This is a genomic window from uncultured Neptuniibacter sp. (genome assembly GCF_947498015.1).
In the GTDB taxonomy this organism is placed as follows: Bacteria; Pseudomonadota; Gammaproteobacteria; order Pseudomonadales; family Balneatricaceae; genus Neptuniibacter.
On record NZ_CANMIR010000008.1, the window covers coordinates 57,672 to 158,567 of the forward strand.

The window sequence follows — 100,896 nt, forward strand, 5'->3', positions numbered from 1 at the left end:
TCAATTGGGATGGAATCACCGAATTTATCGCTGTTGCTGAAAGTGGAAGCTTTACAGCAGCATCACAGCAACTGAGCATCTCAACAGCACAAGTCAGTCGGCAGATCAGTGCGCTTGAAACTCGACTCGCAACGAAATTGTTCTACCGAACAACACGTAAAGTATCGATAACCGAAGCAGGTAACCTCTTCTATCAACACTGTCGACGATTGCAGGATGGGCTTGAAGAAGCCGAACGTTCTCTGACTCAGTATCAGGCTACGCCTCGCGGGAAACTAAAAATAACAGCCCCAACGACGTTTGGTGAAGGAAGAATTGCACCACTGATAAATGACTTTGTCTCTCGTTACCCCGAACTTGAAGTAGAGATTCATTTTACTAATAAAAAACTGGATCTAATCGATTCAGGCTATGATCTCGCTATTCGACTGGGCAAGCTGGATGACTCGACAATGATGGCGAAACGTCTTGCGTCACGTACACTCTATGTTTGCGCATCCCCGGATTACCTTCAGCGTTGCGGGGAACCCTATCTTTTGGAAGAGCTGGAGAGGCATAACTGCCTACAAGGCACTCTGGAGTTTTGGCGATTTCAAAAAGAGGGGCAGGAGCGAAATATCAAGATCAAAGGCAACATCCGTTATAACAGTGGACAAGCCTTGACTGACGCCGCTCTGAAGGGGATCGGATTAGTCCAACTTCCAGATTATTATGTTTTACCCTATCTGGAAACTCAGGAGCTCTTGCCTGTTCTAAAACAGTTTCAGCCCGAGGATGAAGGGATATGGGCGCTTTATCCCAACAACCAATTTGTATCACCTAAAGTCAGAATACTTATCGATTATCTCGCAGATCATCTGGACATATGAAGTTGCGCTAACTGTCGATCGTGGAACCTCGGTAAAATAAGCAAGCAGCTAATCGTTCCCAAAAGCGCAAACCCCATATCAGATTGTGTATCCCATATATAACCCTGTGTTCCGAGAAAAGCTTCCGCCCCCTCTCCCGTCGCAATGGCAACCCACCACTCGATCAGTTCATAGAATGCACTGAACGCCAGGCATACCGAAACTACGAAAAGGTTGAGCCAGCCCCCCCTTCTTACAACCTCTTTACGAATCAGAATCTCCCTTGCCAGAAGTGCAGGAATAAACCCCTGTGCGAAATGTCCGACCTTGTCATAGTTATTCCGTTCCAGATCGAAAGCCTCTTTGATCAGGTCGAACAGAGGCACTTCCGCATAAGTATAATGGCCACCTACCATCAAGATGATGCAGTGGATCAGAATAAAGAAACTGAGCAACGGGGTTAGCGGGAAGCTACGATAGGTAGCTATCACCAAGATCACTCCTATCAGCGCCGGCAGCACCTCAAGGAACCAGGTAAACTGATCATTTGGGTTAATCCCAGACCACATGAATACTGCAAAGAAGATAGCCAACCACACAGCCTTAGCCATATCAAACGTACCTCTTCCTACCTGACAAAATGAACAAATGACTTGAGTCTGCGTTTATAGTCATTCTTGATCCGGTTCCGATGGTCTGTCAGTCTGGAGCGGACGCTTATAGGGGAACAATTGAACCAGATTATTGATTCCTGATTCTAGTGGATTACCCCGGCGATAGACCATCGAGATTCGTACATGACCAACCCCAACGTTGACCGGTTCACTCCTAAGCGCCTTTTCATACCGGCTACCAGTCACCATATTCCGACCAATCACCGTATATCCCAAACCCGCAGCTACACATCCCAAAACACCATCCGAACTGCTCATGACCATCAGACCATCTTCGCTGCGTCCTGAAGCTTGTTGCCAGGAAAGAGCACATTTTCGATAGCCACAACCATCTTCTCTCACAAACAGAACCGAATCATACTCCCCATCCAGCGGTGTCACGATCACTAACTCTTCATCAACCACAGGCACAATCACAAGCTCCTTATGGGCTTGTGGATCTCCTACCATGGCACAATCCACCCTGTTATTAAGCACCGCCATCACTAATTTTGCACTGGTATCGGTATATATTTTAGGGTGGATCTCAGGATGCGACTGTTTCAGTGATTTCAGCACCAGAGGCATATGCACGGCCGCAAATGTTTCAGGAACCCCAACTCTAAGATCGTAACTGCCGGTAATCTCTGAGATCGCTGAGGTTGCCTGATACTCAAGCTGCAATATCTGATTGGCATAATCATAAAGTAACTGCCCAGATGGTGTTGTTACCAACTTACGGCCAACCAATGTAAACAACTTACTTCCCAACTCATCCTCCAGCTTCTGTATACGACTGGTGATATTGGACTGAACGGTATTCAACTTTGCAGAGGCGCCTTTAATACCCCCTTCATCGACAACCGCTTTGAAAGTACGTAAACCAAGAATTTCCATAACTTCTGCGAAAATGAATAATCAATAAGAGTAAGTTCGATATTAAAGAAGAATCAACAAAATGAATACTGCAGATAGCATAGCGAGAGGTGATCGCCATAAGGCAGTTTGAAGAGAGAAGAGAGAAGAGAGATAACTGGGGGTGACCCCACCAGCCACATTCCGGCACATGAATCCATCGCTGTGGCTGCTCCCTTCCGGGCCTGACCAGGTTAACGATTTATCATTGCGGAAGGACCAACAGGGCCACCATAACGATGCCATATAGGCTTGCCTGAGGGTTGAACTCTTCAGACAGGCGCGCAGTATACCAGCGATAAATTCAGATGCAAATGCAAACTTGTTAAGTCCCTGATTTTTCTGGAAAGCGTTCAGAAAAACGTCAGCTAAGCCGAACGATCAATCCTCACTGTAGTGTTTCAGTAGTCGTCGTACATACCACCACAATACACCTGCCATCAACGGGACAGAGAAACTCAAGAACATCAGAGCAGTATCTCTTATTGCATCGACGCTAACCGTATTTCTAATCGTTCGTTCCAGTAGATCGAACGCATAGTAAGTCACGACAATAATCGTGAAACTTTCTAATTTGGCTTGTAGCCTTAGCTGTCGCCTGGCTCGATCATTTAATCCCTCCAACAACTGCTGATTCTGTTTTTCAATCGACAGATCCACCTGAGATCTGATCAGCTCGGTCGCCCTAGCAATACGCCGGGATAGACGCTCAATCCGGTCATTCGCCGCCAGGCAGGTTCGTTTAGCTGGATCCAAGCGCCGCTCCATAAACTGCGCAACGGTTTGTAACCCCTGAATACGAGATTCTCGTAACTCATTAATCCGACTATCAACAACTGCAAAATAGGCTTGTGTCGCAGAAAAACGATTTGCAGTCTCAGCTGAGATCTCCTCAACCTGTGCTGCCAGCTGCATTAGCTTACTAAGTAGCTCATTAGCATTATTGTTAGCCGCTATTTCATGGGTGATTTCCGCCAGTTGCTGATCCATATCCGTCAGCTTAGGCATCTGTTCCTGAGCAACAGGGAGTGCCAGTAGCGCAGTATGCCTATATGTTTCTATCTCACATAAGCGTTGCATCAAGCGTCCCGCCTGAAAAGCTTTTAAGTTGACATCGTTGACAACTATTTTGACAAAGCCATCTTCAGCCGATGGATGGAAATCGGTCCACACTTTTGCAGCCCCACCCATCACTTCGGCACCCGAAACTTGCCTGCTGCCAAAAATTGTTTTCAGATCCGGTTTTTCTGCATCACGAGGATTGAACACGATCTCAACACCAGATAGAAACTCACCGGGCAGCGTTCTCCACAAGCTGTGAAACTCCTCCATGATCGCTTGTGAAAACTGATATAGGGTGATGGTATAAAATTCATTATGGGCTTCGTATCGCACCGCCACCTTTTCATTTGAAACATAGAAAAAGGGCGTACCGACATCAGTATCCACCAGCTGTAAACTCTGCAAAAGAGAACACAATGTTTCATCTAATCTACCACTGTCATCATGCTGATAGACCGATGCTATGTGCAGCAAACGCATTCCAGGTTGTAATCGCTGAAACGGTCTGGCGTGTACTTCACTGGTAATCTGTGCTCTAAGAGGGTGGTTCTGCATTCTTTTTCCCTGATATCTGCCCGGCTGCATCTATACTAAAGTTTAATCGCCTAAACCACTAGTCATTGCTTCCACCGGAGTATGATTAGGTGTTGCAATACACCTGATGAGTTCACGACTAACCACTACCGCTCAACTTACTAATACGAAAACAATGGGTCATTAGAATGGATCTTCGAGCAAACCCTTTAGGTCTCTCACGCCAACCTATTTTTGATCAAGATCTCAATGTGGTTGCTTATGAGCTCCTCTATCGATCTGAAAAGAGGGATCAGATTGAAAAGCTCCTCTCCGGTGATCAGGAAACCTGCAATGTACTGATCGATCACTTCACCAATATCTATGATTCGGGAACATTGAGGTCATTACCGGCATTCCTCAATATTACGGACGGTTTTTTGAGAACTGGAAGCCTACCAAGCTTGTCACGCCACAATCTGGTTATCAATTTAAGCCTAGCCTCAACATCTCAGGCGTTTATTCATGCTCTCAAGAAATATGTAGAAGCGGGATACAGACTAGTATTGAATGATTTTGAGTATCATCCGGAATATGATGCACTACTGGAACTAGCAGCCATTGTTCGCGTTGATATTCGTCACTACTCTGATCAGGAGGTCTTGCAGCATCTTGCTCAGCTTAAGAAATTTAACGTTACCTGCCTGGCAGAGCAGGTTGAATCTTATGTTGAATTTGAACGCTGCCAATCCCTTGGCTTCAAACTATTCCAAGGCAACTTCCTGTCAAAGCCGGCGATTATTGAAGGCAGAAAACTCAGCTCCAACCAAGCAGTCATTATCCATCTTCTGGCAGCCCTTCAGGACAAAGATGTCACCCCAGCAGAACTTGCCGATATCAGTTCAAGAGATCCACAGCTCACCTATAAACTTCTCCGCATCGTTAATTCCGCCCAGTACAATCTAAGCAATAAAATTGAGAGCTTATCTCAAGCTATTATTGCGCTGGGAATTAACGAAGTTAATAAGTGGGCTACGTTGCTGGCCTTATCGAGTAATGATGAACGTCCGAGTGAGCTTGTCAGACAGATCCTAATGACTGCTCGCATGTGTGAGTTTGTAGCCTATAAAACGAAGGAAGTAGATTCTGAACTAGCTTTTATGACTGGCGTGCTCTCTTTATTAGATGCGTTGCTTGAGATAGACCAGCAAACCCTGCTATCCCAACTATCAATCTCAGAAGATATTATCAGTGCGATCACCCGGTACGAGGGCAAAGCGGGCAAACTACTTCAAGCAATCAATTTCTATATGATCGGACAATCCAGTTTCAACCTCCCCCCCTCTCTCCAGGAGATCTATGCCGAAGCCTATTACGAGTCCCTTCGCTGGAGCAACGAAACCATGCAGATAATGCAGGGCTCTCACCTATAAGCTTGGTGTAAAGATCTGCGTCAATTCAGAGCGAACCCAGCGGCACATTGGATCATGATGAAAACGTTCATGCCAATATAGGTAAAGTATCACCTCAGACAGATCAAATTCAGCCGGCAGAGGACGAACAACCAGACTGGTATTCTTAACCAGATGCTGCGCCATCACAGCAGGTAATGTAAAGACAAGGTCGGAATGCTGACAAAATTCGGTTACAGACATAAAACTGGCAAGTCGAAGCATCACTTTACGACTTAACCCCAGCTCAGAAAGAGCATCATCCATCATCCCAGGGCCTTTACCTGTAATCGAAACGAGACCATGTGATGCATTCGCATAATCATGAAGGCTCATCTGCCCCTCAGCCAGCGGATTTTTTTGATCCAGCACACAGAGGTGACCCGATTTTGCAATCTCTATCCGCCTGAATTGATCATGGCCTGACTGGGGATACAAACCCGTTATCGTGAAATGTACCTCCCCCCTCTCTAGTAGTTCAAAGTGCTCGCTTCTTTGTGGCACAACCTCCACGCTGAGATTAGGAGCTTTATGCCTCAACATCCTGACAAACTCAGGCATAAGCAGGATCAGCTCAAGATCTAGTCCAGTCAGTTTCAGCACCCCTTCAGCCTGAAAAGGATCAAAAACAACCGGCTGCATGATCGCCTCAACATCCACTAACACCTGCTCCAACTGCGGTTGAAGTTGAGCTGCCCGAGAGCTCAGGTCATAACCCGTGCCTGTCCGGACCAGTATCGGATCTTCAAGTGAAAGACGAAGCCTCTGTAGAGCACGACTCACTGCAGGCTGGCTCATACCGAGTCGTTCAGCAGCTTTTGAAACGTGCCGATCTTCAAGTAACGCCTTCAATACCACTAATAGATTTAGATCCACAGATCTTAAATTCATTTCACGCATAGCAACAATAATAAATATGCATTAGACGCATTCAATACTAACGTTTAAATTGATCAATAGAAACGGCTCGCAATGAATATACAGTGCGATGCGGCCAACAATCATCAGGTAGGGTATCTGCAATCAATGGTTTTCCATCGTAAATTAATTAATGATCAATCATCTTATGGCTGGGGTCATATATTACTTCACTGGCTGATCGCATTCGCTATTATCGGTTTATATCCCTTAGGGCTCTATATCGAAACACTGGACTATTATGATCCGGCATACCGAACCATACCCTATTGGCATAAAAGCATCGGCGCGCTAATCATATTCGCCCTTGTATTCAGAGTGTTATGGCGTGTGTTGAATAAACCACCTGCACCGCTGCCACAGCCTGAGCGTATGAAGCAACTTGCCAAGCTTGCACATCTAATGCTTTATGCGCTTCTCATACTCACGCTCGTTTCGGGCTATCTGATCTCCACCGCTGATGGTCGCAGCATTGAGGTATTTAGCTGGTTTAACATACCTGCTCTGCCATTCGCCTTCGATAATCAGGAAGATATTGCTGGAGAGATTCATTTTTTTGCAGCAACTGCACTAATATCAATATCATCACTGCATGCTTTAGCAGCACTAAAGCATCATTTTATAGACAAAGATACAACACTAACGCGCATGCTTGCGCTACATGAGGACCCCCAATGAAAGCTAAATTTATTAAAGGACTGGCCCTGGCTTCAGCGTTATCCGTAGCGCCAACCTATGCAGCTGACTATGTAATCGATTCAAAAGGCGCGCATGCATCTATTCAATTCCGAATTAGCCATCTGGGCACAAGCTGGTTAACTGGTCGCTTTAATACATTTACTGGAGCGTTCAGCTATGACGCTGAAAATCCTGCGGCCTCCAGTGTAAATGTTGAAGTTGATGTCACCTCTTTTGATTCCAACCATGCTGAGCGTGACAAACATATTAAAGGGGATGAGTTCCTGGATGTATCGAAATTCCCTAAGGCAACCTTTAAAAGCACATCATTCACTCCCAATGAAGAGGGAGGTGTTATGAAAGGGATGCTGACTCTTTACGGTCAGACCAAAGAGATCGCTATAGATGTACAGAAGGTTGGCGAAGGTAAAGATCCATGGGGCGGATACCGTGCCGGCTTCTCAGGTACTGTAGAGCTTACTCCAAAAGATTTTGGCATGACTTATAATCTTGGCCCAGCTGCAGAAACTGTATATCTGGATCTCAATATCGAAGGGATTCGTCAGTAATTAATCAATAAGGCGGGCTATCATGCCCGCCTTATCCCTAACCGTAACGACTACTCAAACTCCATCGCTTCAAATACCCGACCTGCATTCTTAGCTGCCAACTGATCAAAGGTTTCAAGATGTGCATATGGAGACTGATCGATTGAGTAAGCATCTTCCAAAGATCCTCCCTCTTCCAGTAGCACTGCGACCTTGCCACGAAGGTAACTCAGGTACCCTCTCGTCCAACGATCCACCGTTGAAAAGTCTGTGGCCTCTCCATGCCCAGGAATGATGATCTTATCCTTTGCAAAGGGGGTAAAGTGATCGTTCCACGTTTGCAGCCATTCCAAGGTATCAGTATCAGGGAAGATGGGTAACAACCTTTGTTGAAAAGCCATATCCCCAGCGATGAGTACGTTAGCGTCTGGAACAAAGACTGAGATATCACCCGGCGAATGTGCAGGCCCAAACCGAATCAAACGGACTTCCAGGCCTCCCAGATCAATCTTCATCTCATCTCCGAAAGTCTGATCAATCTCAACAAGTGCGGTACCCTCTGCACGCTCTTTCAGAATTGACTTAAGGTTATCAAGGCCATCCAAGCCTAGCTCATCAATCTCTTCCAGAGCCTCTTCATGAGCAATTATCTTGGCGCCAAGTGCCTTCCAATAACCATTACCTAAAATTGCATGAGACTGACCATTCTCATTCACCACATACCTGACAGGAAGATCGGTGATTTTGGTTATTTCACTGTGTAAAGCTTTCGCCAATAGATAGGAGGAACCTCCATTGACCACCAAAACAGCCTCATCCCCGATGACAAACGACAGGTTATTGTTGTGACCAGCATTTTCATAGCTGTAGTATTGGGTAGCCCCTATAGCCGACCAGACCCGTTCTGCAACTTTAACCGGTTGACTATAAAGCAGAGACTCTGGGTATTTATCTGCGGGACTCATAGAAAAAGCAACGGCAGGTAAAAGCAGCAACGAGAGTACTGCTTTACTTATAAATGATTTTATCTTCATTGTTCTCTTCTTATTGTTGTCGAAAAAACAGCATCAACTCAATATAAGACATCACTTATTTAACGACAAGGAATATCGATATAGCATGTCTATATAAACAACCATTCCTCTTGCAAAACAGTCCCTGAGCAAACAGACTTACCCCTTGAAGAAAGAAGAGGATCTAACTTTGAGCACGACAAAATTCACATGCGATAAAGAGTTTTTCGAAAAAAAGATTTCATTGCTGACTAATCTGCAATTGGGATTTGTAGGTACCGCGCTGATGCTCATGATGATGGATCTGTCGAAGATTTATCTTCTGGTCCCTCTGATTATTGGTCTGATTCTCTCAAGTTGGTACAAAAGTAATTTTGAGAAGATCCAATCCGAGGTAAAAGATGCTTATGTAGAATTTGCTCCAAAATCTCTTCTCTTCGTACAGCCAGCTACTGAATCTGAACAGAGAGTAACTTTCAGGGAGCTAGAGGAGATCGATTGTCATAAAGAGAATTTTATCAACGTCATTACGCTGTATCTGAAAGATGGAAAGGAAAAACTACAATTTAAAGGATTTAAAGAGAGCGATCATCTTCTCCAGACCCTGAGTACACACATTCAGTCTGAAGATAGCACAAAATAAAAAAGAGCCACTTTCCTTAAGTAGCTCTTACAACCTTGTATTTTCGCCTACTGACACTTGGCCAACGAAGTTACTTTAATTTCTGAGATATCACCAGCCGCCTCCATCTTCGCTTCTACATCTAAAAGCCCTTCCAGGATACGGCGACACCCTCTCCAGTAACATCGTAAACTTGCACTGTCACCAGAGATGAAGAAGCGGTTCATCAATCCTTGTTCTAAGGTCGATATGATTTGCACAGTGTTATGTAGCGTGGCATGACTCGTACCCGGAGATACCGCTTTAAGTTGTTTGAGGCGATGAAATGAGATCTCATCCATCAATCTCCTAAGAGTTACCTGCAGGTTCTTGTTATTGGCAGAAGCAGAAATAAAACCAAACAGTGCTTTAGACGACTCTGAACTTGTAATAAAACAATCAAACAACTGATCTTCAAGCTGATCTAAAAAGTCCTGCTTGCTCGAAGGAATAGAGTAAGAACTTATTCGCAATGCAATACCTTGCGCTAACCTTTCTAGCACCTCGCTAACGACATCAGTCATCGTCTTGAAATGATGGTAAAGGCCACCTTTACTGATCTTTGCTTCTTCAATGAGGCGACCGGCAGTAAGCGCATCCAGACCATCGAGACTGATGATTTTGATTGCCGACTGAAGGATTAAATTTCGTGTCAGGTCAGAATTTCCGTTGGGGCACATAGATGAAGACCTTATTCCTATTTGAACTACCTAGAGTTTCATCAAATTAATCAACTCTTCTCTTCCTATGCTACGCCCATAAGAATTGTCACGACATTAAAACAGAGAACTTTTGTGACTCAGGTCAAGTAGCCCAGGCGAATGACTGACCTAGGCTTCAATCAACTACAGTTTTTTATACGCAATAAAAAGCCAACCTGTGAATGAATCACAGGTTGGCAGCCAAAGGCAGAAGAGGATCGTTGTAAGCGTATTAGATCAGATAGACCATGAATCTAAGATGAACTGAAATGACAACCCTCTAAAGAAGTTAACCCTCACAGATAAAAACATCTCTAGATTAATAAGTTAACGCACTTTTATGATTCTTCATTCTCTGTCATGATCTATGATATACGTATCGCTAAAGCCAGATCCTTGCCCACTCTGGCCAACATTTTTTATGGATATCAGGATATGGAATTAAGTAGTCTTTATGTCACTGTCATAGAACCTTCTAAAGTCCAGCGACATATAATCACCGGCCATCTTAATAGCTTCGGAATTCAGCATATAGAGGAGTTTGAAGAGGCGAAACCAGCACTGGAGCATATGAAGAGCTCCCCCCCTGATCTGGTACTTTCTGCCATGCACCTCCCTGATATGACAGGAACAGAGCTTGTTACCCAGATGAGAGGCCTGGAAGCTTTAGAATCGATAACATTCTTACTGATCTCTTCAGAAACACACTACCGTTATCTGGAGCCCATTCGTCAGGCTGGTGCCATTGCAATTCTACCCAAACCATTTAGCCGCGAAGAGATGGCCACAGCATTACGAAGCACGCTGGATTACATCACTGATTTCGAAACTGAGAATGACAGTGACGACTATGATGCTCTGCGGGTTCTGGTTGTAGACGATAGTCAGATGTCCAGGAACTATCTGAAACAAGTACTTGATTCACTCTCTATTCATTCCATCGATGCCGCCAAAGATGGGTCTGAAGCCCTTGAATTGTTCAATCAGGGTAATCGCTACGACCTGATCATCACTGATTACAATATGCCTAATGTTGATGGGCAGGAGCTAACCGTTCATATCCGAAATCATAGTGAACAACCTACTGTTCCTATTCTGATGATCACTAGTGAACAAAACGAAAGTCGCTTAGCCGCCGTCCAAAGTGCTGGTGTCTCTGCAATTTGCAGTAAACCGCTCTCTTACGAAACGGTGAAACAGCTGATTGAACAGTTAGTCACCGATTACGACCTATAAGATCCAAATATAAAAAAACGCGGCATATGCCGCGTTTTTTTTATGTACTGTATCAGGACTTATCATCCAGAAGGTTTTCAGGGGCAAAGCCCATAATCAAAGCCCCCCAATGCTGTCCGTTGACATACAACGGGATCGCCAGGTCATTTAAAATTTCACCCGTATCACGAATGAATGTCTGCAATAAGAAAGGAGCCGTTGAAGAAGCCCTGCGGATTTCAGCACGGTTACCTGCAAATATACGTCGGTTACGACTTTTAGCATTGTCGATATCAAAATTACCCGTTATCCGCTCAGACACTTTTGTATGGTGTGCCGGCGCATAGCCATTGCGGTCCACCGCGATAGCGTAAATAAACTCAGAGCGCTCAGAGATAAAGCTATCAAAAATAGGTCTCAACAGTGCATCATATTGATCGACATAGCTCGTATCATACTTCTCCGGTATCTGACCATCATTTGTACGCACGTAATTCGTATCAAATAGATTGCATCCACGTGAAGATAGGCTTTCAAGTGTGCCCTGAACCTGTTGCGCCCACTGGCGACCTGTCTGAATCATCCCTTCAAATCCGCCATAGCCGATGATAAAGCGTGACAACAGTTCCTGAGTCTCCTCTGTAGAGTGCTCCAACTCTTCAGAAAAATGACGGGATTGTTCTATCTCGCCATGCATAGAGGTCGATATATTCGTAATCTCCGAAACATGATTGTGCGATTCACGGTTGGTGTAAGCAAGCTCATCAATTGCTGCACTGATACTACTTAGCTGACTATTTAGCTCTTCGAAATCGCTTACAAGCCCATGGAATTGATCATTGGTGCTGCCAATAAACTCTTCAGTAGAGCCTACATACTCAAGAATAGTGGCCGCACTGGTACGTGTACTTCCAACAAGCGAAGACATTTGTGAAATATTCTGATCAATCTCACTGGTGGCGGTGCTCACTTTCTGTGATAGATTTCTAACCTCATCCGCCACCACGGAGAAACCACGCCCGGCTTCTCCCGCTCGCGCCGCCTCAATAGAGGCATTCAATGCCAACAAGTTGGTCTGGTCAGAAAAATCTTTGACCATTCCAAGAATCTCAGTGATATTTCGGGAATTACTTTCCAACTGATGGACAGTCTCCTGGAAATCTGTAACTTGATGCCTGATCGCTTCAACCTGATTCTGAACTCGTCCTAGCTCACTGCTTGATGTACGTATTTCATCAAGGTTTTTGCTGTTTCGTTCAGATATTTCCAGAGTACTACCCGCTATATTGTCTATAGCCTGAGTTGCTTCCTGAGAGGACTGGAACACCTTTTGCGCTTGCTCCTCCTGGGTATTGGCTGATTGCTGCGCCTCTATCAATACTTTCTGTAACCGAGTAGAGCTCAAAGCAACGCTCACACTTCTGCGGCGACTTTCCGCAATCATCCCTTTTAGACTAGCCGAGAAAGCGTTGTAACTCTCAGCCATCTCAGATATTTCATCGTAGGTATATTCCGGCAACGTCGCAGAAATATCACCATCCTTATCCTTAATAGCTTTCAGTACATCAGTCATCGCATTGATCGGTTTTAAGAATAGGTGGCGCATAAAGAAGATCGTGAAGATCCCTGAGATAAGCGCAAAACTGACTGTAGCAGTGCCGTATAACCAGAAGGAATCCAGATGAGCTTTAAAAGCCTCAATGGATATCTCACCCTGTCCGGCGCTTGCTAAGCTTGTTTCAAGCTTATTGAAATGAATATATCCGATGATAAGCAATATGATGTGGGGTAATAGCAGAAACAGGACGTTCCCGGTTATCTTCTTCGTCAATGTGTTGAAGAAGTTCTTCTCTACACTTTTATAAAGGCTCATTTTCACTCTCATTATTTTTATTAATATCCAATTCCTTCTGGCTTTCTTGCCTGATGCTCTGAGATCGCATCATTAACGTCGTAGACTACAACTTTTTACGGCAATTAAGAACATACCATTTTTTCAATTCAAACAAAGCCCTACCAAAGTACCCATCCTGATCTCTTTTGTAGCTGCCCCCTTTTCTCCTTCCAATCAGGGCAAAAAGTTTCGACTACCTCCCAGAACTGAGGACTATGATTCAAATGAACACAGTGGGCGAGTTCATGGATCACAACGTAATCAATCAAAGCGGCCTCTGCAAGAATAAGTCGCCAGTTAAAACTGAGCTCCCGGGTTCCGCTACAACTTCCCCACCTTCGCTTAAAGCTCTTTATTTTCAGACCGTTATACTCAATACCCATTACACGTGCCCAGTGCTTAACCCGAAACGAAATCACCTCTTGTGCCTGAGATCTGTACCACGCCTTTAAAGCCTTTTCGGCTCTCTCATGCTCAGGTTTGGATGACCTCCTGCTTAACTGCACGATGATCTCCTCACCTTCAATCGATACCTGAGTTTCTCCCCCAGGCCTCCAATTAAGCGTGTAGTACAGCCCCAATAATGGAAAGGCGGCCCCCTGTTCAGTTTTCAAACAGAATTCAGATAAATTTTGCTTAAAATTTTTCTGATTTTTCTCAATCCATGCCCTTCGACTATTTACCCACTCATGGATCCATGCATCGCTCACCCATAAGGGTACCCTGACAACAACTCCCTTATCATTGATGTAGATAGCAGCCGTTTTCCGCCTAGAGCTTCTGACTATTTCAAATTCTAAAAGGCTGTTGTTCATACTGAGGGCAAAATACTCTATAAGTTTTCATTTATACTCTTTCTATACTGGCTGATAACCATCTCAACATGCTGACAAAACTGATCACAGAAATTCGAAACTGCCAACTCTGCAAACCTGATCTCCCCCATGGCCCAAGGCCAGTGATTCAGCTAGCGAAAGAGGCAAGACTATTGATTATTGGGCAAGCACCTGGAGTGCGCGTTCATGAAACGGGCATCCCCTGGAATGATAAAAGCGGGGATCGCCTCCGTAGCTGGCTTCAATTAGACAAATCAGTTTTTTACGATCCGAACAAGGTTGCGATCGTCCCAATGGGTTTCTGTTACCCCGGTAAAGGCCGATCAGGAGACCTCCCCCCCAGACCCGAATGCGCACCTACCTGGCACTCATCTATTCTGAATCAGCTCCCACAGATCGAACTCATTCTGCTAATTGGATCATATTCTCAGAGCTATTATCTAGAAGGAAGCAGCTTTCTAAAATCTCACAAAACCCTAACAGCTAGAGTAAAAAACTACGAGGATTGCCCTGAACCCTATTTCCTGCTGCCACATCCCTCTCCCAGAAACCAGATCTGGTTAAGTAAGAACAGATGGTTCGAATCCACTATTTTGCCCAGATTAAGAGTCAGAATTGAGCGGCTATCACTTAACGGCTAAGCTGCTTCAGGCAAAGCGTAACCTTATCTACAAAAATTTGTTGATCGATTGACTGTAGATCAGCGTATCTTGCTTTCTCATACTCGGATGAGAGCATTAACAGATCATCTAAAAGATGAGGATTGAAATCGCCTAATCGTAGGCAGTATTCATTAACGGTCTCTCCTTTCGCACGGGATAAACCCAATTTGCTCAAACCTTCTGATAACCGGGTCATCTCCCTGTCAAACAGGTTAAGCTTTTTTTGCTTGGCTTTACGAAACGCAGGTAGAAGTGTAATGAAGATAACGACAATAAAAGGGATAAGAAGGAAAAGAGCCAATCGGACAGACGTGTACTTCCCAAGCAGATTCCTGAGAAGATTCACCTGCTCCAAATGGTAATTCAATACCCACCTGTTCCAGCCATAGTTGAACGCTTCGATACGCTGCCGTGCAATAGCCAACCAGCGCCCCCCTTTTATCCCCCAAGCCTTGACCGGACTGTCTTTTAGAAACCCTTCCTGACCAGAAAACAGTTGATCTGCTGGTTTTTCTACCCGCTCAGGAGCGACCCAAGCAGTTGGATCTAAACGAACCCACCCCTTTCCATCCAGCCAGGCTTCAATCCAGGCATGAGCATCGTACTGTCTCACTAGCAGATAATTTTCATAAGGGTTCCATTCCCCTCCCTGATAACCTGTAACCACCCTGGCAGGTATGCCAACAGCCCTTAACATGAATGCAGTTGTACTGGAAAAGTGCCCACAAAAACCTGTCTTAGTCTCAAACAAAAACTGGTCGATGACCTCATCACCTAGCAATGGAGGTGTCAGTGAGTAGGTAAACTCTCTGTTGTAGAGGTTAAGAATTTTTTGAATATACGCCTCCTGATCCACTGACTCCCTCCACCAGGTATGAGCTAATGCTCTGGCCTTTTGATTTCCGTTTGGAAGGAGCAGATGACGCTCGAGATCAAATAGATTCGCGCCTTTATCTAGCTGTACTCCCAAGGATGAGGCTAAGTTAAACTGCTGCCGCTGGATGAGCGGAGTCTTGGAACTTAATGTTCTGTCACGATTTAAGATCAACCCCTGAGGTTGACTAATCAGATGTTCCAAAGCAGGAATATACTTCTGTTGTGTAGGCTCGATGATAATCTGATATTCCCATTTCCTTTCCAGAATATCCGGTTCATTTAACACACCATGCGGTTCAGGGTAATGATCATTTTGCCAACGACGTCCATCGAAATCATTCATCACCATCGCCCGCCAGTATAAGGCCGCCTGAGGCGGAGGCCGATCACCGTTGAAACTCACCCTGAAAGCGATCTCAGCTGAACGAGTTAACTTCGAAATATCACCCGGTGACATCGAATCAGACAATCCCGTTTTGGCGCTGCTTCTGTCGATTCCCACTTCCCATAAAGGACCCACTCTCGGAATTCCAATAAAGAGGACACTCATCAGTAGTAATGAGGGCACCAATATTATCCAGGTCTGTTTGAATGGTTCCAGAAATCTAATTGGCCTGACTGTATAAACCGTTCTTAATGACGTTGTAATAACAGCAATCGAGAACAACACATACAGTGCCATTAGAGCTGTCTGGTTGAACAGAAAAGCTGTTGCAATCACCAAGTATGCAACATAGATAATAACCAGAGCATCCCGCCGCTTATAAACCTCAAGAACCTTTAAGCCAAAACCAACCACCAGCAATGCCACCGTCGAACTGATGCCGCCCCCAGACTTATAACTCAATAGAACAGAAATTCCTGCGGCTACAATCAAAACCAGTTTGGTGGTTCTATTTGGAAAAGACCATCGACCGGTATATGCCATATAGCGCCAAAAAACAGTGGAGATCACCAACACAGGAACCCAAAGAGGCAGATGAGCTAAATGAGGTACCAATACTGATATAACACAGAGCAACTGCCACAATATGGCTACACGACTTAACTGGAATGTACTCATCTGTCAGAACTCAAACTATTCTCCCTGAAACAAAGCAAGGGCTATCAGAACACGCTCAAGATGCTCAGGGCCTGAATTTGGAGGTATTTTTAGTGTTGGAAGGTTTAAACCATACTCAATGTTATTATGCTCAAATCGCTGTGCCCAATAGCACATCACCGATAATCGTCCCTCAGAAGCAAGCTCGGGCCAATCCTGCCAATCTAGCCACAGTTGTCGAGAGGATTGTCCGCCAAATTTTTTAACAAATAACCCACGACCTTGAGCATAGGGTTTCCAAGCAATATGACGTATTGATGCACCAGGCTGATATGCTTCTAATCCAATAAAGTCATCGCCCCCTGAATCCCTACCTAGTTCGGAATCACCAATTTCAATAGATTGGTCAGGATGACGCCCTTTTATAGGTTTAGGGTACACAATGCTCGTAATATCTAACTCAACCCAGCTCCATGCTCTAAGCAAACCCAGTGGATAGTGGGTCTCCAACTTCAATATACCGGGATAAAACCGCCCCCGTGTTTGTGCAACCGCATACAAACCAATCTGTTTTTTTTCATCACTATCGATATAGATCGACTGTTTAATTCCACCTGTCCATCCTAACTGAATATTGTCATAACCCCGCTGACTGGAAGATTCTATAAGCAGGGAAAACTCTGCCATATCTCCGACAAACGTATTATGTCCTTTAAGAGCCGCAATTTTGACACCCGATAGATTCAAAAAGGTGAAGTGGATAGTGATAATGCCAAGCGCAATCAGCAGAAACGCAACAGCATGGATAAGATTATTTTGGTAGTTGGTTGCTACTAAGAACAGCACAATACAACTAAGTAAATACATCCAGCCAGCTAACGTAGGAAAAATAAAGATCGATCTCTGATCTAATACAATCGCCTTTCCCTTAGGCCGCCTTTTAGCAGACCATTTGATCGAAAGATCCCTGATATAACGTCCGGCTCCCACAAACATACTAACCTACAACATCAACTTCACTTAGTAGACGCCGGACATGCGCGACCCCAGTGTGTTCCGCATAATCTTCTGCACTTCTGAGCCTATGAGCAAAGACCGGCACGAGAAGCGACTGGATATCCTCCGGAATAATGTAATCCCTGCCACTAATGTAGGCCCAGGTTTTTGCTGTGTTTAACAGAGATAGACTTCCCCTGGGAGATATTCCAAACTCAAAATCGTTGGTTGTACGTGTAAACTGAACCAATCTCTGAAGGTAATCCAATAAACTTTTTGATGCAGTCACCCCTGCACAAGCTTGCCGGATAGCATTAAGATCGCCTGGATTAAGACTGACAGGCATCTCAGGAATCTTTAATCTGGCATCTCCTCCTATCAACAGGTCCCTTTCTGCCTCCGGTGAGGGATAACCAATCTCTATTCTCATTAAGAATCGGTCTAGCTGTGATTCTGGTAGGGGGAATGTCCCATACTGTGAAACAGGATTCTGTGTTGCAATAACAAAAAAGGGTTCAGGCAATGGATAAGTGTCGCCCTCAATCGTTACCTGACGCTCCTCCATCGCCTCTAATAGCGCACTCTGAGTCTTCGGTGTTGTCCGGTTGATCTCATCTGCGAGAAGAAACTGCGTAAAAACAGGACCTTTGTGAAAAACAAATGACCCATTTGCACTATCAAACACGGAGGCACCAAGAATATCTGCAGGTAACATATCACTGGTGAACTGGACCCTCCGATAATCCATACCCATCGCATGGGCTAAAGCATGTGCAAGCGTTGTCTTTCCCATGCCCGGAAGGTCCTCTATCAACAGATGCCCCCCGGTTATCAGACAGGTAACAGCCTGTCTGATTTGTAACTCTTTGCCATATAAAACCGTACTGATACTTCTGATAAGTTGATCAATTTTATCTCGCATGAATGATCCTATTTACTATTCCCTCAGGCAACGATCACTATGCCAGTATTCTGGACGGAGTGTATAGCCAATTCAAAATAGAGTTATATAGACGCATTAAAATTTCAAAGGGATCACTTCCCTATGGTAATTGGCAAAGGTTGCCTGGCAGGCTTCATCATCAGTGTCCATCTGTATCAGATTGGCCTCATGTATCCCTGCCTTTAAACAGATATCATATCCCTCTTTGAGGTTGTGGCATGTAACAACCTCTCCCTGGCTATCCTTTATCAGTTCCTTTTGAACTTTATCTTTTTCAGCGTATTCAACCTCAATCACTATCGGCCCACACCCTGACTCAATAAAATTTACAGCTTTTAACCGTTTTTGCAGAAGCATCAACTCTAATTGATCCGTATCCATAACAACTCCAGACCAGTGTTAAAATTCAAGACTGACTTAAGCAGTATCTAAGTAAGGATAGTTAAAATCGATCAGAGTAGATGCTGTTTAAGATAATTGTCTCTATGCTATAGGGCCTAAAATGCAAAAAACCCGGATAATCCGGGCTTTTTATATGAAAGTAAAGCTTCTATAGATCAGTGGTCGTGATTACAACCTTCTCCATGCACATGCCCATGCGCCAGTTCATCTTCAGTCGCTTCACGAACCTCAGTTACTTCAACACTAAACACCAATGTCTGCCCTGCCAGAGGATGATTGCCATCCAGAAGAACACTGTCTTCCTCAACCTCTACAACGGTAACAGGCTGCTGCCCCCATGGTGCTTCCGCCATGAACTGCATACCTACCTGAATATCATCAATTCCCTGAAAATTAGCGCGATCAACTTTCTGGACCAGCTCCGCTCTGACCTCACCATAACCCTCTTCAGGTTTTACAGTCACATCAAGCTTATCTCCTACCGTTTTACCTTTTAACGCGTTTTCCAGGCCCTGCACGATGTTATTCGCACCACAAACAAAAGGAAGGGGCTCCTGACCAGCTGAAGAATCAAGAACATCTCCGGACTCATTCTTCAATGTATAATGGATAAGCGCGACTAAATTATCTGCAATCTGCATAGTAATCTCTCAAGTTAGGAGGGAAGCCGCCTCAGCACAAACGCTGCAAAAACAGTCGCAAGATAGTAAACGCCAGCCCAGTTAAGCAAAACTGAGCATTTTAGCAAGATCATCTGTTTCAAACCAGAATGTGGGTCAACTAAAGAAATAGCAGTAAGCTCCCTTTTTAAAATAGGAATTTTTCTTAGACTAAACCAACAAGATTTATGCTAATTTATTGGGAATAAGGAAGTACTATTCAGGGAGGAATGACCATATGGAAAATGCATGTACGCTATGTTACGACTTAGTACTGCATCACAAACCCCATACAGCCCTTAAGAAAATAAGCGAGCTTAAAGGTAGCGAGCTGTATAAATGCTGTTGCTGCAGTGCTTACCTTCACAAGCACAAGGGTGAGTGGGAGATTATAAGCGGGGGTGATACACAAGCCCAACCGGATCACCGCGATTCGAACTCCTCAGCCAGACACAACGATTCTATACCCCTTGCATCCAGCTTCCAGCACTAAGTAGAAGCTGTAACCTTTGTTACAGCAATCCCACCTTATACATTATCGCAACTAATTGAGTTTTATTTCTTGCCCCAAATAGCCTTTTAGCTCGGGTAATATGGTAAGTGATACCTTCCTCTGTCAGAGCCAGCTTGTCAGCAATTCGTTTTACCGGCATACCTTCAGCTGTCATCTGCATTATTCGCAAGCAGGTAGTAGATAGAAGTTCCTGCTTCAAAAACGGGTTCTGCTCACTATCAGATACAGCTTGTAACAGAGCATGGTAGCGATTAAGTATGGGGATAACCCACTCACTGACCTTGCCAAAGAAGCTCTCAAACTCGCCTTGAGGCAATGAATGGAACAAACCAAAATAATGAAACCAATAAACGCTCTCACCGTTATGCATAGGAACATAAACACGGGATGAAATACCATGCTTACTCCAGAAGGCATCTGCATATGCACTCTGTGGTGTGGGCTTGAGTATTAAAGGGGCCTCCATTTCGGACAGGGATTCCCAAACGGGGTCATGGGTAGCTATATCACGATAATACGTTTTGAAAATAGCATCTGGCATTGAACCGACAATATCCGAACCACTTTCCCACTTCTGAGCCTGGCCATCTCCAAGTGCAAGCAGGTTATTACGAACCAGTACAGAGTATGTGAATGAGACAAAGCCTAACTGGGTCAGCAACTCATCCAACTCACGAAGTAAATTCTCCCAAGTGCATTCCAAAGCAAATACAGGCTTCTCCTGAAAAACAGGCTGCTGCTTTAGCTGTAGGATCAGGCTTTCCATATCTTGCACTTAAACACTCCCTAGAAAAGCAAAAAAACGGGCACATAAGTCATAATCAATGTGATCAAACAAACACGCTAAAGAAAAATTCAAACGGACAGATACTTCTTTGAAAAATATAAGCCAGACAATTAAGAGAGGTACATAACCTTCTGTGATAATAATAAGGCTATTCGCAAGATCCAGAAGTACCAAAATCTATAGTATCTAACTTTATTTTATCTATCGGTGGCTATTCTAGTAATTAACAAGCCTGAATTCATTGAGCTGCGTAGGGATATAGCGATTTATTACACAAAAATACTGCACTAAAATAGTCAATAATTAATATTAATCATAGTACTTTGGTGGGATATTAAGGCGAAATAACATTACGAATTAAACGGGTATTAAGCAGGAAGCATTTAATAATTAAAACGACAATGAAGGTGCTATCTAATCAAATTTCAAACAAAATTAACTCTCGCTCAAATATTTCTTTGACTGATTAATCAACGCTGTATATTTATAAAGGTTTCATATTCAAGATGTGACGCATGATTAATATTTCTGTAATAAAAATCATGCGAATAAGAATTACTCTTCTCTTGATTATCGCCTAATGCCAAGACGATAGCTGCCATCATCAAAAAACTGCACAACTTCTTTACGCTTTCTACCGATCAAAACTGGCCCATTATCAAAGAAAAGGAAATTCTTCCAGTTCCTCTTAAAGACTCCCCATTTAGTTTCAATGATATGATCGCTCTGATAACAGAAATATACAGTTATGTTAGGATCCCAACTATTCAGATACTCCAGCAACCCTGCTGGCAGATCAGGGCAATTAGAATCCCACTCTGATTGCCAACGCTCCTTCGACAACCAGTTCTCTTTTTTAGCCGCCCAGTCTCCTTCTCCGAAATGATCTGGGTGAGATCCTCCACGGCTAATGTGCTCAGCCCATATCTGCTCAGCCCTGCGCTCGCTCAGCGGCTTAATCTCCTGTAGATCAACCTCCGAAACGGGTAGATCTTTATGTCTAAAGATCCATGCTTTCGTATATTGGCTCAGTGGTAAGTGATTCATATAATCCCCTACAATGATAGGTATCTAACTTTAACCTACCTGATTATTTAAATAGAAAGAGGGAGCATTTGCTCCCTCTTTTATCTTTCAGAATGCCTGATCGAGTTAGCCTTCGCCTTCAACCCTGTTACAACCACATTGCTTGGCGATAAATAAATTTTCATTGGCTCGCCTCAACATATTTTCAGCATCATCTTCCGGACCACTCAGCGCAGCAACGCCAACACTGACAGTGAACTTAACATCACCGGAAGCATAAGGAATTTCCATCTCTTCCATCAGTTTACGAACCCGATTCCCAGCAGCCATTCCCTGTTCATGGTTTGTTTCAGGCATGAACATAACAAACTGGTCATCTGAATAGCGCGCGAGAAAATCTGATGTTCGTTTCATTCCATGAACCGAAGTAACCAACTGTTGTAAAACCTGATCCCCACAATCCCATGAATAGTTATCATTCAGATCACTGAAATTATCTACATCTATTACCATTAGGCTACATACCCAATCATACCGTTGAGCTTGTGCGATCGCTTGCTCAAGAACAGGTCGTAGCGCCCTGCGGTTGTACGCCCCTGTTAACGGGTCCCGCTGGGCCTGACTTGTTACCTGTCGCTCTAGACGGCGCTTAGCCGATACATCCCTGAAGACAGCAACAACTTCATCATCTGCAGCAGCATTGCAATGAAGATCGATCCACTTTGTCTCCGTAAGCCCCTGTTCTCTTAGGGTCGGGATATGCTCAGGACGTAACTGGAGATCAGTTTTAATGATCTTTTTCTTCTCAGACGCTTTGACAACAGCTGCGGTTATTTCTCCACAGATATCAGTAGGCAAAAACTCCTCAAGTTTACGCCCCATCACTGCGTCAGCATTAATCCATTGCGCTTCACCTGATGAGCAAACCATGACCAAACCGGATGGTTTCAATACCATTACCACATCAGCAGTCGCTGCTAATAAGGCACCTAAGCGAGCTTGAATCTGTTTATCGGACATCCACTATTCTCCAGCTAACCAGACAAATATTTTTGGCTTACCAAAAGATAGCTGTTTGCTCGCTAAGGAACAACCCGTTTCCCTAATTTATAGGCACGACATTGATTCAAAACGATTATTTCCCAGATCACAGAATATGGTATTCCAGTGGTGGGAAGCCATTGAATTCAATGGAGCTATAGCTTGTGGTATAAGCCCCTGTGGAATACCAGTAGATGTAATCGCCGATCTCGAGCGCTAATGGCAACTCATATTTATGCTGTTCATACATGATGTCCAAACTATCACAGGTAGGGCCCGCCAGGATCACCTCCTCTTCAGGACCGGACTTGGATGTGCCGATAGGGTACTTTATGGCCTCACCCAATGTCTCAATAAGCCCGTTAAACATCCCAACATCTGTATAAACCCATCTTTCAAGCGCCGTACTGGATTTACGCGAAATAAGTACAATTTCAGAAACAATGACGCCGGCATCCCCTACTAATGAACGCCCGGGTTCTAAGATGATCCGTGGAAGATCTTCACCAAAATCCTCTTTCAGAAAGCGGCTTATCTCCTGAGCATAGGTACTGAATTCGTTTGTTTTCTGAAGATACATGGCTGGAAAGCCGCCACCCATATTTATCATCTCCAGACGGATGCCATACTCCTCCTGCAACCGCTCATAGATCACTTTTACCTTTGCTATCGCCCCATCCCAAACATCGATATCTCTTTGTTGCGATCCCACATGAAATGAAACTCCATAGGGATTCAACCCCAGATCTCGCGCCAGAACGGCTAACTCGATCGCCATCTCCGGATTACATCCGAACTTTCTCGACAAAGGCCAGTCCGCACCCTCAGAACCATCAGTTAGCACACGAATATAGACATCCGAGCCTGGTGCATATTCTGCAATATTTTTAAGATCAGCTTCTGAATCCGTTGCGAACAGACGCACACCTTTTTCGAAGAAGTACTTAATCGCAGAACATTTTTTTATGGTGTTTCCATAACTCATGCGTTCAGGCTCGACGCCGTATTTGAGAACCTTGTCCAATTCCTGCGGCGACGCTATATCGAAGCTCGATCCAGCCTCAGCTAAGAGTTCAATGACCTTGTCCGCAGGGTTCGCTTTAACCGCATAAAAGATATCAGCCAGGGGGAAGCCCGATTCAAGTTCACCGTAACGCTCTTGAATAACAGACAGGTCCAATGCCAAAAAAGGCGTAGGGTATTTATCAGCTAAAGCAGACAGACGTGCTTCAGCACCTTCAGAGAAGTGTTGAGGTAAGATCATGCACAATTACACCACACGATTGGGAATGAAAATATTGACCAGAGAGGGCCAGCTACGAGATGACGGCGAAGTATAGTCAGTATGACTGGCTCAAGTCCAGCACAAAACTCGCATGTTTTTAACTGCCTGTGACTTAGCCTCCCTGGGTGATCACTGATTCAATATCGGCAAAACTTTTCGCTTCATACATAACATCAAATCCGATTTTCAGTCGACGTGAAATATCACTCGTGGATATCACCCCTCTGATACGAAAGACCCCCGCTGAACTCTCATCTACAACAACAACATGCTGTTCACCCGAGCCTTTCAGTGTCAGCATAATATCCCCTACTCGCGCATCCTTGAGCTGAGGATAGGTCAGCGCCCTGATATTCAGTTTACTCAGCATAATATGCCGGACCTGCACCTGATCACGACTCACTCCATCACGCTGCATGAACGCCATTACCTTTCTTCCCGACGCATCCGCAGCTGTCACAATCCCAGCAAAATTGTCATGATTATCCAGCACAAACAACATTCGAACATGCTGGCTCTTCATGTAGTCCAAAGCATCTTCAATGGGCATAGATTCAGGGGCAGTAACAGGACTGACTAACGTAAAATCAGTAAACACATCCAGTGCAGAGCTGTGAAGGCTAGTCGGTGAAGATGAATTTTCGGGGGACAGTATGTACTCGACATCTGTCGTATCCTGTAATCTGATCTGCTTGAAATCCTGTAACATACGCCCCTCCAGCCTGCAGTGTTTATATCAGGATAGTACAGATCAAGATATTTACAGATGAGTACCCTGTTTTAACCGCCCTTACTGTCATTAGGATGTTGTAATGCATAGCGGGAGCTTCTGACCTCATCGTCTTCAGAAACGTCCTTCATCATATTGCAGAAAACAGATACTTTTCACGCTTCAAATTAGCCACGGAAAAGTTTAACGCCTCAAAGTACTCTACAGATTGATCAATCATCAAAGGGTGTCCACACAAATAGACCATATCTTCACCCTCTACAGGCTTCAACCGCTCGAATTCTGATGTAACGTACCCCGCTCTCTCAAATGCCTTGAGATCATCTGATGCACGACTGTAGCATGCGGTATACTCGAAATTGGGTTGTTCCGCGTGAAGTGCACGAAATTCATCCCTATACAGCAACTCATCAGGATCACGAACACCATGTATCAGCTTGATCTCTAGCTGTTCGTTGAGTGCCAACCGCTTTTTTAACTCGTTCAGCATGGAGCGATAGGGTGTTATACCTGCTCCGGTTGCAATCAGGATATACCGCTGGGGGTCTTGACGGGGTAAAATCAGATTTCCAAACGGCCCACTTGCTGAGATCTCACTTCCTATCATAGCGTTCTTAAAATAATCGCTCGCCTTCCCATGCTCTACAAGCGTTATGACAAATGTCAGCGATCTGTTTGTCTGAATATCAAAATCACAATTTGCGATGCTGTAGCTACGCGTAAATTCTCCCTTCTCTGTAGTAAAATTCAGAGAGAAGAATTGCCCGGGAATGTAACGCAACGGCTCCATACTGCTATAGGTCAACTCAAGTGACCTGGGAGAAATATAACGTTTCTCTTTCAGTTGAAGCTGCAACCGATTACCAATCAGCATATGGACCTCCCGACAAACACTAAGATGTATTAATAATACACCTTAAATATAAGAGTGCAAAATGACCTGTCGCACACATAAAAAAAGCAGCCTCAGGCTGCTTTATTTAATCCGGCAATATATCAATACCCGAGTTCACTTGGGTCAATGACAACACCCAGAGAGCGCTTATCTATAAAATTACCTTTACTGGTTTCTTTATAACGGAACGTCACCTTCTTACCAAGCTCAATCTCAAGCTCTTTATCTGCAGACATATATGAATACTCAATCCCGTCCACAGTAATCATATGTATGTAATAGGGAGGCATGCCTACCCATTCAACATGAGGACCATCTGTCACGACCTTTTCCAGCACACCTCGACCAGCCAGTTTTGGTGTTTTTTGGTAGCCGCCTCTACGACCTCGAAAGTTACCCGCCATTAAGGCTCCTTACAATTAACAACATAAAAACAGAAACATTGTGATCTCATTGTAGCTTTTGTCGCGATGACAACCAAACAGTTCTCCAAAAACTGTTAAACTTCTCATCACATTCTATCTATGCTACGCCTATGTCTTCACTTCCGATCCATTCCGCACTGCCTAAACTGTGTAAAGCCCTAAACACCAGAGATGAAGTTGTTCTTGAAGCTCCTCCCGGGGCAGGTAAAACCACGCATGTTCCATTAGCGCTAATGGATGAAGCCTGGCTGGATGGGCAAAAAATCCTCATGCTCGAACCAAGACGGCTTGCCGCCAGAGCCGCTGCCGAATATATGGCGTCTCAATTGGGTGAAAAAACTGGTGAGACCGTCGGGTATCGGGTGAGGCTGGAAACCCGTGTTGGGATGAACACCCGCATAGAGATAGTTACCGAGGGTATCCTGACACGCATGCTCCAAAATGACCCTAGCTTGGAAGCTTACGGCTTGGTTATATTTGATGAGTTTCATGAACGCAATCTGGATGCTGATCTGGGGTTAGCCCTGACCCTGGAATCCCGTTTAGTTTTTCGGGATGAGGTCCCTCTAAAGTTACTCATCATGTCCGCCACACTCGATGGAGCCAGAATCTCCTCAATGTTGGATAATGCACCGGTTATTTGCAGTGAAGGACGCAGTTTTCCGGTCAGGCAGATCTACTGCGGCATGCCGGCACAGCACGAATGGATTGAAACTAAAACCACAAATGTTATTTTGCAGGCTCTGGCAGAACAGTCTGGCAGCATTCTCTGCTTTCTCCCTGGTATGAAAGAGATCAGGCAGGTTCATCAGTTGCTGAGTGAACAACTCACTCCGCACGAAAGCTCCCAGATCATTCTGGCACCGCTCTTTGGCAACCTGACTCTGACAGAGCAGAAACAGGCGATCGAAACAGCACCAGAGGGACAGCGTAAAATTGTCCTGGCGACCAACATCGCAGAGACCAGCCTGACCATTGAGGGGATCACTGTGGTTGTTGATGCGGGTTTAAGCCGGGAGTCTCGTTATGATCCTAATACAGCGATGTCTCGCTTGCATACGCGGAAGGTATCTGTTGCAGAAGCGACGCAACGATCAGGCCGGGCAGGCAGACTCTCAGAGGGTGTCAGCTACAGGCTTTGGAGCGAATCACAACACAATCAACTGAATCCCTATGCAACAGCAGAAATTCTCAATGCTGACCTGACTCCCATGGTACTTCAACTCGCATGCTGGGGCGTAGATGACCCAGCCACCTTATGCTGGCTTGATCTTCCTCCTAAAGGAGCTTATCAGCAGGCAAGAGAACTCTTGTTGCAACTTGGTGCTATAGCAAGCACAGATCAGATTACAGCTCACGGTCAGTTAATGGCGGAGTTACCTGCTCACCCTCGAATTAGCCACATGCTGATTAAAGCGAGCCAGCTTGGACTACTAGAAAAAGGTTGCCTGATTGCCGCATTACTGACAGAGCGTGATCCGTTTCATGATCAGGGTGGCGCCATTCAGGCTCGAATCGACTGGCTTAATGAAACACCACGCTCCCATAAATCACTCTGGAAGCGTATTCATAAACAGGCTGCTTCGTATAAAAAACAGTGTCGCGCACTGCCGTTGGAATCAAACACTAACGGTTATGAGATCGATGAACTCTGCCAAGCAGGACTGCTTCTTGCCTTTGCATTCCCTGACAGGATTGCCAGGCAACGTACTCACAAAAGTCCCCTCTACCATCTGAATAATGGCCGGGCAGCGACGCTGTCTGACCATGACAAACTATCACAGCATAGTTGGTTAGTACTGGCCACACTTCAAGGTAGTGTTACTCAAGCCAATGACCGAATTACACTCGCTTCTCACTTTAGTCCGGAACTCGCCACAAGCTATCTTCCGGAGCTATTAACTGAAACAGAGGTGGTTGATTGGCGAGAAAAAGAGGGGCGTATAATAGCTGAGAAACACCGTATGATCGGCTCTTTGGTGTGGGAGAAACAACGACTGGAAAACCCCTCGGAGGAGCGGGTTACCCGGGCTCTGCTTCAAGCTATTACTCAGCGCGGTCTCAATCTGTTGCCATGGACTGATGAACTCAGGCACTGGCAAGATCGTGTCATTTTTCTCCATCGCTCTGCAAAAGAAGCGGGAGTGGATGAGCAATGGCCCGATATCAGCGATAGATGGTTAATAGAAAACCTGGATAACTGGCTAGCTCCCTTCCTTGGATCGATCCGCACGATCAATCAGCTAAAGCAACTGGATCTAAAGTCGGCGTTACACACTCTCCTGCCCTGGCCACTGCCACAGCAACTCGATGAACGCGCTCCGAAAAGATACAACGCCCCTTCCGGCTCAAATATCAGTATCGATTACTCAAGTTATCCCCCTGTACTGGCTATTAAGTTGCAGGAGATGTTTGGCTGCTGCTCAACTCCGGTGGTTGGCTATAACACGGCTTTTCAGATTCACCTGCTATCACCCGCCAGACGCCCGCTTCAAGTCACACAGGACTTAGAAAGCTTTTGGACAAATGGCTATCGGGATGTTCAAAAAGAGATGAAAGGACGATATCCAAAGCATCCCTGGCCGGATAACCCCTTAGCAGCACTTCCCACCGCAAAGGTGAAGAAAAGATTATAGATGACGACAAAAAAGCCACCCTGTGGGTGGCTTAGCCGGCAGATAGAATAGATCAGAGTCTGAACTTCATCACCAGTTGATTAAGTTCAGTCGCTTCACGGCGGATCTGTTCGGTTGCTTCCACAACCTCTTCGGTATCACGTTTTGTCTGACCGGCAAGGTCAGATATATTCACAACACGGTTATCTATATCCGCCGCAACAGATGACTGCTGATCAGCAGCCGTAGAGATCATCGTATTCATTGCAGAGATCGTATTAGTTGAACGGATAATCTCCTCAATCACTGCAGCCGCGGATTGAGCTAATTCACTACTGCGATCCGCCAGCCCAGTACTGGTATTCATCGATGAAACGGCTAGAGCAGCCTTCTTTTGCAACCTCTCGATAATCGCCTGTATCTCCTGAGTTGATTGTTGCGTTCTCTGCGCCAGAGTCCGAACTTCATCAGCGACAACAGCAAATCCTCGCCCTTGATCACCTGCTCTGGCTGCCTCTATCGCTGCATTCAAAGCTAACAGGTTTGTCTGCTCAGCGATGTCATTAATCACCGTCGTTACATTACCTACAGCACGGCTTTCCTCTTCAAGCGCTTCAAGCGTTTCAGCCGTTTCATTTAACATCTTCAGCATCTTCTGAGCCTGTGCTCCAGACTGCCCTACCACATCCCCACCACTTTTCGCATGCGCATCAGTATCCTGTGCTGCCCGCTCAGCCTCAACAGCGTTGTTTGCAACCTCCTGCACAGTCGAACTCATCTCATTCATTGCCGCTGCAACCAACTCGATATCTTCATACTGCTTACTCACTCCAAGGCTTGCTTCCGAGGTAGCAGCAACAACGTTATTGACGTGTTTTTCCGTATTTTTCGCCACGGTCTGTACAGTTTTCAGAAGCTCCCCGACATGATCAAGCATAGAGTTGTAGGCAGAAAACATCTGCCCGATCTCATTGTCTGTGTGACTGATATTAAAGCGATGAGAAAAATTGCCCTGCCCTACTTCCACCATCCGTTGATTCAACCGTGCGATGTTATCCATCAGCATTCTCAATCCAAATATCCGACCAAACACCACCAGTAGCAGGATCCCAACAACACAGCCCAATGCAATCATCAACTGATTCAGATTGGTGACACTGGCTTTATCAGTCATCAGCATAACTGCTTTATTCATCTCTTTAAGAATAACCGGAGAGTTTTTTGAGATAGCATCCATTGTTGCATCAGAAGGGTTTGCAACATGTCGGTTGATAAGGGATTTATACTCTTTCCAGAGCTGATCGACATGCCCCATCTGCAGCAATATTGATTGATCAGTCAGAGCGTTCATACCTAATGCAGGATCCCCTAACATAATGGTCTTATGAGAAGACTCAAACAACTCCATGGTTTTCTTCAATACAGAATGTTGCTCTACCTGAGCAGCAACCAGAAGAGCTTCTTTCGCTATCTTCTGGCTTAGCATTCTCTGTCGACCCGCCATATTAATTGTCTGCGGGTTAATCGCCATACTGAAATAAAGACTGATGCCTGACGATGCTGCCAGGAGAAACACGAGCGTATAGGATAGCGTGAACTGACTGTTTAACGTTTTAAACCCTAACAACCGTAAAGTACGATCGATCAAATCTGATAAAGCCCGGTACATGTGTCCCTCCTCGGGAATTACTGCAAATTTCCATAGCCCACTGGAGACAGACCGGTCTCCCGCTAGTGGCACACATAGTAGAGCATTAGGTCACGCTTCAAACTTGTTTAAAATCAAGAGTTGTACAATTACTTATAACGATATGAGTAATAAAATAAAAAAGCCCCTATAAGGGGCTTCAGAGGGAATTACTGCAAATTTCCATAGCCCACTGGAGACAGACCGGTCTCCCGCTAGTGGCACACATAGTAGAGCATTAGGTCACGCTTCAAACTTGTTTAAAATCAAGAATTGTACAATTACTTATAACGATATGAGTAATAAAATAAAAAAGCCCCTATAAGGGGCTTCAGATCATACGAGATTGAGAGACGCTGACTTACTCATGGGTTACAACCGCAACCCGGATAGAATCCATTTTAAGCGTCGCCTCTGCAAGTGCATCAAGCAGCTCTGATTCCCGCTGATCGATCGCATCGATCTCCTCCTGACGGATATTCGGGTTCACCTTAGCTAAAGCTACCAGTCTCTGCTTTTCGACACCCTGCTGCGAGATAATTTCATCACGCGCCCCCTTGAGCAGCGCCTGTTCAGTCTCTTCAACATCAGCCTCTAACTGCCCCACCAACCGAGAGATATCTTCCCGGGTATGCTTAACAAGGTTATACGCAACGCTTTTGCCCACTCGTTTACCCAGCGTGGCGAAATGCTGTTCAGTAATCACGGCAGTCAAATCACTTCCATTACTATCGATGACACGTCTAACGAATGCTTCTGGCAGATAGCGCTGAAGCTGAAGTGAGCTTTCGGTGATGCTGTGTATTCTGAAAATGGCCTCAATCAGCAAACTCCCCGCTTTAAGGGGCAATAGTTTCATGGTACACAAGGCCGAGCTGCCGTAACTACCCTCCAGCATAATCTCCATCGAACCGGCCACCATCGGATGCTCCCAACTCAGGAAGTGCATATCTTCCCGGGACAGCGCCTCATTACGAAGGAATGTTGCAGTCATGCCATCTGACGGCAGTCCGGGAAAATGGTTATTTAGCATATGATCACCCGGGTGCAGAATTACACCGTTGATACCGGTTGTCTCCTGCTCAACGCCGAAGTGATCAAAAATGCGCCCCATATAGGAAGCCAATTGTCCCGGCTGGCTGTCCTCTTCCACCGCATCCAGCAGTTTCTCAGCCGCATCTGTATCGCAGGAGTTCAACTCAAGCAATCGATCCCTTCCCTGCTGCAATTCAGATAGCAATTCATTCTGAGCGGATGAGGTCTGCGTGATCAACTGGTCAATCAGAGCATTGTTGTCCGGATGCTCCATCGCATTGTGTAACTCGTTCGCAAAACGCTGTAGCAAAACCTGACCTGTTGGACACACCTGTTCAAATGCGTTCAGCCCTTCAGCATACCAGCGCAGTAATACGGCCTGAGCGCTGTTTTCGTAATACGGCACATGAATATTGACATCTTTAACCTGACCAATACGATCAAGCCGCCCGATCCTCTGCTCTAACAGATCAGGGTTCATCGGCAGGTCAAACATCACCATATGGTTTGCAAACTGGAAGTTACGCCCCTCACTACCGATCTCTGAGCAGATCATCAGCTGAGCACCTTGCTCACTCTCAGCAAAATAGGCCGCTGCACGATCCCTTTCAACCAGACTCATCCCCTCATGGAAGAGCGCCGTTCGTTTACCTTCAAACAGGCGTAGCTGTTTTTCCAGTGTAATTGCGGTCTGAGCATGGGCACAGATAACAAGTATTTTTTCACCACGGAAATCATCTAACCACTTGATCAGCCAGTCTGCCCGGTTATCTTCCAGCAGCCACGCAGACCCCACACCATCAGCAATCAATGTTTCCGGGTGAAGCTGCTGATCCATCGGCATCTCCGCAATCACATCCTGATAGGCCTTCGGCAAAGCGAGTTTGTAACTATGCAGTTTACGCTCTGGGAAACCCTGAACACTCTCACGGGTATTTCTGAATAGGACACGCCCTGTCCCATGCTGATCCAGTAAAGACGCAACTGTCTGTGCTATCAGCTTGTCTCGCGCCTCAGAATCATCATTTTTATGTAGTTCCAGTTGATCCGCAGCCTGGTCTCCAAGATACTGATGCAGTAACTGGGTAAACGCAGGGTCGGCTAGCGCAGCATCCCAACTTTCAGGTTTCTGCAGAGTCTCGATTAACTGGTTTACACATTTGAATGCCTGCTCTTCATCAATAAATTTCTGCAGGTCATAGTAGCGATCCGGATCAAGTAACCTTAATCGAGCGAAATGACTTTCTATCCCCAGCTGTTCCGGCGTAGCCGTTAACAACAGTAATCCTTTGACATGATTTGCGAGAGTTTCAATGCAGCTGTAGGCATGACTGGGACCCTCCTCACTCCAACCAAGGTGGTGAGCTTCATCCACCACCAACAGATCCCACCCCGCACCTACTGCTTGTTTCAGGCGCTGCTCATCACGCGTGAACAGTGATAACGGTGAGAGCACCAGCTGTGCTGATTCAAAAGCATTGCCCTCAGCATCTGCACAGCGTCCCTCATCAATAATCGAGAAAAACAGGTTGAAGCGCCTCATCATCTCGACCAGCCACTGGTGTATCAGGCTGTCAGGAACGACAATCATTACGCGCTTCGCCAATCCAGCCACAAGCTGCTGATGAAGTATTAAGCCAGCCTCAATTGTCTTACCTAAACCCACTTCATCCGCTAAAAGCACTCGTGGTGATGTACGTTTACCCACCTCGGATGCGATATAGAACTGATGCGGAAGAAACTGCACACGTGGACCAATAAGCCCATACGCGGCTGAATTTTGGTGTTTATGCTGTAGTCTGAGCGTTTCCTGGCGTAACTCAAACTCACGTAGTTTATCAATCTGGCCTGCAAATAAACGCTCATAAGGTTTGCTAAAATGTACAGCACTTTCCAACATCGCCTCATGGATAACCTGTTCATTACCCTCAGCATCATCTCCCAGATAGATCACGCAACCGGAACTATATTCGTGCTGGGTCACTGTTAAGGCAACACCTTCATCATCACGAATATAATCACCTACCGGATAAACAATTCGGCTCAGTGGGGCATTACTCTGAGCATAAGTGCGCTCTTCACCAATTGCGGGAAACATCAGGGTAACTTGACGATTAGCCAATTCTGTCACTACACCTAAACCAAGTTCTGCTTCTGTGTAGCTATACCAACGCTGGCCAATCTGAAATTCTTCGGTCATTAAAAAATCGCTTACTCAGGCTATAAAAAGAGCTGGGCATGATAGGCAGTTAAACAACGAAAGCCAAACAGTTTTCAGCTTTTCTAAATATTAGTTGGGGTTATACTTATCGCAAACCAAAACAATGGATTCGAGGAGTGTTAGCGTATGGAGTTACTACGTTTTTTGGTCGCATTTGCTCTCATATTAACCGTTCAGGCCTGCAGCAACACTCCACATCATAAGAACGCCAGATCATCCCTACTTACTTTACCTGAATCTCCAATATCAGAAGCGCTTTTACGTCACCATCAACAGTGGCAGGGGACCCCCTATCTACTGGGTGGAGATAATCGTAAAGGAATCGATTGCTCTGCATTTACCCAAAACACTTTCAGAGAGCAGTTTGGAATTGAAATTCCCAGAACAACCTTGACGCAATTAGCGTATGGGGACACCGTTGCAAAGCATCAACTGAAACCGGGTGATCTTGTTTTCTTCAAAACCACAGCTAATAAACAGCGGCACGTTGGCATCTATCTGGAACAGCAGATTTTTCTTCATGCTTCAACCAGTCAGGGCGTCACTCTGAGTCGACTGGATAACCCATACTGGGCTTCACACTACTGGACCGCCAGACGCATAAAAGCCCTGAAGTGATCAGGGCTTACTCAAAAAGCAGGAAACTACAGTGAGTTAGTCTGTCACTAACTCACTCAGTTTTTCTACTATATGATTCCCAATCGGGATAGCAGAAGTCGCCGCAGGTGAAGGTGCATTACACACTGCTAACGCCCTTGAGGTGTTCATAAACAGAAAATCATCGACAATATCACCGTTGCGCGACACTGCCTGAGCACGGATACCTGCCGGGTAAGGTTTCATATCCTCTTTCTCAAGCTTAGGGCAGTACTTCTGAACTAACTTCAGATAACCCGATTTCGAGATCGAGTTCTTCAGTTCAGCCATACTGGCTTTAAAGTGCTTACATAGCAGTTTAATCATTCCCGGGTAAGTCAGCATTTCGAAGCTGTCTTTCAGACTGATCTCTGTCTTTTTGTAGCCTTCACGCTTAAACGCTACCACCGCATTAGGACCTACGGTCACGGTTCCGTCTATCATACGGGTCAAATGCACACCCAGAAACGGCAGATCAGGATCCGGTATCGGGTAGATGAGATGATTCACAATATCATTATGCTGCTCACCCAGAAGGAAATACTCACCTCTGAAGGGAATGATTCTGAAATCAGGCTCCATGCCCATCAGCTCAGCCATACGGTCAGATTGTAACCCCGCACAACTCACCACATACTTCGCTTGAATACGCCCAGAGGTTGTAAACACAGTTATGCGGTCAACAAACTCCTCAAACGCCGTAACCCGGGTATTAAACATCACGGTTCCACCAGCTTCCTCAATCAACTCTCCCATTCGAGCTGAAATCCGGGTGTAATCGACGATGCCGGTAGAGGGAACAAATATTGCTCCCACCCCGGTAATATTGGGTTCACGCTGTTTCAACTGCTGCTCATCAAGAACCGCAATCTCAATCCCGTTTTCAGCACAGCGTCCTACCAAACCCTGCATCCGCTCTAACTCAACCGAGTTTGTCGCAACTAATAGCTTGCCGCACTCATCAAACGCAATATCGTGCTCTCGACAAAATGCTTTAGTCGCCACATTGCCTTCACGACAAAACTTCGCTTTTAAACTACCTGGCTTGTAATAAACACCCGCGTGAATAACACCTGAATTATGTCCTGTCTGGTGCTGGGCTGCACTGGACTCTTTCTCTATGACCAACACTGAACGACCGGGGTATTTTTGTTGCAACTGCCAAGCCGTCGACATTCCTAAAATACCGCCACCAATGACGACAAAATCAAACATTTTGTTCTTAGATCTATCTGTCACGTTAACTACCTTAAATCTTCAAAAATAATTCAAACTGACACGCTGGCTGCATCACCGGTTTTGCGGTTCCAGATAAACAACAGCAGAAACAGCACGACTGCAGCAATATTGATGGCTATTACACCATGAGGCCAGAGTAGTGCCAGGGCTAATGCACCACATAAGAGGCGTAACAGAAGATTAAGACGATTCTCCAGATACCCCTCCATAAAACCGACAAACGCATACAAACCGAAAACTGCAAAGATAAAGATACCCATCACCTCAACCGCCGTTCCACCAATAAAATTGGTATAGGCAAAGAGTAACGGAACGATGTACAAACCTTTAGCGACTTTCCAGGCTGTAAAACCGGTCGCCATCGGGGGGGTTTTGGCAATAGCAGCGGCAGCAAATGCCGTCAGACATACCGGTGGAGTAACATTAGAATCCTGCGACAACCAGAAAATTATCATGTGTGCTGACAGCAGAATCATTGCCAGTACCTCAGGGGCCATCGCCTGCTCTAACAACTGCCCTTTGAAATCGGTTGGCACCATTGCTAACAACGCCTTAGCATCCACCTCAGACATAGGAGCTGATAACAGGCTCACCTTCTCCATATCCACTAACATAAAGATGGTTCGTGCGGCCTCCGGCAAAGTACCAGAGATCATCAGGTCTAGCAGACGGCTCTCAGCCATCAGATTATAGAGCGCTGGGGCAGACAAGGTTGCCAAAACGATATAGGCTGCCGTCACCGGTAGCCCCATACCCAGAATCAGGGACGCCAGAGCAACCAGTACCAGTGTAATAAAGAGGCTACCACCCGCCCACTCAGTTACCATCAGCGAGAAGGTATTCCCAATACCAGTCATCGCCACAACATTAACCACCAGACCGACCGAGATAAGTAGCATCGCTGTCGTGGCCATATTTTTTGAGCCCTGAGAAAGCGCATCAAGAATATCTTTCACACCCATAGGGTGCTTCGAGAGCCAGGATGAGACCACGACCGAAATAATTGAGAAACCCGCAGCATAGGTTGGTGTAAATCCATAGATAAGCAGACACACCAGCACCACCAGAGGAAGCAGAAAGTGCCATCCCTCTTTAAATACCTCTCCAAACGAGCGCGTGTCTAATTCAACTGCATGGGCATGACTGCGCTTAGCCTCAACCCGTACAAAAAAGCCAACAGAAAGGAAATAAAGCAGCGCGGGCAGTGCCGCAATTGCAATGATATCCAGATAAGATATTTGGGTATAAGAAGCCATAATAAATGCCCCTGCACCCATCACCGGTGGCATTAGCTGGCCACCCGTCGATGCTGCGGCTTCCACACCGGCAGCAAATCTGGCAGGAAAACCCGCTTTCTGCATCAAAGGAATGGTAATGACACCGGTAGACACTGTGTTGGCAACGGAAGAACCTGAGACAGATCCCATCAATCCAGAACCCATCACTGCAACAAATCCAGGCCCACCGACAAAGCGACCTGCTGCGCAGCGGGAAAGATCAATAATAAAATCTCCAGCACCCGACTTCACCAGAAATGCGCCAAAGAGAATAAACATAAACACGTAGGTCCAGGAGATACGGGCGATCTGACCAAACATACCTTCTGAAGAGAAATAGGAGCGGTAGAGCAGTGTTTCCAGACTTAAACCGGCAAACCCAAAGATGCCATCGACATATTGCCCCCACCAAAAAACGTAGGTGAGAGCAGCCAGTATCATGCATGGAATAAACCAGCCCGTAGTGCGCCGAGCCATTTCCAGTGCGATAAAAATAGCACAGATAGAAAACACCCAATCCCACTGGGCAAACTTCACACCCCGATCATAGAGCGCATCTTCGAAACCAATCAGGTAGAGCGTGCAGACTACCGCCGCCAGCCCAACCAATATATCCAGTAGCAGTGACAGCTTTCGATGATATGCCTTCTGGCTTTTATACATCGGAACCATCAGGGCACACATCAGCGCAAAGCCACCGAAATGGATTGCTGACACATAGAGTTCAGACCATGTTCCAAGTGTATTGAAATAGATATGCGCTAAGGCAAAAAGTACACCGATCCAATAGATGAAACGACCGGTAATCGATTTTTCTGGGCGTTGAATCAGCTCCAGACTTTTAAGCTTTTCACTGACCTCTTGATCGGTGACAGTGGTTTCGGTAGCCATACTAAGCTCGCTCGCAACTGTTATTCATCCAAACGAACAATCTGTTTCAGGAGAACCTGAAGCAATAGAGGGATCGCTGGAGAGAAAAACGATGGATAGGTGGTGCAGACCGCAACCTCGCTGGTAGTTGAGTCTGCACCGGTTCGAACACAGGATTGTGCGAGGAACCCTTCTAAGACAATCAATAGCCTGTATAGGTTCCTCAATTCAACACACGGAATAAGATGCCTTAGTTGGCAATCAGGTGCACTGGAATATCAATCCCCTGCTCTTTATAAAAACGAGCAGCACCCGGATGCAGAGGCACCGGTAATCCTGCAATCGCCTTCTCAACAGACATCGCTTTAGTTGCTTTATGGATTCCATTCAGGAATGGTAAGTTTTCATAGATTGTTTTAGTCAGTAGATACACGTCCTCTTCTGACACGCTATCACGTACGGCCAGGAAATTTGGCTGAGCCATAGTATTGATATCTTTTGTCTGACCCGGATAGGTATTCGCAGGGATCACATAACGTGTCCAAAGCTTGTAACCGCCGTTAGCGTCTTTGATCTGCTGATCTGAGAAATCCAGAACGTTAATATCACTGCCCAATGCTGCATACGCGCGGGTGATTGCTGAGGTAGGGACACCGGAAGGAATATTCATCCCCTCAATCGTACCGTTTTGTAGTGCATCTGCCGAAGCACCGTAACCCATATGAGCAAGATTGAACCCATCAGGGTTTACACCCAGATTACCCAGAATTGTTCGGCCTGAACCTTCCGTACCTGAATTTTTCTTGCCGATTGAAAATTTCTTGCCCATCAATCCATTGATATCATCAATGGTTCCACTCTTAACAAAATCACTCTTAACAACAAACTGCTCAACGTTCTGCCAGAGCATTGTCACTGAGCGGAGGCTTTTAATCGCGCCGCTCTCTTTCAAACGACCTTCGCCATTCCAGGCCCAGGCACCATATAATCCCTGCAAAATAGCGAACTGCGCTTCGTTTTCATTAATCAATTTTACATTTTCACCCGAGCCCGCAGAGTTGATAGCAGACATTGAGATCTTATGCTTGGGTTCAAGCTTTACTTTAGTTAGCGTTGCTAAAGCAACACCCACAGGATAATAAGTACCCCCCGTGGACGCGGTCGCCAGAATATAGGAACGTTTCTCTGCTGCCTGAACCATACCGGCTGTGCCGATCGCCGTCGTCATGGCCAGTGCCAGTCCCATTCCTTTAATAAAAGTGCGTTTTGTTATTGTCATCCTCTTTACCTTCTAAGTCTGAGGTTTTTATTAAAATTTAGTAACGACTTAGTAATAGCAATACTAATGCCAACAAAATAAAGAAAAAAATAACCATTAAATATCAATAGGTTACAGAAGACACCATCATAAAGGAAGCGATAAATAAGCAAGAAACCGCCTATCAGGGCTAAAATCACTAAGCAAAAAGATGCTCATTTTAGTTTGATCGAGGATGTATAAGCCGTAATACAGGTCACCATGAGCCAGAATTGAGCGCTAAACCCCTACATAAATCGCATAGGCAAAAAACTGCCTACCAATACAGCAGGCCCGATCAAGAGTGCGCTAAGCGCGCTTTATGAGACACAAAGAGCTCTACCTCTACTCATCCCCCTGATGGGTAAAGTCATTTCTGGAGATACCGTACTTTGCCATCTTCTGATTTAACGTTCGGCGCGGCAGGTCCAGCAACTCCATAACGGCTTTAATATTTCCCTGCTCCGATTCCAGCGCATGTCGGATAACCTCCGCCTCAAAAGCTGCAACCTGTATCGATAAAGGCTGATTCAGATCGGTATTCAGGAACGACCCCTGCAGACTTTTATCATCTGGGAACAAAATATCTGAAACTGACACGCGCTTATCCAGAGCGTAGCGCATTGCGATATTTTTTAACTCACGTACATTCCCTGGCCATTGATAGCTCTGCAGCGTACGTATATCGTTCTCTGGAAGAATACGCTTCTCACATTGATGGTCTTCAGAGGTCATTCTCACATAATGCTCAAACAACAATGGAACATCTTCTGACCGATCCCGCAGGGGAGGAATATAAAGCTGCGATACGTTCAATCGGTAAAACAGATCCTCACGGAAAGATTCATCTTCACGCAGATCGGTTTTGGCCGCAGCGATGACCCGAAGGTCAACTTCAATAGGCTCATTGCCACCTAAACGCTCAATCACTCCCTCCTGTAGTGCACGAAGCAGTTTAATCTGCAGATGCAGCGGCATACTTTCTATCTCGTCCAGAAACAGTGTGCCCCCATTTGCGTATTCAAATTTTCCGATGCGCCGCTTTGCAGCTCCCGTAAATGCGCCCGCTTCATGACCAAACAACTCGCTTTCAATCAAAGATTCAGGAATCGCACCACAGTTAATCGGGACAAAATGCCCTTTCTGACGGTGACTGAACTGGTGTAACGATTGCGCCACCAACTCTTTGCCAGTACCTGTTTCACCATAGATAATGACATTGGTATCCAGCTCACCCAACGTTATTATCTCCTGCTTTAAGCGCTGAATCGCCGGCGAGATTCCGATAAGGCGACTATCTATTCCACTGGCAGAAGATAGGTGTTGCTGCAACCGAAGGTTCTCCAGCATCAACCTTCGTTTTTCACATGCCCTCTGGATTGTTTCGACAAGACGCTCCGGATTGAACGGTTTTTCGATAAAGTCATATGCCCCCTTGCGCATCGCCCCGATCGCCATATCCACATCACCATGACCGGTTACCAGCACAACGGGTAATCCCGGAACAATATCCAGAATCTCCTCCATCAGCTCAAGACCATCTTTCTCCGGCATTTTTACATCACTGACAACGACGCCAGGAAAAACCTCAGACACATGAGTTAAAGCCTGGGCCGCACCGTCACAACCGATCACATCAAAACCTGCCATCTGTAGCCACTTCTCGGTTGAGCGGCGCACCATAGCCTCATCATCCACCAGTAAAACCAACCCTCTCGAGGGTTGCTCAGTTCTCCTGATATCAACCATTATACTTCTCCCGATCTTCACATAATGGCAATGAAACCCTGAAAAAAGCCCCTATTTCTCTATTTTCGGCGCTAATTTCACCACCAAGATCACGCAAAATTGAGCGAACAATAGCAAGCCCTAACCCAAGACCCGCACCAATTTTCTTTGAGGTTACAAATGGATCAAACAGCTGTTGTAATAATGAAGACTCTATACCCGGACCGCTATCCGATACTTCCAGCACGATGATGCTGCCCTTCTCATACAACTGGATAGTGATTTGTTTCATCACCGAACCATCCAGAGCATCCAGCGAGTTTTTAATCAGATTGACAACAACCTGCTCCAACCTCGCACTATCCCCTTCAACATAGAGCGCGTGTTCAGGCATCAGAAGCTGAATATCCACCTCCTGCTCAGTAACCCGTTGCTTAAACATCTGCAGAGAATGTTCAACCGCCATCTGCATTGAAACCGGCTGTCTTTGCTCCGGTTTTTTATATGCGTAGGTTTTCAGCTGTGTCGTAATCTGAGCCATCCTCTGGGTCAGCATATCCATCTCAACCAGACTCTCCTCAAGCATCTCAGGCTGACTCATGACCTGACGACAGATCGCCACGTAGTTTCTAATCGCTGTGAGAGGCTGATTTAACTCATGTACTATCGCGGTAGACATCCGCCCTAACACAGCCATTTTGCCTGCTTGGATCAGTTCATCCTGTGCTTCATGTAGTGCCTGAGTCCGTTCTTTAACTTTATGTTCCAATGATTCATTAGCACTTTTTAACGCCAGTTCGAGTCCCTTCCTGCGAGAGATATCGATCAGAGTAACAAGGTATTGGTGATAGGTATGCTGTTGCATACGACGAATAGAGATCATCAGGGGAAATTCTGTACCATCCCCACGAATACCCACAGCTTCATATCCGATCAAGGGTGAAAACCCCCGCTCACCCAGTCTTGAAATTAAACGCTCAATAGGCGTGACACCCTCAGCGGAGAGTAGTGATATCAGAGGCTTTTGAAGAATCAGCTGGCTTGAGACTGAAAACTGTTGCAAAGCCATCTCATTCGCAAATGTAATGCGCCCCGTTTCATCGATGAGAATCAACCCCACCTGTGCATTGTTTATGATCGCTTTTTGACGCGCTTCACTCTTAGCCAGCGCTGCCCGTGTTTCATTCTGTGAACGGAGCTTAAGTTGACGCTCCCTGAAAAAAAGTCCGAACAATCCAGCAGCAATACAGCCCCCAAATGCAAAAAGGACCGCATTCCTAACATTTCTCTGCACCACTTCGGTGTCACTGAGGGCGATCACCTCCCATTGGAGATCATCCAGAATAACTTTGCGTGCCAACCAGCGTTCATCACCGTGCGACCATAACTCTGCCCTGATCCCGTTACTTAGATGACTGCTAGTGATACGCGCCTGCTCCTCAAGATTTTCAAATAATGAGAAGGACCCATTACTAAAAAACAGCACCCCATCTTGATTACTAATCAGCACCGTACCAAGGGTTTTTAACTGATCAACTAACTTATTCAGCTTAATACGGACAACAGCCACACCCTCAAATGCGCGATCAACATAGATAGGCGAGGAAAGGTAATAGGCGGGGTTTCTACGCTCACGATTGAGACTGAATTGCCGACCTCTTTGACCCTCTACTGCTTGCAGATAGTAGTTATGTTGATTATGCGGGGCTAGAAGATAGCGATTATTGTCACGCCAGTTGCTATCAGCCTGGGCATACCCTCGAGCATCCAGAACAAATAAACCCGAAGCACCCGCGACAAGATTAATCTTTTCTAAGTAAAGATTGACTGCATCACGCTCACTACTCTGGCCAGTCTGAAGTAGAGTTTTGACGTCAGAATCCTGAGAGATCAAAAAAGGCAGATAGTGATAACTATCCAAGGTTGATCGTAGCTGAGTGATCACACTCAATAACTCATCAGAGCCCTTCTGGTGCAAACGCTGTAACGTCCAGTCTTTCACTACCGAAGCTACCTGCCAGGTAAATACGATAGTGAACAGAAGAAACAATATAAAACCTACAAGACGTCGATTCACATGAAGACTCTTAACTTATAATGGGATCAGCTTAGCACTCTGACAAAAGATCGCTCATACCGCCACACCGTCCCACTCAAAACATTCCGCCCTTCCCTCTTTAACTCTTCGATACCAGCCAGGTGCATCAAGCACATCACCAATCTCATTCAGCGGTGGGTAAGCTAATCCATTCTCGCGACAGAACCGTGCGAGGTCACGATTTCCCCACTCAAATAGTGTACGTGCAACTTCGTTATCGCTGAGCCTGGGTTGATCATACATCCCCGCCTGAATTCTCTGGTGTTGAGCTTCAACCAAAATAATGCCTGCCGCGGTAGATACATTGAGGGAACTCACCATCCCCATCATTGGTATCGTGATATGTTCATCTGCCATCTCGGCTGCAACCTGGCTAACCCCCTGCTTCTCCGCTCCCATCAATACTGCACAGGGTTGAGTATAATCATAAGACCTATAATCGATCGCCCGATCAGAAAAATGGGCCGCAACAACAGACATTCCTGCAGATTTAACCTTCTGTATCGCCTCCTCGACAGATGAATGCGCCTGCGTTTTAACATAAAAATCACTACCTTTAGCCGTCCCTCTATAAGTACGATAGCCCTCTTTAGGAACGACGGTATGGATCTGATGGATCCCGACAGCATCACAGTTTCGAATCAGGGCAGAGAGATTTCTGGGCTTATTTACCTGATCAGCGATGAGGCTAAGATCTGGCTGGCGACGATAGAGGACTTGCTGTAGTTTGGCTGTTCTTTCAGGTGTCATAGTCGTATTTGTTCGAATAAATTAACTGCGCGAACAGTAACAGAGTTTCTATCTCTGTGTAATAATACGCCCCTCTCAAAGATGGATTAACTTCGAACACAACGCTATGACCAATCTGCCAGCAATTATCGCCTACCAGGGCGTACCCGGTGCCTATTCTCACCTTTCCTGCCGCAAGGCTCACCCGGAACTGGAAGCTCAGGCCTGCGCTACCTTTGCTGATGCCATGTTTATGGTCGAAGGGGGTAAGGCTCGCTTAGCGATGATCCCGCTGGAAAATTCAACCGCTGGCAGGGTTGAAGAGATCTATCGCCTGATGCCGAAGACCAAACTACATATCGTGGGTGAGCATTTCGAACCGGTCAACCACTGCCTTCTGGCCCCAAAGGGGACTAGGATCGAAGATATTAAATTTGTTTCCTCACACCCTCAGGCACTGGCCCAGTGCGATGGTCATATCAACGAGCTTGGAATCACCCCCACGGCAAGCCTGGATACAGCAGGCGCGGCCGCGGACCTCAGTCAAACCCCGTCACAGGGACATGCTGCGATAGCATCCAGCCTTGCGGCTGAGCTTTATCAACTGGAAATCATTCGTGATAATTTCCAGGATAAAAGCGGTAACACCACCCGCTTTTTGATTCTTGCGCGCGACAGCCATATGCCTGATCTGGATAAAAACACGCGATTTATGACATCGATCATGTTTACCGTCCGAAATATTCCCGCCGCCTTATATAAAGCACTGGGAGGCTTTTCTACCAATGGGGTAAACATGCTCAAACTTGAGAGCTATATGGCATCTGACTCCATGACAGCAACCAGCTTCCATCTTGATGTCGAGGGACATCCTGACCAGAAGAAGATGAAGTATGCTCTACAGGAGCTGGATTTCTTTGCGAAAGATGTACGCATCATGGGCACCTACCCCTGGCACCCTTACCGCTCTAGAGATGACCAGATTATCGAGTAACTGACGCATCTGATTAATCTTTTCTCCAGCAACTCTTTTAATAAAGCAGCCGACCGGCTGCTTTTTAATGAATAGCCCCTTGAAGCAAAGTTATCCGCCAAATGACAATCGATCCACTAAATTTCACTATCGCAAAAATATTGCTGCAAAAGTAGATATAACCCTCTGTAATTAAATACCAAAGTCCTATGTTGCAATGCAGCAATTGCCCTCATACTTACAGGGCAATTGAGAATTAATTCTTCATAAAGTGTGAGGATTTTGTACTCATCTGCATCCCATCTTCAACTCTGGCCTCGCCATGAGTTAACGCATTTTTAGCCCCTTCAATGGGGCTTTTTTTCTTCGACAACATTTTAAGCGCTCAGTCATAGTAATCAGGTATTGATTATATTAATCAGATTGGACATCATATACGCCAAAGCATATATGAATGATTAATGATGTTGCCTTCAGTCTTTTTTAAGAGTCTCTCTGACGAAACCCGCCTGCATATTCTAATGCTGCTTCACGCGCATGAGGAGTTGTGTGTGTGTGATATAACCTCACTACTGGAATTGAGCCAGCCCAAAATTTCGAGACACCTGGCTCAGCTGCGCAACCTAAACATTCTTCAGGGACGCAAACAGGGGCGCTGGGTCTACTACCGGATACACCCGGACCTTCCCCAATGGGTGCGACTGACCATAGAAAACTGCGCAGAAGGCAACAAACAGCAGTTCAGCTATTTGCTTGATAAACCTGTCACCTCAAATATTTGCGAGTAACCTAATATGACTATCAAAATCGGGATTAATGGCTTTGGGCGAATGGGACGACTGGTGCTTCGGGCATCATGGGACTGGCCAGAATTTGAATTCATCCAGATCAACGACCCTATGGGGGATGCAGAGACGCTTGCTCACCTTCTTAATTTCGATTCTGTACATGGTACCTGGTCTAACAACGCAACCGCGGAAGGCAATCGAATCACTGTCGGCGACCAGGAAATCAGCGTTAGCCAAAACAGAGAGATCCATGAAACAGATTGGTCTGAATGCGATCTCGTTTTTGAAGCCAGCGGTGTCATGAAAGAGAAATCTCTGCTTGAAGAGTATCTTAAGCAGGGCGTAAAGCAGGTCGTAGTAACCGCTCCGGTTAAAGAGGATGGCATCCTCAATCTGGTGATGGGAATCAACCACTCGTTATACGAAAAAGGAACCTACCCAATTGTAACGGCAGCCTCATGTACCACTAACTGCCTCGCCCCTGTCATCAAAGTTATCCATGAAAAGATCGGAATAAAACATGGTTCGATGACCACGGTTCACGATATTACAAACACACAAACTATTCTGGATGCCCCACACAAAGACCTTCGGCGTGCACGGGCTTGCGGGATGAGCCTTATTCCAACAACGACCGGTTCTGCGAAAGCTATCACTCAGATTTTCCCTGAGTTGAGCGGCAAACTGAATGGTCATGCCATCAGGGTTCCACTGGCCAACGCCTCTTTGACAGATATGGTTTTTGAACTGGAGCGCGAGACTACAGAGCGGGAAGTTAATACCCTTTTTGAAACCGCCGCTTCCGGTGAACTCAAGGGAATCCTGGGTTACGAGGAGCGTCCACTGGTCTCCATAGATTATCGAACAGATCCGCGCTCAAGCATTATTGATGCGCTTTCCACTATGGTGATCAATGGCACTCAACTAAAGCTCTACGCATGGTATGACAACGAATGGGGTTACGCTAATCGCACAGCAGAACTCGCTAGATACGTGATGGATTACAGTAGCAAATGACCGCCCTTTCCTCACAAGCCATCCGCCAATACCTGATTGTTACCGGAAATTATTGGGGATTTACGCTGACTGATGGTGCACTGCGCATGCTGGTGGTGCTCCATTTTCATCAACTCGGCTATAGCGCTCTCAGCATCGCGATGCTGTTTCTTTTCTATGAGTTTTTTGGCGTTATCACCAATCTTGTGGGGGGCTGGCTGGGCGCCAGAATCGGCCTGAATAAAACCATGAACATCGGACTGAGTTTACAGGCGGCCGCTCTTCTGATGCTAACCCTTCCATCGGAGTTTCTTTCGATCCCCTGGGTGATGGCCGCTCAGGCTTTATCCGGCATTGCGAAAGATCTCAATAAAATGAGCGCCAAGAGCTCAGTCAAATCTCTTATTCAGCATGGCGCCGAAGGCACCCTATTTAAATGGGTTGCCATACTGACTGGTTCTAAGAACACCCTCAAAGGGCTAGGTTTTTTCATGGGGGGGCTGCTACTAAATCTATCAGGCTTCCAAGGGGCGATGTGGTTGATGCTCAGCCTGATCTCACTGGTATTAGTCCTCAGCCTCATACTGCTCAATAAGGAGCTTGGGGTTGCCAAGAACAAACCTAAATTCACCGAGATCTTTTCTAACAGCCGCGCTATCAATATTCTCTCTGCAGCACGTCTTTTCCTGTTTGCCTCACGTGATGTCTGGTTTGTGGTCGCCCTGCCCGTTTTTTTAAGCGAACACTTTAAATGGGATTTCTGGCAAGTTGGCGGGTTTATGGCACTTTGGATTATTGCGTATGGTTTTATACAAACACTCGCCCCCGTAGTGACATCTCGAAGAGATGGAAAAACACCAGACGGGGTGAGTGCATTAAGTTGGGCAATAGCGCTAGCCACTGTTCCCCTTATGATCGCGCAGGGTTATGAACAACAGTCAGTACTACTGGGTGGGCTTCTTATTTACGGCATCTTCTTTGCGATTAACAGCTCACTTCACAGTTACCTGATCATCAGCTATGCACGTGAAGATGGGGCATCATTAGACGTGGGCTTTTATTACATGGCTAATGCTATAGGCAGACTGCTCGGCACCGTTCTATCGGGTCTTTTATTCCAGTTCTGGGGCCTTGAAGCATGTCTCTACCTATCTGCAACATTGATCATCTTAACCGCCGTGATCTCAATAGCCCTGCCTAGGGATAGAAGCTGCTAGCTCACAAATATACAGTCATAGCACTCCATCATACTATGACTGTTGTTGCTGTCGCTCCCAACGCTTTTGCATTTTTTCAAGCACTCGCGCCACCGCTGCAAAACCAAAAGTTGCAGTAACACAGGTTGAAGCACCAAATCCCCCAGCGCAATCCAGACGGGTATTGCCATCAGATACACTCTTTTGTGCACAGACAGTCCCATCTGGTTGGGGATATACCAACTGCTCAGTAGAGTAAACACAATCAACAGAGAACCGCCTGCCACTTTTACTAAAACGGTAATGACGACGCAGAAACGAACGAACTTTGGCAGCAAGAGGGTCGTGATTGGTCTTTGACAGATCACAGATCTCAATCTTTGTAGGATCCATCTGCCCCCCGGCCCCACCTACGGTGATGATAGGAATTTTCCGATAGGAGCAGTGGGCTATCAGTGCAGCTTTTTCTTTGACGCTGTCAATCGCATCAATAACATAATCAAACTCACTGGTGATCAATTCAGGAATATTCTCACGGGTTATAAAGTCTTCAACTTCAACCACTTCACATTCCGGATTTATCAATTTAATCCGCTCGGCCATCGCTTCAGTCTTTGAACGACCAATATTGCCATCGAGCGCATGAATCTGTCGGTTTGTATTGGTGATGCAGATATCATCCAGATCGATCAACGTGATCTTACCGATTGCTGTACGCGCGAGCGCCTCAGCCACCCATGAGCCCACTCCACCTATTCCGATGACACAGATGTGTGCATGTCGAAACCTATCAACGGAATCGTTGCCATACAATCGACGGGTACCACCAAACCTGTTTTCAAACCCAGAAGACAAATTCACTCTCCAATAAAATAGTAGAACCGCTTTAGAACTCTTCGTCAGTGAGCTCTGTCAGGATAACTGTGCCGCACTTAGCGCATTTTCCCTCGATGAAGATGGTCTCATTGAGTTCATACTCTTCCGGCTCAACCATCCCCAAATTCACCTCCTGGCAATGGTCACACCAAGTCTGTTCCAGAAACGCCTTCTTATCCTCTTCACTTCGAAGGTTAAAATCTCTTTCGATACGCTCGTTATCACTCATGACAGATACTCTTACTATTTAATGTTGGGCCAATTCAGGGCTTCAGGATCAGAAAAGTGCTGCGTTATAGCATGTATGCAAGCTTCATCAAAGAACTCACCTTCACTCGGCAGACTCAGGTAGCTATATTCCTCTCCTGCATAGACAAAGCCTAACGAGTATGCATGCAGATAAGTGCGATCAGACACTACGCCACTATAGAGCTTATCGCCCAGTATAGCCGCTCCTTCACTTTTCAACGCAACACGAATCTGATGGGTCTTACCTGTTGTCGGTTTTAGCAAAAAAAGACGATAACCGGGTTTAACTGAGCAACTGAAAAATTGAGTTATCGCTGGGTTTCTGCGTGTTTTAAGCAGCTTCCACATCCCACGTCTGGATCTATCCATATCGCCACAGATCAATCCCTGCTTTCGACGTGGCTTACCCTTGGAGATAGCCAGATAAAACTTCTTAACCTGACGAGAACGAAACTGCTCAGCTAAGGCCGAAGCCGCCTGGGCAGACTTAGCAAATACCATCACCCCAGATGTGACTTTATCCAGCCGATGCACCAGATAGATTTGTTCCAGTGCAAGATCTTTTTGAAGCTGCATAGTGAGACCGGCAATCTCTTGATCTTTATGCACACTTATACCCGGTGATTTATCAATCACCAACAATTCAGCGGTTTGATCAAGAATTCGATACACTCGGCCACCTCTAAAAAGCGGCATAATGAGGGAGTTGAGTTGATAATTCAAGAGGCGGGAAATTGATCTCCCACCTCTCTCCCATAAACGCAGATACTGATTAAAGTTGAGCGATTCTTTTTAGGAATTTATCCACTTTATCTGTATAGATATGAAAAACCACCCCTCGCTCTGACAACGCTTCTTTAAGCACCTTTACTTCGAGGCAGGCAATATTATCTTCAACAAATTTAACAGCTGAGAACCGTTCGTCACTGCCTTTGATATTAACAAACTTCACGCCATCCGCACTGAGCAATAAACGCTTTTCTGTTGCAGCAATATAGCCCTTATACCACTCTCGCCCCAGCACTTCCCCCTTGCGGTTCTTATGTGTCACAGTGAAGCGGACATTATTGTGTTTAACCTTAATGCCCTCTTTATCCAGCTTCCTCTGTAGTTTATCACTGATATGTTGACTGCCCATCACGACCTCCAGATCCCACAAAAAACGGCTACACCTATTGTGCATTACGCAGCCGCGAAAAGGAGTGACAATCTGATGAAGGTTTCAGCAAAAGAGGTGTTTACAGACCAGTGACTTCTTTAATGAAAGGAATTGTAACTTTGCGCTGGGCACTCAGAGAAGCCTGATCAAGCGTATCAAGAAGCATTGCCAGATCATTCATATTACGACTGGCATGGTGCAACAGGAATCGAGCAACCTCATCCGAGAACTCGAGCCCCCGCGCGCTAGCCCGCATCTGAATAGCTTTCAGTTTGGTGTCGTCATCTAAGGCTTGTACCTGGAAAACAATCCCCCAACTCAGGCGAGAAGCAAGATCGGGCAGATTAACCCCTAAATAACGAGGTGCAGCAGATGCTGCAATGATGAGTGTATTCCCTTGCTCTCTGATACGGTTGAAAAAATGGAACAGCGCCTCTTCCCAGGATCGTTCACCTACCACAGCAGCGATACCATCAAGGCACACAAGATCTAAGTATTCCATCCCTTCAAGAATACCTGCACCCAACTGCTTTAACTCATCCAATGGAAGATATGCTGCCGTTCGCCCCACCGGGTCAGCCTCATGGCATACCGCTTGTAAAAGGTGGGTGCAACCAACTCCTGCACCTCCCCAGATATAGATAAATTGCTCGCCTTCTCCACGCGCCGCAGCCTTTAAATTTGCGCAAAGCAACTCATTGCCTTGAGCATAAAAGTTCTCAAAGCGGGCATCGTCACGCAGGCTTACGGAAAGCGGTATCTGAAATGGGTGATTAGTCGTCATTCACTATGGTTCAGGTTGTTCTAATTCTTTCTGGTGATCAGAGGCATACAGGGTACTACTTTTGTAACCCTCATGTAGATGTCGCAGTAACACCATAATTACAGCAGCAACCGGCAGTGCCAATAACACACCGACAAAGCCAAAAAGTTGTCCGCCTGCCATAATAGCAAAAATTACCGCAACTGGATGCAAGCCGATACGATCACCGACCAGCAACGGGGTTAATAACATGCCTTCCAATAGCTGCCCCACGATGAAAACAACCCCAACATAACCAAGTACTATGGGATCCTGAAACTGCATAAATGCAGCAACACTGGCAACAGCTATACCAATAATAAACCCCATATAGGGCACAATACTAGCAAGGCCAGCGATCATACCAACCAACAGCGCCAGATCAAGTCCTACGATCCATAATCCACTGGCATATACAACGCCTAATGCAAACATGACCAGAAGCTGCCCCTTCATAAAGGCGCCGAGAACCTCATCGCACTCTGCGGCCCAGATAGAGACTTTTGGCTCAATGTTTCTTGGAAGCAGATGCTTTATCCGGTCAACCATAAGATCCCAGTCGCGGAGCAGATAAAAAGTCACTACAGGTATCAATACAAGATTAGCAACCCAAGCGACAACAGCCAGGCCTGATCGGGTAATGCCTCCAAGCAGTTGCGTCATGATATCGCTGGTTTTCTGGAGATCCCCCACAATGATTTTTTTAACATTGGCAAAATCAAACGCACCAGGATCCAGACTGAAGGTTGTTAAGATCCAGGGGAATACTCTCTGCTCAAAGAGCTCAATTGCCTGAGGTACCCTTTCAAATAGCATCTGTATCTGATAACCGAGTTTTGGAATAAATATCAGAAATAACATCACCACAAATGCGGTCATAGCGATAAAAACGATAACGACCGATGTTGTTCGTGACAATCCTGATAGCTCTAACCTATCAGCTACCGGGTCGGCCAGGTAAGCTAAAAGCGCACCGACCAGAAACGGAGAGAGGATTGGTGCCAGTAGATATACGACACCTGAAAGCACCATAGCTAATATAAGAAAAAACCAACGTTGAGATTCTGTCATAAACACTATCCCTGGTTATCCTTGCCAACTATATGAGAGTGTCTGACTACCATCAGCATTTCGCTTCAGATCAAGCGCCTGAATTCGAGGGTCAAGCCCCATGGCCTGCTGCAATTGCAGTTGATCACCATCAAGCTCCAACCTAAATACGAATTCAGAACCATTTATCCGCTCAATGCTGACCAAACTCACAACCGGTAAGGATTGAAGGTAATCCGTAAACTGCACATAGTCGGCGTAGCTATTGATATTGCTAATATGTACAGCCACACCTGTCTGAAAATAACTCAAGCTATGACTGACAACCGGATTAAACAGCTGGTCAGCAGCAGTATCCACCACCTCATTCATCACATTGTTCATTTCACCTAAAGATGAATGTCGCTGTGAGCCAGAATCCGAAAATAGATCCCACTCAATTTGAGTCATTCCTGATGCAGTTTTACTCAGACGGGCTGCAATGACAGCATCGGGATTATAACGTTCAGATGCACCTCGAAGCGCCCCCTCAAACAACCCCCATAGATCACTTACCGGTAAAGCTGCCTGATCTTCAAGATCATAGAGAGGTAATTGAACAGGCAACCCCCGACGATCTGCTGCCGCTAGAAGAGCTGTTAACTCGGCACTCTCTACGGATACAAAATCACGTGTCCCGTTCAGGGAAGAAGCAAGCCACAACAGAACCGTAGGCCGATTTTCCCCCAATGGTTTTTTTCCGGTTCGGGTAATTAAGGCATCAACCAGCGCGGGATTGTAATCAAGAACCAACGCCTGCTGCTGCCCAACCTGTGATACAGCGAGAAAGCTGTACTGTTGCAAGAAATCCCCAGCAGCACCAAGCTGCTGTTTTATCTGGGAATTTCTAGCTATATCATCATCCCCTGACACCTTAACCAATACCTGCTTCAAGCCATTAAGCGTTGTCTGTTCATCCGGCATACTCACCTGCAAAGGAACAATGAGCTTTGCCCTGTAAAGATCGGCCACACTTCCAGCCATAGCACAGGGGGATAACAGAATAATCAGGGCTGAAATCAGGGTACGCTTGAAGTCCATGCAACTGCCTAAACATTTCCAGAATAAAATCGTGAGCTAACTGTACCATCCCATATAAATATTTCATATTCATTGCCCAGATGAGTGTATTCAACGGAGAGAAACGTTAGAATACGCGCAATATTTTTCTTCCTACCTCGCACATGAAAGGTTAACTGTTCCATGTCTACTGGTTCTGATAACAGCTCTTTGAGCTACAAAGATGCAGGCGTTGATATTGACGCTGGTAATGCCCTGGTTGATCGTATTAAAGGTGTAGCAAAAAGCACCGCCCGCCCAGAAGTGATGGGTGGCCTTGGGGGCTTTGGCGCGCTTTGCCGTATTCCCGAAGGTTATCGCAAGCCGGTGCTGGTTTCAGGCACCGATGGTGTTGGCACCAAACTGCGTCTGGCCATGGATCTGGGTAAACACGATACAATCGGTATCGATCTGGTAGCGATGTGTGTGAACGACTTGGTTGTTGCTGGTGCTGAGCCACTGTTTTTCCTTGATTACTATGCAACGGGTAAATTGAATGTCGACACTGCTGCAGATGTAGTCACAGGTATTGGTAAAGGCTGTGAACTATCCGGTGCAGCACTCGTTGGTGGTGAAACCGCTGAAATGCCTGGCATGTACGAAGGCGAAGACTATGATCTGGCAGGCTTCTGTACCGGTGTTGTAGAAGAAGATGAAATCATTGATGGCAGTAATGTAAAAGTTGGTGACACGTTAATCGGTTTAGCCTCCTCAGGCCCTCACTCCAACGGTTACTCCCTGATCCGCAAGATCCTGGAAGTTAGCGGTACTGAACTGACCGAAGAGATTGACGGCAAACCGTTGGCAGATGCACTGATGGCACCAACTCGTATCTACGTTAAATCATTACTAAAGCTGATCAAAGAATCTCAGGTTAACGCACTGTCTCACATTACAGGTGGGGGGTTGCTGGAAAATATCCCGCGCGTACTACCTGAGAGTGCAAAAGCTGTCATTGATACAAACTCCTGGGAACTTCCAGCTGTATTCAAATGGCTGCAGCAACAAGGGAACGTAGAGGCCACAGAGATGTACCGCACCTTTAACTGCGGTGTAGGTATGATTATCTGCGTACCTAACGACAAACAGGAAGAAGCGCTTTCCCTTCTGAAAGCAGAAGGAGAAGAAGCATGGGTTATTGGAACAATCGCTGCTGCTGAAGATGGCGAAGAGCAGGTTGACCTTGCAGGCCTGGGAGCTTAAACAGCAACATGAGTAAACGGATCGTTGTCCTGATTTCAGGGAGTGGCTCCAACCTCCAAGCGATCATGGATGCCGTCGATGCTGGCCAGATTTCTGGCCAGATCGAGGCTGTCCTAAGCAACAAAGCTGATGCTTACGGTCTGGAACGTGCCCGAAGATCTGATATTCCTGCCTTAGTGTTAAACCACAAGGACTTTGAGAGCCGTGAGCTTTTTGATTTAGCCATGATCGAGAAGATCGACCAGTACAAACCAGATCTTATCGTGCTAGCTGGCTTCATGCGGATCCTTTCAGCCCACTTTGTCCGCCACTACCGGGGGCGCATGATTAATATCCATCCATCCCTGCTACCTAAATACAAAGGCCTACACACCCACCAACGAGCTATTGACGCGGGTGACCTTGAGCATGGGTGTACCGTGCACTTTGTGACAGAAGAGCTTGATGGTGGCCCTCTAGCTGTTCAGGGAAAAGTCAGCATCGACCCGGATGATAGTGCAGAGAGCCTACAAGGCAAAATTCATAAAATCGAGCACAAAATCTACCCGTTGGCAGTGGAATGGATCTGCAGCGAGAGGCTTAAATGGACTCCTGATGGAATAATCCTGGATAACAAGCCACTAGCACTGCAAGGCTACCAATTTCACCAAGAGTAGTAACAGCCGAAGGAGGCCCATAAAGTGAAATACATTACATCAGCTGTAATTATAACTCTCACCTTCTGGGCTTCTTTACTTCACGCCTCCCCCACAACAGAACTAAAACCGTTCACTGCAACTTATGAGATTGATTGGAATGGAAGCATCTCTCTGAGCGGCAAAACAACTCGCCACCTACAAGTAAAAGATCAGCATTGGCTATTTGAATCCAAAGCCAATGCGATGTTTGCCAGCATTTTCGAATCAAGCCAATTTCAAGTTAAGAACTCGACAATTCAACCACTTACTTACGTATATAAACGCAGCGTTCTAGGCAAAAAGCGTAATGCTGAGGTTCATTTTGACTGGAGCAACCTGCAGGTCACAAACAAGGTAGGCGATAAACCCTGGCAGATGGGAATCAAACCAGGAGTTCAAGATAAAATCAGCTATCAACTACTGTTACAGCAAGATGTCGCCGCAGGCATAAAAGACGTTACCTACAACGTTGCCGATGGCGGACACCTCAAAAAGTATCGATTTAAAACCGAAGGCGTAGAGATCATCAATGCCCCTATCGGTGAGTATGAAGCTATTCGCGTTGTGAGAGTCAGAGATAAAGAGAGTGAAAGACAGACGTTTATCTGGTTCGCCCCTGAACTAAATTACCAGATCATAAAACTTCACCAAGTTGAGAAGAAGGATAAAACCTACACTCTCCTTCTCAACACACTGAAATATTAATCGATTTCAGGAATCCAACTAGCCGGCATTCCCCTAAAACCGCCGAAAAGAGTACCCGCCTGCTGATCATCACGAAGATCTGCCAGTAAAATTCTCTGGTCATCAATGAACAGTACCGCCGTTTGGGCCCGCTCACCGGTGTGAATATCCTGATACGGCTCAGAGAAGACCAGACGGTTCAACGTATCTGATGACCCCAATAGCTCAAAGAAGTAGGGGCGCCAGCTCCAGTTATAACCACGATGGTGCTCATCAATAATCCAACCTTTTTCACTGTTTTCATAATTTGGCGATATTTGATAGCCCATACGGTCACAGATATAAAATCTCAAGAGGTGATCCGCAGCAACAAAATGATTGAGGTCATCGTCCGTAGAAGCCGCTCGCAACACCTCTTTCAAGGCCAAAAGCTCACGTTTAATTTTTTCAGATCGCCAGTGACTCAATGACGTAGCATTGATCGCCATATCACGATAATGGCTGAGTAAATTTTTAACCTGTGTCGCAGTAGTCTCTGGCGCCATCATTTGAGGTAACGCTTCAGCAAACAGAAAACCCTGTACGTAGGCTGCATTGCAGCTCAATGCAAGAAAGTACTCCTCCTCAGTTTCCACCCCTTCACATAGAACCTTACTGCCAAGCTTGGATGCCAATTCACCCAGCATCTGCACCATCGAAGAGCCACGCCCATTATCTCCGGCACCTTTAAGAAGCGTCATGTCCAACTTAATGATGTCGGGTTTTAATAGTGCGATTCTATCTAACTGAGAGAAACCTGATCCGAAATCATCGATAGCAATCCGAAACCCACTCTCACGGTAACGCTCAACCAGCCCGCGAATGATCTCGATATCACCGTCAAGCTCCGTAATTTCAATCACAACCTTAGATGGATCGATGGCCAACTGCTTGATCATATCCAAGGTTGGTATCTTATCCATTGATTCAAGGTGTTTAAGCCATTCTGGAGAGATATTGATACTCAGAAAGGTATTATCCGGAAGAGAACCGGAGGCCTCAAGAGCCTGCTGCCTAACATCACGATCCAAGGCAATACGCTCCGAAACCGGAATAGATTGATCCGAAAACAGGTGCCCTGCCGAGACTACCCTACTCTCTGAGCTTCCCATTCTGGCAAGCGCTTCATAACCTGCGACTTGACCGGTTGCAGTTTCAATTATCGGCTGAAAATAGGGAAACAGATCTTTACACATAACAAATACTCAATTTAATCTCAGAAATTAAAGAAACGAATAGCTTCTCCAATTCATATAATTAGGTTTCAGACCGCATCATAGATTCAGTATCAAGCCTAAAAACGGGTGTACGATTCCAGCTCCTTAGCAACTGGAATATCCCAACGCTGTAAAAGCTTCCTTGAATTATCAAATTTCTTTTCGGCGTCATCTCGGAAATGCCCATAAGAACCTGACATACCAGCTCGAACACGTAACATCTGGTACTTGAACAAAGGTAGTAACTTATATGAGATACGGTCTTTACAACCTTCAGACTGATTAGTTGTTACAGCCCTACCAAACATCGTGGCCTCTAACTTTTTTAGCGCCATGGCATCTTCACAATTTTCAATATATTCCTTCACTGCGGTCGAAGTTAGAACATATGGGCCAGAAATCGGTGTAAATGAAGCGATACTGGTAGCAACTTTCCGTTCTGCCCTTTGTTTTGAGCGCTCAAGAAAACCCGCTTTATAGCTAGAGAATTGAGTTTTCGCTTTTTCCATCTCCTGATTCAACTGAAGGCTTTCAAGCTGAAGCGCTTTTAATTCCGTTATGCTACTTTTAATTTCAGCTGTCGTACCTAGTTCTTTGTACTCCCCTAGCGCGGAATACAGCGTAAATATCCAGTACCCACCTCCCCCTAACAGAGAAAGAGCTAAAACACCGCTAATCGAAAATATAATAATTTTTTTCATGACACGATCTAAATATCAGAACAAGGCAAGAACAATCACATGAATCTACACACTTTTCAATGGGCTATGACAGCAACCACCAAAAAGCATAGGCACAAAAAAAGGCAGCCGAAGCTGCCTTTACACTAAAAAGTATCTGCTGGCTTACCAGCCGGTAACTTCACGTAGTGCATCACCAATCTGCGCCAGAGAGCGTACAGTCTTAACGCCTGCATCTTCCAGTGCCGCAAATTTCTCATCAGCAGTACCTTTACCACCAGAGATGATTGCGCCCGCATGACCCATGCGCTTACCAGCAGGTGCAGTTACACCAGCAATGTAAGAAACAACAGGCTTAGTGACGTTTGCTTTAATGAATTCAGCCGCTTCTTCTTCAGCGGATCCACCAATCTCACCGATCATAACGATCGCTTCAGTCTGCGGATCATTCTGGAACATTTCCAGAATATCGATGAAGTTAGAACCTGGAATTGGGTCACCACCGATACCTACACAAGTAGACTGACCGAAACCAGCATCTGTAGTCTGCTTAACAGCTTCATAAGTCAGAGTACCAGAACGTGAAACGATACCTACTTTACCTGGCAAGTGGATGTGACCTGGCATGATACCGATCTTACATTCACCCGGAGTGATCACACCTGGGCAGTTAGGACCGATCAAACGCACACCCAATTCGTCGCACTTAACTTTACACTCAAGCATATCCATTACTGGAATGTGCTCAGTGATACAAACAATCAGCTTGATGCCGCCGTTTGCCGCTTCCAGGATAGAATCCTTACAGAAAGGAGCTGGAACATAGATAACAGAGGCTTCAGCGCCTGTTTCAGCAACAGCTTCAGCAACAGTATTGAATACAGGTAGACCCAGGTGTGTAGTACCACCTTTGCCTGGTGTTACGCCACCAACCATTTTAGTGCCGTACGCGATAGCCTGTTCAGAGTGGAAGGTACCCTGACCACCAGTGAAACCCTGACAGATTACTTTGGTGTCTTTATTGATCAAAACGGACATTATTTACCCTCCGCTGCTTTTACTGCCTGCTCAGCAGCATCAGTCAGGCTGGTAGCCGCGATGATGTCCAGGCCAGACTCAGACAGAAGCTGAGAACCCAGCTCTGCATTGTTACCTTCCAGACGTACAACAACTGGTACGTTTACGCCTACCTCTTTAACTGCACCGATAATACCTTCAGCAATCAGATCGCAACGTACGATACCACCAAAGATGTTAACCAGAACGGCCTTAACCTTGTCATCTTCTAAGATGATTTTGAACGCTTCAGTAACACGCTCTTTAGTCGCGCCGCCACCAACGTCCAGGAAGTTTGCAGGGAAACCACCGTGTAGAGATACAATATCCATTGTACCCATCGCCAGACCAGCACCATTAACCATGCAGCCGATGCTACCATCAAGCGCAACATAGTTAAGATCCCACTCAGCCGCACGAGCTTCACGCTCATCTTCCTGAGATGGATCTTCCATAGCCTGAAGGTCTTTGTGACGGTAAACAGCATTACCATCGATCGCTACTTTAGCGTCCAGGCAGTGCAGGTTGCCTTCATCAGTGATTACCAGAGGGTTGATCTCCAGAAGTGCCAGATCTTTCTCCTGGAACATCTGCGCCAGACCCATAAAGATCTTAACGAACTGCTTAATCTGATCACCTTCCAGGCCTAGCTGGAATGCAAGTTCACGCCCCTGATAAGGCTGTGCACCTGTTAGCGGATCAACTGTCGCTTTCAGAATCTTTTCTGGAGTTTCTTCAGCTACCTTCTCGATTTCAACACCACCTTCAGTAGATGCCATGAAAACGATACGGCGAGAAGAACGGTCTACAACCGCACCCAGATATAGCTCATTAGCAATATCAGTACAGTCTTCAACCAAAATTTTAGAAACAGGCTGACCGTTAGCATCAGTCTGATAGGTAACAAGGTTTTTACCCAGCCAGTTAGCTGCGAACTCTTGTGCTTCTGCAGGGGAGTCAACCAGCTTTACACCGCCAGCTTTACCACGACCACCTGCGTGAACCTGAGTCTTTACAACCCACTTGTCACCACCAATTTTCTCTGCAGCTTCAGCCGCTGCTTCTGGAGTATCTACAGCGTACCCTTTGGATACCGGCAGACCATATTCGGCAAACAGCTGTTTACCCTGGTACTCATGAAGATTCATGCTCTAATCCGTTGTGTTGTCACTAAATGATTTTTCTGTATCAGAGGTCTAAAAACGCCCCTGTAACAGCCCTGTTGGGTTCAACAACAAGTTTTGCGAAAACGGCCAGCCACCCTAAGGTAGCCAGCCGAATACTTTTATGCGCAATTATTTGCGCTTTTTACGGTTCGCCATATGGATAGCGTGACCGTCTGCTGCGAGAGCAGCTTCGTGTATTGCTTCACTTACAGTCGGGTGAGCAAACACTGTCATCTGCAGGTCTTCTGCACTAGAGCAGAATTCCATTGCAATCGCAGCCTGACCAATCAGTTCAGAAGCGATTCCGCCAACGATGTGAACACCCAAGACACGATCAGATTCTTCACAAGCAATCAGCTTAACGAAACCATCTGTATCATTGGCTGCCATCGCACGACCGTTCGCAGCAAATGGGAATTTACCCACTTTGATTTTTGCACCTTCGGCCTTGAGTTCCTGCTCAGTCTTACCCACCCAAGCAAGCTCAGGATGCGTATAGATGATGCTAGGAATAACATCGTAGTTCATCTGTGCATGATGGCCTGCGATGATATCCGCAACCATCATACCTTCCTCAGAAGCTTTATGTGCAAGCATAGGACCACGCACAGAGTCGCCAATAGCGTAAACACCTGGTACACCGGTCTGGCACTGTTCATTAACAAAGATGAAACCACGCTCATCCAGGTTAACTCCAGAATCATCAGCTAATAGACCCTGTGTCTGCGGCTTACGACCCACAGCTACAATCAGTTTATCAACGATGATCTCTTTATCACCTTCAGCATCAGCGTATTTTACCTTAACCTCTTTGCCGTCGATGATCTCTGTACCAGTACAACGCGCACTCAATTTGATATCGAGATTCTGCTTCTTGAAGATCTTAGCAGCTTCTTTAGCCACATCTTTATCAGCAGCAGACAGGAAATCGTCCATCGCTTCAAGAACGGTTACTTCCGTTCCCAGTCGCGCCCATACAGAACCCATTTCAAGTCCGATAACACCGGCACCGATAACACCCAAACGCTTAGGCGTTTCATCAATGTTCAGCGCACCTTCGTTGTCAAGAATCAGACCTTCTGTGAGGGGTGCTGGAGGGATCTCTACGGGCACAGAGCCTGATGCCAAGATAACATTTTCAGCATCATAGGTTGTAGAGCTACCATCAGCAGCGATAACTTCAACTTTCTTACCGCCGTGAAGCTTGCCCATACCCTGAAGCAGAGTAACACCGTTAGCTTTGAACAGCCCGGCAATACCACCTGTCAGGTTACCAACAATCTTATCTTTACGCGCAACCATGGCTTTAACGTCCATGGATACGTCACCACCCACCTGAATACCATGAACGTCAGCATGCTGAGCGTTGTGGAACTGGTGAGTTGATTCAAGCAATGCCTTGGAAGGGATACAACCCACGTTCAGGCACGTTCCACCAAGAACTGCACTGCCTTTATCGTCTACCCACTTTTCAACACATGCAGTCTTAAGACCCAGCTGAGCTGCGCGAATAGCAGCGACATAACCACCAGGACCTGCACCGATGACAATAACGTCAAATTTATCAGACATGTTTTATCCTATCTTCACTCTGTTCTTGTTGAGGGTCGACTTAGACTTCCAGGAGCATACGTGCAGGATCTTCCAGAAGATCTTTGATAGTCACCAGGAATTGTACAGCTTCCTTACCATCAATCATACGGTGATCGTATGACAGAGCCAGGTACATCATTGGAAGTATCTCAACCTGACCATTTACAGCCATTGGACGTTCCTGAATTTTGTGCATACCCAGTATTGCAGTCTGTGGTGGATTCAGGATCGGTGTAGACATCAGGGAACCAAATACACCGCCGTTTGTGATGGTGAAAGTACCGCCCTGCATGTCATCCATACCCAGCTTACCTTCACGACCACGCTTACCGAAATCAGCGATAGTAGATTCAACATCTGCCAGGCTCATCGCATCAGTATCACGTAGAACAGGGACCATCAGGCCACGATCAGTAGACACGGCAACACCGATATCCTGATAACCGTGATAGACCATATCGTTACCGTCGATAGACGCATTTACAGCCGGGAATTTCTTCAGCGCTTCTGTTGCTGCTTTGACGAAGAATGACATGAAGCCAAGACGCGTTCCGTTATGAGTTTTCTCAAACAGATCTTTGTATTGCTTGCGCAACTCCATAACTGGCTTCATGTTAACTTCATTGTACGTTGTCAACATGGCAGCATTCTGCTGAGCTTCAACCAAACGCTTAGCGATAGTTGCACGCAGACGAGTCATAGGAACACGTTTCTCTACGCGTTCACCAACCGGAACATTCACAGGCGCAGCTGCTGGAGCTGGCGCTGCAGATGCAGTAGTTGCTGCCGCTGGAGCAGGCTTAGCGCCGCTCTTCATGAAGTTCTGAACATCTTCTTTTGTGATACCGCCGTTCTTGCCAGTGCCAGCAATTTGAGACGCGTCAAGATTATTCTCTTCGATCAGTTTACGAGCAGCAGGGCCAACTTTATCAGCATCACCCGCTGGTACTGCAGCTGCTGCAGCCTCCGCAGGAGCAGAAGCGCCGGCAGCGCCTGCTTCAAACTTAGCAATGACTTCATCACTCAGAACTGTATCGCCTTCACCCTTGAGTACTTCAGCAATAACACCATCTTCTGGTGCCACAACTTCCAATACCACCTTGTCAGTTTCGATATCAACAATCAGTTCATCGGCTGAACAAGCTTCACCAGGTTGTTTATGCCAAGTTGCAATTGTGCCGTCTGCTACAGATTCCGGGAAAGTCGGCGCTTTGATTTCGATGGACATGTTTTTTCCTTTATCGTTATCACCGTCAGGCGATTAAAAATTTATGGTTAATCGCCTGATCAACCGTTGATTGCTTCATTTACTAGTGCTTCTTGTTGCTCTGCGTGTACGGAGATATACCCTACTGCTGGAGCTGCAGATGCTGGACGACCAACACCTTCAAGATGCAATTTACTATCGTGCTGCTGCATAACATGGCGCATATGATGTTGCATTGAATACCATGCACCCTGGTTCATCGGCTCTTCCTGGCACCAAACCACAGAGTCTAAATTGGTGTACTCTGCGATTGCTTCTGCCAACTGAGATTCTGGGAATGGGTACAACTGCTCAATACGAACAATTGCCACATCCTGTTTCTCAAGTTCTGCCCGACGATTATACAGGTCGTAGTAAACCTTACCGCCACAAAGAACCAGACGCTTAACCTTCTTAGGCTCAAGCTGATCCACTTCAGAGATAACCGGTAGGAAGGAACCTTCTGCGAGATCTTCCAAAGTGGAGGTTGCCTGCTTATGACGAAGTAAACTCTTCGGTGACATAACAACCAACGGCTTACGCAATGGCCGAACAACCTGACGGCGCAGCAAATGGAAGATCTGAGATGGTGTAGTTGGGGTAACTACCTGAATATTATGCTCAGCACAAAGCTGCAGGTAACGTTCCAGACGCGCTGAAGAGTGCTCTGGCCCCTGCCCCTCAAATCCATGCGGTAACAACATAGTCAAACCACATAGACGTTGCCACTTATGCTCACCGGAGGTAATAAATTGATCAATTACAACCTGAGCACCGTTGGCAAAATCACCGAACTGAGCTTCCCAAATAACCAGTGCATTAGGCATAGTGGTGGCGTAACCATACTCAAATGCCAAGACCGCTTCCTCTGAAAGGAAAGAATCATGCAAAGTCAAACGCGGCTGCTCTTCAGAAAGATTCTGCAGTGGTAGGTATGTCTCAGCATTTTTCTGATCATGAAGGACTGCATGACGGTGGGAGAAGGTGCCACGACCAACATCCTGACCAGTGATACGTACAGGATGCCCCTCAGCCAGAATTGATGCGTAGGCCAATGACTCAGCCATACCCCAGTTAAGCTCCATCGCACCATGTGCCATGCGCTTACGATCATCAATGATTTTCTGAACCTGACGCTGAACAGCAAAGCCTTCCGGTACTTCGCAAATCTTGTTACCAAGTTCTTGAAGAAGCTTCAGATCAACCTTAGTTTCAGGGCAATCAAATGACCAGTCATGACCCAGATATGGTTTCCAGTCGACAAACAGCTCAGAGTTAGGCTCATGGACAAGAGACTTAACCACATGCTCACCATTTTCAAGCAGCTTGCGGTATTCTTTTTCCATCTCTTTGCTTTCTTCAGCCGTGATAAGACCTTCGCCAATCAATTGCTGAGCATAGAGCTCACGAGTTGTTTTCTGCTTCTTAATCTGAGCATACATCAATGGCTGTGTGCCAGAAGGCTCATCCGCTTCGTTGTGACCACGGCGGCGGTAGCAGAACAGATCGATAACAACGTCTTTTTTGAATTCGTTTCGGTAATCAACAGCAAGCTGCGTTACAAAGCGGACCGCTTCAGGATCATCACCATTTACATGGAAGATCGGTGCCTGAATCATCTTCGCAACGTCAGTAGAATACTCAGTTGAACGTGAGTCTTCCTGCTTTGATGTAGTAAAGCCAACCTGGTTATTAACTACGAGATGAATTGTACCGCCCGTTTTATATGCACGGGTCTGAGACATCTGGAATGTCTCCATTACAACACCCTGACCACAGAAAGCCTGATCGCCATGGATATTGACTGGCACAACGGAATCACCGATAAAGTCTTCACGTCGATCCTGACGTGCACGAACAGAACCTTCAACTACAGGCGCTGCGATCTCCAGATGTGATGGGTTAAATGCCATCGCAATATGGACTTCACCACCTGCCGTTTCAACATTAGAAGAGAAACCCTGATGATACTTAACGTCACCCGATGTATCTAATGTCTTCTTGCCTTCAAACTCTTCAAACAGTTCGCCAGGATTCTTACCAAAGATATTTACCAGTGTGTTCAGACGGCCACGGTGGGCCATGCCGATTACAACCTCTTTAGCGCCCTGCTTACCTGCACGCTGAATAAGCGTATTCAGAGAGACAATGAGAGACTCACCACCCTCTAATCCGAAACGTTTCGCACCGGCATAACGTGAACCTAGATATTTTTCTAAGCCCTCTGCTGCAGTCAAACGTTCCAGGATCATTTTTTTCTTTTCAACAGGTGCGTCGGGATGTGAGCGCACAGGCTCCAATCGAGATTGAATCCAGCGTTTTTCCTGAGTATCTACAATATGCATATACTCGGCGCCAACTGTTGTGCAATAAGTCTTCTTCAGATCCGCGATGATATCTTTCAGTGGCGCTTCTTCTGGGCCAAAGAACAGAGAGCCCAATTGGAAGACGGTATCATAATCAGCTTCAGACAATTCGTGAAAACGCAGATCCAGATCTGGCACATCTTCACGCTGCATCAAACCTAACGGGTCGATATTAGCAATCTGATGTCCACGCACTCGGTATGCGTTAATCATACGCAGCACTCGAACCTGCTTCTTCTCATGTTCTGAACTTACAGAACTTACGGCAGTCGGTGCAGCACGCTTTTGATTTTTGGAAAGGTAGAGAAAATGCTCTCTGATAGCAGAATGTGGCACATCCTGTGTCAGATTCTCGCCGACTTTAGGCAGTCGGTCGAACTCTTCTCGCCACTCCTGAGGAATCGCATTCGGATCCATCAGGTATGTTTCATATAGTTCTTCAACGTATGAAAGGTTGCCACCATAAAGGTGCGCATTCTTCCACATGAGATCCATGATGCTTTCTTGCATTCTTGATCACCCTGGCTCTGGGAGCTTTACCGACTCCATCGGCCTTTGACCGACTAGAGATCGCCCCTCTTTGAGTTACCTTCATTCACCCGATCAAACAGCTGGTACTGTCTCGGGAACGCTATATTAAAGCTTTTATTCCAAAGCTTTAATAATTCTTTATGCGAATACCGTAATTTTTTTACAAATTTATTATTTTTTTTATTGCAGACAAAAAAAAGCGGCGCCAATGGCACCGCTTTCGGTATATCAAGTCGCTTGGGACAGTAGCATGTTGCGAATTTTACCGATTGCCTTTGTCGGGTTGAGCCCCTTAGGACAAACATTCACACAGTTCATGATACCGTGGCAGCGGAATACGCTGAATGGATCATCCAATGCAGCCAAACGCTCGCTTGTTGCCGTATCACGGCTATCAGCCAAGAAGCGGTAAGCCTGAAGCAAACCGGAAGGACCGATAAACTTATCAGGATTCCACCAGAACGATGGACACGAAGTAGAACAGCAGGCACAAAGAATACACTCGTACAAACCATCCAGCTCCGCGCGGTCTTCTGGAGACTGCAGACGCTCAATTGCAGGCGGAGGCGTATCATTGATCAAGAACGGCTTGATCTTCTCATACGCTTTGTAGAACTGAGTCATATCAACGACAAGATCACGAATAACCGGCAGACCAGGCAGCGGACGTAGAACCAGCTTGTCGTCTTTCACTACTGCAGACAATGGAGTGATACATGCGAGACCATTCAGGCCATTCATGTTCATACCATCTGAACCACACACACCTTCACGACATGAACGGCGATACGCCATTGACGGATCTTTGTCCTTCAGAAGCTGCAGAAGATCCAGCACCATGATGTCCTTACCACCAGGGATATCGATATGGATATCCTGCATGTAAGGAGCATCGTCAGTTTCAGGATTGTAGCGATATACACTAACCAACATGATAGAAGCTCCTTAGTAAGTACGAACTTTAGGTGGGAAGGCATCCACGGTTTTAGGTGCAAAGTTTACAGCACGCTTACCGATGGTTTTGTCTTCTGGGTAGTAAACAGAGTGGCACAACCAGTTCTCATCATCACGCTCTGTATAGTCATTACGAGCATGCGCACCACGAGACTCTTTACGAACCTCAGCGGCGATTGCAGTAGCCTCAGCCACTTCGAACAAGTTTTCAAGCTCCAGTGCTTCAATACGCGCAGTGTTGAATGCCTGACTCTTATCTTCCAGATGCAGATTATTAATCTTCTCACGAATGCCTTTAAGCAATTCAAGACCTTTCTGCATGCTTTCGCCGTCACGGAATACACCGAAGTATAACTGCATTGTGCTCTGCAGCTCTTTACGAACCTCAGCAACACTTTCACCACCAGTTGAGTTATTCAGGCGATTCAGGCGAGCCATTGCAGCATCAATATTTGCTTCAGTAGCATTCTTAACTTCGTAACCTTCTCGCATCTGCTGCTCAATTTGCATACCAGCAGCACGACCAAATACAACCAGGTCAAGAAGAGAGTTACCACCCAGGCGGTTAGCACCGTGTACAGACACACAAGCCACTTCACCACATGCGTAAAGACCATCAACGATTGTATCGTTACCGTCTTTATCAGGCGCAATCGCCTGACCACCGATATTGGTTGCAACACCACCCATCTGATAGTGACAGGTTGGTACAACAGGAATCGGCTTAACAACAGGATCTGTTGCCGCGAACGTTTTAGACAGCTCGCAGATACCAGGCAGGCGAGAATGAAGAACCTCTTCACCCAAGTGATCCATTTTCAGGTAAACGTGATCGCCATCTTCACCACAACCACGACCTTCCAGAATCTCAAGGATCATAGAACGAGCAACAACGTCACGTCCTGCAAGGTCTTTAGCGTTAGGTGCATAACGCTCCATGAAGCGTTCGCCATCTTTATTGATCAGGTAACCACCCTCACCACGACAACCTTCGGTCACAAGCACACCTGCGCCTGCAATGCCGGTTGGGTGGAACTGCCACATCTCCATATCCTGAGCAGGCACACCCGCACGCAGAGACATACCCATACCGTCACCGGTATTGATAAGAGCATTGGTAGTAGAAGAGTAGATACGGCCAGCGCCACCTGTTGCAAGAACAGTTGCTTTAGCCTTGATGTAAACAGTCTCACCTGTCTCAATGCAGATAGCGATACAGCCTACAACCGCGCCATCGTCATTCTTAACCAGATCAACTGCATACCATTCATTAAGGAAGGTAGTGCCGGCTTTCATATTACCCTGATACAGAGCATGAAGCAGTGCGTGACCCGTACGGTCCGCAGCAGCACAAGTACGTGCAGCCTGACCACCTTCACCAAAATTCTTTGACTGACCACCGAACGGACGCTGGTAGATACGGCCTGTTTCAGTACGAGAGAAAGGCAGACCCATATGATCTAGCTCAAACACCGCCTGAGGACCTACAGAACACATGTACTCGATAGCGTCCTGGTCACCGATATAATCGGAACCCTTAACGGTATCGTACATGTGCCAACGCCAATCATCATTTGGATCAGCACTTGCGATAGCACAAGTAATACCACCCTGCGCAGACACAGTGTGGGAACGAGTTGGGAATACTTTTGTGACACAGGCAGTATTCAAACCACTCTGTGCAAGCTGAAGTGCAGCACGCATGCCTGCACCACCGCCACCGACAACAATTGCGTCAAAAGTAAGCGTACGTAGTTTAGACATTTTTTAAATACCCCACAGAATCTGAATGCCCCACACGACGTAGATAAACGTCAGCAGGCCACATGCAGACTGAAACACGAAACGAATGCCAGTTGGCTTAATATAGTCAGTAGAAACTGACCACAAGCCAATCCAAACATGCGCAGCAAAAGACAGCAGTGCCAGCAGGGTAAAGATACGCATAGCGGTTCCTTCGAACAAACCAACCCACATTTCGTAAGTCAGCTCTGCGCCAAACGCCAGATAACCAATCATAAATACGGTGTAGACCGCCAGGACAACAGCAGTAACACGCTGAATCATCCAGTCATAAAGGCCGCTACGACCAAAGCTAGTAATACTAGTTACCATATCCATACTCCCGAAATGAGGACTGCAACAGCAGCTAGACCCAAGGTCACTTTCGCTGCCATCTGACCACTTTCAAGTTCTTCACAGTGGCCAAAATCCATTACCAGGTGTTTGATGCCCGCGAAGAAATGGTACAGCAACGCTGACACAGATCCCCACGCTATAAGCTTCGCGAAGAAGCCATTCTCAAACATATCAACGGCTTCATTGAAGCCAGCTTCAGATTCCAGGGACAAGCCCAGCGCATACAACGCAAATACAGCACCAAAGAAGAGTGCCACACCAGTTGCTCGATGCAGAATGGACGTAATCGCCGGAAGCGGCTGCTTGATAGTTCGAAGATCTAAATTTACAGGTCTTTTCTTATTCACGGCTCTTGTTCACACTTTGCGGCCCCTTTGCAGGGCTCGGTTGCTCGGAAGTGTTGAAGATAAGTACCTCGCTCCTCAAGCTTACCTTTCGTAACTCACCAACGAATCAGCTTATTACGGGAGGTCAACTTCGGGGCGAGAGTATAAGCATTTAACCTTAATATTACAACGCAATCACAGCGCACTTCGCCTTTTGTCTAGGTTAAAACCCGATATAAAAAGTCGTACAACCAAATGATTATTCAGTCATTTAAGTAAACTTGTTAGAAAAGCACTCAATATGCTGCAACGCAGTAATTAACCTATTTAGTTGGATTGACAAACGTTTAACAATCTCTATATTGGGTGGGTCCAATCTATCGGGCCAAGACTCTTAGATCTGACTACAATAGATAGTCATGACAGAACTAAAACATAATGATAGGAGCCTTTTAATGGCTGATAAGAAAGCACGTTTAACAGTTGACGGTCTAGATGAATCTATTGAGCTGCCAGTTTATTCAGGCACTCTAGGTCCAGACGTAATTGATGTGCGCCCTCTGACTGGCAAAGGCCTGTTCACCTATGATCCAGGGTTCGTATCTACTGCAGCATGCGACTCTAGCATCACTTTTATTGATGGCGGAAAGGGTGTACTTCTGCACGGTGGTTATCCAATTGATGAGCTGGCAGAAAAATCAGACTACATGGAAGTGTGCTATTTGCTACTTAACGGCGAACTTCCAACGGCAGAACAGAAAGATCTGTTTGTAAATACTGTCAAAAACCACACAATGCTGCATGAGCAATTGAATCATTTCTATAACGGTTTCCGCCGTGATGCTCACCCAATGGCGATCATGTGTGGTGTAGTTGGTGCGCTCTCCTCGTTCTACCACGACTCTCTGGATATTAATAATGAGCACCACCGTGAAGTTTGCGCATACCGCTTAATTGCGAAAATGCCAACCATCGCAGCAATGTGCTTCAAGTACTCTTGCGGCCAGCCGTTTATGTATCCTCGCAACGACCTGAGCTATGCAGGTAATTTCTTACACATGATGTTTGGTACACCTTGCGAAGAGTATCAGGTTAATCCTGTACTTGAGAAAGCAATGGACCGCATCTTTGTACTTCACGCTGATCACGAACAGAACGCATCTACTTCTACAGTACGTCTTGCAGGCTCTTCTGGTGCTAACCCATTCGCATGTATCGCTTCTGGTATTGCAGCACTGTGGGGGCCTGCTCACGGCGGTGCCAACGAAGCTGTTCTGAATATGCTGGAAGAAATTGGTGATGAGTCACGCATCGATGAGTTCGTTGCAAAGGCGAAAGATCCAAACGACCCATTCCGCCTGATGGGATTCGGCCACCGCGTCTACCGCAACTTCGATCCACGCGCACGCGTGATGAAGAAGTCTTGTGACGAAGTACTGGCTGAACTAGGACTGGAAAATGATCCTCTGCTGAAGATTGCAAAACGCCTTGAGCAGATTGCTATCGAAGACGAGTACTTCGCAGAGCGTAAACTGTACCCGAACGTAGACTTCTACTCTGGTATCATCCTGAAAGCAATTGGCATCCCAACCAACATGTTTACAGTGATCTTTGCCCTGTCACGTACAATCGGCTGGATCTCTCACTGGAGCGAATTCCACAGCAGCCCGAACAAAATCGGTCGCCCACGCCAGCTTTACACTGGCCCAACCCAGCGCAAATACCCGGGTTAATCGACCTAGCAATAAAAAAGCCGCATATAGCGGCTTTTTTATTGCGCAAAATTCACCTCTACTAGCACGCCCTAACCGCAGCGGCCTTAAACGCATCGGCCAGAATTCGCCCAACCCCCAGGTTAGGACTGTAACGCAGCCAACTATAAACATTAGGCAGCTCAGGCAGCCCCAGCCTCTCCCCAACCAATTCAGTACCATCAACTGAAGCACTCTGAGGCCGCGCAGTAATCGCCAAACCGCTTTTAACTGCCGCCATCAACCCCTGATAACTCGTCGTTGTGTACATCAAACGCCAGGGTAACCCTGCTTGCTCTAGCGCCCTTATGCCATGAGTTCTAAACTGACATTGCCGCGTATACATAGCCACTGGAAGTTCCCGGTTTCCTGACCATTCCCATCCTTCGGCACCAATCCAGGCCAGCGGTTCAACACTCAGCAACTCACCTTTCCCCTCCGACTCCTGCATAGAAAGCGTCATCACGATATCGTAATCACCCCGATCATACCCCGCATTAAGATCGAGGCTATAGCCCGTTTCAACATTGAGTCTTACTGAAGGATTTGACCGGCAAAAATCGGCCAATAAAACCGGCAAAAGCGCCTCCGACATTCCCTGAGACACGCCTAAGTTGACCTCTCCATAGACCTCACTCGACTGCAGGGAAGCGATCGCATCATCCTGCAGCGCCAACATACGCCGAGCATATCCAAGCAGCATCTCCCCTTCATCCGTCAAGACACGCCTACGACCGCAGCTCCGGAACAGAGGTACTACAACTTCTGCCTCCAGTTTTTTTACCTGCTGGCTGACCGTTGACTGGGTTTTATGTAATTGCTCTGCCGCCTTAATAAAACCCTCATGCTCTACAACCGCAATGAATGTCCTTAACAAATCACTACTTATGTTTGGTTGCGCCATTACCGCCCTCTATTAATCGCAAATTACGATCAATTAAATGATTTTAAATCGTTATTACTAAACACTATACAAGATTAAGCTGTCCTTCAACCACATGGAGGAGATCAAGATGCCCTATATTTCAGTACAACTATCATCACCTATAGATCCTATGACAGCAGACAGCCTCGCCCAAGGTATAACGCATATACTGAGCAACGATCTAGGTAAAAAAGAAGAGCTAACCGCTGTAAACATAACGAATAGCAACTCAGCACAATGGTATATTGGCAACCGCTCTCTCGACACTCGCCATGAACAAAGCGCCTATGTTGATATCAAAATCAGCGAGGGCAGCAACAGCAAAAATGAAATAAAGAACGCTATCGCCAAACTATATGAGTTGCTTAACCACGAATTAGATAATCTTAGTGAAGTTAGCTACATCGCTCTTGATGAAGTAGATCAAACTAATTGGGGTTACGGTGGAAAAACACAGCATGAAAGAGCGATAAAACGCACGGAAAGCGGAGCGATAGATACGGCGTTTTACCTAAACAAGGGACGCAAAGAAAGAACCGTTTCTTTTTCTAGCATTTTCAAACGAATCTGCACATAACTTTTACATCCTTTAGCTCTCGTTAATTTAGCTTTACGAGAGCTTTTTTCTTCTGCTTCTTGCCCTTTAAAAAAGCACATAGTTTTCATTCGTCTTGCTTAGCGCTCAGCCAAAACTGGTCAGCGCATGTTTACCCTACCTCTCCAGTCTCAAAGATCCCACTGAGTTCGAAGGCAACCTACCTGGACAAGCTACCGCTCAATACAACCCTTACTGAAAAAACAACATGTTGCCCATGCTTACCTTTAAAGGGCATAAGGAGCTTGTACTCGTCGTTAAAATTTCTAGTAGTGATGATCCGCACAAAACCGGATCTGAAGATTGCCGGCAAGTCAGCTCGACATTTGAAATAAGCCCAAATTACAAAACCAGCCTATCAATGACATTGTCAGAACAATAAAAAAGCCAGGCTAAGCCCGGCTTTCTTTAATGCTACTTAAGATTAATTATCGCATGTTGATTCAATCTTATGGATCGACAGGTCAGCACCGTTGTATTCCTCTTCCTGAGACAAACGCAATCCACAAACCGCTTTAACTCCGCCATAAACAATCACACCACCAATCACAGCCACAGCAATACCCGCTACTGTACCGATGATCTGTGACATCAAGCTAACACCACCCAGGCCGCCTAAAGCTTCTGTACCGAAAATACCGCAAGCGATCGCCCCCCAGGCACCACAGACACCATGAAGAGGCCATACACCCAGCACATCATCAATCTTCCACTTGTTCTGCTGAATCGTGAACAGTACAACAAAAATCGCACCCGCAACCGCGCCAACAACCAACGAACCCATTGGATGCATCACATCAGAGCCGGCACAAACAGCGACCAAACCAGCCAAAGGTCCGTTGTGTATGAAACCAGGGTCATTCTTACCGAAGATCAAGGCAGTGATAATACCGCCGACCATCGCCATCAGCGTATTAACTGCGACCAGACCAGAAATTCCATCCATTGTCTGAGCAGACATGACATTGAAACCAAACCAACCAATACAAAGAATCCAGGCACCCAGCGCCAGGAAAGGAATATTTGATGGCGGGAATGCAACAAGACGGTCACCTTTATAACGACCATTACGAATACCTAGCATCAGCACCGCAACCAAGGCTAACCAGCCACCGACACCGTGCACAACAACAGAGCCTGCGAAATCATGGAAACCTGCACCAAAGCTCTCTTCTAGCCACGCCTGGAAACCATAGTTGCCGTTCCAGATTATCCCTTCAAAGAATGGGTAAACAAAAGCAACAATCAGTGCAGAAGCAATCAGGAATGGCCAGAACTTACCACGTTCAGCAATACCACCCGACACAATCGCTGGAATGGCTGCTGCGAAAGTCATCAGGAAGAAGAACTTAACGAGTTCATAACCGTTGTTAGCCGCCAACTCAGCGGCAGGTGAGAAGAATGTCACGCCGTAGGCGACCCAGTAACCGACAAAGAAGTATGCCATGGCAGAAAAACCAAAATCGGTCAGGATTTTAACCAGAGCATTGACCTGGTTTTTATGGCGTACGGTACCTACCTCCAAGAAGGCAAATCCGGCGTGCATGGCAAATACCATGATTGCGCCCATAAGGATAAATAGAGTATTGGAACTCTGGATAAGCGTCTCTACTGCGCTATTGACGTTTTCCACTGACAGTCTCCTGTTCTTGGCCTACGCACCATATCGGTACCAGAATCACCTTCTGGCACTATATTGGTGCATCGTTAGTGTGCAAAATAATTTTTATCAGGCTCCGACTCTCACTTAGAAACTTCGTAAAGCCCATGTTTACTGGTATGGCTTACCGGACAGGCTGATGAAACTAAATGTGAAGAACCATTTATGCTCTTTTATAAAGCACTAACTATGCCAAAACAGTGTGACTGCACTATTAAAGTTCACTACCCCTTATGAGTGATACGGTAGCAGCAGTGGATCTTTTCATTACGCTTAAAATCTGGATCTAATGTTGATCGCGTGATCTCCTCGATGAGGAAATCAGATAGTGATTCATGATCAATTTTGAAGCGGCGATAGTTATTTGAGAAATAGAGAACACCCTCATCTCGCAACAACCTCATCGCTCCCTCAATTAGGTCGACATGATCCCTTTGCACATCCAGTACACCCTGCATACGCTTTGAATTTGAGAAGGTAGGCGGATCCATAAAGATCAAATCGTAAGCCGCACCTCGCTGGACCCTCAACCATTTAAGGCAATCTGCCTGTACCTGCGTATTGTGCTGGTTATCAAGGCCATTGAGATCCATATTACGCTTAGCCCAATTCAGATAAGTCGCAGACATATCTACACTGGTCGTACTTTTTGCACCACCTTTTGCGGCATGCACCGAAGCCGTAGCGGTATAGCAAAAGAGATTCAAAAAATCCTTATTTGCACTTTCCTGCTGTATTCTCTTGCGAATAGGACGGTGATCCAGAAAAAGTCCGGTATCCAGGTAATCATGTAAATTTACCAATAAGCGACAACCGTGTTCATTAATCTCTTTAAATCTGTGGGTTTCAGAGTGTTTCTCATATTGATTAACACCCTGCTGCTTCTTACGCTGCTTAAGGATTACTTTTTCTGCCGGCACACCCAATGTAACGGGTAAAGCATTCATTACATCCTGAAGCCGAGCGAACGTTTTAACAGGATCGATTTTTTTCGGTGCTGCATACTCCTGCACATGCACCTCATCCCCATAGAGGTCGACGGCAACAGAATATTCTGGGATATCAGCATCATAGAGACGATAGCATTCGACCTCTTCTCGCTTGATCCATTTAGCCATCTGCTTACGGTTCTTCAGCAAGCGGTTCGCAAACATCTGCGCACCATCCGAGAGCTGAACCTCCGCCGACTGATTCGCGTCAGCTTTTTCTGTTTTTCGCTCAGATACCGGATAGATAAAGAGACGACTTTCGAGTGCACCATTATAGAGCTTGTACTGTTTATCCGCGCGAAGCCCCATCACCTTGCACAGATCGGGATTTGACGTAAAAATCGCCGCTATCCACCCGGCAAACTCCGCCTTCAACTTATCACCAAGGTGCCGATAGAGGAACATCAACTGCTGGGTCTCACCCAAACGCTCCCCATAAGGCGGGTTGGTAATGAGTGTCCCCTGCCCTTCTGGCAAGTGACTCCGCTGAAGGTCCTCCAAACGACAGGTCGCAAAGTCTATAAAATCAGCAACACCTGCTCGTTCCGCATTCTGACGCGCTATTCGCAATACTTTTTTATCCTGATCACGACCAAGGAGTATCGTATCTAAGGCAAGAAGGCCTTTAGCTTTACGCGCTTTAGCCTCAGCTATCAACTGCTCCCATAATTCCCGCTGATGACCGGTCCAGCGAGTAAACCCAAAACGCTTACGCTGTAACCCAGGGGCAATATCAGCGGCTAACATGACCGCTTCTATCAGTAACGTTCCAGATCCACACATCGGATCTAAAAGAATTTTGTTCTGTTCTATATTTTGCTGCCAACCACTTCGAATCAATACCGCAGCTGCCAGGTTCTCTTTCATCGGTGCTTCACCAGCCTGCAATCGATATGCTCTACGATGCAAACTGTCTCCTGACATATCTAATGCAACAGTGATTTTGCCACGATGCATTCTGACATTGACCCGTAGATCCGGCGCAACTTTATCAATGCTTGGTCTTGCACCTGTCTTATTTCGGATCTGATCAACAATGGCATCTTTCACCTTTAATGCCCCAAAATGGGTATTGTTGATCCCCCGGGTCTGACCACTAAAGTCGATGAGAAGCGTTCCTTCACTTCGCATATGCTCAAGCCAATCAACTTGCTGTACTGCGCTGTAAAGATCCTCAGCAGTCTCCGCCTCCCCTTCAAACAGAGGCATCAATACTCTGTTCGCCAGGCGCGACCATAAACAGATCCGATATGCATCTTCCAGCTCTCCCTGACACTGCACACCCGCCACAGTCTGTTTTGTTTCAGCAACACCTAACTGATGAAGCTCCTCTTCAAGCAGCAATTCGAGGCCTTTCGGACAGGTCAGAAACAATTTCATATACTTTTACCCAACAAAACATTCATCTAAAACAGAATAAGATGAAAATTATTCAATTTCTCTAGGAGATACTCACTCATTAACTAACTTAATGAATGCTATGGTTTTTTTGCACCCACACACTAAGAATATTTATTACCCGCAGCAACAAGATAGTCATATTCAATCGCGTTCATGCAATTTTTCAGATATTTATAGAAGTCTGCTCTGTGCATTTATTGTTCAGACAGATTTTAAGCGGATACCACGTCTCAAGGAACCGCTGCTCTCAAAAACAAAACATCAAGAGAGGCTCAACTACATGAAGAGACAGAAGCGTGATCGTACTACCACACTGTTCAACCGCGGCTTTCAAGCCGGTATTAGTGGAAAATCCCGGGATATCTGTCCGGTTAATACATCAGATCTTAGAAGCCATTGGATGAGCGGGTGGCGCCAGGGACGTGAAGCTCATTGGAACGGCATGGACGGGGTCTCTGCTATTCAATCAGACCCTGCTTTACACTGAAACCCTATTCGTAATAAGGCTCCCTCTCCGGGAGCCTTTTTAATTCATGTACTGCTATTTTAGCTAGCAGGCAGGTTCTGAATAGCCTTAACCGAATCTGCCACCAATTCTGGCCCCCGATAGATGAACCCTGAATAGATCTGAACCAGACTTGCACCCGCCTCAATCTTTTCAGCAGCATCAAACCCCTCGGTAATTCCACCCACACCGATAATTGGCAACGCGCCATCAAGCTCTTCAGCAAGAGTTCGAATGACTTTTGTCGATTTATTTCTCACAGGTGCGCCAGATAAACCTCCAGCCTCATCTGCATATTCCAGCCCCTCAACACCCTCTCTGGAAAGGGTTGTATTCGTCGCAATCACTCCATCAAGCTCATAAGCTTTTAAGGACGATGCTACAAGCCTGACCTCTTCATCAGTCATGTCTGGAGCAATTTTCACAGCAATCGGGATATACTTATCATGGAATTTAGCAAGTTTCGCCTGCTCTGCTTTAAGCGCATCAAGCAGGCTATTTAACGACTCTCCATACTGAAGGGTACGTAGCCCCGGCGTATTGGGAGAGGAGACATTAACGGTGATATATGATGCTTTTGAATAGACTTTTCTCAAGCAATACAGGTAATCATCATTTGCGTTTTCATTGGGAGTATCTTTATTCTTTCCGATATTGATACCCAGAACCCCTTTATAGCGGCTCTTTTCCAGATTACGTAGCAGGTTATCAACACCATCGTTATTAAAGCCCATACGATTAATAATCGCCTGCTGTTCCGGTAAACGGAAAATTCGAGGTTTCGGGTTGCCGGACTGTGGACGGGGTGTCACTGTCCCCACCTCAATAAAACCAAACCCCATTGCAGCCATCCCATCAACAGCAATGCCGTTTTTATCCAGTCCAGCTGCTAATCCCACCCGATTTGGAAAATTAATACCCATCACTCGTACTGGATCAGAGAGGTTTTCAGCCCCCAGCAGCTTATTCATACCCAGAGAAGCCGCGAGATTCATCGAATGAAGGGCTACATTATGGGAAAGCTCCGGATCAAGCTGAAACATCAACGATCGAGTCAGTGAATACAACATATCAATACCTGGTGGAAAAATTTTGCACGATTATAGGCGAGCCAAGGAGGGAATAACAGGGGGAAGCAGTTACCTATCTATCATTCAGAATTTCTGAATCTGTCTCAAGGTAAATATCAGGCTATTTTTTCAATAGCCTGATATTTACCTTTGTTATCGAAAATAATTCGAAATCGACCATGAATCCCATCGCGTAACAGAAACGGCCGCAGGATTTTTGCGGGGAAACGAACACTTCTCCCATCTGATGCCCTGGTTAAAACACTTTGAGCAACGCCCTGATACAATTTCAGGTATTTCTCACTACTGATACTCAGGTCTACTGTTATCGATTTCATTCTTCGAACAATTTCAGTGCAATGCCACTAACTTTAGCTACTAATTTGACTCGCTTTAGCCAGATCAAATAACTCTCTGAGTGCGACAGTATACATCGCATACTCCTGTTTTTTAGCACTTTTAAGTTCAGTTAACACATTATTCCAACGCTGAAGGATCCAGTCATTTTCATCGGCCCATTGTTCGATCAATGATTCAATTTTACTCCCTCTCTCCCATCCACTGATCGCATTTGCAACCAGAGCTCTTTGCTGCCAATCCAGATCGTCTCTGAACGCTTCCCTGGCCAGAGCCTGCCAATAGTTATCAACGTTCAACTGATTCAACTTCTGAGATAGATGATCCAGCTCCAATCTCTCTCCAATCGAGAAATAGATCTTAGCAACCTTCTCTGTAGTGATAGCTGAGTTTCCAGCGACCTCGATGATTCCAAGGAATGCATACAGACACCGCGCACCTGCAATCGTTTTTGCCAACTTCACAGGCACACCCGCAGATTCATATCGCTCACGGGCTTTGTTCCAGCGTCCGAGCGGCTCTCCTCTTAAGAGCGCTTCAGGTTTACCCAGTATATTTTTTAACTGCGTTGTAAAACTTGTCACTTCCAGTTCACAATCCAGCTCTACTCTTCTGTTACGAACAAACCAGCGAGTTGCCCTTCTCATCAGATGCTGAAGTTCATGCATCATCTCAATCTGAATAGCGTTTTCGACTTTATGATCAAGCTTTTCTATCTGGCACCATAAACTTTCAACATCAAAAACATCCCTTGCCAGAATATAAGCACGTGCAATAGCCGCTTCATCCGATCCGGTTGAGATTCTCAGTCGATCTACAAAGTTTATCCCCATCATATTGATCATATGATTGGCAATCTGGGTCGCTATGATTTCACGATAAAGGCGGTGTTCCCTAATCTGGCTGGGAAACTGCTCATTTAATTTTTCAGGGAAAGCGGTAAATAGCTCATTCGATAAGTAGTTGTCATCTGTCACTCGTGAATCAATCAACGCCTCTTTTAATTCAGCCTTACTGTATGAGATTAAAACTGACAACTCGGGACGGGTTAAGCCTTTCTTCAAATTCCTCCGCTCATTTAAGGTGTCATCATCCGGAAGAAACTCCAAGCCACGATCCAGCTTCCCTGCATTCTCCATATTGACTATATATCTCTGGTATTCAGCCATGCTCTCTAATGAGCGAGACTCTGCCATAGAGATAGCCTGAACCTGACGGTAGTTATTCTCCAGAACCAGATCAGCAACCGCATCGGTCATCTCTTCAAGCAGTTTATTCCTCTGTTTGACGGTCATATCACCGTCATCCACCACCTGATTCAGAAGGATTTTGATATTCACTTCATGATCTGAGCAATCAACACCACCAGCATTATCAATAAAATCGGTGTTCATTTTCCCACCATTCAGGGCATATTCCATACGCGCCTTCTGACTCAGCCCCAGATTTCCGCCCTCACCAACCACCTTGCATCTCAGCTCGCTCCCATTCACCCGCAATGGATCATTCGCTTTATCACCGACATCAGCATCAGTTTCAGCAGCCGCCTTCACATAGGTTCCGATACCACCATTCCAGATCAGATCAACTTCAGCTTTCAACAGTGCTCGGATCAGCTCATTCGGTGGTACTGCAGCCTCATTCAGACCGGTAAGCTTTTGGACCTGAGGCGTTAGCTTGATAGATTTAGCCGATCGATCAAAAACCCCTCCGCCTTTGGATATCAATTTTGAATCGTAATCCCCCCAGGATGAGCGTGGTAAAGCAAACAGGCGCTCTCGCTCTTTCCAGCTTTTTGAGGCATCTGGCTCGGGATCGATAAAGATATGCAGGTGGTTAAATGCTGCAACCAACCTGATATGTTTGGAGAGCAGCATTCCATTGCCAAACACATCCCCGGACATATCGCCAATACCAACAACAGTGAAATCATCTTTATCGGTGTTCACCCCCATCTCCCGGAAGTGTCTTTCAACTGAGACCCAGGCCCCTCTGGCTGTAATCCCCATTTTCTTATGATCGTACCCCTGACTCCCTCCAGAAGCGAAGGCATCCCCAAGCCAGAATCCGTATTCTTCAGCGATACCGTTAGCAATATCAGAAAACGTTGCCGTCCCTTTATCAGCAGCCACAACCAGATAAGTATCGTCATCATCATGTCTGACAACAGACTGAGGAGGGACAACCGTTCCCTCAACACGATTGTCCGTAATATCGAGTAGGCCACTGATAAAAATCTTGTAACAGCGGACGCCCTCTTCCAACCACTGTTCCCGACTCATCTCATCATGCAATAGCTTTGCGACAAAACCGCCTTTAGCCCCGACGGGCACAATGACCGCATTTTTAACCTGCTGCGCTTTAACTAAGCCGAGTACCTCAGTTCTGAAATCCTCAAGACGATCTGACCAACGCAAGCCACCTCGAGCAACCTTACCGCCTCGTAAATGCACCCCCTCCACTTCAGGGGAGAAGACAAAAATTTCATAGCGAGGTTTGGGTTGCGGTATGTCGGGGATTTGCGCAGGCGCTAACTTAAATGAAAAATATGATTTTAACTGGCCATTAGTACGTTGGAAGAAGTTGGTTCTCAGCGTTGCCAGGATCAGAGTCAGGTATTGGCGTATGACACGATCATCATTCAGGCTGGTAACCTCATCTAAACTCTCAACAATTTGAGCCTCTATCTTTGATTGATCCTGCTCTGAATCAGGCTGAAATCGCGCCTGAAACAGTTCGACTAACTTAGCTGCGATATTTACATAGGTATTTAATGTCGTGCTAATCGCTTCCTGACTGATCGGGAACCGTATCTGTTTCATGTAAGCAGCATATGCCCTTAACATGGCTACTTCACGCCAACCAATTTTACCTGCCAAAACCAGGCGGTTAAATTCATCGCTGGCGGCGTCGCCCTGCCATATTCGCAGAAAAGCATCTTCAAAAACCTGCTTCAGTGTCTCCATCGAGACGGTACCGCTGCCTGTGTAGTGGAGATTAAAATCATGAATCCAGATCGTATTTTGCTTGCTGCTGATTCGGTATGGATGTTCATCAATCACTCTCAAACCGAGATTTTCTAATACCGGAATCACATCAGACAGTGGCAGCGAGTTACCCAGACTGAACAGTTTAAAGTTAAGACTACTCTCCTCTTTCTCCAGAGCCTGATAGAAACTCAGCTGCAGCGGTTTTTCAGCGTTAAGTTTAAGAATATGTTGCAGATCAACAACAGCGGTTCTGGCAGAAAAATCTGAACTATAGCTGGCGGGAAAACCACCCCCGTAGAGATTATAGATACGGATGCCAGCCTCCTCTCCATTTGTTTCAATCAACGCATCCCGCAGATCATCACACCAACTGCGCGCAGCCTCTCGAACCAATCGCTCCAACTTTTGAGGGTCAAAATTTTCGGCAATATTATCTCCCCTGAGAATGAATTGAGTCCGGGTCAAAATCGATTCAGAGAAGTAAGTTGTAAAATCAGCTTGGTCACACCCGAGTTGATCCATCAGACGCGCCTGAACTTTATGTCTGAAATCAGTGCTGTATATATCGCGTGGAGAATAAACCAGACAGGAATAGAACTGACCGAAATAATCACGGCGGGTAAACAATCGTATCTGCCGACGCTCATGGATCTGTAAGATACCAATGACCGTCTTGTACAGATCATCAACACTCACTTGAAACAGATCATCCCGTGGATGTATCTCCAGTATCTGGAGTAGCTCTTTCCAATCATGACCGTAGCGATGCAGTCCGGATTTTTCCATAATCGCATCCACCTTGCGGCGCACAACAGGGATCTGCTTAGAACTTTGAATATAAACGCTGGATGTATACAGCCCCAGGAATCGGCACTCTCCTGCCACCCTACCATTAGAATCAAACTGTTTGATGCTGATGTAATCAGGGTAGATAGGACGATGCACACTTGAGGGGCGATTAGACTTAGTGAAAGAGAGCGCTTCAGGGATCAATACAAAACCCTCAGCATCACGATCATTCTCGTTAACCAGTGCCGAGCGACAGTGCTCATCGCAGAATTTTAACAGCCCCAGCTGGCTTCCCATGACCGCTTCGAGCGTTTGTTTACCATTTTTTGTTACCAGCTTATATTCATCATATCCAAGAAACGTAAAATGATCCTTCAACCAGAGGATGAAATCATGCACTTCAGAAGCGGTATTTTTGTCTAAACCGCGACTCGGCGCAGTAAACCCCTTGGCCAGAAAATCACAGCGCTCAATCATGGGCTCAAAATCGTCAACAACCATCGAAACATCTTCCAGAATATTCAGTAATGATTGTTCCAACGACTTGAGTTCACCATGATCGGTATGTCTATCCACCTCAATACTCACCAATGATTCCCGATGAGCATTTTTCGCTCGGCTATCCTTTTTAAGCAGAGAGATAAGCTGGCCTTTGTCATCACGCTTCATTGAAACGACAGCATTGTGGATCGCGTGAATAGTCAGGTTTCTACGATTCAGCTCCATTCGCAAAGAATCGACCAGGAAAGGCATATCTTCCTGCAAAACCTCGATAATCGTATGTGTGGACTGCCAACCATGCTGTTCATAATCCGGATTGAAAACCCTAACTTTGGCCGCTTCCCTTTTACGCTGCTGGATAAACTGCCAACACGCCAAAGTCGATCCATAAAGGTCTTCCAGTTTCCACTCCATCAGATCCGTGACAGACACAGAAGAATAATAGAACGTGGCAAATTCGGTTAGCGCAGCAGCTCGCTTCTCAGGCAATCGATTTGTCAGCTCCTGACAAAGGGAAGTTAAAAGATTCTCTTTTTCATCTAATCCGTAGCGTTCCATCTCTAACCCTCAATTTTTCCCAAGCAATCAACAGTATAGATAAATAACCTGGGAACTGTTGTCCATTTATACTGCGCTTTATACCTATTGCTATTATTCGCTATAATTACTCCTTTTTAGCATGGCCGCTATCGTCAACTACCCTCTTTAAGTAATAAAGCTTTAAAGATTTCCCTACACCCCTGTATCCACATTGATCTGAATAACAACATTACTCATAATGAAATAATTATTCATAATCCGCTCCGCCGGTTCTTATGGTGGTCTACCGTGTCACAGGCAACGTTGTAAGAGAGATTAGTTTGCAAAGCCTTTTAAGGATCCTGCTCCCCATATTATTTTTATTGCCATACTCGCTGCATGCAGATGTGGTAGCTCAACTTGATAAAAGCACCCTCTACCTGGGAGAGAAGCTCTCTCTAACACTGGAATCAGACCAATCCCCTCAAGTTCGTCCAGACCTGAGAGCACTGCAAACAGATTTTACCGTTCTGGGGACCCGGCAGGTTACAGTCTCCAGTCATACGGCTGGCAAAGTGTCCGCAAAAACACGCTGGATTCTCTTGCTAAGTCCCCTGCAGGAGGGAGAGCAGGTGATCCCCCCGATCTCTATCGGTGAGCAAACAAGCCTTCCACTCTCCTTATCGGTACTTCCAGCAAATCAGAACCCATCCATTGCTGAAACCGGACGCGCAATCTACCTCGAAGTGAGTCTTGATCAGGAAGAGGTGTACCTTCAGAGTCAGGCAATATTGCGTGCCAAAATTTTCCATCTGGCACCACTGCCATTGAATGCTAACCTGTCCTCTCCAGAATCAACCGCAGCCTTAATCAAACCACTGGAGGAACAGCGACAATATACAGAATTGGTGCGCGGACAAAATTACACTGTTACAGAATCGAGTTATGCCGTTTTTCCAAATGAGACCGGAGAGATAGAGATCTCACCGATATTTTTCTCTACCATTTTACCCAACGAAAAACTTATTGAGTTCAACAGTGAGGCACTGTTTCTCTCAGTACTTCCTAACGCATTCCAAAGCAGCAACAATTTGTGGCTACCTGCAAAAACGGTCTATATCGAAGATAACCTTGCTGATAAACAGGAGGTTACTGCAGGATCAGAGATACGCAGAATCATAAGTTTAGAGGTGGAGGGGTTGCCTGCCGCTGCCCTGCCATCCCTTTCTCCGCTAACATATGAATCTTCTAATACACAGCTGTTAAATGTCGTTCTTGAAGAACGAAAAACCCATCAAGGTATTATCAGCCAACGCATTGAAGAACTTATTATTACGCCACACTCATCCGGGGAACTCAGACTACCACCGATCGATATTCCATGGTGGAACACGCTCACAGATAAAGGCCAGACAGCGACGCTTTCTCACCGCAACCTTGTCGTAAACACCCAAGCAGACAATACTGTTTTGGCGGCCCAACCCGTGTCAGAAAAGGTCCACCTTCAAACAGGGGCAACCAGCTCAGCCTCTCCACCTATTCTCATCTGGATCTTAATGCTAATTAGCCTGATAACCTCTCTTGGATGGCTGTACACCTTTAATCGCTTACTCAAGCTCAAAGGCAATAATCAGCAACAAGAGGCCAAGCTTAAAGAGGAGCAAGCGTTAAGGCAGAAGGTGGCATCTGAAATAACTGAAAAAAACACCTTTCAGGCGCTAACAATGGCCTGCATACAAAATGACCCTGAAATTGCACAGCTCAGACTCATTGAGTGGGCCCAATCATTTTGGAAAAATCCTGAACTCCATACGGTTGAGCAGTTATGTGAATACGCAGGAAACCAGACATTAAATTTCCTGGTACTGGATCTTGAACAGCACCTTTATAGCTCTTCGCCTGAAAGATGGCAGGGAGATCTGTTACTCCGTAATATTGAAAAGATCAGGGATCGACAAAATAGGTTGGCGCTGGATATCGAACCTGGTGAAAATAAACTGAAATACGCAGCTATATAACTTTTATTAAATCATTGTTAATCAGAGATCGGAGCGAATAATGGAATACTCCCGACATTCAGCACTCATGCGTATTGTAGGATTCGGCGGTGTAGATTCACGGGAAAATGCTAAAGCCAAACTGTGGGGGCGTAGATTTGAAGGCCCGATGGTACTGGCTGCTATCTGGATCTTGATCGACTGGTACCTCCAGTCAAAAGGTTTGACCAACCGCTACACCTCATTCGCATCGGACTGGTTGATCTGGTTAATATTTCTTAGCGAGCTGATCATAATGTCATTGCTGGTCGATGACAAAATGCGCTACCTGAAACATAACTGGATGAGTCCACTGATTGTACTGGCAGGCCTTCCTGTCCTTTGGGGGGTCAATACCTTTTACGCTGGTACACTTCGAACACTTCGCCTGGCCCTGACTATAGGCATCTTTCTTCGAGTATCAAAAGACACAAGGGATCTGCTCTCTAAGCATAATCTTGGGGTCACCCTGTTTGTCTGCTTTGTCATTCTCATAATCTCTGGCTTGCTCATTTCGGGTATAGACCCCGCCTTTGAAACACCACTCGATGGCCTCTGGTGGGCCTGGGTGACAGTGACCACGGTAGGGTATGGTGATCTGGTACCTGCAACTACCGAAGGCAGGATTTTCGGCTCACTCCTGATTTTGATGGGGCTCGGTATGTTTTCAATGTTAACAGCCAGCTTCTCTGTTTTTTTCATTGAACAGGATGAGCGCGAACTAACTCTGAAAGAGGAGCAAAATATTAAACGAATAGCCCAATTAGAGGCTAAACTCGAGCGAATTGAATCACAATTGGATGAAGCGCTGAGCGTCCTTACAAACCTTGACCAAAAAAGCTCAGAACAGGATCGCTCTAAATAAAGCAGGATTCACTGTCTTAAGTCATACCCAGACTGAACAGCTGCTTATTTTTTGAGCAAATTCGAAGCAAAAATACTATAATTCACAAGGTAGGTGCACCTCAGAATAGATTCATTTACTTAGGTGCGATTTTTATAATCAACACTCGATATACAGCTTTGTGCTTGTAACCCGTTATGATGCTCATACGAGACCTTATCAACTCTGGGATTTCGTATTACTGGATCAACCAATCCGGTGAAAGGCTCAGTCCAGAAATGCACTCTATGGAAATGGCCCAGGAGTGGCATACACAGCGTCTTTTTTCTCAATATAAAGGTACAGAGCGCCGTCGCTCAATCATTGATCGACGGAAAGATAGAGATACACGAATCCAACTTGATACCACCTTCGGCATCTCCCGATTCAAACCAAACGGAAGACGAGCATCTGATATCCCACTTCATGTAGACCTCGATCTGGCTACTGAAAAAATAAATTTTTATAAACTGATCTAAACTTTCTCAAAAATATCTCTGAACGCGTCATCGATCCTCTCAAATTTAAATTGATATCCTATATCCAATAGTTTTTTTGGAACCACATGCTGCCCTTCCAGCAACAATTCAGCACCTTCACCCAGCAAAGCTTTCAGCATAAATCCAGGCATCGGTATACAAGATGGGCGATTTAGCGCAGCGGCCAAAGAGTGAGTAAACTGCTTATTCGTTACCGCGTTAGGTGCAGTAAGATTGAATACCCCGTTAAGTTGAGGATGAGTCAGCAGCATCGAAATCACTTCGACTTCATCATCAATATGAATCCATGACATCCACTGGCGCCCAGTAGCAACTGTTCCCCCAAGCCCCAATTTGAAGGGAAGCAGCATCTTTTTCAATGCCCCCCCATCACCCAACACAATGCCAGTGCGGATCAGGCAAACTCTGATGCCATCTGTTTCAGCACGCAAAGCTTCAGCTTCCCAGTCAGAGCATAACTGATGGGTAAAGCCAGCGTTTATTGCTCCCTCTTCTGATAATTTCCCTTCTGAATGAGATCCATAAAACCCGATCGCTGATCCACTCACAAGCACCTCAGGTTGATGATTCAGGTCTGTCATCCAGTCAATTAACTTACGTGTTGTATCAATACGGCTATCACGAATGATCTTTTTTTGTTCTGTGCTCCAGCGCTTATCAATGATGGGTTCCCCCGCCAGATTAACAACCGCATCGATCTCAAAATGTTTGTCATCAGGCAATTCTTGAAAACCGGTTACCCTACCCTCGAAAAGGGCATCGATCTTATTCGGAAACCGCGTAAGACAACTAACCTCATCACCGTTCTCCAGCCGTTGTCTGATGAAACGTTGTCCAATGAAGCCCGTGCCACCTGTCACCAAAATTTTCATTCCCAACCCCTAAAATATCACTGCGTAGCGCTACTAATATTGTTACGATCATCTTAGTCTACTTACGTAATTTATCTGACTTCAGATTAGTCGAATATAAAGAGTGCATTAATGTTTACTGGAATTGTGCAAGGCAAAGCTGTTGTTTCTGAAGTAGAAACAAAAGAAGATTTTATGCGACTTCAGATTGAACTCCCTCCGGCCAGTTGCGATAACCTGCAGATTGGCGCCAGTATTGCGTTGAATGGAACCTGCCTTACCGTGACATCGTTCTCTGAGAATCGAGTCAATTTTGATTTGATCATGGAAACGTTACGCGTCACCAACCTGGGGCAGTTACAGATTGGGGAGATGGTCAACTTTGAGCGAGCAGCTAAATTCGGTGATGAAATTGGTGGTCACCTGTTATCTGGACATATCCACCAGCAAGTAGAAATTGCAGCGATCGATAAACCGGATAATAACTGGATTATCTGGTTCAAGACCTCAGATGAGTGGCAACGTTATATTTTTGCAAAAGGGTTTGTCGCGCTTAACGGCTGCAGTCTCACCATCGGTGAAATTAAAGATAACCTGTTCAACGTTTATCTGATCCCTGAAACACTGTCGCTCACTACCTTTTCCGATTTAGAGGTCGGGGACCTGGTTAATATGGAAGTCGATAGTCATACACAGGCGGTAGTCGACACTGTAGAACACTATATGAGCAACAGGTAACCACCTAATAATAAAGATAAAACTTTCATTAAAAAAACTCACTTAAAATGGGAAAAACTGCTTTATTGTTCTGCCGGGCAGCCGATATATTTTTAGTGACCTGATGAAGGGGATCTATGGGATCTAGTGAGCTGGAAAGGGACAATCAGGAGCTTCGACGTACGCTCAGGCTGATGGTAAACAAAGCCGAGAGCAATGAGGCGACCCTGAACCATTTTTTTGAGGTAGAGCTTCGTCTACTCTCATGCTCCCGCTTATCTGAGCTTCTGGATCTCATCCTGATTGAGTTTAAACGTCTCTTTAATCTGAGTAATGTTAATCTCATTCTCTTTGATCCTGAACACGCTGCACGCAGCCTGCTGGATGATTACATACCACCACCCAACGGAAATACATTACGGTTTGTTCAAAGCCAACGCCTTCTGAATTCTCTCTACCCCAATCATCGACTAATCGTTGGGAGCCCCAGTGAACAGTTAAGAGACGAAGCTTTCCCTATAACGGATAACCCAATTCAATCCTGTGCCCTGCTCCCTCTGATTCGTCATAACTGCCTGATTGGAAGTCTGCATCTGGGTAGCAATGATATCAGTCGCTATACTGAGCACGTCCGATATGACTATATTCAACATCTAGCTTCAGTTATCTCAGTCTGTATCGAAAACTGTATTAATCAGGAAAATTTACACCGCCTCAGCAGTATCGACATGCTGACTAAAGTACATAATCGTCGCTCCTTTGATCAGGAGATCATAAAAGAGATTTCTAGAGCGAGTCGGACGAGAGATCCACTTGCCTGCCTGTTTCTGGATCTTGATCATTTCAAGCTGGTGAATGACAATTTTGGCCATCAGACAGGCGACAAGGTTCTACGAACAGTAGGCCTCTTTCTCGGAAAACAGTTACGTAAAACGGATACGGTTGGTCGTTATGGCGGCGAAGAGTTCGCTATACTCCTCCCTAACTGCAGTGAAAAACAGGCATTGGAGGTCGCTGAAAATCTGCGGCAGAAGCTGTCTAAAATTATCTTTAGAAACGAAGATTCTCAGCCTTTCAGAATGACAACATCTGTAGGTGTTTCAGTGTACAACTCTGATAACTATACCAACACGCAACTGGACAAGCTCTCATATCAGTTATTGAGAGCGGCGGATAAGGCAGTTTATATGTCAAAACATAATGGCCGTGATCAGGTTTCATTCGCCCCTTGCCCGAAAATTAAACCTGATCACATCAAAGAAGCTTAAATTCATAGCTCCTCATTCACCCGTAGCTAATCTTCATCATTCAAATCAAGTATCAGTTCCCGATAAAGCTCCATGTACTCCTGTGCTCTCTTCTCTCCAAATAAAGGATCTTCTGGCATGGGAAGTTGAACCTCAAGCTTAGTCATCTCTGCCTCACTCACTAGCTTCTCAATTAAGGGGAATATCTCTCCCTCCTCAAAATTAAGATGTTCTGTCTGGCAGAGCACGTACTCTTCAAGGAGGTTGGCAAACTCCTGCATCGGTAATACGGCATCATGCAAAATGCCATCAATCGCTTCCTGAAGATGCAAGCTAGCATGTTTAAGTGTCAAATGATCTTCTACACATTTCTGCAGTTTTTCATCAAGCAAGCTATCCCTACTCGATAGGTACTCATATAGCTTATCTTCACGGGGATGATGAAAACCGTCTGCGTAGTTCGCTATATAATTAATGACGTCCGCCATTAAATTGAAGTTCGGGTGCTGACCCTCTCTTAACTTCACGACTTTCTGCCGAAGAATCATAAGTAGCTTATTGAGATTCACATGATCCTGATGTAATTCTGAAATAATCGTCATAGATCTATCCTCTTAGGATTACTCAACTGACTTCACTATAGACAAAGAGCAATAGCTATTTTTGATAACGGTCAACCTATAAGGATATTGACAACCCTAATGTGGAAATAGTTGCTGCACAGCAACATAATTAGGTGAGTGTTTCTCTTGTTCATAGGTAAAAAAAAGACCAAAGAGCATAGCTCTTTGGTCAGAAGTTTTAATCGAAGCCCGGCCGGATTGCCATGCTTCAATTCAAGGCCAAGAGTAAAGCAAACGCTTTCTCAGTATTTATAAATGCAATCGATAGGCCAATTATGATTTAAAGAGCGAGATCAAATCCCGAAGGTCTTTAACTCTGAAATCGGTCACCTCGGGCCAATGCCTGTCACGCTCATCTATATGAACGGTCAGCACACCTGCTGCACGACCAGAGAGAAGATCAAAGAGGAAGTCACCCACCATCACACCGGCTTCGGACTTTTCATTCCATTGATTTAAAAGCATATTTATTCCATCAGGGGCAGGTTTAGGCTTAGTATCTTCTCGCCCTAAAACATCTTCAGCCTGGAAAAACGCCTCCGCACCGATAGCGTTAATCGATAGCATGGCCAGCTCTTTCGTATTGCGGGTCAGAATCCCCAACCGACACTGTTGGGCTTTAAGATAATTGAGGCACTCGATAACACACTCAGCAGGCTGTGCTTGTGCAGCATAATGGGTCTCAAGTTCATCGAGGTGCGCGTTTAATGTGCACTGTATTTCACAGGGTTGCTGAGAAATATAGTTCAGGATATCAGTATCCTGAGGAATCCCGAGTGATCTCCTGATATACGTAAAATCATGTACGGGACGAGTCAAAGTTCCATCAAGATCAAAAACCCATGCACGTTTCTGTTGAAGAGAGATCATATTTCCCCCTGAAAACAAAAAATGCCGAAAAGTTAGTACTTTTCGGCATTATCCAATCACAGCTTGACCCCGTTATTCAGGTGTCGCATAGCTCGCTTCATTGAAGGGATCAAGTGGGTTTTCCAGTAGATCATCATTCGCAAAATAGAGTATACGCCCCTCAAACCTTAAACGTTTTGACTGGAACCAGCGATCCAGCTCTTCAAGACTCTCATCACTGGAGTTTGCATCTAACCAACTGGTCACAACATTATAGAAATAGACCCCAAAAAGACCCGCTGCGGCTCCCAGAAAGAAATCGGAGGCCAAAGCAAACAGCATCAATATAATGCCAACAATCCAGATCCTATTCGCTTTTGCGTTTTTGTAGGAATCTCTAGCCAGTTCATGGCTATCTTTTAATCTCATGTAACGACGAAAATTCTGTTGAATATCGAATTTATCTTCAGCAGACAATAATTGTGACATGTTGCATCCTTGAAAATACGTATAGTTATTATTGTTACTTCGCTACGGGCAAAATAAGTATGCCCGTATTACACTCAAAAGCGAGTATAGCCGAGGTGGATGAATCCGTCCCCCCGGCGAAAGGCGAATTTTCATTTTTTTTACGCCAGACTTTTACTCACCACTTCGTAGACATCTTTGGACAGCTCTCCTGATTCGCTAATATGCATTAATGCATCACGCATCTGATTCTGCCGCTTCTGATCATATTTTTTCCAACGTGTTAACGGCGTCAACATTCTGGACGCAATCTGAGGGTTTTGCTTATTAAGCTCGATAATCTGCTCAGCGAGGAACAGATAGCCAGAACCATCTTTAGAATGAAAATTAGCCGAATTCTGTGAACAAAATACAGCGATCACTGAGCGCATTTTATTTGGATTCTTACCATCATAAGCAGGATGGTTCATCAGTGCTTTAATTCGAGAGAGGGCGCCCTCTGTTGGATCGGAAGCTTGTATCGAAAGCCACAGGTTAACTACCAGACTTTCATCTTTCCACTGCTGATAGAAACGCTCCAACAACGCTGTAGATTCTTCACGGAAGCTGGAGTGGGCCACCTGAAGCAAGGCAGCCTGCATATCCGTCATATTATCTGCCTGTTCGTACTGCTGCGTAGCCAAATCAAGGTATTCAGTTTTTTCCAACATCATCAGATAGGAAAGACAGAGATTCTTAAGACTTCTACGTGCTATAGATGCAGCATCTGGCGAATAAGCTACGTCGAGATTATTCTCCTGATAACAATTCAAAAGAAGCGACTCAAGTGCTTCAGCTATGCTTTTACGAACAAACTTTCGCACCTCGCAGATCGCATCAACATTAATCTCCACTGCCAGTTCAGCAAGGTAGGCTTCCGAAGGCAGTGTTAGGACCTTTGTCACCATCGCCTTATCCAGCCCCTCTGTTGTCAAAACAACCCGGAAGGCTTCGATCAAACGGGAATCCAGTGCCATAGGAACGCCAGGCTCATAGGATGCAATCATCTCCTGCATAATATCGACGGCAAGCTGTTGTGATGCATCCCAACGGGAGAATCCATCTGAGTCATGTGCCATCAGAAACATGAGATCGTCACGTTGGTAGGGATAATGCAGCTTTACCGGAGCTGAAAAGCCCCGTAGAAGAGAGGGCACCGGTTTTTCACTGATCCCCTCAAAACTAAACGTCTGCTCTTTCTCGATGACATTGAGCACCTCTGTCGCCTGACCATTATTAAGCAAGAACTCTTGCCCTTCAGATCCCAGAAGCCCCACCGCCAGGGGAATATGAAATGGAGTTTTCTTTTCCTGGCCCGGAGTCGCCGGACACGTTTGTCTGACCGTTAAACTATACCGCCCTGCTGTCTCATCATAATGGTCTGAAATATGTAGTTCAGGGGTACCTGCCTGATGATACCAGGCCCTAAACTGAGACAGATCGATACCGGAAGCATCTTCCATTGCCTGAATAAAATCTTCAGTGGTGACAGCTTCACCATCGTGACGCTCAAAATAAAGATCCGAGCCTTTGCGAAATAGCTTATCCCCCAACAGGGTATGAACCATTCGCACTACTTCAGCACCCTTCTCATAGATCGTCATCGTATAAAAGTTGGAGATTTCGATAAACGAATCGGGCCTTATCGGATGGGCCATCGGCCCTGAATCTTCAGCAAACTGCGCGGTTCTTAGCAGGCTCACATCCTCTACACGCTTTACTGTTCTGGAGTTCATATCTGCCGAAAACTCAGCATCACGAAAAACAGTAAACCCCTCTTTGAGACTTAGCTGGAACCAATCCCGACATGTTACCCGGTTACCTGACCAGTTGTGGAAATATTCGTGTGCTACAACCCCTTCGACCCTCTGAAATGCTGCATCAGTGGTCGTCTTCGGATTGGCCAGGACACAAGAGGTATTGAAGATATTGAGGCCCTTATTCTCCATCGCCCCCATATTGAAGAAGTCGACCGCCACAATCATGTAGATATCTAGATCGTACTCACGACCATAGACCTTCTCATCCCACTTCATCGCATTTTTCAAAGACGACATAGCATAGTCGAGTTTGTCGAGGTCCTTCTCTTCCGCAAAGATTTTTAATGTCACTTCACGGCCGGACATCGTTGTAAAACTGCCTTCCAGACACTGTAGATCACCAGCTACCAGAGCGAATAGATAAGCAGGCTTGGGGAAAGGATCCTCCCAGCTTACCCAATGCCGCCCTTCATCAAGCTCACCCTCAGCCACAGGATTACCATTTGATAGCAGGACCGGATAATGCTGTTTATCTGCTTCAATGGTGGTCCGGTAGACCGACATCACATCCGGGCGATCCGGATAGAAAGTAATTCGCCTGAACCCTTCTGCTTCACATTGGGTACAAAACATCCCATCAGATTTGTATAACCCTTCAAGTGCAGTATTCATTTCAGGGTGTATACGAGTCTGTGTCCGCAGAACAAAACGCTCAGGCAGATCGCTCAGTTTGAGAAGTTCACCCTCACGCTTAAGTGAATCAACATCAATCAGGGCCTCATCAACCTGCAAACTTAATAGCTCTAACTCTTCATGCCCATGTAGCACAAGCTGGGGGAGTGATTCTTTACAGTCAGGATTACGGCGAATTAGTAATTCCGCTCCTACCAGTGTTTCCTGCTCAAACAATTGAAACTTCAGATCGGTTGACTCTATAAGATACGCAGGCACCTTATAATCTTTCAGATAGATAACGTTGGGTTGTTCAGACATAGCGGTACCTTGCTCCCTGTCAGGCTGAAATAGACACCTGATAGGCTGTAAATTTACGCATATTAATAACACCGGTATCCAGAATAAGGTACTGGCCTTTAATGCCTTGTAAAAGGCCGGAAACTTCAGCTGTTTTATCAAAATTAAACGAGCTGACCTTCACTGGGTAGGTCAAAACAGGGTAATGAATTTCAATCTGTTGCGCATCACTCAGTCTCTGGATTGCCTGAAGGCCATGCGTATTCTCTAGCGCTTCCAGGCCATCTTGGCACTGGGCAAAAAGCTGATCGCGTACCTCAGCTAGATTTAGATCCTCAACATCATTCTTAAGCATCTTTCGCCAGTTCGTCTTGTCAGCAACATGTTCACCAAGCAGGCGCTCAACCTGACCTGACTGCAGTCTGGTCGAGACCTTAAGAATTGGCAATGCCTGCACAGCTCCCTGATCCATCCACCGGGTGGGGATCTGAGTGCCACGGGTAATTCCAACTTTAACGCCAGAAGAGTTCGCCAGATAAACGTAGTGATCCTGAAAGCAAAACTGCTCACCCCATGAGGCATCCCGGCATGTTCCCTCATGGAAATGGCAAAGTTCCGGTTTCACAATACATTGATCACATTGAGGCAGGCTTTTGAAACAGGGGTAACAGTACCCCTGGCTAAAGCTCTTTTTGGTTTTACGACCGCAGTGTGTGCAGTTGATCGAGCCTTGAAAATTTAATCGGATAGGCTGCCCTATCAGATCATTCATTGGGATCTCCTGATCCCCTACCAGCAGAAAATAGTTAACTTTTCCATCTACCAGTTCTGTGCGCATTTTTTTTAACGCACCACACGCCAGTTGCTGCATCAGTTTTTATCGTCTGTGAGGATTTTTATCGTGTCAGGTGCAAGAGGATCCTTACCATGTTGAGTACCGTCCTTTTTCGTCCGGTCTATATACCCAACCCGCTCCTCTTCTGGTTTGTTTTGCATATCATAGGCAATCACAGCACGCATACAGATATCACGCTGCTCCACTGTGAGTTTTCGTCCATCCGGCCATTTACCCAGTTCAACTGCACGCTTCAGAGACTGGTGCATTTCCGGTGTCATCGCCTGGATTAGTTCTTCGTAGTTCATGAATCTTTCTCTTTCCTATGAATCGGACTGTCAGGTCCCAAATCGGCACAAGTGCCAGTTTATCATATCCCGGTTTTATTCCGCATAAACCCCAGAACATCGTCCTGAATAAGGAGCCTATTTTGCTCGCTGGGAACATGCAGATCATTGATCAAACGATGTTCTTGAATTGAAGGCAGGGCCTGCATCGCTTTTTTTAGCAACTTATCAGGATCAAAATAAAGATCATCTTGAGCATAAATAAGCTGCACAGGCGCTGAAAATCTACTCAGATCTGACGCACCGAAAGGCCCGGGGGGGATTAGAGTCATCGGAATCCCGGCTTCAAAAACGGAGTAATAATAGCGCTCCAATTCAGGCCAGTTTTCACCCATCAACGGTTTCATCAACTGATCAAAGTGCAACTGATCCGTATGCAGTTTAAATCCTAGAAACGGCATGACCAACTGCTTCAGAGGTCTCCATAATGGGCGGAAGAAACCCGCAGGCACAACCAGAGAAGCCCGATTAATCCTCTCTGGTTTATAAGCCGCCATATCCAACAAAATAGCCGCGCCAAATGACAAACCGACCATTGGGCAAGCATCGATTGCTAATTCATCCATTAACTGATCAAGCCACATCGCATATGCCTGACCTGCTGGCAAGGGCGCTATACCAGGCGTTTTACCCGCTTGCCCAGGAATGTCAGGAGAGATTACCCGGAAATTTTGGGCCAGTGACCAGAAAAATTCCAGATTGAACGGCCCTGGCGTATGTAATCCATGTAGTGCGATTAGCGGTGGCCCATCTTTCGGTCCAGCCTCAAGCACCCAAACCGGCCCAAGCGCAGTCGTAACATATCGCCCCTCGACACTTCCACTCGATAACACCTGCAAGCAGTTAAGTTGTTTGTTATAACGAGCATTCAAGTCGGCAGAGAGCTGTGTTGCATCCATGGATTATGACCGTTGTTTAAGTAGAAATATTCTCATAGGTACCACTGCAATACCTGATACCAACCCCATCAGATGGGCAGTATTGGCGATCGCCCCAAATCCCAGGGACTGAAGAACCCCTGTATATCCGAGTGCCAACCAGAAGAGCATCAGCCCCATTAAAGCGGGTGGCAATCCAATGCGTTCATCCGAACCGAATTTATCCCAGGCCCAAGCGTAACCAAGCAAAGCAAATACAACGCCGGAGAGTCCACCAAACATTGGTCCGGTTTCCCAGTATTGAGACAGGTTAGACACAACCGCTGCAAAAGTGACCAACAAAACCAGGGACAAGCGCCCATGAATCAACTCGATACGGGTCCCCACCACCCACACCCAGAGCAGATTAAACATCAGGTGCGGTGCACTGAAATGTAGCAGCATGGGCGTCAGAAATCGCCAGAGTTCCCACCTATCGACTGTGCCTTCAATTCCTGAGCTATAGAGCGCATCATTGCTAATCATAATGTCAGCAATTGTGAAATATCGCAGCATGGCAAAGTTATCACCAAATCCAACCAGGAAACTCACCATGACACTCAATAGGATTAAAGCCGAACTGAACCAGGAGCGCTTAGCGACAGAGACAAATCCTGATGACGGGTTTGAAGATCTATTTCGGACAAGTTGAATATGATCAAGGCTTTCACCCTGACGCCAAAGTTCATAAAGATGCTGGATCTGTTCGGCGCTGACAGTCCGTGAAACCCACAACTCCTGCGCATTCTCGGTTTCAACAACGCGATGTGGTACCTCATATTGCCAGAGGAAGTCGGCAAACTCTGATAGGTCCTCAGATAAGGGAACCGTAAATACCTTAATCACCTAGAGACCCAGCTCATCAGCAATTTCTGTACGAACATCAACCCAGACAAATTTATCCGGTTGAATCGTGGTCTCATCATCAAGGCGATAAGCAACCAGCTTTCCATACTTCACCGCACTGTAATCGAGGCAAGCAATATTAGGGGTTATCGTTTCAGGCTCTCCCTCCCGCCAATAGTGCCCAATAAACAACATTTTCTGTTCAGGGCCATAGTAAAGCAGGTCATTAAAATCTTGTTCAGCCAAAGGCATACGAGCTATATGCTCAGGCAGAGGGTCAGGCTGGAAGACCACATCACCATAGTATTCAGGCTCCTCTGCCCAAAATTTAGTCCGGAAAAAGCGTCTCTCATATCCATCCTTGCTCACCATTACCTCACCATCCGGTAAGCGAAGATGGGTCCCACGCAAGAGCCGGTCCATCAATGCCCATTCGAACGTTCCGCGCTGAGAAGAGCGGTGAAGAAAGCGATCATCGATCACATGATTCGGATACTCCGCTTCAAATCGATCAATCAATCGCTGGTGCCAGCAGGCGTGGACGACCCTGAAGTTTTCAAACTCAAGGTAAACCGGCATCTCTCTGATCCATTGCAAAAACATCTCCTGTTCATCAGGATAGTTTGCAAACTGCTCCAGAGTTTCTGCCAGAATTCTGTAATGACGGGGGTTATGCTCGCGAAGATAACTCATTCCGCTTCCCTGCTTACCCCGGGTACAATAGCTCAGGAAATTAAACTCATGGTTACCCATAACAATCTGAGCATTACCGCTCTGAACCATATCGTATACCAGGTGTAATGACTCACGAATCCTCGGGCCGCGGTCAACAATATCGCCCACAAAAATCACCTGACGACCTGGGTGAGAGTAAACACCGCTGCTCTTGCTGTAACCCAGCTTTTCCAGCAGCAACTCAAGACTTAACCCACAGCCATGAACATCACCGATCAGGTCGTACCCTTTAACATCGCAGGCCACGTTAGTCACCGAGCTTAGTACCCCAACCAAGTTTCTCCCGGCAGGTACTGTAGAAATCATAATTGAGGGGGTGTAACAGTTTCAGCTTGTGCGGCTTTTTATGAACGGTGATGGTATCACCAGGCGCACAGCTGATATCGGTCTGACCGTCGCAGGATACTGTAGGATAAGCCCCATTATTTGGACTGATCACTAGCTTAAGCTCACTATTTCCGTTCACAACAATCGGTCGGCTTGACAGGGTATGTGGGAACATTGGCACCAATACCAACGCATCCAGTTTTGGATGCATGATCGGCCCACCTCCTGATAGTGAATAGGCTGTAGAACCGGTAGGGGTTGAAATAATCAAGCCATCTGACTTCTGAGTGTAGACAAACTGCCCTTCAATATAGAGTTCAAACTCGATCATCCTGGCAGCCTTACCCGGATGCAAAACACAGTCATTGAGTGCAGTTGACTCTCCGATTGGTACACCATCTCGCTTTACAACCACATCGAGCAGGAACCGGCTATCAACGGTATATTGCCCTGCCAGCACCTCACCAACTTTTTCTTCAATTTCATTTGGAGAGATATCTGTCAGGAACCCCAAGTTGCCCCGGTTAACCCCTAATATCGGCACATGGTATTGTGCAAGAGAACGCGCAGCCCCCAATAAACTACCATCGCCTCCGACAACAATAACCAGATCGCAAATCTCACCCATCATCTTCTGTGTACTGGTTTGCTGCTCATGGCCCGGCATCACTTGGGCAATTCGCTCATCCAGAATCGTATTCAGTCCACGGTCACCTAAAAAGCGAATAAGGTGCTTTAACGTGTCAATGACAGACTTACTGCCCAAGCGCCCAATCAACCCGATATTTCGAAAATAATCCATTGTGTCTCCAGTTGCGTGAGGGTGAGATCGATTCTAATAGCTATCTAACTGATTTTTTTGACAATTATCAATGCTTATTTATAAGCAAAAAAACACCTTCAACTAATACTCCAGACTACGTGTACCCTGCAACCCACCCGTGTGTAGCGCCAGAATACTGCTCCCCTCAGGATACAGACCAGCATCAATACGCTCCATTAACCGCATCAGCATCTTACCGGTGTAAACCTGTTCCAGGGGCAGATGATGAAGCGAGTTCATCTGCTGGATAAAGGCTATCAAGCTACTATCAGCTTTCGCATAGCCACCGTAATGACCTTCAAGATCAAGTTGCCAATTATCACTATCCTCCATACCCGCATCTTGAATCAAATTGCGAATATCCTGATAAAGAAAATCAGCTCCCTTTAATACAGGTATACCTAAAATATTCAGTTCAGGATTTGCTACACACAGACCGGCAAGCGTCCCTCCTGTACCACAAGGAAGGACTATCTGATCAGGCTGGATACGACTTAACAGCTCATCCGATAGAATCTCAGCACAACCTTTGATCGCTAAGGAGTTACTCCCACCCTCAGGTATAATAACTGGATCATCAAATGTTTTACTTAATAACTCCTGGTAATCAGTGTCATGACGCCTACGATAAGTTTTCCGGTCAACAAACTGTAACTTCATCCCCCATTCAATGGCATCTTGTAACGTTGGGTTATTGGCATATTCAGGCTCCCCTCGTATCACTCCGATCGTCTGTATCCCCATCAAAAAACCTGCTCTAGCCAACGCATGGATGTGATTCGAGTATGCCCCCCCAAAACTCAAAACAGCTGACCTACCGGACTCTCTCGCCTGTAGAAGGTTATATTTGAGTTTAAACCACTTATTACCACTCACAACTGAATCAGTCTGATCCAACCTCAAAACCCACAACTCTATTCCCCTCTCCTCAGTGAGGGGCGTTACCAACCGAATGACAGGCAGGTGCTGGTTAAGTTGAAAAGGGGCTTTACCAAAAGAACTGACCCAACGGGTACTTTTTGTCATATAACGTTAACAACCTGAGCCTAAGATTTAGAGAATGATTTTAGGAGGTAGATATGGAAGATTATATAGAAGAGCTAATTCACCTGAATAACGATGAATATGACGATGATGAATATGACGATGATGAATATTCAGATGATGCAGAAGAACAATAACTGCATCATCTGGTATCAGAAAGTTACAGAGTCAGGCACTTTCAGCCTGTACCACATTCCCAATATGCTGCTTAATCAAAACAGTACTATTCCCGCCTGAGCTTTTGGATTCATACATAGCCAGATCTGCACGTTGCACTATCTGGTCAGGGTTTTCTGCACCATTAGTTTCAGTCACCCCTAAACTCATCGACACATGAACCAGTGAATCCGTTACCTGATCAGAGTAGTGAGGGCAATTCGCATTGAATGTTGTTCTGATACGTTCAGCCGTCTTCGAAGCCGCCTGGATCTCAGTCTCAGGCAATAACACCATAAATTCATCACCACCGTATCTAACAGCAACATCACAGATTCGCAGAGTATCGCGCAAAATATCACCGATGGCCCGCAACACACGGTCTCCCTCAAGGTGACCTAACGAATCGTTTACCTTTTTAAAGTTATCAAGATCAAAGCAGATGAGGCTCAAAGGGTGCTTATACCGCTTAGCACGATCCAACTCTTTCGCCATCATCTTATAAAAATGGCGCTGATTATATAAACCGGTCAGCTCATCGGTTACAGATAAACGATGTAACTGACGTTCAAGATCCTGACGCTCAGTCAGGTCATGAAAAAAGCCGATGCTGCTCCCTTCCGAATGCTCAATAATTGCTGCAGATAAACGAATAGGCACCTGCCTACCGTCCTTTCTCAACAGTTTGGTTTCATATCCCTCAATGCTACCGCTTTCACCATAGAGATCAGAAAACAGGAGCTTCTTAATTGAGCGCGCCTCATCCAAGCCTGGATAGATTTTAGAGATATTCAAAACCCCAACAACTTCATCTGACGAATAGCCCAGCAACTTTTCCGCTGCAGCATTAAATAACTGCACAACACCTGCCCCATCAACACCGATCACCGGATCTGGGCACAGTGAGACTAATACGGTTTCATCAACATTTTTCACATGTATTCCTTGCTCTTTTTTTTATCAATGAGGAAATGGTGAAATAAAAAGGTAATCCAACTCAAAACCATATGATTTTAGTCGGATTTATCATTCTGAAAGCAAGAAGATACAACGTTATAAATGCAAATTCAAAGGGGTTTATTGATGCTATGGAAAGATAAGAACTGAAGTGGTGGGCGTGGAGAGGCTCGAACTCCCGACATTCGCCTTGTAAGGGCGACGCTCTCCCAACTGAGCTACACGCC

Annotated in this window: 90 protein-coding genes and 1 other RNA gene (1 of these 91 cut by a window edge); 24 read left to right on the plus strand and 67 right to left on the minus strand. The window is 45.9% G+C overall.

Going from position 1 to position 100,896, the window contains the following annotated elements:
* Nucleotides 1-869: the 3' portion of a LysR substrate-binding domain-containing protein gene (locus Q0882_RS11395; protein WP_299181669.1), read on the plus strand. It extends 4 nt beyond the left edge of the window; only the last 869 of its 873 coding nucleotides appear in the window; the start codon falls outside the window, past its left edge; it ends in the stop codon at nt 867-869.
* On the opposite strand, the gene Q0882_RS11400 is transcribed toward Q0882_RS11395, so the two are convergent.
* The 4 genes from Q0882_RS11400 to Q0882_RS11415 form a co-directional block, all read right to left on the minus strand.
* Complete coding sequence (locus tag Q0882_RS11400; protein WP_299181671.1) at nt 854-1,459, minus strand: DUF2238 domain-containing protein; 606 nt, start codon at nt 1,457-1,459, stop codon at nt 854-856. The genes Q0882_RS11395 and Q0882_RS11400 overlap by 16 nt on opposite strands.
* 60 nt (nt 1,460-1,519) lie before the next feature.
* The gene (locus tag Q0882_RS11405; protein ID WP_299181674.1) at nt 1,520-2,398 is read right to left on the minus strand and encodes a LysR family transcriptional regulator; all 879 of its coding nucleotides are present in this window, start codon (nt 2,396-2,398) and stop codon (nt 1,520-1,522) included.
* A 146-nt stretch (nt 2,399-2,544) separates the two neighbouring features.
* Nucleotides 2,545-2,641, minus strand: an RNA gene (gene ffs, locus Q0882_RS11410) — signal recognition particle sRNA small type.
* Nucleotides 2,642-2,797: 156 nt separating this feature from the next.
* On the minus strand, nt 2,798-4,033 hold the full coding sequence (locus Q0882_RS11415; RefSeq protein WP_299181677.1) for a DUF3422 family protein: 1,236 nt from the start codon (nt 4,031-4,033) through the stop codon (nt 2,798-2,800).
* Between the two features lie 167 nt (nt 4,034-4,200).
* Here Q0882_RS11415 and Q0882_RS11420 point away from each other — a divergent pair, with 167 nt between their 5' ends.
* Complete coding sequence (locus Q0882_RS11420; RefSeq protein WP_299181680.1) at nt 4,201-5,424, plus strand: EAL and HDOD domain-containing protein; 1,224 nt, start codon at nt 4,201-4,203, stop codon at nt 5,422-5,424.
* On the opposite strand, the gene Q0882_RS11425 is transcribed toward Q0882_RS11420, so the two are convergent.
* Entirely contained in the window at nt 5,419-6,318 is a 900-nt protein-coding gene (locus Q0882_RS11425) for a LysR family transcriptional regulator (RefSeq protein WP_299181683.1), read from the minus strand. The two genes, Q0882_RS11420 and Q0882_RS11425, sit on opposite strands and share 6 nt — an antisense overlap.
* Nucleotides 6,319-6,414: 96 nt before the next feature.
* Between Q0882_RS11425 and Q0882_RS11430 the strand changes: the two genes are divergently transcribed.
* Nucleotides 6,415-7,038, plus strand: a complete 624-nt coding sequence (locus tag Q0882_RS11430) for a cytochrome b (protein WP_299181686.1) — start codon at nt 6,415-6,417, stop codon at nt 7,036-7,038.
* On the plus strand, nt 7,035-7,607 hold the full coding sequence (locus Q0882_RS11435) for a YceI family protein (RefSeq protein ID WP_299181688.1): 573 nt from the start codon (nt 7,035-7,037) through the stop codon (nt 7,605-7,607). Before Q0882_RS11430 ends, Q0882_RS11435 begins: the two co-directional genes overlap by 4 nt.
* A 50-nt stretch (nt 7,608-7,657) precedes the next feature.
* On the opposite strand, the gene Q0882_RS11440 is transcribed toward Q0882_RS11435, so the two are convergent.
* Nucleotides 7,658-8,620, minus strand: a complete 963-nt coding sequence (locus tag Q0882_RS11440) for an MBL fold metallo-hydrolase (protein WP_299181690.1) — start codon at nt 8,618-8,620, stop codon at nt 7,658-7,660.
* Nucleotides 8,621-8,789: 169 nt separating this feature from the next.
* Here Q0882_RS11440 and Q0882_RS11445 point away from each other — a divergent pair, with 169 nt between their 5' ends.
* Complete coding sequence (locus Q0882_RS11445) at nt 8,790-9,242, plus strand: hypothetical protein (protein WP_299181693.1); 453 nt, start codon at nt 8,790-8,792, stop codon at nt 9,240-9,242.
* Nucleotides 9,243-9,289: 47 nt separating this feature from the next.
* On the opposite strand, the gene Q0882_RS11450 is transcribed toward Q0882_RS11445, so the two are convergent.
* Nucleotides 9,290-9,940, minus strand: coding sequence for a TetR/AcrR family transcriptional regulator (locus tag Q0882_RS11450; protein WP_299181695.1), 651 nt, complete (start codon nt 9,938-9,940; stop codon nt 9,290-9,292).
* 456 nt (nt 9,941-10,396) lie between these two features.
* Between Q0882_RS11450 and Q0882_RS11455 the strand changes: the two genes are divergently transcribed.
* Entirely contained in the window at nt 10,397-11,197 is an 801-nt protein-coding gene (locus tag Q0882_RS11455) for a response regulator (protein WP_299181697.1), read from the plus strand.
* Nucleotides 11,198-11,249: 52 nt separating this feature from the next.
* Here Q0882_RS11455 and Q0882_RS11460 read toward each other — a convergent pair whose 3' ends face one another.
* Together Q0882_RS11460 and Q0882_RS11465 are read right to left on the minus strand one after the other, a co-directional pair.
* Nucleotides 11,250-13,049: a methyl-accepting chemotaxis protein gene (locus Q0882_RS11460; RefSeq protein ID WP_299181700.1), complete on the minus strand. Its 1,800-nt coding sequence runs from the start codon at nt 13,047-13,049 to the stop codon at nt 11,250-11,252.
* 140 nt (nt 13,050-13,189) lie between these two features.
* Nucleotides 13,190-13,885 (minus strand): M48 family metallopeptidase, encoded by a 696-nt coding sequence (locus Q0882_RS11465; protein ID WP_299181703.1) that lies wholly within the window; start codon nt 13,883-13,885, stop codon nt 13,190-13,192.
* 68 nt (nt 13,886-13,953) lie between these two features.
* Between Q0882_RS11465 and Q0882_RS11470 the strand changes: the two genes are divergently transcribed.
* On the plus strand, nt 13,954-14,547 hold the full coding sequence (locus Q0882_RS11470) for a uracil-DNA glycosylase family protein (protein ID WP_299181705.1): 594 nt from the start codon (nt 13,954-13,956) through the stop codon (nt 14,545-14,547).
* On the opposite strand, the gene Q0882_RS11475 is transcribed toward Q0882_RS11470, so the two are convergent.
* The 12 genes from Q0882_RS11475 to Q0882_RS11530 all read right to left on the minus strand — a co-directional run bounded on the left by Q0882_RS11475 (nt 14,537) and on the right by Q0882_RS11530 (nt 26,168).
* Nucleotides 14,537-16,507 (minus strand): DUF3488 and transglutaminase-like domain-containing protein, encoded by a 1,971-nt coding sequence (locus tag Q0882_RS11475; protein WP_299181708.1) that lies wholly within the window; start codon nt 16,505-16,507, stop codon nt 14,537-14,539. The two genes, Q0882_RS11470 and Q0882_RS11475, sit on opposite strands and share 11 nt — an antisense overlap.
* Before the next feature lie 15 nt (nt 16,508-16,522).
* Nucleotides 16,523-17,353, minus strand: coding sequence for a DUF58 domain-containing protein (locus Q0882_RS11480; protein ID WP_299181710.1), 831 nt, complete (start codon nt 17,351-17,353; stop codon nt 16,523-16,525).
* A 130-nt stretch (nt 17,354-17,483) separates the two neighbouring features.
* A complete protein-coding gene (locus tag Q0882_RS11485) occupies nt 17,484-18,404 on the minus strand; it encodes an AAA family ATPase (RefSeq protein ID WP_299181713.1) in 921 nt (306 codons plus the stop codon).
* Nucleotides 18,405-18,500: 96 nt separating this feature from the next.
* A complete protein-coding gene (locus Q0882_RS11490; RefSeq protein WP_299181716.1) occupies nt 18,501-18,806 on the minus strand; it encodes a hypothetical protein in 306 nt (101 codons plus the stop codon).
* Nucleotides 18,807-18,982: 176 nt separating this feature from the next.
* The gene (locus tag Q0882_RS11495; RefSeq protein WP_299181719.1) at nt 18,983-19,468 is read right to left on the minus strand and encodes a peptidylprolyl isomerase; all 486 of its coding nucleotides are present in this window, start codon (nt 19,466-19,468) and stop codon (nt 18,983-18,985) included.
* A gap of 530 nt (nt 19,469-19,998) precedes the next feature.
* The gene (locus Q0882_RS11500; RefSeq protein WP_299181722.1) at nt 19,999-20,766 is read right to left on the minus strand and encodes a helix-turn-helix transcriptional regulator; all 768 of its coding nucleotides are present in this window, start codon (nt 20,764-20,766) and stop codon (nt 19,999-20,001) included.
* A gap of 591 nt (nt 20,767-21,357) precedes the next feature.
* Entirely contained in the window at nt 21,358-21,834 is a 477-nt protein-coding gene (locus tag Q0882_RS11505) for a DUF2947 domain-containing protein (protein ID WP_299181725.1), read from the minus strand.
* 105 nt (nt 21,835-21,939) lie between these two features.
* On the minus strand, nt 21,940-22,833 hold the full coding sequence (locus tag Q0882_RS11510; RefSeq protein WP_299181728.1) for a sensor domain-containing diguanylate cyclase: 894 nt from the start codon (nt 22,831-22,833) through the stop codon (nt 21,940-21,942).
* Nucleotides 22,834-22,960: 127 nt separating this feature from the next.
* On the minus strand, nt 22,961-24,118 hold the full coding sequence (locus Q0882_RS11515) for a type III PLP-dependent enzyme (RefSeq protein ID WP_299181730.1): 1,158 nt from the start codon (nt 24,116-24,118) through the stop codon (nt 22,961-22,963).
* A 133-nt stretch (nt 24,119-24,251) separates the two neighbouring features.
* Nucleotides 24,252-24,848 carry a CBS domain-containing protein gene (locus Q0882_RS11520; RefSeq protein WP_299181732.1) on the minus strand — a complete coding sequence of 199 codons (597 nt, stop codon included), beginning with the start codon at nt 24,846-24,848 and terminating at the stop codon, nt 24,252-24,254.
* A 151-nt stretch (nt 24,849-24,999) separates the two neighbouring features.
* Nucleotides 25,000-25,743, minus strand: a complete 744-nt coding sequence (locus tag Q0882_RS11525) for an FAD-binding oxidoreductase (protein ID WP_299181735.1) — start codon at nt 25,741-25,743, stop codon at nt 25,000-25,002.
* Nucleotides 25,744-25,865: 122 nt separating this feature from the next.
* On the minus strand, nt 25,866-26,168 hold the full coding sequence (locus Q0882_RS11530) for a hypothetical protein (RefSeq protein WP_299181738.1): 303 nt from the start codon (nt 26,166-26,168) through the stop codon (nt 25,866-25,868).
* A gap of 131 nt (nt 26,169-26,299) precedes the next feature.
* Here Q0882_RS11530 and hrpB point away from each other — a divergent pair, with 131 nt between their 5' ends.
* Complete coding sequence (gene hrpB / locus Q0882_RS11535) at nt 26,300-28,825, plus strand: ATP-dependent helicase HrpB (protein WP_299181741.1); 2,526 nt, start codon at nt 26,300-26,302, stop codon at nt 28,823-28,825.
* Nucleotides 28,826-28,877: 52 nt separating this feature from the next.
* Here the strand turns inward: hrpB and Q0882_RS11540 are convergent, their stop codons facing one another.
* Nucleotides 28,878-30,473 carry a methyl-accepting chemotaxis protein gene (locus tag Q0882_RS11540; protein WP_299181744.1) on the minus strand — a complete coding sequence of 532 codons (1,596 nt, stop codon included), beginning with the start codon at nt 30,471-30,473 and terminating at the stop codon, nt 28,878-28,880.
* A 379-nt stretch (nt 30,474-30,852) separates the two neighbouring features.
* Nucleotides 30,853-33,726 carry an RNA polymerase-associated protein RapA gene (gene rapA / locus Q0882_RS11545; protein WP_299181747.1) on the minus strand — a complete coding sequence of 958 codons (2,874 nt, stop codon included), beginning with the start codon at nt 33,724-33,726 and terminating at the stop codon, nt 30,853-30,855.
* Nucleotides 33,727-33,873: 147 nt separating this feature from the next.
* Between rapA and Q0882_RS11550 the strand changes: the two genes are divergently transcribed.
* On the plus strand, nt 33,874-34,365 hold the full coding sequence (locus Q0882_RS11550; protein ID WP_299181750.1) for an NlpC/P60 family protein: 492 nt from the start codon (nt 33,874-33,876) through the stop codon (nt 34,363-34,365).
* A 36-nt stretch (nt 34,366-34,401) separates the two neighbouring features.
* On the opposite strand, the gene lhgO is transcribed toward Q0882_RS11550, so the two are convergent.
* The 7 genes from lhgO to trmH all read right to left on the minus strand — a co-directional run bounded on the left by lhgO (nt 34,402) and on the right by trmH (nt 43,642).
* Nucleotides 34,402-35,598, minus strand: a complete 1,197-nt coding sequence (gene lhgO / locus Q0882_RS11555) for an L-2-hydroxyglutarate oxidase (protein ID WP_299181878.1) — start codon at nt 35,596-35,598, stop codon at nt 34,402-34,404.
* Nucleotides 35,599-35,651: 53 nt separating this feature from the next.
* Complete coding sequence (locus Q0882_RS11560) at nt 35,652-37,790, minus strand: TRAP transporter fused permease subunit (RefSeq protein ID WP_299181753.1); 2,139 nt, start codon at nt 37,788-37,790, stop codon at nt 35,652-35,654.
* A gap of 20 nt (nt 37,791-37,810) precedes the next feature.
* A complete protein-coding gene (locus tag Q0882_RS11565) occupies nt 37,811-37,975 on the minus strand; it encodes a hypothetical protein (protein ID WP_299181755.1) in 165 nt (54 codons plus the stop codon).
* A gap of 44 nt (nt 37,976-38,019) precedes the next feature.
* On the minus strand, nt 38,020-39,048 hold the full coding sequence (locus Q0882_RS11570) for a TAXI family TRAP transporter solute-binding subunit (RefSeq protein WP_299181756.1): 1,029 nt from the start codon (nt 39,046-39,048) through the stop codon (nt 38,020-38,022).
* A 363-nt stretch (nt 39,049-39,411) separates the two neighbouring features.
* Nucleotides 39,412-40,815, minus strand: a complete 1,404-nt coding sequence (locus Q0882_RS11575) for a sigma-54 dependent transcriptional regulator (RefSeq protein ID WP_299181758.1) — start codon at nt 40,813-40,815, stop codon at nt 39,412-39,414.
* Nucleotides 40,808-42,871, minus strand: coding sequence for an ATP-binding protein (locus Q0882_RS11580; RefSeq protein ID WP_299181760.1), 2,064 nt, complete (start codon nt 42,869-42,871; stop codon nt 40,808-40,810). The genes Q0882_RS11575 and Q0882_RS11580 overlap by 8 nt, the downstream gene beginning before the upstream one ends.
* 54 nt (nt 42,872-42,925) lie before the next feature.
* Entirely contained in the window at nt 42,926-43,642 is a 717-nt protein-coding gene (gene trmH / locus Q0882_RS11585; RefSeq protein ID WP_299181762.1) for a tRNA (guanosine(18)-2'-O)-methyltransferase TrmH, read from the minus strand.
* A 106-nt stretch (nt 43,643-43,748) separates the two neighbouring features.
* Here trmH and Q0882_RS11590 point away from each other — a divergent pair, with 106 nt between their 5' ends.
* The 4 genes from Q0882_RS11590 (at nt 43,749) to arsJ (ending at nt 47,595) form a co-directional block, all read left to right on the plus strand.
* The gene (locus Q0882_RS11590; RefSeq protein WP_299181764.1) at nt 43,749-44,615 is read left to right on the plus strand and encodes a prephenate dehydratase; all 867 of its coding nucleotides are present in this window, start codon (nt 43,749-43,751) and stop codon (nt 44,613-44,615) included.
* A 443-nt stretch (nt 44,616-45,058) separates the two neighbouring features.
* Nucleotides 45,059-45,382: a metalloregulator ArsR/SmtB family transcription factor gene (locus tag Q0882_RS11595; RefSeq protein WP_299181881.1), complete on the plus strand. Its 324-nt coding sequence runs from the start codon at nt 45,059-45,061 to the stop codon at nt 45,380-45,382.
* A 6-nt stretch (nt 45,383-45,388) separates the two neighbouring features.
* Nucleotides 45,389-46,399, plus strand: a complete 1,011-nt coding sequence (locus Q0882_RS11600) for an ArsJ-associated glyceraldehyde-3-phosphate dehydrogenase (RefSeq protein WP_299181767.1) — start codon at nt 45,389-45,391, stop codon at nt 46,397-46,399.
* Nucleotides 46,396-47,595, plus strand: coding sequence for an organoarsenical effux MFS transporter ArsJ (gene arsJ / locus Q0882_RS11605; protein WP_299181770.1), 1,200 nt, complete (start codon nt 46,396-46,398; stop codon nt 47,593-47,595). Before Q0882_RS11600 ends, arsJ begins: the two co-directional genes overlap by 4 nt.
* A gap of 33 nt (nt 47,596-47,628) precedes the next feature.
* On the opposite strand, the gene tcdA is transcribed toward arsJ, so the two are convergent.
* From tcdA to Q0882_RS11640, 7 genes are all read right to left on the minus strand, one after another.
* Entirely contained in the window at nt 47,629-48,429 is an 801-nt protein-coding gene (tcdA, locus tag Q0882_RS11610; RefSeq protein WP_299181773.1) for a tRNA cyclic N6-threonylcarbamoyladenosine(37) synthase TcdA, read from the minus strand.
* Nucleotides 48,430-48,460: 31 nt separating this feature from the next.
* Nucleotides 48,461-48,679: a hypothetical protein gene (locus Q0882_RS11615; RefSeq protein ID WP_299181775.1), complete on the minus strand. Its 219-nt coding sequence runs from the start codon at nt 48,677-48,679 to the stop codon at nt 48,461-48,463.
* A 14-nt stretch (nt 48,680-48,693) separates the two neighbouring features.
* Nucleotides 48,694-49,371: a TIGR01621 family pseudouridine synthase gene (locus tag Q0882_RS11620; protein ID WP_299181777.1), complete on the minus strand. Its 678-nt coding sequence runs from the start codon at nt 49,369-49,371 to the stop codon at nt 48,694-48,696.
* A 100-nt stretch (nt 49,372-49,471) separates the two neighbouring features.
* Nucleotides 49,472-49,837, minus strand: a complete 366-nt coding sequence (locus Q0882_RS11625; protein WP_299181780.1) for a hypothetical protein — start codon at nt 49,835-49,837, stop codon at nt 49,472-49,474.
* A gap of 100 nt (nt 49,838-49,937) precedes the next feature.
* Complete coding sequence (gene hda / locus Q0882_RS11630; protein ID WP_299181783.1) at nt 49,938-50,642, minus strand: DnaA regulatory inactivator Hda; 705 nt, start codon at nt 50,640-50,642, stop codon at nt 49,938-49,940.
* A gap of 3 nt (nt 50,643-50,645) precedes the next feature.
* The gene (locus Q0882_RS11635) at nt 50,646-51,731 is read right to left on the minus strand and encodes an AI-2E family transporter (protein ID WP_299181786.1); all 1,086 of its coding nucleotides are present in this window, start codon (nt 51,729-51,731) and stop codon (nt 50,646-50,648) included.
* Between the two features lie 15 nt (nt 51,732-51,746).
* Complete coding sequence (locus Q0882_RS11640; protein ID WP_299181788.1) at nt 51,747-52,790, minus strand: DUF2066 domain-containing protein; 1,044 nt, start codon at nt 52,788-52,790, stop codon at nt 51,747-51,749.
* A gap of 162 nt (nt 52,791-52,952) precedes the next feature.
* Here Q0882_RS11640 and purM point away from each other — a divergent pair, with 162 nt between their 5' ends.
* Genes purM through Q0882_RS11655 form a run of 3 tightly spaced genes read left to right on the plus strand, consistent with a single transcriptional unit; the run spans nt 52,953 to nt 55,393 of the window.
* Nucleotides 52,953-54,011: a phosphoribosylformylglycinamidine cyclo-ligase gene (gene purM, locus Q0882_RS11645; protein ID WP_299181790.1), complete on the plus strand. Its 1,059-nt coding sequence runs from the start codon at nt 52,953-52,955 to the stop codon at nt 54,009-54,011.
* A gap of 8 nt (nt 54,012-54,019) precedes the next feature.
* A complete protein-coding gene (gene purN / locus Q0882_RS11650) occupies nt 54,020-54,667 on the plus strand; it encodes a phosphoribosylglycinamide formyltransferase (protein ID WP_299181792.1) in 648 nt (215 codons plus the stop codon).
* 24 nt (nt 54,668-54,691) lie between these two features.
* The gene (locus Q0882_RS11655; protein WP_299181794.1) at nt 54,692-55,393 is read left to right on the plus strand and encodes a DUF3108 domain-containing protein; all 702 of its coding nucleotides are present in this window, start codon (nt 54,692-54,694) and stop codon (nt 55,391-55,393) included.
* Here Q0882_RS11655 and Q0882_RS11660 read toward each other — a convergent pair.
* The 11 genes from Q0882_RS11660 to sdhC all read right to left on the minus strand — a co-directional run bounded on the left by Q0882_RS11660 (nt 55,390) and on the right by sdhC (nt 68,706).
* Nucleotides 55,390-56,607, minus strand: a complete 1,218-nt coding sequence (locus Q0882_RS11660) for an EAL domain-containing protein (protein ID WP_299181796.1) — start codon at nt 56,605-56,607, stop codon at nt 55,390-55,392. The two genes, Q0882_RS11655 and Q0882_RS11660, sit on opposite strands and share 4 nt — an antisense overlap.
* Nucleotides 56,608-56,705: 98 nt before the next feature.
* Nucleotides 56,706-57,329, minus strand: a complete 624-nt coding sequence (locus Q0882_RS11665) for a hypothetical protein (protein ID WP_299181798.1) — start codon at nt 57,327-57,329, stop codon at nt 56,706-56,708.
* A 144-nt stretch (nt 57,330-57,473) separates the two neighbouring features.
* Nucleotides 57,474-58,346 (minus strand): succinate--CoA ligase subunit alpha, encoded by an 873-nt coding sequence (gene sucD / locus Q0882_RS11670; RefSeq protein ID WP_299181800.1) that lies wholly within the window; start codon nt 58,344-58,346, stop codon nt 57,474-57,476.
* Complete coding sequence (gene sucC / locus Q0882_RS11675) at nt 58,346-59,512, minus strand: ADP-forming succinate--CoA ligase subunit beta (RefSeq protein ID WP_299181802.1); 1,167 nt, start codon at nt 59,510-59,512, stop codon at nt 58,346-58,348. Before sucC ends, sucD begins: the two co-directional genes overlap by 1 nt.
* A 147-nt stretch (nt 59,513-59,659) precedes the next feature.
* Nucleotides 59,660-61,102 (minus strand): dihydrolipoyl dehydrogenase, encoded by a 1,443-nt coding sequence (gene lpdA / locus Q0882_RS11680; RefSeq protein ID WP_299181804.1) that lies wholly within the window; start codon nt 61,100-61,102, stop codon nt 59,660-59,662.
* A gap of 40 nt (nt 61,103-61,142) precedes the next feature.
* The gene (odhB, locus tag Q0882_RS11685; RefSeq protein ID WP_299181805.1) at nt 61,143-62,351 is read right to left on the minus strand and encodes a 2-oxoglutarate dehydrogenase complex dihydrolipoyllysine-residue succinyltransferase; all 1,209 of its coding nucleotides are present in this window, start codon (nt 62,349-62,351) and stop codon (nt 61,143-61,145) included.
* A 59-nt stretch (nt 62,352-62,410) separates the two neighbouring features.
* Nucleotides 62,411-65,245, minus strand: a complete 2,835-nt coding sequence (locus Q0882_RS11690; RefSeq protein ID WP_299181807.1) for a 2-oxoglutarate dehydrogenase E1 component — start codon at nt 65,243-65,245, stop codon at nt 62,411-62,413.
* 249 nt (nt 65,246-65,494) lie between these two features.
* Nucleotides 65,495-66,199, minus strand: a complete 705-nt coding sequence (locus tag Q0882_RS11695) for a succinate dehydrogenase iron-sulfur subunit (protein ID WP_299181809.1) — start codon at nt 66,197-66,199, stop codon at nt 65,495-65,497.
* Nucleotides 66,200-66,211: 12 nt separating this feature from the next.
* Nucleotides 66,212-67,984: a succinate dehydrogenase flavoprotein subunit gene (gene sdhA / locus Q0882_RS11700; protein WP_299181811.1), complete on the minus strand. Its 1,773-nt coding sequence runs from the start codon at nt 67,982-67,984 to the stop codon at nt 66,212-66,214.
* A 3-nt stretch (nt 67,985-67,987) separates the two neighbouring features.
* Entirely contained in the window at nt 67,988-68,335 is a 348-nt protein-coding gene (gene sdhD / locus Q0882_RS11705; RefSeq protein WP_299181813.1) for a succinate dehydrogenase, hydrophobic membrane anchor protein, read from the minus strand.
* Entirely contained in the window at nt 68,329-68,706 is a 378-nt protein-coding gene (sdhC, locus tag Q0882_RS11710; protein WP_299181815.1) for a succinate dehydrogenase, cytochrome b556 subunit, read from the minus strand. The genes sdhD and sdhC overlap by 7 nt, the downstream gene beginning before the upstream one ends.
* Nucleotides 68,707-69,140: 434 nt before the next feature.
* Here sdhC and gltA point away from each other — a divergent pair, with 434 nt between their 5' ends.
* Nucleotides 69,141-70,418 carry a citrate synthase gene (gltA, locus tag Q0882_RS11715; RefSeq protein ID WP_299181817.1) on the plus strand — a complete coding sequence of 426 codons (1,278 nt, stop codon included), beginning with the start codon at nt 69,141-69,143 and terminating at the stop codon, nt 70,416-70,418.
* A 61-nt stretch (nt 70,419-70,479) separates the two neighbouring features.
* Here gltA and Q0882_RS11720 read toward each other — a convergent pair whose 3' ends face one another.
* Nucleotides 70,480-71,340, minus strand: coding sequence for a LysR substrate-binding domain-containing protein (locus tag Q0882_RS11720; RefSeq protein ID WP_299181820.1), 861 nt, complete (start codon nt 71,338-71,340; stop codon nt 70,480-70,482).
* Between the two features lie 109 nt (nt 71,341-71,449).
* Between Q0882_RS11720 and Q0882_RS11725 the strand changes: the two genes are divergently transcribed.
* The gene (locus tag Q0882_RS11725; RefSeq protein ID WP_299181823.1) at nt 71,450-71,938 is read left to right on the plus strand and encodes a hypothetical protein; all 489 of its coding nucleotides are present in this window, start codon (nt 71,450-71,452) and stop codon (nt 71,936-71,938) included.
* Nucleotides 71,939-72,380: 442 nt separating this feature from the next.
* Here the strand turns inward: Q0882_RS11725 and Q0882_RS11730 are convergent, their stop codons facing one another.
* Both Q0882_RS11730 and rlmKL read right to left on the minus strand, forming a co-directional pair.
* Nucleotides 72,381-73,589 carry an ammonium transporter gene (locus Q0882_RS11730; protein ID WP_299181825.1) on the minus strand — a complete coding sequence of 403 codons (1,209 nt, stop codon included), beginning with the start codon at nt 73,587-73,589 and terminating at the stop codon, nt 72,381-72,383.
* 251 nt (nt 73,590-73,840) lie between these two features.
* Nucleotides 73,841-75,985 (minus strand): bifunctional 23S rRNA (guanine(2069)-N(7))-methyltransferase RlmK/23S rRNA (guanine(2445)-N(2))-methyltransferase RlmL, encoded by a 2,145-nt coding sequence (gene rlmKL / locus Q0882_RS11735; RefSeq protein WP_299181827.1) that lies wholly within the window; start codon nt 75,983-75,985, stop codon nt 73,841-73,843.
* A 301-nt stretch (nt 75,986-76,286) separates the two neighbouring features.
* On the opposite strand from rlmKL, the gene rmf reads away from it, so the two are divergent.
* Nucleotides 76,287-76,493, plus strand: coding sequence for a ribosome modulation factor (gene rmf / locus Q0882_RS11740; RefSeq protein WP_299181829.1), 207 nt, complete (start codon nt 76,287-76,289; stop codon nt 76,491-76,493).
* A 59-nt stretch (nt 76,494-76,552) separates the two neighbouring features.
* Here rmf and Q0882_RS11745 read toward each other — a convergent pair whose 3' ends face one another.
* The 3 genes from Q0882_RS11745 to Q0882_RS11755 all read right to left on the minus strand — a co-directional run bounded on the left by Q0882_RS11745 (nt 76,553) and on the right by Q0882_RS11755 (nt 82,776).
* The gene (locus Q0882_RS11745; protein ID WP_299181832.1) at nt 76,553-77,581 is read right to left on the minus strand and encodes a quinone-dependent dihydroorotate dehydrogenase; all 1,029 of its coding nucleotides are present in this window, start codon (nt 77,579-77,581) and stop codon (nt 76,553-76,555) included.
* A 116-nt stretch (nt 77,582-77,697) separates the two neighbouring features.
* The gene (locus Q0882_RS11750; RefSeq protein WP_299181835.1) at nt 77,698-77,919 is read right to left on the minus strand and encodes a DUF2835 domain-containing protein; all 222 of its coding nucleotides are present in this window, start codon (nt 77,917-77,919) and stop codon (nt 77,698-77,700) included.
* Between the two features lie 33 nt (nt 77,920-77,952).
* Complete coding sequence (locus Q0882_RS11755) at nt 77,953-82,776, minus strand: NAD-glutamate dehydrogenase (RefSeq protein ID WP_299181837.1); 4,824 nt, start codon at nt 82,774-82,776, stop codon at nt 77,953-77,955.
* Between the two features lie 368 nt (nt 82,777-83,144).
* On the opposite strand from Q0882_RS11755, the gene Q0882_RS11760 reads away from it, so the two are divergent.
* From Q0882_RS11760 to Q0882_RS11770, 3 genes are all read left to right on the plus strand, one after another.
* The gene (locus tag Q0882_RS11760) at nt 83,145-84,755 is read left to right on the plus strand and encodes a BatD family protein (RefSeq protein WP_299181839.1); all 1,611 of its coding nucleotides are present in this window, start codon (nt 83,145-83,147) and stop codon (nt 84,753-84,755) included.
* A gap of 40 nt (nt 84,756-84,795) precedes the next feature.
* Entirely contained in the window at nt 84,796-85,638 is an 843-nt protein-coding gene (locus tag Q0882_RS11765; protein ID WP_299181840.1) for an ion channel, read from the plus strand.
* A 257-nt stretch (nt 85,639-85,895) separates the two neighbouring features.
* A complete protein-coding gene (locus Q0882_RS11770) occupies nt 85,896-86,135 on the plus strand; it encodes a hypothetical protein (RefSeq protein ID WP_299181842.1) in 240 nt (79 codons plus the stop codon).
* Here Q0882_RS11770 and Q0882_RS11775 read toward each other — a convergent pair.
* Nucleotides 86,132-87,028, minus strand: coding sequence for a TIGR01777 family oxidoreductase (locus Q0882_RS11775; protein WP_299181845.1), 897 nt, complete (start codon nt 87,026-87,028; stop codon nt 86,132-86,134). The genes Q0882_RS11770 and Q0882_RS11775 overlap by 4 nt on opposite strands.
* A 111-nt stretch (nt 87,029-87,139) precedes the next feature.
* Between Q0882_RS11775 and Q0882_RS11780 the strand changes: the two genes are divergently transcribed.
* Both Q0882_RS11780 and Q0882_RS11785 read left to right on the plus strand, forming a co-directional pair.
* On the plus strand, nt 87,140-87,745 hold the full coding sequence (locus Q0882_RS11780) for a riboflavin synthase subunit alpha (protein WP_299181848.1): 606 nt from the start codon (nt 87,140-87,142) through the stop codon (nt 87,743-87,745).
* A gap of 116 nt (nt 87,746-87,861) precedes the next feature.
* Nucleotides 87,862-88,992: a sensor domain-containing diguanylate cyclase gene (locus tag Q0882_RS11785; RefSeq protein ID WP_299181850.1), complete on the plus strand. Its 1,131-nt coding sequence runs from the start codon at nt 87,862-87,864 to the stop codon at nt 88,990-88,992.
* 26 nt (nt 88,993-89,018) lie between these two features.
* Here the strand turns inward: Q0882_RS11785 and Q0882_RS11790 are convergent, their stop codons facing one another.
* The 12 genes from Q0882_RS11790 to Q0882_RS11845 all read right to left on the minus strand — a co-directional run bounded on the left by Q0882_RS11790 (nt 89,019) and on the right by Q0882_RS11845 (nt 100,648).
* Nucleotides 89,019-89,573 (minus strand): hemerythrin domain-containing protein, encoded by a 555-nt coding sequence (locus Q0882_RS11790; protein ID WP_299181853.1) that lies wholly within the window; start codon nt 89,571-89,573, stop codon nt 89,019-89,021.
* Nucleotides 89,574-89,867: 294 nt separating this feature from the next.
* On the minus strand, nt 89,868-90,464 hold the full coding sequence (locus Q0882_RS11795; protein ID WP_299181856.1) for an HAD family hydrolase: 597 nt from the start codon (nt 90,462-90,464) through the stop codon (nt 89,868-89,870).
* A 72-nt stretch (nt 90,465-90,536) separates the two neighbouring features.
* The gene (locus Q0882_RS11800; protein ID WP_299181859.1) at nt 90,537-90,932 is read right to left on the minus strand and encodes a hypothetical protein; all 396 of its coding nucleotides are present in this window, start codon (nt 90,930-90,932) and stop codon (nt 90,537-90,539) included.
* A gap of 140 nt (nt 90,933-91,072) precedes the next feature.
* Nucleotides 91,073-93,703, minus strand: a complete 2,631-nt coding sequence (pepN, locus tag Q0882_RS11805; protein WP_299181861.1) for an aminopeptidase N — start codon at nt 93,701-93,703, stop codon at nt 91,073-91,075.
* A 19-nt stretch (nt 93,704-93,722) separates the two neighbouring features.
* Nucleotides 93,723-94,553 (minus strand): DUF2797 domain-containing protein, encoded by an 831-nt coding sequence (locus tag Q0882_RS11810; RefSeq protein ID WP_299181863.1) that lies wholly within the window; start codon nt 94,551-94,553, stop codon nt 93,723-93,725.
* Nucleotides 94,553-94,825 (minus strand): DUF1315 family protein, encoded by a 273-nt coding sequence (locus Q0882_RS11815; protein ID WP_299181865.1) that lies wholly within the window; start codon nt 94,823-94,825, stop codon nt 94,553-94,555. The genes Q0882_RS11810 and Q0882_RS11815 overlap by 1 nt, the downstream gene beginning before the upstream one ends.
* 62 nt (nt 94,826-94,887) lie before the next feature.
* A complete protein-coding gene (locus tag Q0882_RS11820) occupies nt 94,888-95,763 on the minus strand; it encodes an alpha/beta fold hydrolase (RefSeq protein WP_299181867.1) in 876 nt (291 codons plus the stop codon).
* A 3-nt stretch (nt 95,764-95,766) separates the two neighbouring features.
* Nucleotides 95,767-96,627, minus strand: coding sequence for a rhomboid family intramembrane serine protease (locus Q0882_RS11825; RefSeq protein ID WP_299181869.1), 861 nt, complete (start codon nt 96,625-96,627; stop codon nt 95,767-95,769).
* Nucleotides 96,628-97,617, minus strand: coding sequence for a metallophosphoesterase (locus Q0882_RS11830; RefSeq protein ID WP_299181871.1), 990 nt, complete (start codon nt 97,615-97,617; stop codon nt 96,628-96,630).
* Nucleotides 97,610-98,491 carry an NAD(+) kinase gene (locus Q0882_RS11835; RefSeq protein WP_299181873.1) on the minus strand — a complete coding sequence of 294 codons (882 nt, stop codon included), beginning with the start codon at nt 98,489-98,491 and terminating at the stop codon, nt 97,610-97,612. The genes Q0882_RS11830 and Q0882_RS11835 overlap by 8 nt, the downstream gene beginning before the upstream one ends.
* A gap of 102 nt (nt 98,492-98,593) precedes the next feature.
* Complete coding sequence (locus Q0882_RS11840) at nt 98,594-99,538, minus strand: 1-aminocyclopropane-1-carboxylate deaminase/D-cysteine desulfhydrase (RefSeq protein ID WP_299181875.1); 945 nt, start codon at nt 99,536-99,538, stop codon at nt 98,594-98,596.
* A gap of 186 nt (nt 99,539-99,724) precedes the next feature.
* Nucleotides 99,725-100,648 carry a sensor domain-containing diguanylate cyclase gene (locus tag Q0882_RS11845; RefSeq protein WP_299181877.1) on the minus strand — a complete coding sequence of 308 codons (924 nt, stop codon included), beginning with the start codon at nt 100,646-100,648 and terminating at the stop codon, nt 99,725-99,727.
* Nucleotides 100,649-100,896 lie beyond the last annotated feature (248 nt).

What these genes read in the sequence shown, in the direction of transcription:
- Q0882_RS11400 (WP_299181671.1), bottom strand. Translation starts at nt 1,459, where the DNA reads ATGGCTAAGGCTGTGTGGTTGGCTATCTTCTTTGCAGTATTCATGTGG.
- Q0882_RS11405 (WP_299181674.1), bottom strand. Translation starts at nt 2,398, where the DNA reads ATGGAAATTCTTGGTTTACGTACTTTCAAAGCGGTTGTCGATGAAGGG.
- Q0882_RS11415 (WP_299181677.1), bottom strand. Translation starts at nt 4,033, where the DNA reads ATGCAGAACCACCCTCTTAGAGCACAGATTACCAGTGAAGTACACGCC.
- Q0882_RS11420 (WP_299181680.1), top strand. Translation starts at nt 4,201, where the DNA reads ATGGATCTTCGAGCAAACCCTTTAGGTCTCTCACGCCAACCTATTTTT.
- Q0882_RS11430 (WP_299181686.1), top strand. Translation starts at nt 6,415, where the DNA reads ATGAATATACAGTGCGATGCGGCCAACAATCATCAGGTAGGGTATCTG.
- Q0882_RS11435 (WP_299181688.1), top strand. Translation starts at nt 7,035, where the DNA reads ATGAAAGCTAAATTTATTAAAGGACTGGCCCTGGCTTCAGCGTTATCC.
- Q0882_RS11440 (WP_299181690.1), bottom strand. Translation starts at nt 8,620, where the DNA reads ATGAAGATAAAATCATTTATAAGTAAAGCAGTACTCTCGTTGCTGCTT.
- Q0882_RS11450 (WP_299181695.1), bottom strand. Translation starts at nt 9,940, where the DNA reads ATGTGCCCCAACGGAAATTCTGACCTGACACGAAATTTAATCCTTCAG.
- Q0882_RS11455 (WP_299181697.1), top strand. Translation starts at nt 10,397, where the DNA reads ATGGAATTAAGTAGTCTTTATGTCACTGTCATAGAACCTTCTAAAGTC.
- Q0882_RS11460 (WP_299181700.1), bottom strand. Translation starts at nt 13,049, where the DNA reads ATGAGCCTTTATAAAAGTGTAGAGAAGAACTTCTTCAACACATTGACG.
- Q0882_RS11465 (WP_299181703.1), bottom strand. Translation starts at nt 13,885, where the DNA reads ATGAACAACAGCCTTTTAGAATTTGAAATAGTCAGAAGCTCTAGGCGG.
- Q0882_RS11470 (WP_299181705.1), top strand. Translation starts at nt 13,954, where the DNA reads ATGCTGACAAAACTGATCACAGAAATTCGAAACTGCCAACTCTGCAAA.
- Q0882_RS11475 (WP_299181708.1), bottom strand. Translation starts at nt 16,507, where the DNA reads ATGAGTACATTCCAGTTAAGTCGTGTAGCCATATTGTGGCAGTTGCTC.
- Q0882_RS11480 (WP_299181710.1), bottom strand. Translation starts at nt 17,353, where the DNA reads ATGTATTTACTTAGTTGTATTGTGCTGTTCTTAGTAGCAACCAACTAC.
- Q0882_RS11485 (WP_299181713.1), bottom strand. Translation starts at nt 18,404, where the DNA reads ATGCGAGATAAAATTGATCAACTTATCAGAAGTATCAGTACGGTTTTA.
- Q0882_RS11490 (WP_299181716.1), bottom strand. Translation starts at nt 18,806, where the DNA reads ATGGATACGGATCAATTAGAGTTGATGCTTCTGCAAAAACGGTTAAAA.
- Q0882_RS11495 (WP_299181719.1), bottom strand. Translation starts at nt 19,468, where the DNA reads ATGCAGATTGCAGATAATTTAGTCGCGCTTATCCATTATACATTGAAG.
- Q0882_RS11500 (WP_299181722.1), bottom strand. Translation starts at nt 20,766, where the DNA reads ATGGAAAGCCTGATCCTACAGCTAAAGCAGCAGCCTGTTTTTCAGGAG.
- Q0882_RS11505 (WP_299181725.1), bottom strand. Translation starts at nt 21,834, where the DNA reads ATGAATCACTTACCACTGAGCCAATATACGAAAGCATGGATCTTTAGA.
- Q0882_RS11510 (WP_299181728.1), bottom strand. Translation starts at nt 22,833, where the DNA reads ATGTCCGATAAACAGATTCAAGCTCGCTTAGGTGCCTTATTAGCAGCG.
- Q0882_RS11515 (WP_299181730.1), bottom strand. Translation starts at nt 24,118, where the DNA reads ATGATCTTACCTCAACACTTCTCTGAAGGTGCTGAAGCACGTCTGTCT.
- Q0882_RS11520 (WP_299181732.1), bottom strand. Translation starts at nt 24,848, where the DNA reads ATGTTACAGGATTTCAAGCAGATCAGATTACAGGATACGACAGATGTC.
- Q0882_RS11525 (WP_299181735.1), bottom strand. Translation starts at nt 25,743, where the DNA reads ATGCTGATTGGTAATCGGTTGCAGCTTCAACTGAAAGAGAAACGTTAT.
- Q0882_RS11530 (WP_299181738.1), bottom strand. Translation starts at nt 26,168, where the DNA reads ATGGCGGGTAACTTTCGAGGTCGTAGAGGCGGCTACCAAAAAACACCA.
- hrpB (WP_299181741.1), top strand. Translation starts at nt 26,300, where the DNA reads ATGTCTTCACTTCCGATCCATTCCGCACTGCCTAAACTGTGTAAAGCC.
- Q0882_RS11540 (WP_299181744.1), bottom strand. Translation starts at nt 30,473, where the DNA reads ATGTACCGGGCTTTATCAGATTTGATCGATCGTACTTTACGGTTGTTA.
- rapA (WP_299181747.1), bottom strand. Translation starts at nt 33,726, where the DNA reads ATGACCGAAGAATTTCAGATTGGCCAGCGTTGGTATAGCTACACAGAA.
- Q0882_RS11550 (WP_299181750.1), top strand. Translation starts at nt 33,874, where the DNA reads ATGGAGTTACTACGTTTTTTGGTCGCATTTGCTCTCATATTAACCGTT.
- lhgO (WP_299181878.1), bottom strand. Translation starts at nt 35,598, where the DNA reads ATGTTTGATTTTGTCGTCATTGGTGGCGGTATTTTAGGAATGTCGACG.
- Q0882_RS11560 (WP_299181753.1), bottom strand. Translation starts at nt 37,790, where the DNA reads ATGGCTACCGAAACCACTGTCACCGATCAAGAGGTCAGTGAAAAGCTT.
- Q0882_RS11570 (WP_299181756.1), bottom strand. Translation starts at nt 39,048, where the DNA reads ATGACAATAACAAAACGCACTTTTATTAAAGGAATGGGACTGGCACTG.
- Q0882_RS11575 (WP_299181758.1), bottom strand. Translation starts at nt 40,815, where the DNA reads ATGGTTGATATCAGGAGAACTGAGCAACCCTCGAGAGGGTTGGTTTTA.
- trmH (WP_299181762.1), bottom strand. Translation starts at nt 43,642, where the DNA reads ATGACACCTGAAAGAACAGCCAAACTACAGCAAGTCCTCTATCGTCGC.
- Q0882_RS11590 (WP_299181764.1), top strand. Translation starts at nt 43,749, where the DNA reads ATGACCAATCTGCCAGCAATTATCGCCTACCAGGGCGTACCCGGTGCC.
- Q0882_RS11595 (WP_299181881.1), top strand. Translation starts at nt 45,059, where the DNA reads ATGTTGCCTTCAGTCTTTTTTAAGAGTCTCTCTGACGAAACCCGCCTG.
- Q0882_RS11600 (WP_299181767.1), top strand. Translation starts at nt 45,389, where the DNA reads ATGACTATCAAAATCGGGATTAATGGCTTTGGGCGAATGGGACGACTG.
- arsJ (WP_299181770.1), top strand. Translation starts at nt 46,396, where the DNA reads ATGACCGCCCTTTCCTCACAAGCCATCCGCCAATACCTGATTGTTACC.
- Q0882_RS11615 (WP_299181775.1), bottom strand. Translation starts at nt 48,679, where the DNA reads ATGAGTGATAACGAGCGTATCGAAAGAGATTTTAACCTTCGAAGTGAA.
- Q0882_RS11625 (WP_299181780.1), bottom strand. Translation starts at nt 49,837, where the DNA reads ATGGGCAGTCAACATATCAGTGATAAACTACAGAGGAAGCTGGATAAA.
- hda (WP_299181783.1), bottom strand. Translation starts at nt 50,642, where the DNA reads ATGACGACTAATCACCCATTTCAGATACCGCTTTCCGTAAGCCTGCGT.
- Q0882_RS11635 (WP_299181786.1), bottom strand. Translation starts at nt 51,731, where the DNA reads ATGACAGAATCTCAACGTTGGTTTTTTCTTATATTAGCTATGGTGCTT.
- Q0882_RS11640 (WP_299181788.1), bottom strand. Translation starts at nt 52,790, where the DNA reads ATGGACTTCAAGCGTACCCTGATTTCAGCCCTGATTATTCTGTTATCC.
- purM (WP_299181790.1), top strand. Translation starts at nt 52,953, where the DNA reads ATGTCTACTGGTTCTGATAACAGCTCTTTGAGCTACAAAGATGCAGGC.
- purN (WP_299181792.1), top strand. Translation starts at nt 54,020, where the DNA reads ATGAGTAAACGGATCGTTGTCCTGATTTCAGGGAGTGGCTCCAACCTC.
- Q0882_RS11660 (WP_299181796.1), bottom strand. Translation starts at nt 56,607, where the DNA reads ATGTGTAAAGATCTGTTTCCCTATTTTCAGCCGATAATTGAAACTGCA.
- Q0882_RS11665 (WP_299181798.1), bottom strand. Translation starts at nt 57,329, where the DNA reads ATGAAAAAAATTATTATATTTTCGATTAGCGGTGTTTTAGCTCTTTCT.
- sucD (WP_299181800.1), bottom strand. Translation starts at nt 58,346, where the DNA reads ATGTCCGTTTTGATCAATAAAGACACCAAAGTAATCTGTCAGGGTTTC.
- sucC (WP_299181802.1), bottom strand. Translation starts at nt 59,512, where the DNA reads ATGAATCTTCATGAGTACCAGGGTAAACAGCTGTTTGCCGAATATGGT.
- lpdA (WP_299181804.1), bottom strand. Translation starts at nt 61,102, where the DNA reads ATGTCTGATAAATTTGACGTTATTGTCATCGGTGCAGGTCCTGGTGGT.
- odhB (WP_299181805.1), bottom strand. Translation starts at nt 62,351, where the DNA reads ATGTCCATCGAAATCAAAGCGCCGACTTTCCCGGAATCTGTAGCAGAC.
- Q0882_RS11690 (WP_299181807.1), bottom strand. Translation starts at nt 65,245, where the DNA reads ATGCAAGAAAGCATCATGGATCTCATGTGGAAGAATGCGCACCTTTAT.
- Q0882_RS11695 (WP_299181809.1), bottom strand. Translation starts at nt 66,199, where the DNA reads ATGTTGGTTAGTGTATATCGCTACAATCCTGAAACTGACGATGCTCCT.
- sdhA (WP_299181811.1), bottom strand. Translation starts at nt 67,984, where the DNA reads ATGTCTAAACTACGTACGCTTACTTTTGACGCAATTGTTGTCGGTGGC.
- sdhD (WP_299181813.1), bottom strand. Translation starts at nt 68,335, where the DNA reads ATGGTAACTAGTATTACTAGCTTTGGTCGTAGCGGCCTTTATGACTGG.
- gltA (WP_299181817.1), top strand. Translation starts at nt 69,141, where the DNA reads ATGGCTGATAAGAAAGCACGTTTAACAGTTGACGGTCTAGATGAATCT.
- Q0882_RS11720 (WP_299181820.1), bottom strand. Translation starts at nt 71,340, where the DNA reads ATGGCGCAACCAAACATAAGTAGTGATTTGTTAAGGACATTCATTGCG.
- Q0882_RS11725 (WP_299181823.1), top strand. Translation starts at nt 71,450, where the DNA reads ATGCCCTATATTTCAGTACAACTATCATCACCTATAGATCCTATGACA.
- rlmKL (WP_299181827.1), bottom strand. Translation starts at nt 75,985, where the DNA reads ATGAAATTGTTTCTGACCTGTCCGAAAGGCCTCGAATTGCTGCTTGAA.
- rmf (WP_299181829.1), top strand. Translation starts at nt 76,287, where the DNA reads ATGAAGAGACAGAAGCGTGATCGTACTACCACACTGTTCAACCGCGGC.
- Q0882_RS11745 (WP_299181832.1), bottom strand. Translation starts at nt 77,581, where the DNA reads ATGTTGTATTCACTGACTCGATCGTTGATGTTTCAGCTTGATCCGGAG.
- Q0882_RS11750 (WP_299181835.1), bottom strand. Translation starts at nt 77,919, where the DNA reads ATGAAATCGATAACAGTAGACCTGAGTATCAGTAGTGAGAAATACCTG.
- Q0882_RS11755 (WP_299181837.1), bottom strand. Translation starts at nt 82,776, where the DNA reads ATGGAACGCTACGGATTAGATGAAAAAGAGAATCTTTTAACTTCCCTT.
- Q0882_RS11765 (WP_299181840.1), top strand. Translation starts at nt 84,796, where the DNA reads ATGGAATACTCCCGACATTCAGCACTCATGCGTATTGTAGGATTCGGC.
- Q0882_RS11770 (WP_299181842.1), top strand. Translation starts at nt 85,896, where the DNA reads ATGCACTCTATGGAAATGGCCCAGGAGTGGCATACACAGCGTCTTTTT.
- Q0882_RS11775 (WP_299181845.1), bottom strand. Translation starts at nt 87,028, where the DNA reads ATGAAAATTTTGGTGACAGGTGGCACGGGCTTCATTGGACAACGTTTC.
- Q0882_RS11780 (WP_299181848.1), top strand. Translation starts at nt 87,140, where the DNA reads ATGTTTACTGGAATTGTGCAAGGCAAAGCTGTTGTTTCTGAAGTAGAA.
- Q0882_RS11785 (WP_299181850.1), top strand. Translation starts at nt 87,862, where the DNA reads ATGGGATCTAGTGAGCTGGAAAGGGACAATCAGGAGCTTCGACGTACG.
- Q0882_RS11790 (WP_299181853.1), bottom strand. Translation starts at nt 89,573, where the DNA reads ATGACGATTATTTCAGAATTACATCAGGATCATGTGAATCTCAATAAG.
- Q0882_RS11795 (WP_299181856.1), bottom strand. Translation starts at nt 90,464, where the DNA reads ATGATCTCTCTTCAACAGAAACGTGCATGGGTTTTTGATCTTGATGGA.
- Q0882_RS11800 (WP_299181859.1), bottom strand. Translation starts at nt 90,932, where the DNA reads ATGTCACAATTATTGTCTGCTGAAGATAAATTCGATATTCAACAGAAT.
- pepN (WP_299181861.1), bottom strand. Translation starts at nt 93,703, where the DNA reads ATGTCTGAACAACCCAACGTTATCTATCTGAAAGATTATAAGGTGCCT.
- Q0882_RS11810 (WP_299181863.1), bottom strand. Translation starts at nt 94,553, where the DNA reads ATGCAGCAACTGGCGTGTGGTGCGTTAAAAAAAATGCGCACAGAACTG.
- Q0882_RS11815 (WP_299181865.1), bottom strand. Translation starts at nt 94,825, where the DNA reads ATGAACTACGAAGAACTAATCCAGGCGATGACACCGGAAATGCACCAG.
- Q0882_RS11820 (WP_299181867.1), bottom strand. Translation starts at nt 95,763, where the DNA reads ATGGATGCAACACAGCTCTCTGCCGACTTGAATGCTCGTTATAACAAA.
- Q0882_RS11835 (WP_299181873.1), bottom strand. Translation starts at nt 98,491, where the DNA reads ATGGATTATTTTCGAAATATCGGGTTGATTGGGCGCTTGGGCAGTAAG.
- Q0882_RS11840 (WP_299181875.1), bottom strand. Translation starts at nt 99,538, where the DNA reads ATGACAAAAAGTACCCGTTGGGTCAGTTCTTTTGGTAAAGCCCCTTTT.